We start from the raw sequence: 115,343 nt of genomic DNA on the forward strand, positions 1-115,343 counted from the left end.
TTGTCTTATTTTTTCTCTTTTCACATCCTGGAATTTTTTTATTATCAGGTCTAATAGATCTAGATTATTATCAATAAAAGTTAATCGTTCCTGACTAACTCTGTGCCATTCATAATTACCCATGTTAAGTGCGATAGAATAGCGTATTCCAGGTGAGTACAGCTGATGTAGCTTGCTAATAATATAACTACTTCCGACAACACCATCATATCCGTTTATTATGGTTTCAATGTCGTTTTTTACCCATTTTGGAGTTACCTCCAAAGCCTTTTTAGTTAACACTTCGTATTCTCTCAAGATATCACCTCATATATCATTTGACTCATTTCCAAATTAATTAAAAGATTATTCTGATTTTCTTATTCTCCGGTATGTCAAATGATAGTTTCATATTTAATTCGCCACTCTTTGTTTTTACAGTACATGTAATGACAAATTAGACTGTCATTTTACCTTGTGCATTCTTTCTACGCTCTGCCAATTCCTTACCAATCTGAACTTGCTTTTCCTCTGTTAGATCAAACCATAAGATGGAAATTCCTAGTGTACCCAAAATTGAAGGTAGAACAAATATTACGATTTTAAGCCCAAAGAGGGTGGAACTACTTTGCTCTACTCCAGGTACGTAACCAATAACAGACAGTGCGCCTGCAGCTATCGCACCTGATAAAGCGGTTGCAAATGTTTGTGTAAATCCGCTGATAGAACTCATAAATGCATTGATATTCATCCCTGTTTTCCACTCGGTATAATCGATTGCAGCCGGCATCAATGCCCCCGAAGCAGGACCACTCAATGAACCAATTAATGTGGTAATAACTGAAATAACGATAAAAATGATTAAACCAGTATTATTAGCAGGAATGAATAACAATATCGGTCCTGATATCAGTCCTACAACAACGCTCGTTAAAATGGTAACTTTTAATCCAAAACGCTTAATGACTATATGACTTAAGGCTACACCAATAAGGGCAGGTACCAAACCAATGATTCCCATTATTGCCATTAAGCCTTCATTGTGGAAAAAGTATTTAAAAAAGTGAATTTGAACAGCAGCCCTTACCCCAGCTGATAAGGTAGCTCCAAATAGACTCAAATAAATGATGACAGCCGTTTTATTTGTAAAAGTAGCTGCAAAAATTTGTTTAAATGAGGGTGACTTTCCATCTCTTTTTGTTTCTACCATATATCTTTCCTTTATTTTTGATCCCTGGTAAATTGCTACTAATACAGTGAAAACACCAGCAATTGCCATCAATAAAGAAAATCCTTTAGCATCATTCCCGCCTCCTAAAGTCTTGTATAAGGGTACTGCACCTACGGCAACAACTAAAGCTCCAGCCATAATAGATAGATATCCTAATTGCCCTAATGATACCCTTTCATCCACTCTTTTCGTCACAGTCGGGACTACTGCGCCTCCTGGTAAAGAGATGATTGCTGATATAACACTATAAAAAATATAAGTACTAATGGCGTACACTAAATTTCCGGTCGGACTTAAATTTGGATTAGTAAAAGTTAACCATCCTGTAATACCAAAAGGGACTCCTAAGATGATAAACCATGGTGTGTATTTCCCCCATGGGGTTTTCACTTTATCTATAAAAGCGCCGAAAAATGGCGCTATGATTGCATCCAAAATACGAATAACTAGAAATAGTACTGCTATATAAGCGGGTTTAATTTTCATAATGTCAGTGTAGAAGAAAAGTAAATACATTTGCGTCATTTGAGTATGAAACGTATTAGGCGCACCGCCGACCACGAGGGCTATCTTTTCACCTAGCTTTAGTTTTGGTGCTTCAAAATCTTCAATATCTACAGTTTTAATCGCTTTTGTGGCTTCCATCGTAATTCCCCATTCATAGTTTTATTAAAGCCATTGGTTTTGTGCACATTATAGCCGGCAAACAGTCTGTTTATGTTACAAAATTGAACGAATCATAAGCAGCCTACTTCAACTTTAGCCTAGTGTAAACGATTTAAAGTCAACTTCCCTGTGCCTTTGAACTGAAAAAACAAAGCAGATACAGCCTCTTTTACTTCCAGTGCACCTTCAAAATTTTGATAAGTATCACCCGCGTCGATTGGAATCCGGGTAACTATTTTTCCTCCGACACTGGATAGTACGATCATTTCCCCTCTTGCATTCCCTCGAACCTGCAACGAGATCTTTGTAGTTTCTTGCAAATCGAAGTATTTAAATCCCGCAACCGCTCCATCTTGCATGTTGGCAATATATTGATCACGGTGCTCTTCACGGTCTATGCCGCTTTGTGTAAAGTATGGATGAATCTCATAGTCTTCTAGGTACGTGCTAATGTGGCATGCCCCAAGCTTTGAATATAGATTGCAGGCGATAAAAGCTCCGTATTCGCCTATACCAACAAGCGGACCGTCGTTGAGTCCACAGCTTGTCATCTCTACTTGTTTAATGTATCCGCTTTTATCTATATCAATTTTTTCTGCACAAGCTTGTCGTGAAAACGCATGCTTATTGGTTTGTCTATGATAAAAAACATACCACTGGTCATTTATTTCAACCATGCTACCATGGTTGTTGCCTGTGTAATTTAGCCTTTCCACTTCCGTTCTGCCATTCAGAAAAATATCTCCTTTACTAATAATGGTCCCTCCATATACAAAACCGCCATCCGGCCTGTCACTTGTTGCATAGCACAATTCATGACTATTTATGGAGGAGTAGATAAAGTAATAGGTATTGCCTATTTTTCGCATCGAACTCGCTTCAAAAAACTCATGTCCTATAAAACTAGTCCCATTGGCATGTCCTACCTTTGGTAAAATCAACTTCGGGCCTGCCTTTACAGTCAGCATATCCGGCTCCAATTCAAAGCAATAAGCCCCTTCATACTTACGGCTTTTAAACAACTGATCGCATTGCTCACTATCCTCTGGCCCAAAGCCTGAATATAGGTAAATTCGGCCATCATCATCCATAAAAATTCCTGGATCAAATTGAAATATATCATCATTGCTTTCCCCTACTAATTTTCCATTTTGATACCTAACGGAACCATAGTATTGGAAAGTGCCAGCCGGGGTATCACAAACGGCGACAGACATGACTCCTAGCATATCAAGGGCGTAGTAGAGGTAATAGCGGCCATCTGGTCCTTGTTGAATATCTGGTGCAAACAAACATCTAGTACCATCCGTGTTCATTGGATCTTGATTTTTGCGGTAGATAATTCCTTCGTATCGCCAATCATAAAGACTATCTAATGGAGCAGACCAGCAAACATAATCGTTTTCGCAGAATCTTTCCCCATTGAACTTGTCGTGGGAGCCATAAACAAATAGTCTATCACCAAAAACATAGGGTTCCCCATCAGGTATATACTCATAACTCGGAAGGAATGGATTAAACACTTGCTTTTTCATATATCCTCCTTAAAGAGAAGCAGTGAATTTCGTATTTAAAAAAACAACTTCAAATGTGTCCACCCTTTGTTAAGAATTGAAAGAGTGAGACACATTTTAATGAAGTTTCGGAAAGAATATCTATTATATGGCTTATTTAACGATTACACGTACACGGCAGAGGTTTTGAACCTGTGTATAGATATCGCTTACATCACCATGTCTATTTGATTTAACTCTCAATACTGGGAAGTACGTTCCCGGTTTACTAAAAATGTATTTTGCTTCCACGGTGGCGATAGTGCCATCACCACTTACGTTGGTGAACTCTCCCTTAACAGGAAAATCGGTTTCACCCTCAAAGCTCCATTCGGCAAATGTCAATTGACCAGAATGGACAGGCATTTCAACCTCCGCTTTAAAGTCTACTTGCTCACCGGCGTTTACGATTGTACATTCGCTTCCGTTCGCCTTAAGGGCAACGACCGGTTGAATTCCTTTTCGCTCATTTGCTTTTGATGGTACGGACACTTGTCCATCAATCACCGAATATTGAGTGCTCTCATGAGGAGTGATACCATGCTCAACCCATTCACTAACATCGAGCAAAGCCTGATGGAGAGCTCCAAGATAACTGATAAGATGTAGATCATCCGCCGTCTTTGCCTGATCATCGTGCATGGCATTATCCATATACCATAGTCTGAAACTTTGAGATTCTTTATCCCCTAGTTCGCCCCTAACCTTTGTGCGATACCAATCAGGCTGCCAAGGATAAGCGCTTTCATCGAGTAAAGCAGCCACTACAATCATTTTTCCGTTAAAACGACCACTCTGGATGGATCCAGCCCCTCCGCGGGTAATGTTAGCTCCTATAATAACCGGGCGTTGTGGATAAATTGGCGTGCCATCCTCATAGCGGAACTGATCCCAGACATGAAAATCCGACGATGGAACTTGATGCCGGTGATAGGTCTGTATGGCAATAAAATTCGAATTGTCCAGCATAATTTCATCGCCTGGTTTTACTTTTTCAAGTATTTCAAGCATTCCCTCTATCCCAAAACCTTCCGCGATATAAGCTTTATCTCCTTCCAACCTGTCAAGAGGTATCTTCGAACCTGCAGCCTCACCACTTAGGAAAACGATATCCGTGCCAGTTAAGTACACATCCCCTGTAGGTACGCTCTCAAGTTTCAGCCAAGGCTTAAACAAACTGATATCAATACTTTTGTGTCTATGCCATGCATCATCGGCGCCTGTCTTAGTTTCATCTTTTGCGAGTAAATCTTCGCTTATCAAATGTGTTTCGTTAATCACTGTCTTGTATTGAAGCCTGTCTCTAGCCGCAGAACTGTTTGGCTCCGCACCCAAATAACCGGGAACCGTCCAAAAATCCTTTAAATACTCAGGATCTACTTGCTCTATAACAGGTACGAAAAGCGGAAGTGCTCCCAAACCAACATATTCATGTGAAAACCACACCCTTGTTGGGAATCCCATTTTCGTTACTTCTTCAAGTGCCGCTCTTTCCTCTTCATTGAGACCCGCATAGATATCTCCACTTCCACCAGGTTCCAAAGCGTCAGCAATCACTGGAAGTTTACTCCTGAGAATCCTTAATGCATGGGCACGAACGGTGAAAACATTTGGTATGGCCATTGGTGACCCGATGATATATGGCACGGCACCATCCCATGTATTCGTGTTTTCAAAGCAGCTTATGGTCTTAAATCCGCCGCCGCTTCCCCCATAGATATATCCAAAGGGGCGATGTGGTCCATATAGATTAGCTGCAACTACACGTGAGTACTCTGCCACAGCTGCGCTTGAACGGTAAATAGTCGTATCTACAGCTGCAGGTCCGCCCATATTAGACTCGACAAAATAGGCTCCATTCGTGATAGCAAAGCCAATTTTATCTTCTTCTCCCTTTCGGATTTGAGAAGCATCCTCATGTCCTTGAAAAGGAGCCATAAATTGGAAAAAACGTCCTTTATATTTTTCCTTTTCCGGAAAATAGAAAGAGAATCGGACTTCGGTGCCCTCAAATCCGCCATGAATATAATGGTACCGCACAGCGCCCTCTCGCCATTCATCAATATCTACATAGGGCTTTTGGAATTCCGTGTCTAATTTTGGGTCATAGAGTAACTGTTTTTCTTGTAACATGTTATACCTCCTAAAGTTTTCTATTTTAAGATATTTTTATTTTCACAAAAATCATTAAATATGTATTTCATTTTTTTTGTTTGTGTTATAAAATTTCTAGTATACTTATTGGAGGCAGGTATATTATGAATAATCACGTAACCCTACAAAAGTTATACGAAGCTACGAAAATACCCTTACAGCTTTTTGATAATCATGTACCAATCCAAAATTATGGGTCTGGTGAGTTTAATCCTAATCCAGCTGTCAGCATGATTAACAGCGCTATTAATACCAATTATTCCATATGCTATACCGTTTCACCTGATAATTTATTTTGCGGCCTTATTCGAATTGACAATTCATCGCAATATGTGATAGTCGGTCCTGCCATGGCATTGGATTGTACGCGAAAACAGGCCGAAAATATCCTCGAGAGTTTACAACAGCCAGTAAACAGAACAGATGAATTCTTGCATTGGTTTCGGACAATACCTAATTGCGATCTCCAACGATTTCGTAGTATATTGTGTTGTTTAGATCATTTTTTAAATGGGACAGAGAATGAGCCTGTACACATCGCATACGAAGTGAATCCTTCACCAATGCCTACCATCGATACGAATCCTTCTTTTATCGAACATGTTAGTGATCTATTAGAAAAGCAAATGCTATCTTATATTGAATATGGAAATACTAATGCACTTGAAGCCGTTTTATACGATATGCAAACTAGGGGTGGTGAAGGTGGAGTTCCTGAGACAGCTTCAGACGTCATAAGGTCCTATAAAAACATATTTATTGTATCAACGGCACTTGCCTCAAGAGCCGCCGTGAAAGGTGGCTTGGATTTTGATACTGCAAATGCCCTTACAACCAAGTATCTAACTCAAATTGAAAAGATTAAAAATTACAGTGAAATTTTCATTCTCTTAAAGCAAATGTTCTTGGATTTTACGGAGAGAACGGCTCGATCTCGTTTCTATTTATCAGACTCCCTTCTTGTCAATAAAATTAGTAAAGAAGTACAAGCCCATCTTTATGAAAAAATTACACCTGCAAGTATAGCTGATCGTTTAAAGATGAATAGTTCTTATCTTTCGACACATTTTAAGCAAGAAACTGGAAAAACATTGACGGATTTTATTAATGAGGTGAAAATAAAAGAAGGCATACGATTACTAGAAACCACCCAAATGCCTCTCATTCAAATTTCGGCCCAGCTTGGTTTTTCTTCACAAAATTATTTTCATACAGTTTTCAAAAAAATAACTGGCATGACACCTGTCGAGTATCGGAATAAAACCTAAATCTAGGAGAAATACCCATAAAATAGAAAACAGCACTGGTTAATATAAACCCAGTGCTGTTTTGCATTTAACTACTTCAAGAGGGCAGTAAATTTTAAAATACTGTCATTTTTCCTTGTTGATCATTTAAAAGCTGAATCATACCTGCAAGCATTTCTTCCGTAAATTTCCCCTGACTATAATTCACAATGGCTCGTAAAGGTACACTTTCCATCATTGCATTATTCATTTTTACTTCATCATCGTTTCCAGACGCATTTTGTTTCTCGCGAGTTTGGCTCAATTTCCCAACAAACTGTTTGGCAATTTCCGATAAAGCAGGGTTAGCGAATATTTCTCCAAGCGTAGTATTTCGATCAACTGGCTTTTGAACTAGAACGGATGATTGAACCCGAATCTTATCAGATAAAACAATATCCCGAGAGGACTTACCGATTAAGATTTCAAATTCTCCCGTCTCGACATGCCAATCCTTCAAATGAACGTTATAGTAAGCAAATGACCGTTTATCTAACACAAAGGTAACTGTTTTTTGTTCTCCAGGTTGTAATTCTACCTTTTTAAATCCTTTTAACTCTTTTTCAGGCCTGATCACTGTACTTGCTACGTCTTTTATATAAAGTTGAACAATCTCTTTTCCAGGTACTCTGCCACTATTTTTTACGTTTAGACTTACACTCACCGTCTCTGTATCTTTTATTTCCTTTTTATTTAGAATTAGATTGCTATATTTAAAGTTTGTATAACTTAGGCCATAACCAAATGGAAATAACGGCTCAATTTCTTTTTTGTCGTAGTAGCGGTATCCAACGAAAATTCCTTCTTTATATTCCACTTTGTCCCCATCACCAGGGAAGTTTAAGAATGAAGGGTTATCGCTTAACTTCTGCGGAAAAGTTTCGGCTAATTTTCCGCTTGGATTTGCATCGCCAAAAAGCAAATCGGCGATGGCCCCTCCAAGTGCCTGACCACCTAAATAGCCCTCAAGCAATCCTTTCACATGACCGATCCAAGGCATGATAATGGGAGCACCGTTGCTTAATACGACAACGATATTCTGGTTGACTTCTGCAATCACTTCTATTAATTGGATATGGCTTTCCGGCATGCGTAGATGCTCACGGTCATATCCCTCAGATTCATAGCTTTCAGGAAGGCCAACAAAAAGTACGGCAGTATCTGCCCCTGCTGCTGCTTCTTTTGCCTCATTCATTAATTTTTCGTTTACTGTGTCTTCGTTTAGGTTATAGCCTTGTGCATAGATTACATTCGCATTCCCAGAAATAGATTCAATTTCATCCAAAATATTCTCCAGTTTTGTAGGGACGATATGCGAGCTGCCTCCACCCTGGAATCGAGGTTTCTTGACAAATTCTCCGATCACCGCAATGGTGCCTTCTCTTTTTATCGGAAGAATCTGGTCTTCATTTTTTAGAAGGACCATACTTTCTCTAGCAACTTCCCTTGCTAGTTGATGATGGGCTTCACGACTGTATGTCGCATTTTCTTTTTTATGATCAACTGCTTTAAAGATGATCGTAAGCAATCTTTCCACTGCTTTGTCCAATTCTCCTTCTGAAACTTGACCTTTTTTTACAGCATTTACAATTTTTTGATCACCAACACTGTTAGCGGGCATTTCAAGCTCTAGTCCGTTATTTAGCGCTTTTTCACGTTCGTTTACCGCTCCCCAATCCGAAACGACAATGCCTTCAAATCCCCATTCATCTTTTAAAATATCTTTTAATAAATACTCATTCTCTGAAGCGTATTCTCCATTTACCTTGTTGTAAGCAGCCATCACGGTCCATGGTTTTGCCTGCTTAACAGGACCTTCAAAGCTGGCAAGATATATTTCACGCAGTGTCCTTTCATCAATAACAGCATCTATTGACATTCTACGATACTCCTGGTTATTAGCTGCAAAGTGTTTCAAAGAAGTTCCTACCCCTTGACTTTGGACTCCTTTAATATGATTAACTGCCATTTCTGATGAGAGATATGGGTCTTCAGAGAAATATTCAAAGTTTCTTCCACAAAGAGGAGAACGTTTAATGTTTGCACCAGGACCAAGAAGAATAGCCACATCCTCAGTCTGACATTCCTCACCAAGGGCAACTCCAACTTTATGAATCAATTCCCTATTCCAGGAACTAGCCATCCCCACAGCCGATGGAAAGCATGTTGCCGGCACGCTGTCATAGATTCCCAAATGGTCTGAACCACCCTCTTGTTTACGGAGACCATGAGGGCCATCCGTAACCATAATGGACGGAATCCCCAGTCGTTCAATTCCTTGCAACCTCCAAAATTCAAGTCCTGAACACAAACTTGCCTTTTCCTCTAGTGTCATTTTGCTGATAATTTCGCTAATATTCCGATTCATGAAACCTCGTTCCTTTCTATGATTTTTGTTCGTCCATTTCCTTCAATGTAAGGCTTCCTTTGTTGCAAGAACTGCAATTCCAACTTTTCCTGGAAGATTAATCTCTGTTTTTCCACTGGCATTGGTCTTAATTACTGTTCTTGTCATTTCCCATACATCGATTATTTCCACCGTGTAAACTGCATCCTCGGGGAGATTCATGGTTGTATAGATTGTGCATGCATCACCAAGATAAGTCAGATAAAACTCATCCTTGTAATGAACAATTGGAGGTGTCATAAACTCCATCATATGTGCAAATTCTGCATCATTGAGCTTGCACATACACTTGAACACCAGATTATCTGTAATTTCCGATTTTCCATTTGCCACCATATCACGTAACTGCTGCTGGGTCTCAAATGGTACTGCATCCGGTGAATGATACAAGGTAAGTGTTCCTGGAATTTCTTCAAAAAGCTCTCTCATATATGCAATACGACGGACACTTTCTCCTTTCAGTCTGCCCCCCTTGCTCCACCAAAGGATCTGGTTATCATCCATTTTCTCCACATAGGTTTCTCCATGGGTTGCATAAGCTCCCATGCAACAGGTCTTCCAAAACCTATTTACTATTTCAAACCCGGATAAATTACCCCAGTTATATGGAATGTTTCCTTCATATCCCAGCTCATCATAGATTACAGGTTTGCGATACTTCCGGAATAGAGCTGGAATTTTGGCTGCATCAGATTGCTGCAGACTGCAATGCGTTGTATATGGGTTGGAAAAATCCCAAGGATGTAGAAAGTTGTGGTTGCTGAGAAGGTGTTGATATGGATCGTTAATACCAAGATATTCTGCAAAAGCATCCCAATCCTTTTGTTCCAATCCATCCATCAGGTCATATTCATTGGCAAGAGACCACCAAACGTTCGGGTATGCTGCAACTCTGCGTATAAGATATTCCAAATAAATCTCATACTCTTTTCTGGTCAGATACATAAGTCCCCAACAATCATAAGGATGAAGCAGTATCAAATCTGCCTGAATTCCATATTCCTGCAACTGGATCAGTTTCTCGTCCAGTTTTTTCCAAAATGTAACGTCCGGTCTTTTCACGTCCCAATTTCCCTCTGTGTCCCTTTCAAATGGAAATATCTCTGGTTCATTGCGGTTAAACTCAAAATATTTTGGAAAAATACACATACGTACTTTATTAAATGGTGCAGTTTTCAAAGTTTCCATAGTCACATCCATCAGTAGCTTTTCCTGATGGAGAAGTGCATATATTGTTGTACCATATGGTAGATAAGGGGTTCCGTCTTCGTATTGGAATGATAGATTATTCACCCGAACTAATCCATGGTCCTTTTGATCAGCTACTTCTACCCATTCTCTTCCTTCCATAGTTCCACATAGCTCTATAGAAGACTCGACTTTATATTCACACCATCCACTCTCTAATGGCAGATAACGAACCCGGTAATTTTCTTCTCCATCGTAAAATCCTTTCACACATGTTTTTTTTCCATTTATTTGAAAGGTCCCTTTGATATCCACGTTTACAAAGTCACCTTCCGGTTCTTTCCCCTTAAATGTAAGTTCATATATTTGATATTGTTTCATTCTTTTTCTCCTCGATATTTACTTATCTAGCGTTCTCCAAAAAAACGCTATTCTGTAAATTCTTAATACTTATTTCACTCTTGTAAGATTCAATCAATGTTGAAGTTCCTGCCCAAACAGTAAAACTAACAGTGTCTAGGATTAATCTATTAAGCTAGTATTTTCTTTTATGAATAATCTCAATTGCCCAATAAACGATGAAAAGGTTATTGTTGTACAGTAACTAATTTTTCCTCAAGTGCATTTAACTCATTAATAAGCGCATTTAATCTATCTTCCGTTAACTTCGACATTGGATGATATAATAGCTTTTCAATTGGCTCTGCTTTTAACCGGGCTAATTGACCATGAGGATTGGAAATTCCAGGTACATACATTTCTAAAGTCTTCGTCATTTCCTCATTTAATAGCAAGTCAATTAATCTAGTATTTGCAGAATAAATCGTCCTAAAACCACGTTCATTCTTATAAACGAAACGATATTGACCAGACCCTACTACAAGTGAAACCCCCTTATCTGTTTGGCAAATATCAAAAATTCCTTCCACTTTTGTTATAATGATACCGTTTTCTTTAACATCCTCTTTATTAGCAAATGGCAAGATAATCTGTGCTGTGGTATTAACCGGAATTTCTACTTCTATGGTTACTTCCTCATGAGTGATATTCCAAGCCGAAACGATTCGTCCATACATAGAATCATACGTAGCCCTTGCATAGGTTAATTCTTTACCACCAATTCTTGGCTGAATACGAATCCGTTTATAAGCCGGCTCCGTTTCATCCATGTCAAGTCCTGCCACCACTCGATACATCCAGTCTCCAATGGCTCCATAGGCGTAATGATTGAACGAATTCATATCATCACTCCAGAATGAATCATCTTCTTTAATACCATCCCAATGCTCCCAGATGGTGGTTGCCCCTTTGGATACAGAGTATAACCATGATGGAAATGTCTCTTGAAGCAGCAGCTTTACAGCAGTTTCATGATAACCGTTATTCGAAAGAACAAGGTTTAAATAGGGCGTCCCTACAAATCCTGTTGTTAGATGGTAGTCATTTTCTAAAACCAACTGATTTAAGTCATAGGATATTCTCTCTCTTATTTTTCCTTCTACAAGGTCGAACATGAGGGTAAGTACATGCGCAGTTTGTGTTGTAACAGCCAGTCTTCCTAACGGGGTTATAAACTCATCGTTATAGTATTTTTTTATCCGAATTAAAAGTTCATCATACTGCTTCACATCGTCCACTTTGTTTAGAACTTTTGCTGTGTCACGTAAGAGCCTAGTTGAGTAGGCATAAAAAGCTGTAGCGATAAGTTCATCAGGGGTAGCACCAAAATAAGTATCTTCTTTGGAGTCTAACCCAAGCCAATCTCCGAAGTGGAAGCCAGTATTCCATGCATATTCCATTTCCCCTTGGGCCCGAATGTATTCTACCCAAGCTTGCATACTAGGATATTGTTCTTCTAGAAGTCTCGTATCACTATAGGAAAGGTATACAGTCCATGGACAAATCACCGCTGCATCTCCCCATGCTGCGGAAGAATCACCATCCACCACATTCGGGATGACGAAAGGAACGCCGCCATTTGGAAGTTGATCTGCTTTTAAATCACGGAGCCATTTGGTGAAAAATGGGCCACCCTGATAGTTGAAAAGTGCTGTACGTATGAATACTTGTGCATCACCGGTCCAACCCAATCGTTCATCACGCTGCGGACAATCGGTTGGAACATCCACAAAGTTCCCTCGCTGTCCCCATTTAATATTCTGTTGTAATTGATTCACCACTGGATTCGAGGTCTTAAAATTACCTGATTGCACCATATCGGTATGAATAACTTCGCCAACAAAATGTTCGAGATTCAGGCCGTTTTCCTGGCCAGGATACCCTTCAATCTTCACATATCGGAATCCTTGGAAGGTGAAAACGGGTGCATAACTCTCCATCCCTTCGCCCTTTGTGATATACTCGACGGTTTGCTTGGCCGACCTAAGGTTGCCAAAGTAAACATTGCCGTCCTTATCCAGTACTTCTGCATGTTTTAATGTGATTTTTGTACCTGCCGGAGCAGTGACGGTAAATCGAATGCGGCCCACCATATTTTGCCCCATATCTAAAACAGTATCTCCTGCTGGTGTAATTAACACTGCTTGTGGCTTTATTGTTTCAATTACTCGTGTAGGATTGTTTTCCTGAGCAACCAAATTCTCCAAAGGAAGATCAAGAGTATCCGTACCCATCCATTTGGAATCATTAAAATCAGATTTGCTCCAGTCCCTTTGTTCCAGTCGTGCATCATATACTTCTCCATGATAAAGTTCGGAGTACAAAATTGGACCTGTAAAAGCCTTCCAGGTGTGATCCGATACTAGAAGATCTTCTGTACCATCATCATAACGGACATTCAATTGAAGAATTATTCCTCGCTTTGTGCCGTAATTATTTCGTGTGCAATCCCAAGAGAGATCTCCTTTGTACCAGCCATCTGCTAACATGGCACCGATTGCATTCGAACTGCTTGTCAGAAGGGCGGTTACATCATAGGTTTGATATTGAATTCTTTTACTGTAGCTCGTCCACCCAGGAGCCAGTAAATCCTCTCCTACACATTGCCCGTTTAAATAAAGCTCGTACAGGCCTACACCTGTAGCATATATACGTGCTGACTCAATTCCATCTTTCAAATTAAATTCCTTACGTAACAAGAATGCAGGTTCTGAAGCCGGGTCAAGCTCCTGGGGGTTTGGTGTAATCCACTTCGCCTTCCATTCATTCGTTTCAAAGAAGGCAGTTTCCCACCATGCAATGTCGCTCCAATCGGATTGTCTGCCAAAATGATCCCAAACTTTTACACGATAATAATACCTTGTAGTGGATTTCAGCTCAGGTCCTGCGTAATCAATGTGAAGTGATTGCTCTGACTCTATATATCCTGTATCCCATATAGGTGTTTCAAAATTGAATTTCAAAGAAACTTGGAGCTGATAAGCCAATTGCGTCGTTCCACGGCGGTCTGATTGGATTTTCCAACTGAGTCGAGGTTTTTTTACATCCAAACCAATTGGATTTTTTCGATATTCACAGGTTACGTCATATATTTTCAATTCGTTCATTTGCATTGTTAGAATTCCCTGTCCTTTCCAATAGAAACATAATCTTTCAGCAGAGTTTCAGGAATCTGGTTGATCAATTCATTCACAGTCCAAGGCTTATCTGTCTTTTTGATTTCTTTGATAATTTTGGGTTCGGAATAGAGTGAAATACGACCTCCGCCAGTAACAGTGAATACCGCTCCATTTACGTAGGAAGCCTGTTCTGTGCAGAGATACACCAAGAAGGGAGCAACGTTTTCGGCGGGACCATGTTCCTTCTCGGATTCTTCCACACGATTATTGTTCGGATCCATCTTTATTCCATTTTCCTCCATCATCGTTCTGAGAGTTGCTCTGAAACTCATGTGACCAGGTGAATCTGCTTGGGGACAATAAGTGTTTACGGTAATGCCAAACCTATCAAGTTCCTTTGCCGTGGATTTAGTAAGTCCGACAATACCGGCATTTGCAGCACTATAGGCACTGAGGTTGGCAATTCCCGTCCATGCGTCTGAGGCACAATTGAGAATTCGCCCAAAGCCCTGTTTTATCATATAGGGCATCGCATGGGACATCAGATTGTAAGCACCCTTGAGCTTGGAAACTGTCTGATAATCCCAATCGGATTCTTTCATCTCTACAAAAGGACCGAATCCCATCCCCGCCGCATTATTAACAACGATGTCAATCCGGCCATATTTTTCAATGGCTAGTTGGACCATTTTGCCAGCGGTTTCAAATTCAGAGACATCCCCATAGAAAGGAGTTGCTTCTCCGCCCTCCATCATGATTTCCTGTGCAGTACTTTCTGCATCACCTCTAAGTTCGAGAATCTTTTTCATTTCCTCCACATTAAACTCGGGAGTGCCTTTTACACCTAGCGATAGAAATGACTCGTTTACAGAAACCGTATCGTTGCTTTTCGGTTTTCGATTATTCGTGATAACCTTGGCACCTTCTTTAGCCATAAAAAGAGCAATGCCTCGACCGACCCCCTGTCCAGAACCAGTTACAATTGCTACTTTTCCTTCTAATGATTTTGTCATGTTACCATCTCCTACTTTTCAATTGAATTATCAATTCTTACTACATTTAATCTAAGATATTAATATTTTCTCAAAAACCGATATATCTGTATTTCATTTTTTTTGTTAATATTATAAAATCTTTACTATATTTATTTTGGGTAAGTGGGCTTTCCCTCCTTTTTCCTATTTACAAAAAAAACGATTCTAAAATCCTTAGATTTTAGAATCGTTTTTTTCTTGCCATCCATATTTTTTAATAGTTAAAGCTTCTCACCATCAGTGGCAATAACATCTTTGTACCAATGAAAAGATTTTTTAGGAGTCCGCTTTAGTGTACCATTACCATAATCATCTTGATCTACATAGATAAACCCATAGCGTTTAGACATTTCTGAAGTACCAGCACTGATTAAATCTATACAACCCCAAGTGGTGTATCCGATTAGGTCTACTCCATCCTGAATAGCATCTCCCATTGCCTTGATATGTTCACGCAGATAATCAATTCTGTAATCATCTTGAATCGAACCATCTTCTTCTACCTTGTCATACGCACCTAAACCGTTTTCTACAATAAATAAAGGCACTTGATATCGATCATACAGTTTCTTCAAGGTAATTCTTAAACCAGTAGGGTCAATTTGCCAGCCCCAATCAGATGTTTCAAGATAAGGGTTCAAAATTCCGCTTGAGAAGTTACCTTTTTGTTTCAATTTTTCTGGATCACCACTCGCCACCATTGTCATGTAGTAACTAAATGATAGAAAATCTACTGGATGCTGAAGCAAGATTTCTTCATCACCAGGTACCATCTCGATGTGGATATTATTTTTTGCAAAATAGCTTAACATATGACTTGGGTAATAGCCGCGAACCTGAACATCTGTGAAGAATAAGTTCTTTTGATCTTCTTCCAGTGCAACTAGTACATCTTGTGGATTACAGGTTTCTGGATATACTTCCATACGAGCTAACATACAGCCGATTTGCGAACCAGGGATAATCTCATGGCAAGCCTTAACCGCTCTAGCACTAGCAACAAATTGGTGGTGAAGCGCCTGATAAACTGCTTGTTCCTTATGCTCTACACGGTCGATAAGAAGACCAGAACCGATATATGGTGAAAATTGCGAGATATTGATTTCATTAAAAGTTAACCAATACTTAACTTTATCCTTGTAACGATTAAAAACAGTTTCTGCATAATGAACAAAGAACTCCACCACGCGGCGGTCTGCCCAGCCGTTATATTTTTGAACGAGGTTAAGTGGAATTTCATAGTGTGATAAAGTAACCAACGGCTCGATCCCGTATTTTTGTAATTCATCAAACACTGTGTCATAAAAAGCAAGTCCTTCTTCATTAGGAGTCAGTTCATCTCCATTTGGAAAAATGCGCGGCCAAGAAATAGACATACGGAATACCTTAAAGCCCATTTCCGCAAACAAGGAAATATCTTCCTGATAACGGTTGTAAAAATCAATCCCGCGTCGCTTTGGAAAGTTTTCGCCGTCCCCTAAGGATAATAATTCTTCTAATTCTTTTTCGCTTTTTACATCCATCTCTGGATCATTTCCGCGTTCCTCTTTTGGCACAAATTTAACCATATCGAAAATGGATAAACCTTTGCCGCCTTCATTATATGCACCTTCTAATTGGTTAGCAGCGGTTGCGCCGCCCCATAAAAAGTCTTTAGGAAATTTAAAATTGGTCATGATTTCTTACCTCCAATAATATGTAGGATTTAGGGCTCCGGCTTTGAGGCCGGAACCATATCCTTTATAGATTGAACCTGGACTTAAACAAGAACTAAAAGCTCTTCATTTTTGTCAACTTTTCCTGCCTGTAATACTTTAACTTCTTGATAATCTGGAGTGTTTGTAACAACAATCGGTGTTATGACTTGGTAGCCAGCTGCTTTAATCGCTTCTACATCAAATTCAACTAATAAATCCCCGGCTTTTACCATATCGCCTTGATTCACATGAGCAGTGAAATGTTTTCCATCTAATTCAACCGTATCCATTCCAACATGAATGAGGATTTGGGCACCATCTTCAGATGTTAAACCGATCGCATGTAATGTTTTAAACATAAGGGTTACTTCTCCATTAACAGGAGAAAAGACTTTTCCTTCAGATGGGTTAATCGCTACACCCTTACCCATGGATTCACTTGAAAATACATGGTCTTTTACTTCAGATAAAGGAACGATTTCTCCTTTGATTGGGCTAACTATTGCTACTGGACCATCTTGTTTTTTCACTTCTACTTTTGTTTCTTCTTTGCTTGCTGTTGCTGTGTCTTTGAATCCAAACACATAAGTTAAGACAAATCCTAGTACGAAAGATACGACAATCGCAATCATTGCGCCCCAGAATGCCATATCAAGGCCTGCACCTGGTTTGATAAAGCTTGGAATAGCGAAAATACCCATTCCGCCAAACATCCATAATTTACTTGCAAAAGCACCGATAATTCCGCCGCCAATTCCACCAGCGATACAGCTCATAATAAATGGCTTTTTAAGCGGTAATGTAATACCATAAATCGCTGGTTCGGTTACACCGAAAATACCTGAAATGAAAGCTGGGATACTTAGAGATTTCAATTTTTTGTTTTTAGTCTTTAACAATACACCTAAAACTGCACCAGTTTGTGCAAAAGATACGAAAGTAATTGTCGCTAAAACTGGATCGTAATGCATAGTTGTAATGTTGTTCATTGCAATTGGAACAAGTCCCCAGTGAAGACCGAACATAACGAACACTTGCCAGAAACCGCCTAGGATTAAACCAGCGACGATTGGGCTTAAATTATAAATCCAGATAGTTGCTGCACCAAGTAAGCTGCCAGCCCATGTTGCAATTGGTCCGATGACTAAGAAAGTTAATGGAACCATAACCATGATGGTTAAGAATGGAACTAAGAATGTTTTTACTACATCAGGAATGATTTTCTTGAATCCTTTTTCTACCTTTACTGCAAAAAATGCTGCCAATACAATTGGAATAACGCTTGATGCATAACTCATTAAAATAACTGGAATACCTAAGAATGTTACATGAACATCAGATTGGAATAACGTTCCTTTAAATAATGTGTAAAGTGGTTTCCCTGCTGACAGCGCTGTCAAACCTGGGTGAACAAGTGCTGCGGCAATTGCCATACCGACAAACGGGGTTCCACCAAACTTTTTCATAGCTGTGTAGCCTAGGAAAATTGGTAAGAAGTTAAACAAGCCATCTCCAGCGATATTTAATAGGTTATAAGTACCAGAAGTCGCTTCTACCAGATGCAAAGCTAAGAATAAGGCAGCGAGACCTTTTAGCATACCTGTTGCAGCAAGTACACCCAAGATTGGCGTGAATACTCCAGAAATCATGTCGATGAATTTGGCACCTAGACCTACTTTTCCATCACTATTTGAAGCACTTTCACTCACTCCACTAAGACCACCAACTTCTAATACGGCGGCATATACATCTGGTACATGATTTCCGATAACGACCTGGTATTGTCCCCCACTTTTCATGACTGTAACGACACCATCTAAGTTTTTAATTCCCTCTGTTTTTGCCTTATTTTCGTCCTTCAATTTAAAACGAAGTCTTGTCACACAGTGGAACACACTATTTACATTTTCTTTTCCGCCAACTAATTCGAGTATATCTTTTGCTAACTTTTCATACTTCATGTTAGTAACCTCCATAAAATCTAAAATAGAAGAATAATAGAATTCGCGCGCGGAAAGAATAACAAAACACAAAAAGACAGGCAAAACCAAAACCACTGAACTCTCGAGCAATGCGCTCATAACGCTCATGTGATTTAGGTTTTGCCTGCCTGACCAGTAACAATCCTAGTAGTATTCTGTTATCGCTTTCATGTTTATACTATACTACCATAACGTGATTTTTGTCAACGGTTTCATTTGCATTTTTTTTAATACATTTAACATTAATCGATAACAACTATACATAGTAACAAACGTCCATTTAAGGTGGTTTATTCAAGACTTTCAACATTAATAATTTTATTTTTATCAATACCAATAAGAGACAAAAAAAGTATGATCCTTTTCCCCGTTTGAATCTTTTCAGCCATCATCCGTCGATGCCAGCCGATGGACAAGTTTCCTTCGAGCCATGACGGAGTCTGATCTAAACTAGTAAGAGTTATGCCTTACTCGGTTACCATCCAATCAGACTGAAAAGATTTCCTCTTATTTTTAAATGTATGACCAATACGTGCTTTGCCATTACTACATTTCATTAATTGGTGAACCCCTTCTTCAATATGATCCAATGGAACTCCGCCAAGATAATAAAAAGAAACAGCGCGGAGAAAACTGACATTTACCTCCAAGCTGTTTTATTAAAGCCTTATACTACAAAAATTAAAAAAGGTAAATTAAAAAACTAGTCATTTAAGAATTGAAAAATTCAGGCGCTATAGTTGTCTAATTAAAGTATTAATCTTAATTTTATAAAACCCCAATTGAAATCTGATAGTGATAATATCCTTTATTTATCCAATTTTCAGGATGTATATTTTTCATCCAGCCATTATCTCCGCCTAGTCCTACATGCACATGATCCACATTCAAATAAATTTGATGATCTTTCATTAGTTCATCCTCGTAATTGGCCCGATCACACGCAGCAATCGAGTAATCATGAATGTCAAAATGAAACGGTACAGCACCTGTTACAGAAACACCACGATTATTATTATCTTCTACAATTAGGTACCTTACATCTTCTTTTCCTCCACACTCGACTGGCTTGATATATGGCGTATATTGTTCAGCAACCGTACTATTATAGCAACCTATCAGTGCTGATTCCTTACGATCTCGATAATTTTCCCATGGACCTCTCCCGTACCAGGTAATCTGATTTTTTTCTTCCGGAAGAATAAAGGTGAGGCCAATTCTTGGAATGGTTTCACTTATACAATTATTAATAACCGTCTTGGTGATTTCAACCCCTTTGCTGCCAATTCTATACTGAGTTGATACATTCAATTTCCCACCATTATAAGATACATCCGTAAAAATAAAGATTTGTGTATCTGTAACAGCCGTTTTTATACTATGAATATTGAGCTCCGGTTCAACTAATCCTTCCGCTCTCCACGCATCGGCATAATTGTTGTTGGGGTTTTTCGTTCCTTCATCAATTCCTGTGACAGGCCGATAGAAATTATCGATTCCTCCAGTAAAAGTATCTTCACCATTTAAAATCACTTTCGCGAATGAGCAATCCCGTTTATTAAAAAGAATGTCAGTAAGATCCCCTATAATGCCAATCTCGTCACTTGTTTCTCTCATCGTTAATTTTTCTCCGGTGATACAAGTTTCTTGTTTGGTAAGTATTGATTCCTCAAGAGGAATTTGATAAATATAAATGATGTGACCAGATTTTGCATAAGAAGTGTCTTCTCTTAAAGCTGCTTTAATATTAAGGAAGGCTTCTCCCGAAATTTTTTCTGTATTCAGCTGATACTCCAAATCCTCTGATTGTCCCGGGGGAGTGAAATATTGTTTTAGCTCTCCTTCATCGACAATTTTACCGTCACACTGGAGTTCCCAAGTAAATCTAAGATGACTAAGATCTAAAAACTGATAGTTATTCTTAATCATATAACCACCTGTTCCGAAATAAGGATTAACCTCATACACTATCTTCACAGGTGCTTGACCATATTTCACTTCATAAGCAGCAGGTTTCCAGCTTAAATCAGGAAATACTACTCCATTCAGACACATATCTTCAACTGGATCAACTACTTCTTCGCCGAAGGCTCCACCATAAACATACTTTTTGGAACCATCCTTACCATCCTGTACCAATGCCTTATCTTGAAAATCCCAAATAAATCCGCCCTGAAAACGAGGATATTTATCTACCAAATCCCAGAATAACTTAAAGTTCCCATTACTATTACTTTTGGCATAAGCATATTCACACATTATGAATGGACGTAAATCTTTGGCATCGGCCATTTTCTCTTCTATCCAGTTCTTTGTAGGATACATAGGTGCAAGAATATCCGTGATATTCCTTCCTGGATTCATGGATTCATACTGTACATACCTACTCTTATCATATTCTTTAATCCAACCATACATGGCAGCATGATTAGCACCCACACCAGATTCATTACCTAGCGACCATAGAATAATGGATGGATGGTTTTTATCCCTAACTACCATTCTAGTAGCACGCTCGATGTATGCAGCCGTCCATTCTGGAGAAATGCTTAACTGACCTCCATAACCATGTGTTTCAATGTTTGCTTCATCAACCAGATAGATTCCAAGCACGTCACATAAATCATACCAGTCACTTGCATGTGGATAATGGCTGGTTCGAACGGCATTAAAGTTCAATTGTTTAATTGTGAGAATCTGTTGTCTCATATATTCCTTTGAGACAGTTCTCCCTGTTTCGGGACAAAATGCGTGTAAATTTACTCCACGGACAATCAATCTATTTCCATTAACACATAGCACCCCGTCAGCATTAATTTCGATTTTACGGAATCCTACCTTAGTACTTTCAATGTCAGTAATATTTCCTGTTTTATCTATGGTTTCCAGCACTAAAGTATATAGATATGGAGACTCTGCAGACCACAAATGTGGTTTCTCTACAGTTATTGACGCAAATGCTATAAACTTGGGCATAAGATAGAAACCACATTGTGCATATGTTGTACTGCTAAAAGAGTTTACAAGATTATTTTCCGCATCATAGAGACTTAATTTTACGTAAGTTTCTCCATAACCTTTCACAATGTTTGGCTGAAGCATTACCTTTAACTCAGCCTTTTCGTAATCATCTCTATTAAATAACGTTTCCACCTTATAGTCGAAAACTCGTTGTTTACTCTTTGCATATATTCTTACATCACGAAAGATCCCGGATAAATGCCAATAATCCTGGTCTTCTAGATACGTCCCATCACAAAACTGCAGGACTTTTACGGCAAGTTCATTTTTTCCGAATTGGATTGCTTCGGTGATATCAAAACTCGCATCTAGTTTACTATCCTGCGAATAACCTATTTTAATGCCATTTATCCAGAGGTAAAAACCAGATTCAACACCGCCGAATTCTAAAAATACATCTCTTCCTTCAAAATAATCAGGTACTTCAAATGTAGAACGATAGTATCCAGTAAGATTTTTTTCCGGTACGAATGGGGCATTTAACTCGATCTGACCCGCAGCTATCTCTAACTCAAAAGGAGATTCAGCTTTCCCTCTTTTAAGGGGGTAGATCATGTTCGTATAGACCGGTTTGCCATACCCATGGAGTTCCCAGTTTGATGGAACCGGTATAGCATCCCAATCGGAATCATGATAATTAACGGTCTCGAACCCTCCCGGAACGTCTAACGGACTTTCTGTCAACATGAATTTCCACATTCCATTTAGGCTCTTTACATATTTAGAAGAAGAACGATTGCAGCTAAGTGCCTGTTCCACCGTTTCATATGCCCCATATGGAGAATGCATCGGATATCGATTTCTTTGCGTTATATACTGATTTTCCCATTCTCTATTCATAATAAGCTCCTTTTGCCGTATTTAGTTCAAACTATGTTCTTGTTAACTCTCTGTTAGCGCTTTAATAGAATTATATAATTGTATTTATTTATATTAAATGGTTCACTTGGTGATTTTTTTGTCCATTTTGGTATAATAATGTTTCAGGACAAACCATATAAGTAGGGATTATCATGAAACTAGAAATGAAAAAAGACGTAATTTATCGGTGCATAGGAACGAATTTTACTAATGGTATATTAGCTTGTGGTTATATGACAAAACCTTCTAAGGAACAATCTCAATTTAGTTTTCTTATAGATTATTACAGCTGTTTCATACTGTTATCCGGAAATGGGTTTTATCATTTATCAAATGGTAAAAAGATTCCCATTCAAGCTGGTGACTTCGTTCAACGCATTCCCGGTGTTCTCCACTCCACAGAAGTAATTCCCGATGGCAATTGGTTAGAATTCTTTATCAGTTTTGGTCGTTCTACCTATGATTATTTATATAGCATGAACCTCCTCCCAACTGATACTCCGGTCAGGAAGGTCGAATATGATGATAACTCTATCTATAGATTTAATCGGATGTTAAAACTATTAAAAGACGCTGATGATTCTGAACTCCCATATTTATCACTGAAAGCTCAGGAATTAGTATTATCTACTATTAATCCAATAACACAAACTCCTATCATAAGTGCTCAAGAAAAATTAATGGAAGAGGCTTGTCTCCTGCTTTCAACTGATATTGATACAAATATATCATTAGAAAAAGTAGCAGCCACTCTTAATATGAGTTATGAGAATTTTCGAAAGCAATTCCGTAAATATATCGGCATTGCTCCTGCTCAATATCGAATTGAGCAAAAAATGAAACATGCAAAACTTATGTTATTATCCGGTATATCCATTAAAGAAACCTCTCAACTTACTGGTTACAGTGATACCTATTCTTTTACAAAGCAATTTAGTAATACTGTTGGAATATCTCCTGGTCGGTTTAAGCGGGATAGACGGTAAAGAACTGTACATGGACGCTTGGAATCAAACATGATTTACTAACAATAAAAAGAAAGTGCCTGTCACCTAGCTAATTCGCCAAGTAACAGACACCCAGATTAATTAAATTAAGATTATCGACTATAAAACCATTTATGATGCATTTTCAAACTGACTAATATTAAGCTCAGCATATAGAATCCATTTTTTAAAAGTAATTCTTCGTGATTTCCTGGACAACAATAACGTAGTAGCTCTTGTGTTTCTTTTTTTTAGGACTGACCGCAATATCTATCAGTCTTATAATCTAATGCTGAAAAAGAATCATCGAAAATAAAGATTTCTGGCTGTCTATACACCGCACGGGAGATGGAAAGGCTTTGCTTCTGCCGCCGGAAATATTTCGTACCGCCTTGAGAAATTGCCGCATCATACCTGTTTTCCATTTTTCCAACAAATTCTTACCTTGTCATATTTCAACGGCCTTCTTAATATCATGATGAACCTTTGCTAAATTATTTCCTCTTTATCCATAAGTTACCATTACCTTACTCGTAATCAAAAAAATCAGTTTCAAATCCACATCATGGCTGGATTTGAAACTGTCCATAACTTTCTATATAACCATTAGGAATCCATTTAACTAAACTAACAAATTAGTTAGTTAGTTAGTGCTTAACGTTTTTGCTGCTACCTTTTTCGAATGGGCTTTAGATTCTAAATCTGCAGCTTGTTTAACCTTTTTAATAAATAGGGATAGAAGTAGTCCGACGAGGCCAATCCCAATAATGACGAGGTATGCATCATTAATACCCTGAATGGTGGCTTCTTTAATCAGCTGCGCTTGATTCAAACCTTTAGCAGCTGCCGTAGGAATCAGATCCTGCAGGTGTGTTTTTGTCCGGTCAGACATAACCGTAATAAGAAGCGATGTCCCAACAGCACCAGCCACTTGCCGAATGGTATTGCTAATCGCTGTTCCGTGTGCATTTAACTGCTGTGGCAGTTGATTTAATCCAGCGGTCTGTAAAGGCATCATCATTAATGCCATCCCAATTCGGCGCCCTGTTGACATAAGAACCAAATCCAGATAACTTGTCGAGTCCGTCAAGTTGGTAAAGCCCATCGTTGTGGCAATCGTAATAATCATACCAATAACTGCTAGCCATTTTGCACCGAAGCGATCGAACAGCTTACCGGTAACTGGCATCAGGAATCCCATGATTAGCGCTCCTGGAAGCAGGAGCAAGCCGGACTCAATAGCTGAATAGCCTCGGACGTTCTGAAGGTAAAGCGGAAGCAGCATCATGTCTGCATACATGACCATGGTAACAGCGATATTGATAATCGTTGTTAAGGAGAACATACTGTACTTGAAAGAACGTAAATCAAGCAATGGATTTTGCGATTTTAACTGTTTCCAAGAAAAGAGTCCAAGGGCTAAGATACCAGCAGCAATCGTACTTATTACCTCCACGTCTGACCATCCAAGGCTTCCAGCTCGGCTGAAACCATATAGCAAGGCACCGAAACCAATGGTGGAGAGTACGACACTCAGGATATCAAGCTTTGTATTAATTGGCTCCGATACATTTCGGAGATAAATGAATCCTAGACCAATAACAATAACAGCAAATGGAATCATCCCGTAAAACATGGTTTCCCATTTGTAGTGCTCAATAATATAGCCGGCAATGGTAGGCCCGATGGCTGGAGCAAATATGATGGCTAGACCGACCATCCCCATGGCTGCTCCTCTTTTTTCAGGAGGAAAGATGGTAAGAATGACGTTCGTTAAGAGCGGCATAATGATTCCTGCACCTGCAGCCTGAATCATACGTCCGGTCAATAATAAAGGAAAGCCGGTTGCGACTGCTGAAACAATGGTTCCAGCTAAAAATATGATCATGGAAGCTTGAAAGAGCTGACGGGTGGAAAACCGCTGCATTAAGTAGGCGGTTATAGGAATCAACACACCGTTTACTAGCATGTAACCAGTAGTTAACCACTGGGCAGTGGCAGCTGTGATTTTAAATTCAACCATTAACTCAGGTGTTGCCACGCTCATGAGTGTTTGGTTTAAAGTGGCAATGAAAGCCCCTAATATCATAATGAACATGACAGGTCCCTTTTTTAACGAGTTTGTGACACTTTTTGGATGATTATTCAATATTTTCCTATCCTTTCTAAAATGAATATAGACTTTATTTACAACGTGTATAATAATTGACATTGTATAAATTACTCTATAACGAGATGATTAATGTGACAACAGACAATTTCTTACGATGTGTAAATTAGTTATCATTTATTTCATTTTTGTTGTGTAATTCGTAAATAATAGACAGAATTAAAAATAGTGTAAATTTCCGTCCAGTAGGAAAGGTGAGTACAAAATGACAGACCAGGAAAAACCACGATTAGATCCTCGTATCCTTCGCACACGTCAATTAATCAAGGAAGCATTAATCGATTTACTACAAGAGGTGGATATCAATAAAATAACGGTTAATCGGATTGCTGAACGCGCAACCATTAACCGTGTCACTTTTTATCTTCACTATAAGGATATTCCGGACATGCTGGAGATAATGGCACAGGAAATGGCTGAGGATATTGAGTCGATCATGGGAAGTAACACCGAGGACCAAAAAGATGACAAAAATATCGACTTTGTGAAGCTAGAAACCCTGCTTGAGTATATTGCAAAAAATGCCAAATTTTATAAAGTAGTTCTCAATTCCAGACGAACTCCCATCTTTACAGAGCGTTTATTAACGATCCTCACGAAATCCATTACAGAGAAAACGGGAAACAACCGACTGGAGACGAGTCATATTATTCCAAGGGATATTGCGATCTGGTACGGTTCATCCGCTTTGATTGGAACGATTGTCGCTTGGCTGCGTAACGATATGCCCTATACTCCGCAATTTCTGGCTAAGCAGTTGTCTATCCTTTTTCGATTGGGCAAGGAGTAATTAAAATGAAAGCCTGATTCAGTTTAAGCAGCATGCCTAAGTTAAACAGAATTATAACTTATTAGTGACTTAGTTTAAAAAAGGTGATGTTGTCATTGCTTTGTTAAGTGCATGTATCATGGATGAAGCTATGTTTGAAGATCCGTTTTCTTTATACATCCATCGTTCCAATAATAAAAGACATTTGACCTTTGGAAACGGTCCACATATTTGTTTAGGTGCGCCTCTTGCACGATTAGAAATGAAAATTGCTCTTGAGGCATTTTTGCAAAAGTTTTCTCGGATCGAACCGGTAGAAGGTTTTCAATTAGAAGAAAATTTAAAAGCTTCCGCAACGGGACAGTCGTAAACTTGTCTGCAGATGAGGGTTCTTAAGTAAAGACCTGAACTTTTTTGCCGAGTTTTTAATAGATTTAAAACTTATGTTTTATGAGATTAGCTTTTATAGAGCGAAACGTAAAAAAAACGCCTACCTATATGGTATTTAAAGGCGTTTTTTTCCATATGGTGATTTTATAACATACTAGGGCTGAGCTCCACCACGTTTCCGTTTCCGTTTGCCTTTGTCTTGCATTCACTTGAATCTCCTAATATGCAATGATAGGAACATACCTTAAAGATTCCACCGATTAATTTAAAAGAGATTGCCGTTTTCGTTAAAACTCATATATTCTGGTTCACTTACTAGTTCAATATTTGGATTGTTCTTTGCTTCATCCATCAAGCATTCAGAGATGAACAGATGTTCAAGCTCCAGCGTATTTTTAATTCGGATAATCTTCATATGGTTATAGTCAACATCAAAACAAGTTTTCATGGCAGCTCTTATCGCTAAGCTGTCATTTTCCATAACCATCGGAATTTTTACACTTTGTGCCAGTCTGTTAGTCAATGGGTTGGGGTAAGTAGATTCAAATGAGATCTTATCAAAGAGTCTTCTTGAGCAAATATCAGCATTAGCCATTCCGTTTGCATTGCCATGTGACTCTTTTGTAAGATCGAGAACGGCTAGTCTTTGTGCCAGCGGATTATATTTTAAGGAACCTGAGTAATTTCTTCTAATGATATTTGGATCCATGCCGCTGCCTGAGATGTTTTTACCCATTTCATCCACGATTAGAACATCACATTTTTCGAACATAATGCTTGGCATAAGTTTATGTGCTTCTTGCAGTAATCCTGGTTCCTCATCCATTATCCGTTCCTTTGATATGGCAACAATTTTATATGTTTCATCATAGGCGTTCTCAATCATTCCAACCGCAAATATAATGTTAGATTTTGCCAGAGTCACCCTTGCAATCTCATCCACTCTAAACGGAATGTTTTCTACACCGGATGAGTGAATGATTTCAGCCCCCACTTGTTTACCAAGCCCAACCGCAATCATTTTGGCCAAGCCGCTTTCATAGGGCGCCCTAAAGGATGTATGAGGCTTAATGCGGCCAGTAATAATAATCGCATCTGCATTCGTATGTGCATTCTTATCAATATTAACCGGGAGTCCATTTTTGGAGACCCCAATCTGAACAACTTCCATACTAGACACTATGGGTGCTCCAGTAGATTCTTCAGTAATCCCGAGTTCGGCAAGTATTTCTACTTGTCCCTCTCCAGTTGCTCCCCCATGGCTCCCCATGGTTGGCACAATAAACGGGTGTGCTCCTCTTTCTTTGACGGCAGTAACAATTTCTCTTACGATGCAAGGCATATTAGCAATTCCTCTACTGCCCACCGCTATAGCAACCCGGTCACCATCCTTGACTCTCTCAATAATTTCTTTTTTATTGAGTTCTTCTCTAACCACCGCAGTTACATCGGCAATCGTTTCTCGTGGGAAACGCTGTCTGATTTTAATCATTCTTGGAATGTTGATCCCTCTGAATAATTTCTCCATTTTAAATACCTCTTTTCAAAGGGAAACAACATAGATTATCCCCCTTTCTAAAAATATATTTATCCTTTAATCAGGTGATTGGTGCTGGATTAAATAGAGTAAAATCATTATAAATTTCGTATTGTTCTGCAAAAGTTTGTTTTCTTCCGCTGGCTACATCAATAATTTCGTTGAATAATTGAGTTCCAATTTCTTGAATGGTTGCTTCACCAGTGGCGATTGGCCCTGCATTGATATCAATTAAATCTTGCCACATACCTTTCATATCATTTCTTGAACATACTTTAATGACTGGTGCAGCTCCTAATCCGTAAGGAGTTCCTCGTCCTGTCATAAAAACTTGGAGCGTGATTCCACTAGATAACTGGCACGAGCCGCATACAAAGTCACTGGCTGGAGTGGCTGCAAAAATCATCCCTTGTTTCGTTGGTCTTTCTCCTGGTGAAAGAACTTCTACAATCGGAGAAGTACCAGATTTAGCAATCGAACCCATTGCTTTTTCAACAATATTCGATAGACCCCCTTTTTTATTTCCAGGAGTCGGATTCGCTGAACGATCGACTTGACCATTATTCAGGTATTGATCATACCATTTCATCTCATCAGCTAATTTCTTCCCCACTTCTTTGCTCACACAACGCTCGGCAATGATATGGACACCATCACGAACCTCGGTTACTTCAGAAAACATGACAGTTGCACCCGCGTTCACTAACATATCGGCAGCATATCCGGCCGAAGGATTTGCCGTTACCCCTGAGAAAGCATCGCTCCCACCGCACTGTAATCCAATCGATAATTGTGAAAGAGGTAGTTCAACACGCTCTCTTTCATTCAATTTTTTTAATTTGTTTTCAGCCATATTCATAATTTTTCCCATAATCGACTGGTGACCCATTTCATTTTGAAACGTTACTACATTTTCTGAAGTGTTATAATCCTCATCCAATAACTTTTCTAAAGTTAGTTTTTCACATCCTAGCGAGATAATCATCGTCTCCCCACCAAAATTGGGATGCTTGACCATGTTTTGCAGCATGCGAATCGGGATGTTTGCTTCAGGGGCATTGATAGCAACTCCGCATCCATAAGCATGGTTTATCGCTACCACATCATCAACATTTGGATATTTAGGAAGAAGTTCTTGTTTAATTCTCTTTACTGCGTTATTTAAAACACCTGTGACACATTGAACAGTTGTCACAATTCCCAATATATTTCTTGTTCCAGCATATCCTCCGTCTTTGTTTGGATAACCCATAAACGTTCGTGCTGGTGGTTGAGGTAACTCTTTTACTATATTCGTTCCAAACTGCATTTCATCCAAAGCTGGCGGAATTGGAAGTTCTAACATATGCTCATTGATCCAGTCGCCCTTTTTAATAGAATGCAAGGCATATCCTAAAGTGACACCATATCGGACGATTGGTTCGCCTTCTCCAATATTGCATAAGGCAATCTTATGTCCTTGGGGAATATCCTGATTTACTAGAATATCACCATTAGCAATGGTACCTGCTGGAATGGCATTTACTGTAATAGCAACGTTATCATTATCATTAATTTTAATAATTCGATTTTCCACGCGTTACCCTCCTAAACTCTTGTTTTATTCTCAAAACAATTGTACTCTTACATCATATATAAAGTAAAAGTGGTTATTTTTAGAATTCTATAAGAAAATCTAAGAGTACGTAGGAGAATTTCAAATGGATCTAAAACAGTTGGACTATATGATTAAAATCGCTGAGGAAAACAATATTACAAAAGCAGCTGAAAAACTATTTATCACTCAATCAGCGTTAAATCAGCAGCTCTTAAAATTAGAAAAAGAACTAGGAACGCAACTTTTTGTTCGTTCAAGGACAAATTGGCATCCCACTCAAGCAGGAGAAATTTATATTGAGAATGCAAAAAAAATGCTCCGTATTAAAAGAGATACCTACAACCAAATTAATGACCTATTGGATATAAAAAAAGGAAAGCTTAGTATTGGCTTAACTCCTGAACGTGGTCCAGAAATGTTTGCAACCATCTATCCCACTTTTTACAAAAAGTATCCTAATCTAAAAGTGGAACCAATTGAACTGCCGGTGAAACAACAACAACATGAAATATCACTGGGGAATATTGATATTGGATTATTAACATTGCAAAATTCACAAAAAACAAATGATGAATATATCTTTATCTGTTCAGAAGATATTATTTTAGCTGTTCCTAAAGCGCATCCCCTAGCCCATTTAGGAGGAAAACTCGGTGATAAATTACCTGAAATAAGCTTAGAACTTTTTAAAAACGATACGTTTGCCCTTATGCAAAAAGGATCCACTCTTCGAGAAATTTATGATTATCTTACTGCCGATGAAGATTTTAACCCATCTATCTTGTTAGAAACTAGGAGCTGCCATACTTTGTACCAAATGGTGGCCGAAGGAATTTGTTGTTCCATCATCCCAATGGCTTATGCCCAGCCTAACTCTAACGTCTCATACTTCGTCATCAAGCAAAAACCTGTTTGGGAAGTATGTGCATCTTATAAAAAAGGTACTTATCTAAGTAATCCTGCTAAAGATCTTATAGGTATTGCCAGTTCTTATTGGTCAAAAAAATTAAAACAATGAAGAAAAAAAGCAGGTTTTCCTATTAACCTGTGGGAGTTAACGTACAACTCTTTACAAACTGTATGCTATAATTTGGAGGGTAAAATAAAGATAGAGGTGACCATTTTTGGCAATACATGTTGTACTATATCAACCAGAAATTCCCGCTAACACTGAAAATATTGCACGCACTTGTGCCGCAACGGAAACAGCATTGCATTTAATCCGGCCACTTGGCTTTTCAACAGATGAAAAGATGATCAAACAAGCCGGTTTAGATTTCTGGGAGCTTGTAAACATAACGTACTATGACTCATTAGATGACTTTTTTTCAAAAAACCAAGGTGAGTTTTACTATATTGAAACGTTTGGTGAAAAACCACATTCATCTTTTGATTTCAGTGATGGTTCAAAAGAACATTATTTTATGTTCGGAAAAGAAACAACTGGTTTACCAAAGGATTTACTTAGAAATAATAAGGACCATTTTTTAAGAATACCAATGAATGATCATATTCGATCACTGAACCTCTCGAATACAGCAGCTATATTGGTGTATGAGGCTTTGCGTCAGCAAGGATTTCCCAATCTAAAGTAAAAAAATCTTCCGGCTAGGAAGATTTTTTGTTTGTTTTTACTTACATAAATATATTTATTTTTCTGGTGAAATTGAATTAACAAGTTGGGTCAGTGCTTCTTTGATTGGAGTAACTGGACGACCAAGTACTTTCTCAAAATCATTACTTTCAACATCAAGTGAACCATTCCGAATACTTTCTTGAATTCCTACTACAATCGGAATCACAAAATCAGGCAACCCTAAACCTTTCATTATCTCTGCATATTTTTCGTCACTAACTTGTTGTACAGGTATTTCTTTACCCAATACCGCAACAAGTTCAGATGCCAATTCTTCTTGAGTTAAAAGTGGACCAGATAGTTCATACACTGAATTCTCATGACCGTTTCCAAGAAGAACCGCTGCTGCTGCATCAGCGTAATCTTGTTGCAGTGCCCAGCCTACTTTACCTTCCCCAGCTGAAGTTACCCACGGAGCTCCGGCGAGCGCACCTTGAATGCTTCCAATTTCATTCTCCAAATACCAATTGTTGCGCAAGAAAGAATATGGGATACCCGTTTTAATGATGGCTGCTTCTGTCGCAACATGAGGCGGAGCCATTAAATTTTTACTATCGGTAGCATTTGCCAAGCTTGTGTAAGCAATAAATTTTACCCCTGCACGCTCCGCCGCTTGGACAGCGTCAGTATGTTGACGAATTCTTGTTTCATTGTCACCATCCGCAGAAATAATTAATAAACGGTCAATCCCTGTAAAAGCCTGATCTAATGTTTCTGGTCGGTCAAAATCACCATGCCGAACTTCTACTCCCCGATCACGAAGTCCTTCTGCTTTCTCTGGATTTCGAACACTCACTGCCAAATCACTTGCTGGTATAGCTTTCAATAATGAATCGACCACTTTTGTACCTAACTTCCCTGTTGCTCCAGTAACTAATAGTTTCATTTATATTCCCTCCAGGTTTTAGTTGTAACAATATTGATTACATGTTTTCATTTTAGTTACCTGTACTCATTTTGTCAACAAGTTAGTTTTTTTATATTTTATTGTTAATTTGGTATAATAAGCTTGTAATCAATTTAATTACATGAAAAAAAAATAAATTAAATAATAGAATCGTTAATAGGATGGTGACGAAACATGTCTATCAGCAGCCGATTTGCTGTCGGGATTCATATATTAGCTCTTATTGAAATTAATAAAGATGGGGTCAGCTCATCTGAATTTTTAGCAGGGAGTGTAAATACCAATCCAGCAGTGATCAGGAAAATTATGGGGATGCTAAAAAAAGCAGGGTTGATAATCGTGAGGCCAGGTATTGCAGGGGCTGAATTAGCAAAGGATTTATCTGATATTACATTACAGGACGTATATAAAGCAGTTAATGTCGTCCAAGAGAAAGAGTTGTTTAGCATACATGAAAATCCAAATCCTGATTGTCTTGTCGGGAGAAATATTCAATGTACCATTGAACCTTTGTTTACTTTAGCCCAAACGGCATTGGAAAAGGCTCTTGGGAATGTAACCATTGAAGATGTAGTGAAAGATATTATTGAAAAAGAGGAATTTAATACTATAAAGTAATTAGAAAAACGACATTCCTCCGGTGAATGTCGTTTACTACTATCTGCTCTATTCTAATAAGAAATACTCACTTCACTCTTAGCCTTTGAGAAGGGCTCTTTATTCAAAGCCAACAATACAATCATCCCAATTATACAAGCTGTACCAATCCATTGGAAAATTCCAAACGATTCTTTTAACCAAAAGACTGTCGTTAAAACAGCCGCTAGTGGCTCTATGCTTCCAAGCAGACTTGATTCTTTAGGTGCTAGACTTTGCAAACTTTCTATATAAAACCAGAAGGCAATCATCGTACCAAAAATGATAACGAAGAACAGATATAAATAAGCTTCTAGTGTTAAGCCTCTAGTGTCTAATTGCCACGGTGGATGAATAAAACTTAAAGCCAAACCACCGATCATCATAGCCCAACCAACAATAACAAGCGAATCGTATTGCTTCAGTAATGGAATGGCATATAACGTATAAAAGGCTAAAGCGAATCCAGATAGCACACCCCAAACGATGGCAGGTGTTGGTACAGATAATTGAGAAATGGAGCCGTTTGTTAATAAGAAAAAACATCCCACTAAAGCAAGTGAAACAGTCAACAAATCATTTCGTGTTACAATCGTTTGTTTGCGGATAATCAAGTAAACGATAATGATCACAGGTGCTAAATATTGTAATAGAGTGGCAACCGCTGCATTTCCATGTTGAATGGAAGCCATATACGTGTATTGAACCGCAAGCATGCCGATTAATCCGAAAATCAGTAATGGAATAGCGGTCTTTCTAGTTTTCCAAACTCCAAGTATCTGGGAACGGTCTTTTCTGAAAAATTGAACGGTTAAGAGTAAAAAACCAGCTAGAAGTAATCGAGTGGTAACTAGCCAATCTACATCGATTTGATACTGTTGAAATAGCTTTTTTGCAACAGTTCCACCAATCCCCCAAAATACCGCTCCAGTAATAACAAGAGCAATTCCCTTTTGTCTATTCATGATTGATTCTCCACCTTTAAATATAAAAATAGTGATATACTATTTTTAATAATAAGTGGAAAACTGCTAAAATAATACCCAAATCGAATGAAAAAATATAAGTATATTGAGCAGGTGCAAGAATATGCAAATAAAAGATTTTATGGTGGACCAAAGTTTAAAAGAATTAACGGAACATCGTACAGTGGTGTTACCGCTCGCTTGTTACGAAACCACGATTAATCAAAATATAAATGGATATATACCACTTCATTGGCATGATGAATTTCAGTTTGTTCTCGTTATAAAAGGAGAAGCCCTTTTTCAAATAAATGAAGAAACGATCATTATAAAAGCTGGTGAGGGGTTATTTATAAATAGTGGCTGCCTGCACATGGCAAAAGATAAAAATAATTCAGGCTGTGCCTATATTTGTTTAAATGTATCCCCCCATTTCATTTTATCCCAAGAACTTTATACCACCCATGTTAGCCCTTATATTCAGGCGACTAATATTCCTTATTTGCGCTTGGTTCCAGAGGAGCCTTGGGCAAATAACATTTTAAGTTCTATAGATAGAATCAATCAGCTGATCAAACAAAAATCACCATACTTTGAAATCGACATCAGCCTGCATCTAACCTTAATTTGGAAGAACTTAATTATGAATGGGATTGAATTGGAGTACGAACAGATGGAAGTAGTCAAAAGTCATCGAATGAAACAGATGTTAAATTGGATCCACCTACATTATGCGGAGAAAATCCTTTTAGACGATCTTGCACGAGCTGGTCAATTAAGTCGTTCTGAGTGCTGCCGATATTTCAAACGAATTTTAAAGAAAACACCTCTGAATTATGTAACAGATTATCGAATTCAAAGAAGTTTAACTTTACTACAACAACCGGAATCAAATGTGACAGATGTTGCTTATCAAGTAGGATTTAACAGCACAAGCTATTTCATAGATAAATTCCGAAAGTCAATGAACATGACCCCATTGGCTTACAAAAAACAGAATTCCAGTTCACTTGTTTAGCAGTGCACTTACACTACTTATTAAAGCTTATTTAGATCCACAGCTAGAGCATTGACACTAACTGCAGCTCCCCTCTTTGAGGGGTCTGCAGTTAGTGTCATGTTTTTTATTTAACTACTTAGCTTGTCTCTATAAAGGACTTTATTTTGACATACGCTTTTCGATCTTTTCATTACTATTTCAGGGCAATACATATATTTTTTGCTTCTGTGAAAAATTCCATACTGTGATGGCCACCTTCACGTCCGATGCCACTCTTTTTAAAGCCGCCGAATGGAGCACGGAGATCACGTACAAACCAGCAGTTCACCCAAATCGTACCCGCTCTAACTGAATGAGAAATTCGGTGCGCGCGTTGAAGGTTTTCTGTCCAAACAACACCGTTTAATCCATATTCCGTATCATTGGCAATACGAAGGGCTTCTTCTTCGGTATCAAATGGGATGATTGTCACAATTGGCCCAAATATTTCTTCTTGGCATATTCGAGACTTAGGATTTTCTTGAATATAAACCGTAGGCTCTAAGTAGAAGCCATTTTGTAAATGTTCCGGTAAATCCGGTCGTTTCCCACCACAAATTAACGTAGCATTTTCTTCTTTGGCAATCTCTAGATAGCTTGTTACTTTTTTATAATGCTCTTCACTCACAACCGGTCCCATTTTTGTTTCCACATCTTGTGGATCGCCGACTTTTAGTTCCATTGCCGCTTTCTTAAATCGGTCAAGAAATTCATCTAATATCGGGCGATGCACCAAGATTCTTGATCCTGCAAGACAAATTTGCCCGGAATTCATGAATGCTGCCTGAATCGAAACCGGTATCGCTTTATCAAGAGTAGCATCTTCGAACACGATATTGGCAGCTTTTCCACCTAATTCAAAAGAAACCTTTTTTAACGTATCAGCGCCGTTTTTCAAAATTCGCTTTCCGGTAGCCGTGGAACCCGTGAAGGAAACAAGATCTACTTCAGGATGGGTTGTCAAAGCCGTTCCAACGACTCCACCTTGACCATGAACAACATTCACAACGCCATCTGGAATTCCTGCTTCTTTGGCAATTTCTCCAAGGAGCGAAACAGAAAGCGGAGTCATTTCAGCTGGTTTAATAACAGCTGTATTGCCTGCAGCAAGACAAGGACCAAGCTTCCAAGTGGTCAACATAAAAGGAACATTCCAAGGGGTAATGAGTGCAGCTACTCCAACTGGTTCGTAACGCGTGTAGTTTAAATACGCTTCTTCCATTGGATACACTTCTCCGCCTTGCTGCTCCATAAAATCCGCAAAAAATTTGATGTTGTTTGCAGCTCGTGGAACTTCATGCTGAACGGCCGATTGAAACGGCTTTCCTACATCGGTCGCATCTAAACGCGCTATTTCCTCTTTTCGCTCAAGGATAATCTCAGCCATACGGCGAAGCTTTGCACAACGCTCGGCTACTGTCATCGTTCTCCACGGACCATTTTCAAATGCGTCACGTGCGACATGGCAGGCACGATCCACATCCTCTTGTGTGGCTTCACTGACTTTCGCGATCACCTCCTGTGTAGCAGGGTTTTTCACCTCAAAACTAGCTCCATCGCTTGCTTTTACATATTCTCCGTTTATATAAAGGCCCACTTCTCTGACTATCGTTTGGACATTTGTCATTTTGAGACCTCCTTTCGCTTTTTCACTGATTCGCCTGCAATCCCCCAATGTTCTGGTTCTAGTTCATTAATCATGATGCGAACATTTTGGACAGGTGCTTCTAGTACCGTCGAAACGACTTCTGTAACTTCACGAATCAATCGTTCTTTCTTTTCCGGTGATCTCCCTTTAAGAATATTAATCTGAATAAATGGCATAAACAGCTCCCCCCTCGTCTTGAAGTTTATTCTGTGAATACAGCCTCCACCGAGCCAAGACCATCAAAACCCGCTGAGAAATGGTCACCTGCTTCAATTTTTATCGCTGCGGATAAGGAGCCGCTTAACACGACTTCTCCGGGTTGAATACTTTGACCTACCTTATACAACCGATTGGCTAACCAAGCAATCGCTCTCGCTGGATGCCCCATTACAGCTGCACCCGCACCAGTCGCGACGACTTCTCCGTTTTGTTTAAAAACCATTCCCATCAATTTCAGATCGAAATCCTTCGCAGAAGAGAATTTTTCACCAATGATAAAACGAGAGGAGGATGAGTTATCAGCTACCGCATCAGGTAAGGTAAAGCTGAACCCATGGAAGCGGCTGTCAATGATTTCTACTGCAGGAGCAATATATTCTGTTGCATCGAGCACATCCGCAACCGTGACATGAGGTCCCTTCAACTCTCGATTAAAAATAAAGGCAATCTCTGGTTCCAACTTTGCATGGATGAAAGGGTCAAGCGAAATCCTTTCCCCTTCAAACAGCTGCATGCTTTCAAGCAAAACCCCGTAAGATGGTTCATGAACGCCCATCATCTCTTGTTTTGCTTTGCTCGTTAAACCTAGTTTTCGGCCAATTCTTTTCGTATTCTCTTCTTTGCATTTCAATTCGATTAAGCGTTCCTGAACTTGATAGGCTAATGCTTCGTCCAGTTCGGGAGAGGTGTCAACAAATTTACCAACCGCTTTTTTCTTCTTTTCCGCCTCAAAAAGTTCAACAGCAATTTGATCGATTACATCCGTTTTAATCATGTTATCACCTAGTTTCCTTTAATCTTCCATCAATCACGATTGAGGAATGCCCCAAGCTATTCAAGATTTTACATTATCTTTTAAACTTGGCTGTAACCGTACCAATATGGGCAAACTCTGCCGTAAATGTATCATTGTCTTTCACTTCAACAGCTCTCGTTAAGGCCCCTGACAGAATGATTTCTCCTGATTTCAGGGAGACATCGTACTTTCCTAATGAATTTGCCAGCCAAGCCACGGAACGCAGTGGATTGCCAAGGACAGCTGCCCCTGCTCCAGAATCAATCATTTCTCCATTTTGATAAGCGACCATACCAATATGAGTAAGATCCAAGCCGGCTAACTTTGTTGGTTTCCCGCCAATAATCGCACAAGCAGAGGATCCATTGTCTGCAACTGTGTCTTCAAACTTAATCTTCCAATCTTCAATCCGGCTATCAATCACTTCAATGGCCGGAACAATGTAATCTGTCGCAGCAATGACATCTAGGATGGAAACATTCGGGCCTTTTAAATCCTTTTTTAAAATAAAGGCAATCTCAAATTCTACTTTCGGTTGGATATAGTCTGCTAGTGAAATTTCTTCGCCTTCAACATACATCATATCAGCCAATAAATGACCGTAATCCGGCTGGGTGACACCAAACATGTTTTGAATCGCTTTGCTTGTCGCGCCAATTTTCTTCCCAACGATGATTCCGCCATTTGCGACTTTTCGACGAATAATTTCTAACTGCGTGTAATAAGCCTCATCGACGGTTATTTCTGGATAGACAACCGTTAACGGCTTGATTACAGTCTTGGTTTCCTCTGCTTCCAAAAGATAAGTGGCCGCTTCTTGAATAATTGACACAACTGTTCCCTCCTTACACAAGTACTATACTTTTAACCGTTTCTTCTCCGCTAGTTCAACGGCAACATCTAAAATCCAGTCCTCCTGGCCAGCAACTGTTTGTCTTTTGCCAAGCTCTTCCATAATTTCAGATACCCCGACACCAAACTTTTCTGCTGCGTGTTTAACATGTAATAAAAAGCTGTTATAAACTCCGGCATAACCGCTTGATAAGTTACCGCGATCAATCACAATCGGAGATTGCATAAGCGGCGCCACTTTTTCTTCAGCAGCATCCATTAAGATGGCTAGATTGATTCCGGTTTTAATGTTCATTTTATTAAGAACCGCAACCAGAACTTCCGTTTGCGCATTTCCAGCTCCCGCGCCTAGCCCTCTTAGCGTTCCGTCAATTTGATCCGCACCAGCTTCAAGCGCCGTGATCGTATTGCCAATTGCCAAGCCAAGGTTATTATGAGCGTGGAAGCCGACTTGAATAGACAATGCTTCTTTTAAGGCCATCACTCTTTCGCAGACACCACTTTGAACAAGAGCCCCTGCAGAATCTACAACATATACGCAATCGGCACCATATGATTCCATCAGCTTTGCCTGCTTCGCAAGAACGCTGGCAGGCTGAGTATGAGACATCATCAAGAAACCAACAGCCTCAAGGCCTAATTCTTTTGCTAAGCGGAAGTATTGCTCAGTAACATCCGCTTCCGTACAATGAACGGCAATCCGGATTACAGAAATGCCCAGTTCTGCTGCTTCTCTTAGCTCTTTGCCCGTCCCTATCCCCGGTACGAATAAAGACGCAATTTTAGCGTTTTTTGCGGTTTCCACTGCTATTTTAATCAAGTCAAATTCAGAGTAACTTGAGAACCCTTGCTGAATCGTCGATCCATTTAAACCAGAACCATGGCTCACTTCAATAACAGGAACACCGGCTTCATCTAAATCTCTAACAATAGCTCGGACCTGTTCAGGCGTATAACTGTGGCTAACAGCATGATCACCATCTCGTAGTGTTGTATCTGTCAGTCTAGGAATCTTCATCGTGTTACCTCCTTTGCACTAAGAAAATGGGCGGCATATACATCTCCAACTCGGTAGGCAGACGCAGTCATGATATCTAAATTCCCGGCATAGGTAGGGAAGAAGTCTCCTGCTCCGATTACTTCATTCATAATAATTACTGTTGGCAGTCGGCCCCATGGAGTTTCACGATAATCCACAAAAGGCGTACCTTTTAATCGATAGCCTGGCACATAACTAGAAATTTCAGCTGCAATTGCTTGAATCGACTCAATAACCGCGGCTTCATTAAATTCTTCCTTTATCACGGCATAAACGGAATTTGTCATATTAATTGGCGGCACTGCTGGATTGAAAATAGGAATCGCTCTTGCTATTTTCGCTCCGCCAATTTGCTGGACTGCATTTGCGGTTGTGCGAACAAACTCATCGACATTTTGCCTTGTTCCAGGTCCAATCGATAGACTGGCCGCTGTCGCAATGACTTCTGCATAATGAACAGGAACTATTCGATTGACGGCGTGAACAAGTGGGGTTGTCGCTTGTCCGCCGCAAGAAATCAAGTTGACATTCATCGCTTCCAGTTGGTCATGCATATTTACAGTTGGGACGACAAACGGTCCAATCGCAGCTGGAGTCATATCCACGGCTAATTTCCCTTGTTCTCTTAGTGCTGGGGCGTTCAGCTTATGGGCTTTTGCACTTGTTGCATCAAATACAATCTTAATCTCTGGATCCTCCAAAATTGCATCAATTCCATGATGGCTTGTGGCAATTCCTTTCTCCCTTGCTCTCGCTAGGCCTTCGGAATTTGGATCAATTCCCGACACTATGGCTAAGTCCATATTTCCATCATTTTTTACTATTTTATACATCAGATCTGTTCCAATATTTCCCGATCCTAGTATCGCTGCTTTTATTTTCGTCAAGACTTTTCACCCCGCTATTCTAGTAATCAACAAATTAAGGTTTTACAACTTCGACTTCAGCAGCCTCAATAACTGTAAGTGGTGTTCCTTGCGTCCACCAAGATACAGGGAATTCTGTTCCTATCCAAGTATCACCATTACCTGGAACGTCCTTCATTTCCCATACCACTGGTTTCCAAGCTGGATCTGTAATGATATAACCTGCATCGCCGAACAATTCGATCCGGTTGCCGCCTGGTTCTATTACATACATACAGAAAGCTTGAGAAACTCCATGTTTATTAGGCGGAACTTCTATTTTGATATCATGATCTTTAAGTAAATCGGCCACATCATATAGGTTTTGCGGAATGCCATACCAGTAGCAAAGATGATGCAGCTTGCCCTTGACGCCATTTGGCTCTTGCATATAGGCAATCTCATGAACAAGATTGGACACGCTCATCCAGCTTCCAAGGACATGACCATTATCTTGAATTTGCTCCCTTAATCGGAAACCCAGTTTATCTATCAAAAAGTCCGAATCTGCTCCTGGATTGGAGGTCATTAAATTGATATGATCCAATCGGCGAACCGGCACACCGTGGTCTGGGCGTTTGGAGGGACGGTTTAATAATTTGGAGCGCTGCTTTTCTTGAACTTTGTAATAGTCGACGTCCCACAGGATTTCCATTAAATGACCATCCGGTGTCGTAAATTGAAAAGCTTTCCCATGGCCGATATCTCCTTCAATCCAGCCTTTACCTAATCCCGTTTTTTCAATTTCTGCTACGCGGCGCTCGAGTGCCTGCGGTGACGTTGCCCGCCACGCAACATGACCCACTCCTGCATGTTTTGCCTCAGTGATTTTTAATGTATTATGGTATAAGTCCTCATAAGCACGAAGATACACGGAGCCTCCGGAACGAGCGGTCACTTCCATTCCTAGGAATCTTGTAAAAAATTCAACTGATTGTTCTAGTTTTGGAGAAAAAAGCTCCACGTGTGCTAATTGTGCTACATCAAAAATGGGTTCGTTAATAAATGTCATGTCCGTTCCTCCTTAAATTTTCCTTTTTTCAACTCAAACAAATTATTATTGACGAAATATAGGGAATGATGATAACGTTTTCATTATTATCGATATCACATTCTCCTAAATCGGCTAATACGTGATGTATGCCTCTATCTTAAGGGGCTGGTAAGATGTTCACAACGGCATCGTCCCTTTATGCGGGACATGATTTCCAATTTTTTAATATTTTTATTATTTGGAGGAAAATATGATACAAGAACAAGATAAGCTGCTCTCATCTGTTAAAAGTGCCATTAAAATCTTGCGGGCTTTCAAAATGGATCAACCGCAAAAAGGGGTACGAGAACTAGCAAATGAGCTGGGACTCGGTAAAAGCAGTGTCCAAAGAATTCTTACTACACTTGCCTCCGAGGGATTAGTTCAAAAAAATAAAGAGACCAATAAATATGAATTGGGTCTCTCCGTTGTGGAATTAAGTTCGATTGTCCTTGGCAACATCGATTTGCATAGGGAATCACGTCCGATACTAACCGACCTTGCTAATAAATATGGGGAAACTGCCCACCTGGCAATATTAGATGGAAATCATGTGGTCTATTTAGACAAAGTCGAAAGCAAAACCTCGAATAAACTACCTTCTCACTTAGGATTTCATAATTATGCTCACTGTACAAGCTCTGGAAAACTTCTCCTTGCGCATAGCGGCAACTACTTAGTCGATTTGGTGATTCAAAATGGCCTCGATGCGATCACACCGAAAACGATTGTTGACCCAAATAAGTTCCGACAAGAGTTGAGTACCATCTTAAGGCAAGGTTATTCCGTAAGTATTGATGAATATACCATTGGACGGACATCCGTATCGGCCCCCGTTAGAGACCATACTGGAAAAGTCACTGCTGCTATTAACCTAGTAGGTCCTAGTCCGCGATTCTCCAGACAACGAATTCAGTATTTTGCGAGTGAATTAATTCGTGCCGGAGAATTAATTTCCGAGCGGCTAGGTTATTGGAAAAGGTAAGATTTCCTTCAAAGACGGACCAAAGAGGGTAAGAAGATTATTCTATTAATCTCTTCTATTAAGAGTTAACAATGTCAGCTGTTTTAACAGGTGTTAACGGTGTTCCTTGCGTCCACCATGATTGTGGGAATTCAGTCCCAATCCAAGTATCACCATTACCGGGAACGTCCTTCATATCCCAAATCACCGGCTTCCATGCTGGGTCTGTAATAATATAACCTGCATCACCGAACAATTCGATTCGGTTTCCGCCTGGTTCAATAACATACATACAAAACGCCTGACTGACTCCATGCTTATTCGGAGGAACTTCAATTTTTATATCATGATCTTTAAGTAAATCCGCGACATCATAAAGATTTTGTGGAATTCCATACCAGTAGCAAAGATGATGCAGCTTTCCTTTTACTCCGTTAGGCTCTTGCATATAGGCAATTTCATGGACGAGATTGGAAACACTTATCCAGCTCCCTAGCACATGGCCATTGTCTTGGATTTGCTCTCTTAAACGAAATCCGAGCTGGTCCAGCATAAAGTCCGTATCAGCTCCTGGATTCGAAGTCATGAGATTAATATGATCCAAGCGGCGAACCGGCACACCACGATCAGGCCGTTTGGATGGTCTATTTAATAGTTTAGATCTTCGCTCCGCATCCACTTGATAATACTCAACGTCCCATAGAATTTCCATTAAATGACCGTCTGGACTGGTAAATTGGTAGGCCTTGCCATGTCCGATATCCCCATCAATCCAGCCTTTTCCTAATCCCGTTTTTTCAATTTCCTCCACACGTCGCACTAGCGCTTGCGGGGAAGTGGCACGCCAAGCGATATGGCCAACTCCTGCTTGCTCGGATTCCGTAATGATTAACGTATTGTGGTAGAAATCCTCATAAGCACGAAGATATACGGATCTTTCAGTACGAGCGGTTACTTCCATTCCTAGAAATCTGGTAAAAAATTCAACGGATTTTTCAAGCTGCGGTGAAAGTATCTCTACGTGGGCAAGCTGTGCTACATCAAAAATGGGTTCTTGGTATGAACTCATGTGAATCCTCCTAATTTTTCGAATTTTCCATAAGAACTTTATGATTTAATAACCGCTTCTTTTTCCGCAGCTTCTGCCCATGTTTTGTTTGTCCAACCCTTAAGGTCATAATCGTTTAATGCAGATTCGACGAATGCTTTTTGCTGATCCGCAGCACCTGTTGCCTCAAAGTGGAATAACGCTTCCATATTGATATTTTCATGATTTCCTGCATAGTTTACTTCATATAATTCATGACGGCCTCCAAACTCTGTGCCAATCGTATCCCAAACCATTTTCAATAATTTCACACGTTCTTCAGCACCAATTCCTGTTCCGCGATAATATGTGTCCAAGTAAGGTCTTAAATCTTCATTGAGAAAATCTTTTGAACTTGAAGGTAATTGAATTAACCCACCAGCCACGACTTGCTCGAAAATATTTTTCACCTTCACCCAAGCCAATGGAGCTAACGCACGATAAGCGGCACTAGAGTAAGAGTTTGGAATCACTAACCCATTTGGCCCTTTTTCAGGATCCGTTGCCATTGCGGTTGATAGACCCCAGAACATATTTCGTAATGCAACGACCTCTCCAATCTTCGCCTGAACTCCACGGAAATCTTTTGTCCCAGCTCCTTCCGTTGCTTTCAATAACAACCCGGTCATAAAATCCAACTTAACGGCGAGACGCGTACAACCATGAAAAGTAAACCTTGGTATAAAACCGCTTACTTTTGCAAAATTATTTGAAACTTCAATATTTCGGTAAGCTAGCACATCTTCCCAAGGTATGAACACATTATCAAGGACAATCACTGCATCATTTTCATCAAAGCGGCTCGATAATGGATAATCAAATGGCGTTCCAGTTTTAAATGCGTTTAATTCGTAGGATTGGCGGCTTATCATACGAACTCCTTCAGCATTCATTGGCACGAAGAAGATCAATGCGTGACTATCATCGCCCCCACCTAAATCTTTCGGCCCATAGTTAGCAACAAAGTTATAATGTGTTAACGCAGAAGCTGTCCCAACCATTTTGGCACCGCTTACAATTATGCCGTCATCGCGTTCTGCAACCGCACGAACAAAGGCGTCTTTATTCTCGTGTAACGGTTTTGAACGATCCACTTGCGGATTAATAATCGTATGATTAATAAATGGTACTTCTTTTGTTGCTTTTTTGTACCATGCCTTCGCGTTGTCTTCAAACCCCTCATAAAAATGACCAAACGCATTTAGGTGCCCAGTGAAGGATGCTTTATAGTCAGGGGTTCTTCCCATAAAACCGTAGCTTAGCTTTGCCCACTGAGCAATTGCATCTCTTGCCTCTAACAAATCCTGAGAACTAGTAGGAGTTTTGAAAAATTTATGTGTTCTGTCGCCAAATTCACTTGTTGTCGTTAAGATATCACGTGTAGATGGATCATGAAGAGCATCATACATTCTCGCATACGAACGAGCAGCATTCCGATAAGCTGGATGGGTTGTAACATCTTTAATTTTTTCTCCGTTTAAATACACTGCCCTGCCGTCATTGAGACTTTCCAAGTATTCTTTACCTGTGTACATTCCTTCAACTCCATTCATAAATATCTTCTAATTGAAGTGTGAATCTATTAGTCCATCACTAGTTTTATCTTAAATTATCTGAAAATTATAAACAATGACACAAGATGATAGAAAACTCTATAAATACAACTACTTTGTGTCAGTTGTTCGAAAAAAAGCAAGACAGCCCACTAACAGAGTGTCTGTGGGCTGTCTTGCAACTTGATCGATGAATAGGTTCATAATTCATGATATCCTGGATTTCTTGTAGTAGATTAAATTCATCACTATGCTTGAATTTTTTTAATTCTTTCATGCTCAATAATTTTCAATGCTTTTAACGCCATCATCAACTGAAATTGTCTTTGGGGATCACGCAAGTCACAATCAAGGAGGTCGGTAATTTTATTGAGACGATAACGAAGTCCGCTTTTAGATAGTACGAGGGATTCTGCTGTTTGATCCAAGTTCCCCCCTTGCTCTAGAAAATGGTAGAGCGTTTCAATCAATTCTAATTTATGCTTATCTAGACTCTCGTAGAGAATCCCAAGTTGGTCTCGGATCATTTTCTTGATCGCTTGTTCGTTTTGGTCATTGATCAAGATTCCAAGCATGCCTAAATCACTAAAAAGCGTAATTGGTTCATCCCTTGAAGAAAGTCGCACTGCTGAACGTGCTTCTTCCATTGCAACTCCTGCTTCTAGAATGTTGCTGTAGTGGGAGCTTATACCCGCTAAGAACAAAGCATTTTTTATTTTCTTTTTTAAATAGGAAACTAAAGTTCGAATCGTTTTCTCCATGTTTTGCTGACGCACTTGTTTCTCTGTCATCAGGAGAATTAAGCTGTCAGGTTGCTGACCGATTAACACATTGAGGTTTTTTTCTTCTCGAAAGTAAGCAGAGACCCTTTCAAACGTTTTTTTATGAAGCGTCAATTCCTTTTCATCACATGAATTCAAATACTTGTAGGTCAACACTACAATATGATAGTGATCGGATAGATCTAACTGAATAAAATCCGCTTTCCTCATAATTTCTTGTTGTGTATATTTTCCGCTAATAATTTCTTCAAGAAAATGACCCTTCACTTGTTCCAACGATTCCACTTCCGTTTTTTCCTTTAAAAACAGCAGCGAGCAAATCGACGCTAAGCGATCAAGAATCATCGAGTCGATCTCATAATTAGGGGTTCTTTCTCGTTCATACAGAAAAGAACAATAACCGACAACCTTCCCTAATAGAAAAATTGGAGACATCAGTCGAGTCCCATTTTCCATCGAGAAAACACGTACTTTGGAATGGCATTGCTTTTTGTCTGCCAGCTCAGAAAAATTTTCTCTCATGGAATCATAGTCTTCAAGGGTGATGCCTTTACAGGCAATGACATTTTGACGACCATCCTCCACGATAATGGGAACATAATGTTGTTTATGTAAAATATCGAGGATGGAATCGATGCTATTTCCCTTAATTAGCTCATTGGTCATCTCATTATACGTTTTTGACACTAGTGAGAGATTATTTCTTTCCAGCATGAGTTTTACGTTTGTTTGTTCCAGTTCCTTTAATATTGGCAGTTCTTTACTATAAGAAAAGAATTCCTCCGCCTCTTCCTTCCATTCTGAAACAAGGCGTCCTTCCCAGATGCAACACGGTGCCCCTTGTCCCTGGCATTGCAATTCTTTGAAAAAAACGTCCACTCCCAACACACCAGTAATATATCCCGTGGCATACCCAGTTAACGTATAACAAACAGGGCTCTGGCTAATCCCAAAATTTTGAAGATGTTGTTCCGCTTCATATGAATTTTCCCACACTCCTTTAAAGCGAAACGATTTAATTTCGTTTCCTTCCACTTCAAAATCTTTCTCGGTGATGAGAGATTTCGCATGTCCTTTTAAAGCATGAATAATCGGACCATATTCGATCTTTTCAAGCAAGCTCAAAGAGTCTTTTTCTGCCACCTCTTTCGCATCTTCTACTCCCAATTGATAGCCATACTTGAAGAAAAAGGTTTTCATCCGATTAATCCCGATATTCTCAATTAAATCACGCTGCATCGTCCCAAAAGCCTGGCTCGAAACAAAAATAGATCTTTCATTGTTGGCAAACCATAATTCATTCTCTTGACGAATATGTAATAATTCATTCAGTTTTAAAGTTTTCATTCCATTGCTCCCTAAATTTCTAATTTACTTAAGAACTAGGTAAATCTTACGTATCAGTGAATGAAAGAATGATTATTGACTTATGATTTTAGATGATTAGTAGTTTCCATTATACTGAAGGATTTAAAAAATGAAAAGGCTTTCATTATTGAAAATAGACTAACATTAGATAGCCTTTATCCAGCAAAAAAATTTAATATTTTAGCACACAAAAAACGACAATGTTCGATTCTGATATTCTGTAGACTAATAGTATATATTTACCACTTTTTATAAAAGATCGTTTACATAGAGACACGTAATCATTTGTTAATGCCATAAGATATTTTTTAGCAGGATGAGCAGGTATTGGGGGAGATCATAATGGGAAGCACAGCAAATATTCAAGAACTAGAGAAACAAAGCGTAAATTTAACTAAGTGGTTTGGAGGATGGAAACTTATTGCATTTAGTATTATCTTTATCATCGCCCTCATCATCGCAGCAGGCAGCTACTACCAGGCAAACCACTTCAATTCAGAAATCAAGATAAATAGTATCGATGTTGGTGGCATGACGACTGAGCAGGCACTAAATAAATTAAAAACAACCACATTAACAAATGTAGTATATATTGGAGACCAACATATTTTAGATGGAAAAGACTCAAAGATGAGATTTACAGCTAAAGATCTGCCCAGCTTCAATAAATTGTTAAAAAGCCAGTGGACGTTCTTTCCTTCATCAAAGGCAAAGAATTATTCATTGATACCGGTCAGTAAAGATCAGTTTCGAAATCTGACATTGAAAAAACAGGTGGAAGAAAAGCTGTTAGCCATGAATCAGAATTTAAAAGTGCCACAAGATGCGGTAGTTCGTTTGGAACAAGGAAAAATAGTTGTATCTAAAAGTATTAGCGGAGAGCAGTATGATGTGGGCAGTCTTTTGAAGGACTATGATAAGCACAAATATATTAGTGAAATTCATCTAAGTCCAATATTTATACAACCCATTAAAGAAGACAGCGAGTTTGTAAAAAATGAACAGAAAAAGCTGGAGGAATTCCTCGCTCAGACCGTTGATTATAAGGTGCAGGATAAAATTTTCTCATTAACCGCACGCGACTTAATTAAAAATGCCTCAATTACAAGAGATTTAAAGATTACGCTAAATGATGATGGTGATATTAAAAATAAGCTCACTGAGATTAACCATTCCCAATCTACATTAAATAAAGATTTTACCTTCAAGACCCATTCGGGTTCGATGATATCGGTTAAAGGGAAAGGCTATGGCTGGGCCATAAATGTTGATAAAGAAGTACCGCGTATTAAGCAAGCACTTGAAAATGGAGAAAAGTCGGTTTCCGCCTCTAATATTTATGGAAATGGCTGGAAGGGCGAGGGCTACGGATATGATGCCATTACGAACAATGGGATTGGCAATACGTATGCTGAAGTGTCCATTGCTGAGCAGCGAATTTGGATTTATAAAAATGGGAAATTAGTGGTCACAACGAATGTCGTTACCGGCACACATAGTACCCATCATGATACATCACCAGGGGTGTGGTATATCCTCTATAAGCAGACACCTGCCGTGCTAACCGGCAGAGAGAACGGTAAAATCACTTATCAGGTAGATGTTAATTATTGGGCTCCTTTTACAAATGATGGCCAAGGGTTCCACGATGCCAGCTGGCGAGGCAATTGGGGCAGTAAAGCCTATCTTTCGGCAGGATCGCACGGCTGTGTCAACACTCCGCCAAGCATTATGAAAACTGTATATAGTAATCTCAGCACCTATGAGCCGGTTGTTATTTATTAAGTAGTAGCTATTCGAATTAATTTATTTAAGATATGTATGCGTTGATCTTCAATAAATCACATGAACTAATGAACACATGAAATGGCATGCAAATTGACGCATGCCATTTTTATATTAATATCAAGGTTTTTTGATAATTTTTAACATATTTAAATATTATTTTATGGTTGAAATATGAACAAAATCCCCAAACTATCAAAAAACATATATTTGTTCATGGAAAGATAAACCCACCCTCCAGTTTAGAACAGCTACGTTGATAATTAAAATTGAAATGAGAAATCATCAAAATAATGGGGTAAAAAAATGCATGCACCTTTTCAAGTTCATTCTAGCCTTCCTTCTTTTCGTCTTTTTTCAGTGGAACACGTTTTACCTTTTGGTATCATTTTAGTTCTATGCACTCTGCTGTTTATTTTCAGAAACAAGCTAAAAGGAATTAGGAAAAGAAGATATTTACGTTTCTTCTTAGCCTTTCTCCTACTTTTATCTACCGCTTTGGAGCAAATTTGGCTTTTTTATGAACATGCATGGTCATTGAAAGAATCTTTACCGCTTCAGCTTAGTGATCTTTCTGTCATTCTCGCAGTTGTGATGTTATTTACCAGGAGTAAAAAACTTTTTCAATTCCTCTACTTTGCAGGGTTAGGGAGTTCGATTCAAGCTATTTTGACTCCTGACCTTGGAAGATATTCGTTTCCGCACTTTGAATATTTTGAGTTCTTTGTGTCACATGGAGGGGTGGTACTTGCATGTCTAATCATGGTTTTGATTTTCAATTACTTCCCGACTCTTCAAGGAATGTGGATAACCATTTTGATTGTAAACCTTTATTCAGTCGTTGTCTTTTTCCTCAATAAATGGCTGGGAGCGAATTATCTATATATTATGAAGAAACCTAAATCGAGTTCTCTATTAGATTACCTTGGACAGTGGCCCTGGTATCTTCTCTCCATGGACATGGCGATGATTTTAAGTTTTTATATTTTGTATAGTCCGTTTTGGATAAAAAGAAACTACTTTCACTAACGTTGACTTAGCAGAAAGTAGTTTCGATTGAATCAATCTTAAATAGAAAATAAAATAATGTGGCCTCTGAAGGAAACAGAGAACTTAAATATTATTGAATATAATCATAAATATTCTTCGCTAACAATAAACAGGTTACTGCAATAAACAGAGCACGAACATAACCACTTCCTTTTTTTATCGCAAATTTTGATCCACAAATCGCACCAGCAAATTGTGCAATCCCCATTATTATTCCATAAGTGTAGTTTACTTGCCCTAAAAACATAAACATAAACAACCCAGCAATATTACTGCCGAAGTTTAAGAATTTTGCATTCCCTGCAGCTTTTAAAAAATCAAATCCAATCAACAAAAAAGAGAAGATTAAAAATGAACCTGTTCCAGGGCCAATGAATCCATCATAGAAACCTATCGCAAATAATGTAACCAAAAAAATAATGAAGTGATAGATGGACAATTTTTTGGGGGTTGAAATACTTCCCCATTCTTTCTTGAAGATCGTAAAAATAGCTACTGCTGCAAGCATGATCAACATCAATGGCTTAAGCACTTCAGGGTTTAGCAAATGAACAGTGTATGCACCCAATAATGAGCCAATAAACGTGAGTGGAAAAAATTTAGCCACTGATTTTATATCAAGTTTACCAGACCGATAAAACATAAAAGTACTTGTTAAAGAGCCTATTGTCGATGCTAATTTATTGGTAGCTACTGCCCCTGCTGGATTCAGTCCTGTAAATAATAATGTTGGAAGTGCAATCAATCCACCACCCCCTACAACAGAATCAATAAAGGAAGCTAAAAATCCAAAAACAATCAAAATAATTAATAACGACGGGTCTAAATGCATACCAACCAACCTTTCCTATAGTCACTACTGGAATAGTAACTAATTTATTGCTATATGTAAATAGTTATTGTAGATTTGTTACATAGGAAGATAATTGGAGGACAAAAAAAGTGAACGACATAGTGCAGCAGCTAAAAAAATTAGGTTTTAACGAATATGAAGCTAAAGCTTATGTATCTCTCGTTAAACAAGGTCCTGTTACAGCCTACCAAGTTAGCAAGGACTCAGGTATACCAAGAGCACGAATTTATGATGTGTTAGGTAATCTTGTTGAAAAAGGACTTGTCTTGAAGGAGGAAATAGATGACACCACTCGATATTCACCTCTTCCCGTTGAAATCTTTTTGCAGAAAGCTCAATCAGAGTGGCAATCGACTTATTCGGTATTAATTGATTCGTTAAGAAGTCTAGAGACATCTGATGAAAAAATGGACAACCGTGTGCTTACTTTAAAGGACTATAAAACGATTATTAACTATTGTGAGACGCTAATAAAAAAAGCAGAAAAACGTATAGTCATTTCAATGTGGGATGATATGTATGAGGTGTTGAAGAAAGATCTGATTCAGGCCACCGAAACAGCAATCGTACAAGGTATTACACTACATGTTGAAAATCCAATTGGGGATCTTGAAATCCACCGCAATACACCTTTTACTGAAACCCCCTCTACAGATCATTGGTTTATTTTGTCCATAGATTCTAAAGAGATGATTTATGGACCATCAATTGAGGAGCGTAGTGTTGCTTTTTATACAGATGACCCTGTTCATATATACTTATTAGAGGATTATGTGTGGCACGATGTGCTAGTGAATAGACTTGTTCGACGCAGCCAAGACGATTTAGAGAAATGGATTACTACAGAGCGGAGAGCCTTCTTTATGGAAAAATAAGAAGCTTATTCAAAGAACTAACAAAATAAAGCATAAGTAATTAAATGAAAACTTGTGCTTTATTTTATTGTTAAAATTACCTCAGCTAAGTTACCTTTCTGCATATTTTTTAATCAAATTATTTAACATTAAAATTAAATATATTTATTTCTATTTTTATATTTATTAATTTTTTAAATTTAAATATTTATTTTTTTAATCAGTTGATGTATGATCGAATTACAAATAATGAAGGAGGGAATTATGGCATATCCTCTTATTTCAGATTGTCCTGTTTGTGGTAAGCAATTAAAAATTACAAAGCTACAGTGTACTCATTGTCATACCACAATTGAAAATGAATTTGAACTCTCTAATTTTGCGACTCTTAGCAAGGAACAGCTTAGTTTTATAGAAACTTTTTTAAAGTGCCGCGGAAATATTAAAGAAGTTGAAAAAGAACTTGGGGTATCCTATCCCACCGTGCGAGGGAAATTAGATGACATTATCTCTTCTCTTGGATATTCCACCACTAAAAAGGTTGAAAAAATGGATCAAAAAAAGGTGATTTTAATGCTGGAGAAGGGCGAAATTACAGCCGAAGAAGCTATTGGGATATTAAATGGGGAGGAATCCTAAATGAGTGAAGAAATTTCAAGAGTATTAACAATGGTTGAAGAAGGAAAGTTGACCAAAGAGAAGGCTGCTGAATTAATCGATGTTCTGCAAGGAAATGGTAAACAGGTCGATCTAAATAAACGGACCTCAACCTCCTACCTAAATAAAATGCTAAAAATCCGTGTTACTACTATAGATGGTGACAATGTAAATGTTAATCTTCCTATAAAACTCATAAAAGCTGTTTTAAAGGTAGGTAAAAATATTGCTAAAATGATTCCCGAATCCGAAAAATATGTAAAGGATATCGACGTTGAACTTTTAATTGAAGCTATTGAAAATGAATTGGACGGACAAATTGTAGATGTTACCTCAGCAAAGGGTGACAAAGTACTGGTTATTATTGAGTAATGATGAAAATAAAAATCAGAGTAAAAGCCAGACGATTTATTATTCCAGTCCCGTATGCTTTTTTAGATCTATTCATTGGGATCCTCACTTCAAAACGAATCCTAGTACTTGTAAATCGTGCAATTGAAAAAAAGGCAAAGAAAAAATTTCAAATTCCTTATATAAACAGGCAAGATTTAAAACCTCTGCTAAGGGAAGTTTCAAAGCAAAAAGGTCTACTGCTGGTTGAAACAAGCCTTAAAGACGGAACAGAGATTTCGATTAAGCTATAGAGCAATAAGCAAAATTCCTCCGTTCTAGAATTTTGCTTTTTCCCTATTCTATAATTTCAAAAACTCCCACAATGCTTTTGCTTTCTTTAATATTCACCTTTAATTACAAAATACGAGCCCCGGATTGTTCCAGCTAGTTTAGACTTCTGCCTAGCAAACTTAAACTTCCCTTCTAACTCCTTAGGTACCTCCATCCCCTCAGAAAGCTTAAAACCAACGGCTCGCTTCTTAGGGTCATCAACCGTATACAAAACATTTACCTCAAGCCCATCCTCATAAAAGACGTAGGCCCATTTGATATTTTCCACTTGAAACCATGACGTTTCTAATGCTTTTGCCTCAAACTCAATATCACGTTCTTCTTTCAAAATTCGGTTCACATAATCAAGGGTCTCCTTGCTTTCGCCAGCTGGTACAACCTTAAATTCATGCTTGTATTTGTTCATAAAGTAACGGGCTTCATGAGCACGTAATCCAGCAAGCGCTTCTGCTACCGGTGAAGACTCTAAGCCCAGCACAGACACATCTTTAAAATCCACGTTATAAGACATTTCCATTCTCCTTTTATCTTTATTTTCTAACAATAGGAATCCAGAACTCACCAAAAACTAAGCCGTTTCGCTGCCCCATCTCAACCATTGTATTGGGCCCGCCAACATAGGCAAAATCTTTTGCATCTGGCAAGACTTGACCAAAGGCCATACCAGTGAGCTTAATATTCAATTCTTCAGCTGACTTCTCTTCCCCTTTGACAACTAGGTATTCACCTTTAGGAAATTGGATTACCCTGGCATCTTCTTGTGCCGACGCCTCTGTCATGACGCCGGCATAATGCATCAACTTGTTATTAACTGCTTCGTTCACAACAAAAACGTAGTCATTTGTGGCTGTTGCTTTTAAAGTGTCAAGCGTTCCATTTTGTCTCACTGTCTGCCAAAAGTCTGACTTTTCCTTGTTTAAGCCGGCAAAGTCTGTGTAATGGCTCTTAAGCTCTGTTCCAATTCCGATAACGGTAAAGCTGTCTTTTTCTTCTAGGGTATAATCTGCCATATTCAATACCTTCCTCTGTTTAAAATTAATCAAATGATTTGTCTTCTTCACCTGATATGTATATGATAACCTTAAATCATGTCAAAAAATGATACTGTTTAGGAGTCCCGATGAAAAAAGTTGAACGGATTAATATCATCATGCGGTATATCAACAACCGCACTCACTTCACCATATCTGAAATCATGCGGGAATTCAACATCTCTCGTTCAACAGCTATTCGAGATATCAGAGAAATTGAAGCCATGGGGATGCCACTTGTCGCTGAAGTTGGAAGGGATGGTGGTTATTTTGTCATGCACAATTCTGTCCTGCCCGTTGTTCGCTTTACCGATAATGAGGTCAAAGCTCTTTTTATTGCCTTTATGGCAACAAGAAATCAACAACTTCCTTATCTAAGGAGCCGTCAGTCTTTAGCTGAAAAATTACTAGGCCTCATCTCCGAAAGCCAGCAAGAAGAACTTGTTCTTTTAAATCAAATCTTGCTTTTTGAAGGGACCAACCCTCATAATCCCGACCTGCTTGATCTTACAGACCTCCCTGATCCAATGTTAGAGAAACTTATCCAAAACCTTCTTTTGGATCGCTATTTATGGATAACCCTCAATGGTGTGAAGGGAAGAACGTCTTATCCTATCTACCTCTTGCACCTTTATCACGAAAAAGGTCTTTGGGTGATTGAAGGCTTTGACCTTAAAGAAGAAATGAAGCGGATTTTTCCTGTCGACCTTCTCACCAATGTCGAACCCTGCCCGACGGAAAAAAGAGTAGGTATGAAAAAGATTTTAGAAAAACTAAGTAAGCAGGAAGAAGAAATTAATCTAGTCCTTGAACTTGGTCCAAAAGCGATAGCCCAATTCAAAAAATTCCATCCTTTGAAAGTATCGATTTCCTTTACGAATCCTTACCAAACCACCGCCGTATTAAAGACTTTTATCAATGTAAATAACTCCGATGAATTGACCGAATTAACCAATTGGCTGCTTTTCCTGGGTGGGGATATCAAGATTAGGGAAGTACCAGAAGAAGTCTTAGAAGTAGTACAAGAGCGATTATCCCTATACTGCCCATAAGCTGTGGCCAGTTTAAGTCCAAACCTATCAATGTATATTCTAAGTCTCTTCATTTGATTAAAAATACTGCATTCCTTCTATTGTATATGGACTACTTTCACCCATTAATATCAATCAAAAAAACGCCACTGATATAAATTCAATCATCAGGGCGTTTCGCATACTTATAGTTCATCAATAAAGATTTCTAACATACGCTTTTATATATTAATACTTACTACACTGCTTGCTTGATTGTAGACAATCTCTTTTTTTCTCGCCAACGGTAAAACATTTTCATCAAAGGCATAATTATAATAAAGATGAACAATAGCCTGAACGTTTGGAACATCGAAACAAGTGAGACTTCTGCTTTAACTGCATCAGCTAATAATACCATTTGATCTAAGCCACCTGGGGCTGTGCTAAGAAAACTTGTAGCGAATGTTGTGTCCATTGCAAACGACATTAGGATGCTTGAGCCGAATGTTAGGGCGATCAGTGCGAATGCGCTGATAATGCCGCCTAAAAGTACACGTATTGGAAGCTTAATCATATGTGGTTTGAGCATTAAGCCAATATGGGCGCCGATTAGAAGTTGAGCGATAGCCATGAAAAAGCCAGGTACTTGTGGAATTGTAATTGGTGTTGTGAGATGCAACGTAATTAACAAAATAATGGGTGTGATGAAAAATGCGACAGGCAAATGGATGCGCTGCATTAAATGTGAACATCCCCATGCAAGTGCAATTAATAATACTAAATTAATCGTTAACTTCGCGTCCGTTGGCTGCTTACTTATTACTTGTCCAGCGACGATAAACGGTACGAATACAACCACTAGTAACAGCCGAATGACTTGAAAATAAGAAATAACGCCAATTTCTTCAACTTTTTCTTCTTCAGCAAATACGACAATTTGACCTAAACCGCCTGGGATAGCACCTAGTACCGCCGCTTTCATTGGAATTTTTGCCCATTTACTAGTTAAGTAAGCGATAACGATTGAGCCACCAATTAATATCACGTTTAGTGTTATCATATAAAATAAAATTGAGCCCATCATGCCGAATAAATCGATGTTAAATTGTACACCTATCACGGTACCGACCATGACGACACCTAAATCACGCATTTGGCCAGACCATTTGAGCGGTCCTTTATAAACAAATTGGGCTAACATGATGACAACAATTGGGCCGAGCATCCAAGGAATAGGGATGTGCAGCAGGCTAAAAATATAACCGCCAATTAAAGATAAAACGAACACCTTTAACATTGCCTTCAACAGGAACACCCCTTCCTATCATAATTTTAACAACCTTTATTACTTAAGAAACCACCAGCATTCATTGTCATGAATACTGGTGGTCTAGTTATTATGACTTCGCTAATTCTTTTACTTGTGCTTCACGGTCTACATCATCGCGTCGACGATCACCCCAATAAGCGGAACCATTTTTTAAATATTCTTCATACGTCCATTTCACTGGTTCCCAGTCTGGCTCGAAAATTAAATAACCGTTTGTAAAGATTTCAAGACGTAATCCGCTTCCTGGATCTTTTACGTAAATGTACATTGCTTGAGAAATACCATGTTTACCAGGACCAACGAATTGTACATCTGCTTCGCATAAAATATCAGCAGCACGTAGTAAGTCTTGTGAGTTGTCTAACCAGTAAGCGATATGGTGCATTTCGTTTGGCTCTTTTGAACGAGATGTAGACATGATTGCTACGTCATGTACTAAATTTGTTACAGATAACCAGCTTGCTACTGGTACATCGTCTGGATTTACGAAATATTCGCGTAGCTTGAAGCCTAATGCTTCTTTTAAAAACTTTACAATCTCAGCGTTGTCGTGAGAAGTTTGTAAGTTTACATGATCGATCCGGCGTGGAGATACACCTTTCGCCCAAGATTTATAAGTTTGGTTTTTAAGGACTGATTTACGAGATTCTTCAGCTGGTGTTTTTTCCATATCGTAGTAAAGCTCGAAGCGGTGACCACTTGGTAATTCGAAGCGAATCGCTTCCCCTTGCGCTAATTCTTCCCCTGCTTCTATCCAACGAACTTCTGTACCAGCATCTTCCAATAATTTTGCGAAAGTTACGATATCTTCGGGCCGTTTTGTGCGCCAGCCGATGTGATCGATGTAAGAAGTTTCACCAGCTGTAATGGATAAGGTATGGTGTTCGAAGTCACCCCAAGCTCGTAAGTAGTGTACACCATCTACAACTTCTGTTTCTTCTAAGCCGATTGTATCGCGGAAGAACCATAAAGATTTTTCAAGATCTGCTGATACTAAAGCTACGTGTCCTAATTTTGCAATTTCCGGTGCGTAAAGAAATTTTTCCATTTATATTCACTCCATATTTAGTTACTTTTTTATATTAGAGGACATGTGAAATCCACTCTTTATTGGAAACAGTTACAAATACTACTATTATCCTTGAATGTTTGTATTAACGCCGAATAAATGTCTACCGTAACCTAAAATGCCATCTTCATATAAAGAAGTAATGTGTGTTGCGATTGCCATTAAGTCACGAGTGAATAACTCTACGGGGTGACCTTTTAATAATGCGTGTCCACCCAAAGTAAGAAGTGATTTTACGCCGATTTGTGTACACTTATCGATAATCATTGCACGGATTGCTTTATATTTTGCCCCTTCGTATGGACCGCCTTTATCTGCCTCCATCATTGCGATATATTCATTTAATAAGCTTTTAGCAGAAAGCATTTCAAGCTTTAACTCCGAAAGTACGCGCTGGCTCGTGGGAGAATCTTTTTCGTTTATTCCTGAGAAGCGTACGCGGCCTGCTGTATGCTTTTCAAATTCATCAAGTACACGCTCTGCACCACCAACCGCCATCGCTGCGAATCCTACATAGAAGCCAGGGTAGAATGGTGTGTTGTAGTATAAGTAGTCTTGGTCGAACTCTTCATATGGTGGTTGGCTCTTTTCAATAATTTTATTAAAGCGTAATATGGCATCAGGTTTAACGAAAACTTTATCGACGATTAAGGTATTACTGCCTGATCCACGAAGACCAAGCGAATTCCAGGTTTTCACAACTTCTAAGTCAGATACTTTTAATAAAATACCTACACGCTCAGGTCTGTCGTTGTCTTCGAATTTCATCATTGCGCCAACGCCAACCCAATCGCAGTAATTGATACCGCTTACAAAGTTGTACTTACCTGATACGATATAGCCGTCTTCAACTGCTTCTACTTTGCCGATTGGTGCAAAAACGTCAGCTACGAAGCCGCCTTGGTTAATGACTTCATCGCGAATGTGCCTTGGATAGTAGCATACCCAAGAGTTGTGCACGGAGAAGAAGTATGTTAACCATGAAGCCGATAAATTGTGGTAACCAACTGTACTTACCATATCAACGAACGTGCGCCAATCAAGTTGTGGATAGCCAAACTCTTTCGGTAAAATTAAACGATGAATTCCCTCCTCGCGGATAATATCCGCGATGCGTGGGGATATGGTCGAGTTTAGATCCGCTTGGATTGCTTCTGATTCTGCAGCTTCACCGATACGCTTTGCTTTTTGGATAATTTCTTCATAAGTCGCTTTATTTTCAAGTACTGTTACCATTTGATCATTCCTTTCAAAAATAGTTATTGTGCTGTAACGGCTTGATCTTTTTCCGCTGCTAAAAAATCGGTGACAAGTTTGTTCACTATTTCTGGTTGGTCAGTTTGTGCTTGGTGACCGCAGTTTTCGATATATTTAAAATGAATATTCGGTAATAACTTCTCAAGCTTATACCCTGTCTCAACTGGTGCAACAGTATCTTGGTTACCCCAAATAAATAAGCCTGGTATTTTTAATTTTGGGAAAGCATTTTTAATGCAGTAACGATCCCAAAGCTTTGGTTCTTCATTCATTCTAGCTAAGTAAGCATCGAACGCTTGATTGGATTCTTTTATACCTGGGCGAGTTGCTGCTTGATGACGTAGTTGAATGAGTTCTTCAGGAATGACTGTGTCTTCACTTGAATTGCGATACATAAATTTACGTAACGATTCTTCTGTATAGTCGTAACCAATCACTTCTAAGAAAGAACGCATCTTTCTTTCTGGTACTTCTTGCATTGCTTGATAAATGGTATTACTGCCGATATAAACCACCTTATTCACTTTTTCAGGATGGTCAATTGCATATTTAGCTGCAATGTATGCACCTTGTGAGTTGCCGACAAGTGATACTTCATCTAGGCATAATGCTTCAATAAAATCATGTACATGATCAACTAAGCTTTGATGACCATTTACCGGCCATGCGTGAGGGCGTGCATCTGTGAAGCCCATTGATAATTGGTCTACTGCGTAAGCTCGGAAACCAGCTTTTGCTAGTGCAGGTAACATAAGACGCCAACCCGCTGCGCCGCAAGCTCCAGGTCCTGCACCATGTAGTAAAATCACAGCTGGTCCCTCTGTTCCGGCCCAGGAATAATGTGTACGCACACCGTTTGCTAATACGTAACTATTATAAAATCCTTCAAATATTGTCATTGATTTGCTCCTTTGTATTGGTTGTTAATTTCTGTCTTGAGTATAACTGTTAAAAAAGTTAAACATCATAGCATTTTTTATTGAAAGAATAGTAAAAATCTTTAAAATTTATTGAAAAATAATTTTTGTTTTTGTAATATGGGAAATAGAAAATCAAAGGGGATGAAATTTTAATGAGTGAAATAGCATTTGATTCTAATGAAACCAAAAATATTTTAATGTCGGCAAATGCCTTCCACACATTAAAAAATAATTTATTTAATAACATTGGCTCCCATAAAACGAAAGGCTTTTTATTCCGATTTGGCAAAGAGTTTGGGATGGAATCAGCAAAAAATTTGCTCCAAAATAAAAACTCGATAAATCCTGTCGGTAAAAGACATTCGCGTTTAGGTCACGTAAAAGATGTTATTTTTATGGGGGAAATTGTACGCCATCCGGACGGTACAATTGAATGTATCGATACGTGGGGACAATGGGTGGAATCATTTGAAGCAGCACTACACCTTAAAAATTACGGTTTAGCAAATGAATGTGTTTGTCATATGTTATGCGGCTTTGCGAGTGGTGCATTGACATATGAGTTTGGCGAGTCAATTATTGCCGTTGAGTATAAGTGCGTTGCGAAAGGTGATCCATGCTGCGAGTTTAAAGTGCGTTTGGAGCGCGATTGGCTCAAAGAGAAGGAGGATCTTATTAACCTCTATCAAAATGATAACATTCTATCCGAGCTTGAAATGACATATGATTCCCTTTTGCGCCATAAGCAAATGCTCGAAAAAATTTCGATATTTCAAGGTCAACTTACGAAAAAAGTAACAGATAAGCATTCGCTGGATGAAATTGTGCAGGCTGCGTATGAGCTGTTGAACATCCCTATTCTGATTGAGGATATTCACGGCAATTCGTTAAGTCAAATTGGTTTATCAGAAGAACAGCAGCTAATCATAACAAAAGATAAGGCAAAATTATCTCATTTTGTCGATAAACACAACGTTTCGCATTATAAAGGCGCTAATTATTGGAAGTTGACGGCACCTGCTCTTATTAATAAAAAAAGTTATGCCACTTGTTCGTTTTTTTACTTTGATGAAAAGCATATGGATGAAAACGACCACTTATTTTTAGAGCGTATTTCGACAGTCGTGGCTTTATGTATTTTATACGAGGAGGCACAGTTTGAGGAGCAACAACGTATGCGCAGCTCGCTATTAGAACGCTTAATTCATAGTCGAAATATTAAAGATATCGAATCTTACTATAAATTTTTACCCTTTAAGTTTCAGCCGCCGTTTTCTACAGGTATTATTAGTGTGAAAAAGAAAAAGAAAAATCACGAAATTATTGACATTCATGACCAGCTAACAGAACTGTCTAAGTTAGCCAAGGAGTGGGATTTACCTTGTATTTTTGCCGTACTCGGGGAAGAAATTGCTCTCCTAAACTCACTAAATAGCGATAAACAAGGTTGGCAAAAGAAAATCACAAAAATTTTCCAAAAGATGGAGAAGCAAAATAGGAATTATAATTATTCAGTGGGACTCAGCGGGACATTCAGCAACTTTAAAGATTTCGAACGATCTCTACAAGAGGCGCGTGTCGCACAGCGCTTCCCTAACCAAAAGCTGCTAACAGATTACGAAGATTTAGGAATGCTTGGGGATATCGTAAAGAACATGAGTAATGAACAGCTGCATGAAATGGCGAAAAAGACGTTAAAAGACTTATACAATTTCAATGATCCGCGTAAAAAGGAATTGTTGCACACTCTTTACGTCTATTTATTAAATAGCCAACGCTTAAAAGAAACGATGGATGAGTTGACGTTATCAATCGGCGGTATCCAATATCGGATAAAGCAAATTGAGGAGCAGCTGCAAATTTCACTAAAAAACGCATCAACAGCAGCGTACACTTTATTAGTTATACAGGCGCTAATATTGTCTGATAGCTTAAACTTTGAAGAATTTGCGCGATAAAGGACAAAATTATTTTAATGTAATACTTAAATGTTTGGTGCTTCCATCCAAATGGAAACGATTTCTCGGGATATATATTTTGAAACAAAAAAGACTGTGGACAAACTCTCTATTCCAGAGTTTGTCTACAGTCGAATCCATGTTGTTATGGAATAAACCCACGTTATATTTTATTGCTCAATAGCAACCTCTAAGTTCATTTGCTCTTCTTCAGCAGTACGAATCGCATCTTCTTTTTCAGTTCTAGTAATTTTTAATTTACGTGTAGCTAATATCACGATTGCGGTGACAACATATAAACTAACGATAATTAACACCCCTGAGTTGAAGCCAGAGCGAACATTATCACCTGCAAGTGTAATTAAGTAACCAGTAATCCATGGACCAATTATACCAGCCATACTTGAAACAGATAATGAAATACCTGTTACACTGCCTACAAAGTTTTTCGGAATGACGATCGTTGTCATCGCGGCATTTAGCGGTAATAAGCTTGTGTTCATGACCAAGCCTAACCCTAAGAAAATACATGCTAAAACTGGTGAAGATACAATTGTGGTCATTGCGTAAGAGGCCGTACCAACAAGTAATACTGTAACTAATACACGGTCATAAGATTTAATAAGGCTTTTATTTTTCTTGAATAAGACGTCTGTAAATTTACCTGCACAAATTGCAAATACAGTACCGGTAATTCCCATTCCAGCGAATATTAAGCTCATACTTTGTGGCTGAAGACCCACGATTTTTGTTAAGTAAGTTGGTGCCCATGTAAGAACCCAAGTGGTAATCCACATTGATACGAAACCTACCACAAAAATGGATAATACATACGGGTTGATTAATATTTTTACAATATTCTTAAACGGTACTTCCTTGTTAGAGTCTAAAGATTTTACATCTTCGACCAGTGGCTGCTTTGGCTCGTCTCTCATAAAGAAGAAGAAGAGTGCCCATGCAAAGCTTGCTACCCCTAACATAGCGAAAGTATGCTGCCAACCTAAGTTTGTAATCCCCAAAACGATAAGTGGTGCCGCTAAATACGTACCCACTGTTGTACCAGAAGTCATAATAGCTGTAGCTGTACCACGTTGGGCACTAGTGAACCATCGTGCAAGATGTACTAGACAAAAACCGAGCGTCCCACCCTCAAAGAAACCTAAAACAACACGTAGTAAAATTAAGTGTGTTAACGTTTCTACAAAATAAGCGCTTGCTAATGAGAGTGTCCAGCCAATCGCAATCATCATTAATAAATATTTTGAGTTGAAGCGATACGTCAATGTACCTAAAATAATACTTCCGACAGCGTATGCGGCGAAGAAGCTGCTTCCCACTAAACCAAACTGATCGTAAGATAAATTTAGTTCAGACATGATTGGTTCTGCGGCCAATCCTAAAACCGATTTATCCGTATAATTTAAAACAGATATCAAGAATAGAAATCCTAATACAACCCAACGCATGCAAATCCCCCTTGTATTCCCGTATTTCCCCATCCGATCATTTGCAATTTTACTGTTAACTTCCCCAAAATATTTCGCGGTAAATTCACGTCTCGTTTTTCTCCAAGGTGTTGTTAGCGTTTTCAATAAATTGTTAGGGTAATTTCTCACCTCCATTTTCTTTGTAAGAAACGCATGAATCTCACTATTACTTTTACTTTCATAAGAAAAATAATAGCTTTTGATGGGAAAATTCGGAGTACGAATCTTCCATGAAAAGAATTCTATTTGAAAAAAAAGAGATTGACAAGAAAAAAAAGATTGAAAGAAATTTGTGAATGCAAAAGGACAAAAGAAATTTCAAATTCCAAAAAGTGAGCGTTTTACATTTTGATATATTGATAAATCTGAATTTTCGTTAAAATCCTGGACCATAAATCCAATTTTAATTTCAAGTATAATTTATTGATTTTACCTGAATTTTCAATAAAAAGTAACATGATAATTTTACATAGACTCAATTATGATTAAATCATTCGATTAAGAATTGGAGGAATTGGGATGGATGATCGTTTATTTAGACACGCAATGGGAAAGTTTGCTACAGGTGTAACAGTTCTTTTAACGGAAAACGAGGGAGAAACACATGGAATGACAGCGAACGGTTTCATGTCAGTATCATTGGATCCGAAGCTTGTCTTAATTTCTATTGGACATAAAGCAAAATTTCTAGAGAAAGTTTCACAATCAAAAAAATATACAGTAAATATTCTAGCGGAAGATCAAGAGCATTATTCACGTCATTTCGCTGGGAGGCCTGGCGAATTAGTAGAATTTGAAACGTTAGCTGGGCTGCCGGTATTAAAAGGCGCTATTACTCAAATCGCATGTGAAGTTGTATCAGAACATGTAGAAGGCGACCATACCTTATTCATTGGTAAAGTAGTAGATTTACGTATTGCCGATAGGGATCCGTTATTGTTCTTCAGTGGTAAATATCGTCAATTGACGGCGGTAGAAGCAGTTAAGTTATAAAAGGAGAAATTGCCTATCGTATTTCTATCAAGCCAGGCATGATTGTTTTATCAGAAGCACTCTCAAAGGCTGTTACCTTTAAAACTGGGGATTCCTCCGAATTAGAACTTCGGTATTCCTGAAAAGGTAAACCGCTGACGTTTTGAAGGAAGTAGCAAGATAAAGGAAAAAGGAGAGAATCGCAATGAGGATAATCTATGTGAATGCTAATAACTTACAAGAGATTAGAAAATCATCTCCTAACGCAGCAATGGCGCTCGGTTATTTTGATGGTGTGCATCTAGGACATCAAAAGGTTATTCAAACAGCTAAAGAAAAAGCAAAGGTACAAAACTTATCACTAGCGGTTCTCTCTTTTTTTCCGCATCCAAAAAGTGTGTTATTTCCAGAAATAGAAATCTCATATCTAGAGCCAATAGAACAAAAAATTGAAAAGTTAGAAAGGCTCGATGTAGATATTTTTTATATCGTAGAATTTACAAAGGAATTAGCTAAAGTAGAAGCGAACGATTTTTTAGATGATTATATTATTGGTTTGAATGCTAAGGAAATTATTTGCGGTTTCGACTACACATATGGAGCAAAAGCAAGAGGTACTGTTCAAACACTGGCAGCTTATGCGGATACACATCAAGTTGGCTTATCGGTTGTCGATGAGCTAAAGTGGAACAATCAAAAAATTAGTTCGACTTTGATTCGGAAACACTTATCAGAACGAAAGCTTAGTGAATTACCCCATTTATTGGGGGGCTTTTATAAAATTAAGTATTGTCAAAAAAATGGTATTCTGCCGAATTATTCATTACCCAATATAGGTAGTTATAAAGTGTTGATTGAAGATCAACATTCTTTTATTGAGTGTGTTGCAACTGTAAAGTGTAAAAAATATATTCAGATTCATCATGAAATGTCCACCCTGCCCAATTTATTAACGATACAATGGGTGGATCAATTCGAAACAATCCCAGCGGTCAGCGTTAAGTAATCAATCAAAACACTCGGTTTCTCTCGGTTTAACCCCACCCTTCTTTGCATTAAATCTTTATGATGAGTACTTCCTAGCTTTCAGGTTGAACCTCGGTATTCATCAGTAATCCTGCCTAGAGGGCATTTTAAGCGCTGGACGTAAAAAAACGCTTTCAAAATGAATATTTTAAAGGCGTTTTTTTAGCTTTTTTTAAGGTATTTACCGCTTTACAGAGAAAATCCTCGTGGCATCGCGTTAATTACTAAAGAAGTCCTTGGACATTTATACTCTGTCGCACGCAATTGGCGGTGATTCCATCCAACCTTTTTCAATTAAGAGATTCGTACCGTCGTCAACAAATAAGCCAATGTTCATCAGAGTTCTTGCATATAACATATCTATATCCCTTCTTGCCGTTACCGCTAGAGAGTTTCCAAATGCCCTAATCTTCATTGCGAACATGTCTACTTTATGGAATAGCATGATGCGATCCGAAAACGGAGGGTAGGTGTTCGTTGTAACCAAATGGTCTAGGTACGACGGTGCTTGCATGTGTTCATGGTGAAGTTTCTCCATATACTGTTTTACAGCTTTATCAGTCATATCTAGTCCTCTCTTAAACAAGGTCTTAATCTTCTCATCTTGAACAATTTGATAAAATCCCAATAATAATGCCTTACTAGTTGCGTTATTTTCAATGTTATCATAAAGATGTATGATTTCTAATGCCTGTAAATGCCGGACATCTCCCATAAAACCATTTAAGAAACTTTGTTTTTGTATCTTGATAATTCCTTCTGGTGTAGGAATAATAGGAGGTTTTGCAATTAATCTTTTATCCATTAAAACATTATTAATTTGCCCTAACAGAACGGTTGTACATTGATTACAATAAACAAAAAACTCCCTTATGTCTTCTCTCATCATTAATGGGACTGCGACTGCGTAAAGGCTAATACCTGCTTTTGCAGCATATTTTAAATAGTGAGCGTAAAATTCATCTGCGTATAAGCGGGGAGCCCCCAGGTTTACATCATCTTTCGTAAATCCATTCGGTATAGGAAAATGATCTTTATTAAAAAATACTTCTATTCTCTCTACGAAATCTTTTGATAAGGCTAAACCATTTTCCAACAGCGCCTTAATCGCTTCATCGTCGCAGTGTTGAAGAAAATAACTTAAGATTTGAATGGACATACTGTTTCCCATATAGGTAGCCCAAAGTTTACCCATTTCAAAAGTAGTTAAAGGTTGGGACTCATCTAAATCTTTGGGGCTTATATTTAGTGGCTTTATAACGTTCATTGGATTTAGATCTTTTTCGGTGTTCATCATTTATCTCCCTTTGTATCTTCAGGAAGAAACAATTTAGATTCCTCCTTAAAATTAATTAATCTAATTCATCTTTTAAACCCATTTTATTTATGTAAAATTAATGCAATCTTACAAGTTAATCTCTCCAACTTCACCAAATATATGACAATAAAAAATTTTTAACCAAACAAACTTGAAAAGGAAAATAATTAAAAGGCATGAGTCCATTAGATACCTGGCTCATGCCTCAAAACTGCAAAATGATAGAATCGTTAACAATATGGGGTGACATTTTTGATACCAAGCACTTGTGACTTTACTTGGATTTTACACACTATACTTAACATTAGAATGTCATACTTACATTGTACTGATGTCGATCACAAATCGGTACTTCACATCCGAAGCTAATACACGTTCATAGGCTTCGTCAATTTGGTCAGCTGTAATGACTTCTATCTTAGGAACTATGTTATGTTCCGCACAGAAATTTAACATCTCCTGAGTCTCACGGATGCCTCCAATCATTGAACCTGCAAATGAGCGGCGATGACCGATGAGAGAGAACACATTTAGTGACAGTGGTTCTGCTGGCGCACCGACGTTGACCAATGCCCCATCCAGTGCTAGCAACGAAAGGTAGGCACTAATATCAATCTTAGCGCTTACTGTATTAATGATAAGATCGAACGTACCCGCCAGTTTCTTAAACGTCTCTGGATCGCTTGTTGCATAGTAATGGTCGGCTCCTAATTGCAAGCCATCGTCTTTTTTCTTCAATGATTGTGACAGAACGGTTACCTCTGCACCCATGGCATGTGCAATTTGGACAGCCATATGACCAAGACCACCTAAACCAACAACCGCTACTTTCTTACCTGGACCAGCTCCCCAATGGTTTAATGGAGAATAGGTTGTAATCCCTGCGCAAAGTAATGGTGCTGCAGCATCAAGCTCAATACTATCAGGAATCCGGACCGCGAAGTCTTCCGTTACCACAATGTGAGTTGAATAGCCACCTTGGGTTGGTTCGCCGTATTTGTCAACACCAGCGTAGGTAGGAATATTTCCATTTAGACAGTATTGTTCTTCTCCCCTACGGCAATTCTCACATTCACCACAGGAGTCAACCATACATCCGACCCCTGCCCGGTCACCGACCTTGTACTTTGTGACCTCAGTGCCTACTGCTGTAACAATACCGGCAATCTCATGTCCAGGCACAAGTGGATAGTTCACGGGACCCCATTCGCCATGAGCAGTATGGATGTCAGAATGGCATATACCTGCATATTTAATTTCAATCAGAACATCATGCAAATCAAGGTCTCGTCTTTTAATTTCAGCAGCTCGAAACGGTTTGTCTGGACCGTCTACAGCCCGTGCTTTAGCAGTTATCATAATAAAAAACCTCCGATAATTTGTAGTTTCAAGAGAATGGCTTGTAGGTGTATGAATGAAGAAATCAGGTTAATATTCCAATTCATTGCCTACTAATCTTACTTTTTTCTCTGCAAAACCATGTTAATCCTTATAGTTAACTCTAGGTCAAGCGATTTGTATAGATTCCTTTTAAGATCTCTGAACTTCACACAAAGACCAAGGTATACTCTCCATGTAAGGTGACTTTGACATTAGGGGAATACCATGATAAAATCTCCTGAATCATAGAGTTAACTCTAAGTCTATCATTAAGAATAGGAGAAAATAATGAAGACATATTCTATTAGCGAAGTTGCAAAAGAATTAAATCTAACCGTCTATACCTTGCGTTACTACGACAAAGAAGGTCTAATTCCTTTTGTAGAACGGACAACCAGCGGAACACGAGTGTTTAAAGAATCCGATATCGAGGCTTTAAAAGTAATTGAATGTCTGAAAGCTACCGGGATGCCTATAAAGGAAATTAAAACGTTCATCGATTGGTGTTCTGATGGGGATTCCACACTGCAACAACGATATGAAATGTTTTTAGACCGGAAAGCCCATGTTGAAGCACAAATGGAAGAACTAAAAAAAGCGATGGAAGTCATCAATCATAAATGCTACTATTACAAGACTGCATTAGATGCCGGAACGGAAGATATTCATAAAAACACTAAAATAGGAATTTCGAATTCTAATTAACTTAAGATAGGAGAAAAAAATGAATGCCTTATTAATAGGAGCAACGGGAGCCACAGGTAAAGACTTGCTGGATTTACTATTAAAAGACGATTCTTTTGATCAGGTAGATATTTTTGTTAGGCGTGACCTGGCAGTACAACATGAAAAATTAAAGATACATGTGATTGACTTTACTAAACCAGATCAATGGAAGCATTTAGTCAAAGGCGATGTTTTGTTTTCGTGTTTGGGTACTACCCTTAAAGAGGCAGGAAGTAAAGAAGCTCAATGGAAAGTTGACTACGATTATCAATACCAGTTTGCTAAATTTGCCAAAGAAAACCATGTAAATCATTTTGTCTTGGTATCTTCCGGTTTTTCTTCTTCTAATTCTCTCTTCTTTTATACAAGGATGAAAGGTCAGTTAGAAGAAGCTGTAAAGGATTTAGACTTTCCAAAGTTGTCTATCTTTAACCCGCCTGTGTTGATCCGAAAAAATAGCGATAGAACAATGGAAGTTGCCGGATTGAAAGCCATACAGTTATTTAATAAAATAGGAATTCTTCAGTATCAAAAACCTTTGCCGACAGAAATATTAGCTCAAGCTATGATCAATTCCTCCCAATTAAAGGAAAACGGCATTTTCAGGATAAAGGGCAAAGCTATTTGGAAATGTGCGCAGCAAATAATAAATGAATATTCAATTGAACAAATCTTATGTCAAACAGCCCCCAAATAAAGGCTGGCTTTTGCAAGAGAAGCAGGGATAAAGCTTTAGTTTATTTTTGTTTAAGCTTTGTAACTGAGCAATATACAGTTTGCCATTTATACCATAAAAAATCATAAAAAAAAAAGCTTGCAGTTAACAAATCGTCTGCAAGCTTTATCTACTTTTATCGATTCTTCTATTCTGGTTTAGAACCAGCGATAATGGATCGGAATTCATAACTTCCGGATTCAAGTTCATAGACCGCTTTACCATCTTTAAACTCGATAAACTTAACTCCCTTTGCCTTAGCAATTAGCTGTCCGCTTTCCTTAACAGTACTCACATTATTTGTAGGAATATAAAGGGTCGCAGTCGTATTAGCCGGTACGGTCGCATAATAGGTCAACGTTCCATTTTTAACTTCCCATTCACTTTTAATCTTCCCATAAACGGAATCGAACGAGCCTTTCGTCCAGGTGATTCGCTTATCATTATCAATGGTAGGCTGAAGAATCGTGTGCTTGAAACCAGGATGGTCCGGATCATTGGAGATACCTGCCATTTCATCATACATCCATTCACCAATAGCACCGTATGAATAGTGATTGAACGAGTTCATGCTTACATCGCCAAATCCATCTTTAACCGAGTAAGAATTCCAGCGTTCCCAAATGGTTGTTGCACCATTCTTTACGGAATAAAGCCAAGATGGCATTTGATCCTGCAATAGCAGCGTATAGGCCAAATCAGATTGTCCGATGTTCGTCAGCAGAGGGGCAAGTACATTCACTCCGAGAAATCCTACAGATAATGTATTCTCCGCATACTTTACTCGGGAACTATCAGGATGTGCAGCCTTATATTGATCATTATTACGAATATTATCGACTAGCAGCTTAATCATCTGTTGTTTTTGATTTTCATTGTCATAGAATCCGAGCTTCAAAGCCCATAATAATGAAGTTTGACTATTATCTTCTCTTGGATAAAAGGCAATTCCAAAACCTTCTTCACGCGATGATTGAATTGTTAAGTTCCCATTTTCATCTACTTTAATATGGTTTCTAATAAAGGCTTTCTTAATATTGTTAAACAGTGTCTCATATTTCTTTACATCATTGCCCTTGCCAAGGGCGGTAGCCATTTGTGCCATTAACTTGGCATCATAGGCGTAGTAGGCGTCGCTCATTAACATGTTATTTGTTCCCTGGAACGCTAACCAGTCACCGAAAATACTGCCAGGTCCCCGGTAGGTTTCTCCGGTTTGGTTATACATCATATCCATGTATTTCTCCATGCTGTTGTATGCCTTATTAATTAACGTCGTATCTCCTGTCATTTGCCAATGGGTCCACGGAATAATAATCCCAGCATCTGACCACCCCGAGGTAGCGGGAGCCCTTAAACCGAACGAACTAGCCGGTACTGTTACTGGATACGAACCGTTGGCAGATTGGGCGTTAACCATATTATCCGTAAAATTCTCAAAGAAGTTGTAGGAATCCATATTATACATGCCAGTCTTAGCAAATAATTGGGCATCCCCCATCCAGCCAAGACGTTCATCCCTTTGTGGGCAATCCGTTGGAACCCATAAATAGTTACCGCGTTGCCCCCACTTGATGTTGCTAATTAATTGGTTGACATCTTGATTGGAAGTCTCGAGTGTACCTGTCACATCCACTGCCGATGTCGCAACCTTACCAGTCACATTATCTAATTCGACCGTGGCTCCCGGTGTTAAAACAGAAATTTCCACATATCTAAATCCAAAGAAAGTTAAGGAAGGCTGATAAGTTTCTCCTTCTTCACTGCCCTTTAGTGTGTAGAAAAGGGAAGCTTTTGCAGACCGAAGATTTGCTGTATAGATGGACCCTTTTGGACCATCTGCTCCTGCACTGTTGTCGTTAAGGATTTCGCCGAACCGCAACTTAATTTGAGTTCCGGCTTTCCCCTTTACTGTGATGCGTGGGATGCCCACCATGTTTTGTCCAAGGTCATAGATTACTGTATCGCCAGTTGCTGAATTCACCTTATAATCCTTCGCTTCGGAACGAGTATTTACGGATCTAGAAGTATCTATTTTGATTTCACCTTTACCGTTTTTACTTGATTCTTGATTTATGACACCGGTAGCGGTAGTTACTGATATCGGTGTTTGGTCAAAGCTGTCTACGATTTGTGCAGGTGTGCCATTATAAGATGTGATTGTTGCAGCCGGGAATGCTTGTTTGTATTGGTGTTCCTTTACGCCTTTCCACTCTGCGTCATCAAATCCATTGTTATTCCATCCGGTCATTTCCTTGGTTGCATCATAAGTCTGACCGTCATATATATCGTCTGCCAAATATGGACCATTATTGGTAGCTTTCCAGCCGTTCGTATCGGTAACAATCGTTTGGGTGGATCCATTTTTGTAGGTTACTTGCATTTTCGCCAGCAATCCAAGATCATTTCCCTTTGAATTGTAATAGTTAGCCCCATCAGAGATCCTACTGTTGTACCAGCCATTCCAAGCACTGCTGCTAAAGTGACACTGTTTTTGCCTTGGAGATAATCTGTTACATCATAGGTCATATAATTAATGTTTTTATCATAACTAGTCCAGCCGGGTGCGAGCAGCCCATAAGCTGTACTTCCATCCCCATTCACGATGCCTAATTTTTTCCCGTTAATAAATGCATCAAAAACGCCCAGTGACGAGATGTACAGACGAGCGCTCTTTATTTCACCCTTAAGAGGAGTTTCTTTCCGTAACATCGGTGCTCCATTCTTCACCGAGTCGTCTAAGGATATCCATTTGGCTCCGTCCCATCCTGCTACTCCATCTGTACTTAATAGACCAGTTTCAAAATAGGCTGGAGCTGTTTCAAATTTTTTTCTTCCTTATCCCATACATTAACCGTCCAATAATAACGGGTGGAAGCTTTAAAAGCTTTACCTCCATATTCAACCGCATTAGATTCACCGGAATTTACTTTGCCGCTATTCCAAATATCTACAGAATCCGGTGTCAGCTTATTCGGGCTGGTGGCAACAAGTAATTGATAGGCTGTTTGTTTTTGACCCCGAAGGTTTGAGAGCATTTCCCAACTAAATCGTGGTTTTTGTAAATCAATTCCGATTGGATTATTTCGATACTCCACTCTTAAATCCGCTACTTTGGTCTCATTTATGGCCTGTGCGGCTACACTTGAGCCAGCTGCTTCAGCCTTTTGAATAGGTAGACTAGTACTTATGATAGTTGGAATGAACAGAGTCATCGCCATGGAAACATGAATAGCCAACCGCTTTGTTGATCTTATTTGACTTTTGCCCATATGTACCTCCTCTTAAAAATCTTTCCTCTGTTTGATACATTGGAAAAGCTTATAGGTGATACGAAATCTGACCCTATAAGCTTTTCCTTTCGTGACGCACTGTTTCTATTGATTAGTAAACACTCTTCCATTGAGCGATATTATCCTTATCAAACTTAAATGGATCACCTAGCATCACCTGTGTTCCATCACCATCTTCTACAATGGTCTGGTCACCCTGGTTTCCTGCTGTAAACTTATCTCCCACTTTTCCAGTAATTTTTCCCTCTACTAAAGCATTTGCCGTAAACCCTGCCACATATCCTACATCAATTGGATTCCATAAATACATCCACGGACATACACCGTTTTCAATATAAGTAGCCATTTCACTAGGAAGCCCTAAACCAGTTAATTTTACTTTTCCTACAAGACCCTTGTCAGTCAGAACTTTTCCAGCAGCAGCTATACCTACGGTTGTTGGAGCAATAATCGCTTTCAGATTTGGATAAGACTGTAATAATCCCTCTGTTTCAGATACACTTTTATCCCTTAAGTCGTCACCGTATGCTACTTTTACTAGTTTAATATCTTTATATTCTGGTTTTTGAAGTTCTTTTTTCATCACTTCAATCCATGTATTTTGGTTTGTCGCTTGAGATGTTGCACTAAGGATGGCAATTTCCCCTTTGCCGCCAATCATTTGCGAAACCCCCTCAATTAGCGCTCCGCCAATTCTGTCAGGGTTGGCCTGGTTCACATGGACCTTTCGGCTTTTTGCATTTACGGCTGAATCCACTGATGAAACTTTAATTCCTGCATTCATTGCTTTCTCAAGCACAGGCTGAAGGGCGTCGTTATCATTACCTGCAATCGTAATGGAATCTACCTTTTGATTAATTAATTGCTCAATGATTTGAATTTGTCCCTCTGCCGTCGGTTGATCTGGTGATCGCAGAATGACTTCACCGCCTGTTTCTTTGATCGCATTTTGAAACCCTTCCTGCATCTTTTCCCCATAAGGGTTACCAGTATTTTTAAACACAAAGGCATATTTCTTCGGTCCGCTTTTCTCAGAAGTAGTACCTTTTGAATCTGATTTTGATTCTGGTTTTGAAGTGGTCGCGCTGCACGCAGCCAGAATCGAGAAAATCATGACAATAGAAACACATAATCCCCAAAACTTTTTCATTCCTTTTCTCCCCTTGATTTTTATTTGTTTTATATACATACAGTTTTAATACTGTAATGTAACCTATTGACCGGATTGCTTTTTAACATTTAAAAATTGTTTTATCTTTATTTTTGGAACAGCAACAGCAAAAATGAGTAACAGACCCACTATAATTAGTAAAGTTTGCGACGATAGATTGACCAATCCTAAACCATATTGAAGATACCCAATAATAAAAATGGCGATCATCGTACCGATCATTTTACCTTTTCCTCCAGCCGTACTAATCCCGCCTAATGCAGCCATGGCAATCACATCTAATTCATAGCCTGTTGCAATATTTGGTCTTGTACTTCCCATCCTGGAAGCCAAAAACAAAGCCGTAACGGCGGCTGTAAACCCCATTAACGTAAACACAATCAACTTAATTTTATCGTTTTGAACCCCGGAAAATCTGCTGGCCGTTGAGTTGTTTCCGATAGCATAGATTTGTCTGCCAAAAGTGGTTTTATGAAGTAATACAACAAAGAAAACAGCGAAAATAATAAAAGCGATAAGAATAATTGGTATGCCATTTACATATCCCCATCCAAGCAGTTTATACCAATCCGGGAAATTCCCCGCGGCCTGATCCTGGAGGATAATATAAGCAATTCCCCGGTAGAGAATCATTGTACCCAAAGTAACAATAACAGCGGATAGTTCTTTAAACTTGACGATTAAAAGCCCATTGATAAATCCGCAAAGCGATCCAACAGCCAGACAGACCACAATAGAAAGGCCCATCGGCAGACCCAAATGATTATAAGAAACAGCCATTAGGACGGAAGATAGGGCCACCGTGGACCCCACCGATATATCAATGTCACCCAGAATCATAACCAAGGCCATTGGGAAAACCATGAAGGCCTTATCTAAAAAGGTCATGGTTCCGTCCCTTAAATTAGAATAATCTAAAAAATAAGGAGATAGGCTGGTATTGATAAACATAACGATTAATAAAATGAGGACAAGCATCCATTCCCACTGAAAGAAAAAGGTTTTTAATGAGAATATTCTTTTTGAAACGATTTGCCGGTTGGGATGTTCCTCTTGAATGACCGTTTTCTGCTCCATCGTTTTAGATTTTCCTCCTTAAGAGATTATTTCGATCCACGCCTCTCTTCACTAAGGTGTTAACGACAACAGCTACGAGGATGATTGCTCCCTGGATGCTGGATTGCCAAAACGGGGATACATTCAAAAGAGGCAAGGCATTATTTAATACTCCAAGCAGGACCGACCCAAGGATGACGCCGGAAATTTTGCCTGCTCCCCCGGCAATGCTTACTCCCCCAAGAATACAGGCAGCAATCACGGTTAGTTCATATCCGGACGCGGTGTCCCCTTGTGCTGAAGCATATTTAGAAACCCACAAAACACCGGATAAACCTGAAAGCCCTCCCATAATGGTGTATACCATCATTAAAATCTTCGTTTGGTTAATTCCGCTGACCTTAGCCGAATCGGGATTGCTTCCAACGGCATAAATTTGTCTTCCTGTTCTGGTGTGATTAATAAAGTAATAGAAAACAAGGTAGATAATAATGGCAATAAAGATAAGCGTGTTAATCCCTAAAATTTTCCCAGTAGCGATCCCAACAAAGCTTTTAGACATTTGATAGGAACTGACCCATTTCCCACCGCTAATTGTATACGTTAACCCCCTGAAGATATTCATCATGGCTAGGGACGCGATGATGGGCATTAGGCCAATCTTTGAGACCAAAAAGCCAGTAATAATTCCGCAAATGATTCCAATAACCGTTCCAAGTAAGATCGCCAATAAAGGGCTTAAATTTGGGTGCGAACTAATCGTTTGAGCGGTAATCATTCCTGAAATAGCGATAACAGCTCCGATGGATAAATCAATTCCTCTTGTAATTAGTACCACCATCATACCGAGTGCAAGGATGCTTAGAATGGCCGTATTGGTAACCAAATCATTAATATTTTCTATTGTTAAAAATCTGGGGCTTCGTAATTGAATAAGGACCGAAAGCAAGAGTATAAATAGGAGTAGTCCGAGCTCCCTAAACTTAGAGATCTTAGCTGAAAAGGAAACTTTCTCTACTTCCTGCCGCGGGTTTCTTGCTTTTTCCAGAACTCCTTCTGGCATGATGCTCACCTCTTTCTTCTAATCTTCCTTTATACGATTATCTGCTTTGACACATCCATCATCGCTGCTTCAAGAATCGACTCCTGTGTCGCCTGGATTTTATTTAGGACTCTTGTCACCCTTCCTTCGCGCATCACAACAATATTGTCACTTAGCCCTAAAATTTCAGGCATTTCCGAAGAAATCATAATGATCCCATATCCTTGTGCGGCTAGGTCGTTAATAATCTCATAAATCGCTGATTTTGCTCCTACATCTACCCCTTTCGTCGGCTCATCGAGAATTATGACATCCAAATCAGCCGTTAATAATTTGGCAACTGCCACTTTTTGCTGATTTCCGCCGGATAGAGAACTGGCCAGATCAAAAATACTATTTGCTTTTACATTTACTTTTTCCGCCAGGTTCTTAGCTATCTCTGCCTCTCTTTTTACGTTTAGCCACCCTTTTTTAGATAATCTTTTAAGTGACGGTAATGAGATATTTCTGCCTATATCCCAATCAAGTATTAATCCCTGTAGTTGACGATCTTCAGGCAAATAGCCGATACCCATTTCCATCGCTACTAGAGGATTTTGAAGTTTCACTTCTTTCCCCTTAAAATAGACTTTACCTTTATCGATAGGACTAATGCCGAAAATGGCCTGGGAAACCTCACTTCTTCCTGCTCCAACCAGCCCTGTTAAGCCAAGGATCTCTCCTTTATGCAAAGTGAATGAAACATCGGCGAAATATCCAGTCTTACCCAATCCCTCTACTCGAAGTACTTCACTTCCAATGGTCGATTTCTTTTCTGGAAACACCTGGGTAATCTTTCTCCCCACCATTGCCACAATTAGGTCTTCTTTTGTAATCGCATTTACTCCCCATGAACCGATATATCTAGAATCTCGAAAGACCGTGACCTGGCTTGCTAGTCGATACATATCTTCAAACCGATGAGATATAAAGATAATTGAAGCCCCTTGGTCTCTTAATCCTTCCGTAATCTTATATAACTCCTCACTTTCCCTCGCAGTAAGGGCCGCTGTTGGTTCATCCATAATAATAATTTTTGCATCGGTTGAGATGGCTTTGGCAATTTCCACAATTTGCTGCTGAGCAACACTTAAAGCCCCCATTTCCATCTTTGGATCGATGGTTGAACCCAAACTTCTTAATAATCCTTTCGCTTCCTCATGCATTTGTTTCCAAAGCAATCGCTTTGTCCCTTTTGCAATTTTTTCATGTCCCATGAATATATTTTCCGTCACACTTAAATCCGGATAATTAGTCACATGCTGATAAATAGCGGCAATCCCCTTGTCCTGAGCCTCTTTTGGGTTATTAAATTCGACTTTTTCACCATTTAAAAAAATTTCTCCCTCCTCCGGTTTGTGAACTCCCGTTATCACTTTAATGAAGGTGGATTTACCAGCACCATTTTCCCCCATTAATGCATGAATTTGCCCCGGTTTTAACTTAAAATGAACATGTTCCAAGGCTTTCACACCCGGAAATATTTTGGTAATCCCCCTTAATTCGAGTACATATTCGGACATTTTTTCAACTCCTTGTGTTTCTATTTGGACCTTATGGTTCAATGAACCTCTAATTAATACGCTGAAGAAAAACGTCTATTGAGTCCGCTTACATATAGGGTACTTTATCTTTCATCCTTAGAAAAGGAGACATCTTTCGGTTTAGGGGGATGATTTTCGGCAATATTCCAAAAATTAAAAAAACCTCCTGAACGGAGGTTATTTCAAATTCATATTTGCTTTTTCCTTATATTTTGACGGAACTTCCCCAAAATGCTTTCTAAACAATTTACTGAAGTACTTCGTATCCGTGTAACCAACTAGTTGTGAGATATCATATATCTTTAAATCGGTGGATAAAAGCAGATCCTTTGATTTTTCAATTCTAGCTTTCGTCACAAAGTCTAATACCGTCTCACCGGTTTGATTTTTAAAATATTCACAAAAATAAGTGGGGTTCATATGAATAATTTTGGCAATCTTATCAATGGTGATATTATTTCCTAAGTTCTCCGTAATCCATGTTTTTGCCGTATCAATAGGATTAATGGATTCATGTATATTCTTTTCTTCAAAAATTTTAAGTACTTTATGCATCCAGGTCGTAAGATTTACCTTTAATTCGATAAAGTTCAGAGATTTCCTAGTCAGTTTAAGTGCTTCCTGAATTAAATGAAGCTCGTCTTTTGCTACTGACTTTGTAAGTAGCCGGTTGATCGTTTGGATGGCCAACACTTGGATACTCTTTTCGATATCTCGCGGGGAAGGAAGCTTTTTCAGTTCGGTAAGGTAATGATTTAAATGATGAAAAAGTTCTTCCCTCTTTAAAGGATCAAGTGATTCTACCATTCTCGTAATGGTAATCTCTAACTCCTTAGACTCTTTTATCTTCCCCCTTTCCTTAAGAATATTTTCTACCAATGAAAGGGTATAAATTTGATTTCCGCCATAAATCAGGCGGAATTGCAGCAGCGCTGAAAGGCGATCTCTTAAGGCGGGAATAACAGCCACATCATAAAAACTTCTGCTAAGTGCGATGGTCGATGTCAGGTTCGTTCCTGCTTTTATGGCGGATTGCAGCCTTTCAGCTGCCAGTATTTCTTGTAATTGGTCAGCTTCTTTGTTGTGGATTAAGATCCAAAACGAAGCCTCATCGCCTTTCCAAATCCAAGATAAGTTTTTAGTTGCTTCATTAAAACCTTTTAATACATCCTGAAGCCTCTTTTCAAGCTCACCACTTTGGAGTGCGTATAAATCTCTCATTTGATTAAAGTCAATGGAAATATGTAATAGGTAGTATATCCCTTTAGGAAAGTCTTTCGTCCACTCCAATTCAGCAAGATCAATTTCATTTCCTCTGATTAGTTCGCTTAGCATTTGGGTCTGCTTAACATGACGGAGTTGAGTGTCGATTATTTCAACCTTTTTTTCATTTGCCCAGTTTTCTAAAATCCTATCTTTTATTTTCCCAAGCTGTTCTCGGAATTCATCTCGAATTAACGGTTTCACCATATAATCGAGCGCTCGTTCGCGAATGGCTGTTTGCAAATAATGAAAGTCGTTAAAGCCGCTAATTACTACCGCTTCAAAAGATGCTCTGTTTCTCATTTCTTTTATAAGTTCCAGCCCATTCATCCCCGGCATTTTAATATCTGTAATCAATAAATCGAAACAAATGTTTTCTTTTTCATATTCATTTATCAATTTAGTTCCACTGTTATAGCTCCCAACAATCTCAAATTCTTCCCCGCAAGATAGGATTAACCTTTCAATTCCCCGTCTGATTCGATTTTCATCGTCTACCACAATGGCTTTGATTTTTCTAGTGTTCACTCTCCCCGCCTCCTTCAACCTTTCCCAGATTGTCCTGCATCATTAATGGAATAGAAATAATTACTTCAGTGCCTTTTTTCATTTGACTATTTATTTGCAACCCATAGCCCTTTCCAAACATCATTATTAGCCGGCCATGAACGTTAATTAATCCAAATTGGGAGTCGCGCCTTGCCATTGGGTCCGATTCAAGGTAGCTTTTGAGATCAGAAACAACTTTTTCAGGAATTCCAGGACCGTTATCGATCACGCGAAAAATCACTTCCTCATTTTTCGTTGAAACGTTACCAACTCTTGAGATAAAAATGTTGATTTTAAAATCCTGTTCTTCATCCAGTCCATGTTTAATGGCATTCTCAACAATCGGCTGCAATATAAACTTTGGCGTGTAATATTTTTTAGGATCCATTTCTTCATGAATCGAAAATTCAATGCGATCTTCAAATCTAAATTTTTGAATCGTTAAATAATCCTTGATATGTTGGACTTCCTGGTCAATTGGAACCGTTTTTTCTTTATTACTTATGGAAAATCGAAGCATGCGGCCAAGACGGGAAACCATTTCTACCACCACATCATCTTCCCCTTCTTCTACCGCCATACCAACTGTTTCAAGGGTATTGTACATAAAGTGTGGATTTATTTGCGATTGCAGAGCATATAATTCGGCTTCCTTCTGTTGTAATTTAATTTGAAAATTCTGTTTTATCAAACTATTAATCTCATGAACCATTGAATTAAAGCTTTTCGCAAGAACTCCTACTTCATCGTTGCCATTGATTGGGAGATCGACATTAAAGTTTCCCTTTTCCACTTGTTTCATTAATTTTGTTAATCGGTTAATGGGTCTCGATACACTCCAGGCAAGAATAATAGAGATGACTGTACTTATTAGAATGACCCCCAAAAATGCAATGATGGTAGCTTTTCGGACGAGATCCGTCCTTTCAGTCAAATTCTTCAATAAAACACTATGAGTCAAAATCCATTGATTCGGACCTATCCTGCTGATACTTATCAATTTATTTTCCTTTTCCCTTGTGGTTTTAAAACTTCCATTAATTTTTGGATAATGGTTTAAATCCACATTAGTCTTTCCAATATCGTTGGGATTTGTATCGTAAACAATTTGTCCATTCGTATCCATAAGCGTAATATCTGCTTTGTTAACGGCTTCCAAATTATTTACTATATTTTTAACAAAGGTTAAATCGACTGCAATAAAAATAGTTCCTAATTTCATTCGATTCTCTGTGTCCGTTATTTGCTGCAGAAGCAGAATATAGGGGGGATTATTTTTAAATTTCAATGTGATCTGATTGGGAAAGATGATTTGTTGTTTGCCTTTTAAATCCAGATCTTGTCCAAATGGCAAAGCAATACTTTCAAAACCTGTGTATTGGAGTCTCGAAGCGGCAAACAGCCTGTTTTTTGATAAAATGAAAACCCCAAGGATATCCGAATTTCCACCGTTAATATAAGTGTTTGTCAAGTAGCTGTTAACCAGAAACTTATCTCGTAATAAGGAAGAATTGTTTTGATATGCATCTTTTCTAAGGATTTCAATCACTTGGTCTGAATTATAGAGAAGGTCTGGCAGCTCCCTAAATTCACTGATATGGTCATTGATTCGCTCATTCGCCTGATCCAATACTCTTGGAATATACTCTCCGACCTGCTCTTCGATTGACTTTGTATATTGGTTATATCCAATATAGCCAATCAATGAAACTGGGATTACCGTAATCAATAGATACGTAATAATCAGTTTATTCATTAAACGGTAGTTTCTTAATCTTATCCTGTTAAAAATCATACTGATCTACATTTTCCTTTGTAAAATCTATGGGTTCCCCCATGATAACCATATCATCTATCATGTTAATTTTCCCGACTTGTGGAATTTTTTCACCGTCATAAGGCCGCTGCCCCTTGATCAGGTTGGCAGCCAGGGCCACTGTCAAATAACCCAATTTTTTTGGACTCCATAATGTCACAATTTGTGCATCATTTTCTTTTAAATATTGGTTCATTGGATTTGGCGGGGATAACCCTGCCACAACGACTTTTCCGGCTTGCCCTGCTTCTTTGACAGCTTGAGCTGCGGCCGGCGGACCAACAGAAGAATTTCCGATAATGCCTTTTAAATGTGGATACTGTGTTAGTAATTGCTTTGCGAGTATATATGCTTTATGAGAGTCATCATCTGAAGCGACGATTTTGATAAGATGCATATTGGGATAATTCTCCCTTTGCTGTACTTGTATCCAATTTAACCATTTGTTTAAATTTGCTGCCGATTTTGCTCCTGTGATGATGGCAAAATCACCTTCTTCATTTAGTTTCCAAGCCAGTGTATCCATCAAATGTCTTCCCAATGTCTCGGGATTTACCATGTTGATAAAGAACTCTCTTGAGTTAGGGAGTGTATCTGAATCCCATGTAATGACTTTAATATGCTGGCCTTTTGCCTTCTCTAAGACTGGAACTAACTTATCTGGGTCATTGGCGGAAACGGCAATGACATCCACCTTTTGATCAATTAGTTCGTTGATTACTCTTATTTGCTGGTCAGCGTCAGCAACGGTAGGACCTTTATAGATAACCTTTATTCCAAGATCTTTTCCCGCTTCAGAAGCTCCTTCTTCCACCGCATTGAAATAAGGTATATTAACCAGTTTTGGAACTACTGCAATGGTAACTGGCTTACTTTCATTACTTTCCTGTGGAGGATTCTTTACTTTTCCATTGGAGTATACAATCTTAAACTCTTCTCCCCTACTGCAACCGCTTGCAAAAATAAGAAATACCAATATGAAAAAACAATAGTCTCTTTTCATGATATTCCGTTTCCCCCAAATTTTTTTGAGTATTATTATTACACAATCCAACCCTGAAAATATGTAAAAAGAAAATTCTGAATATTATTGTTTGCAATTTTTATCATAACACAATTTTTTCACCAAATTAATATAAAAATAGATTAGGTATTGATTATAATATTTCTTTTCGCTGCCCAAATCATTAAAAAAGGACCTCGCACTAAGAGGTAAAAATTTACTACAGGATATAAAGTTAGTTGTCCGACCAAACAAAGTTTGGTAGAATTTAGATAAGATACGTGAAAACGTTTTCTGTGTTGAACCAATTCGAAACGGTTATGAAACGGAGGCAATATAATGGGACAAACAAATGAATTTGCACACCGTATGGCAAGGAAGACGATCCAACTTGTGGATACTTCAGGAAATCCTGTTGCAGGAAAGAAAGTAGCACTTAAACAGACAAACCATAAGTTCTTATTTGGCTGCGGCATTTTTGATGCAGTTCCAGTAGCCAATCAAAATGTACCAGCAGACAGACTTACTTTTTTGGAAGAAAAACTGGATAAGTTCTTAGACGTATTTAACTCTGCTACATTACCTTTCTATTGGGGAACATTCGAGCCAGAAAAAGGAAAACCACTTACGAAAGAATTAAAGGCCGCGGCTCAGTGGTTAAAAGAAAGAAACATAACCGTGAAAGGACATCCTCTTTGCTGGCACACCGTAACGGCTCCATGGCTTCTCGATATGAGCAATGAAGAAATATTGAAAGCACAGTTTACTAGAATTGAATGGGAAGTATCAGATTTTAAAGGATTAATCGATATGTGGGATGTAATCAACGAAGTGGTGATTATGCCTATTTTTGATAAGTATGACAATGGTATAACAAGAATTAGCAAAGAACTTGGCCGAATTGGGATTATTAAAGAAATGTTTGCCAAAACACGTGAATTCAATCCTGGTGCGACTCTATTATTAAATGACTTTAATACATCTATTAACTATGAAATCTTAATTGATGGATGTTTAAATGCAGGTATTCCCATTGATGCGATTGGTATTCAGTCACACCAGCATCAGGGTTATTGGGGACGTGAGAAATTAGAAGAAATCTTAGAGCGTTTCTCACACTTTGGTCTTCCCCTTCACTTTACAGAGAACACATTGACATCTGGTCATCTGATGCCGTCACAAATTGAAGATCTGAATGATTATCAGATTCCCGAATGGCCATCCACACCAGAATTTGAAGAACGCCAGGCAAAAGAAGTAGAAGAAATGTATTCAATTCTGTTTAAACATCCTCTGGTTGAAGCTATTACAGCCTGGTCCTTCAGTGATGATGGGGCATGGCTAGGTGCTCCTGCTGGATTTATCAGAACAGATAATAGCCCAAAACCCTCATATGAAGTAATGAAAAAACTGATTAAAAATGACTGGCATACAAATGTGTCATGCCAGACCGATGAAAACGGTACGGTTTCATTTGAAGGATTTCTTGGTGATTATGATCTTGTTTGTGGAGATAAGGAAGTTGCCTTTAAATTAGATACAGATTCTGATACCGTACAGCTGGTAATCTAGTCCGGGCTGTATAGTTGTAAAGCTTCCGGCTAAATTTTGGCCGGAAGTTTGCACATGGGTAAAACCTTATTTCCTTTAAAATCTAGCCCTCTTTAGCTTAATAACTTTTTCCTTAAAACTTTTTTAAACAATAGATAGGATTAAACATTAGTAGAGAAGAAGGTGCTTTCCAATAGGAAAACACCTTCTTTCTCGATAACGGTTTAAAGCTTTTCACAATTGTACTAAGCAGTTAACTTTCTACAAGCTTCTGCACACCTTAAGCATGCCTCTGCGCAATTTTGACAATGTGGATGTTGGTGGTTTTGACACTCTTTTCCACATTCTTCACAAATTGTTGCACACACTTGTGCTAATTCGGAAATGAATGGTGTTCCTCTGGCAATCGCCTGTTCTAAATAGGAGCAAATATCCGCACACTCCCGGTCTAAGCGGATACACTTCGACATCATTCGAACATTCTCCTCTTCCAAACAAGCATCGAAACAGTGGTTACAAGCTACCATACATTCATGGAGAGATTCAATAACAGATTGATATTGTTCGTGTGACATCTCTATACCTCCTTCAAGCATTCTATATTCTTATAACCTTTTCTTCATTGTGTTAAACAAAAGGTTTATTTTTTAAGGCTAATTTCAGGTTTCATTGTCCGCGAGGGTTTTTTTTGCCTAAGACGGTAAATGAAACCGTCTCTCATTGCCCGCGAGCAAGTTTTATTACCTAAGACGGTAAATCAAACCATGTTTCATTGCCCGCAAACCAGTTTTTTATCCTAAGACGGTAAATCAAACCGTCTCTCATTGCCCAAGTGAAGCATTTTTTGTAAGAAATGGTAAATGAAACTTACCCTCAATAACTATAAGAGAGCAGGTGATCATCCAAACGGCCAAATGAATCCAAATTGGCCTAGATTCGCTCCCTAGTTCCCTTTTCCCAAAAAGTAATTTGGGTAAATATTAATCGTTTTCTAGTCATTCCGGCTTCCTATCATTCTCATCATTTTTTAATGTTTAAAGCTGTTTATTTAGTCTAAATAGAGGTAGAAGTCAGTATTTAAGGGGGCACACCAAATGCGAAATGAGCATACTGTCAAACAGATGGTAAATGATAGCAAGAAGCATGAACGAGAAAAAGGGAATACAAAGGGGATTGGATGGTGGCAGTTGTCCCTAATAGGCATTGGTTCTATTATCGGCGCCGGCTTTTTACTGGGGACGGGACTATCCATTAAAACCGCTGGGACCTCAATGATATTTGCCTACCTGCTTGGTGGAATCATTGCGTTTTTAGCCTTCAGTGCACTGGCAGAGATGTCAGTACATGACCCTCAGCCAGGGTCATTCCGAACTTATGCACGCTTAGCCTTCGGGGAACGGATTGGGTTTATAAGTGGATGGATGTATTGGATATCAGGCGTTCTTATCATGTCAAGCGAAGTGACTGCATTGTCCATTTTCACCCAATACTGGTTTCATCATGTACCATTATGGATATTTGCAATTATTTATTCGGTACTTGGACTTGGGATTAATCTTTTAGGGATGAGAAATTTCGGCAAAATCGAGACATTATTTGCCGTAGTGAAAATATCCACATTGGTGATATTTATCCTTTTTGGGTTATTGCTGCTGTTTGGGGTCATATCAGCTGGAACCACCAGTATTCATCCGGGAACCGTGTTCCATATGACCAGCTTGTTCCCGCACGGTTTTACTGGCTGGTGGTCTTCCCTAATTTTTGCCCTATTTTCATTCGGGGGGATTGCGGTAATCGGAGTCACTTCAAACGAGCTAAAACATAAAAAGGATGTTAGTAAATCGGGTATCGTCCTAATCATCACCCTTTTGTGCCTATATGTACTATCTTTGTTTATGGTGGTTTCAATGGTTAGCTGGACAAAAATCGATGAAGGAGAAAGCCCGTTTGTTACAGCCTTGTCAAACTTTCCCATCCCATATCTTGGCACCATTTTTAACATCATAATCATTAGTGCGGCATTTTCTACGATGGTGGGGTCCTTGTTTTCGATCACGAAGGTCATGGTATCCTTATCAAATGATGGAGAAGCACCCAAGACCTTTTCCAAAACCACGAAAAAAGGTGTTCCTTTACATGCCTTGCTGCTAGGATTTTCAGGACTAGCAGCAGCGATTATTGTCTCCTTATTTCTTCCGAGTACCGTATACGAATATTTAACAACGGCAGCAGGTGTAACACTAATATTAAACTGGTGTATCATTCTTGCCTCCCAAATTACGTATCGGAAAACCTATTTGGATCAGTCAAAGGTGTCTTTTAAAATGTCGGGGTCACCATTTACTTCCTATTCGGGAATTGTTCTGATCGTCTTTGTTTTATGCGGTGGGCTTTTTAGACCGAATGAGCGTTACGGCTTATTTATCAGCCTAGGGATAATCCTCATTATATTTCTGGCATACAGCTTCTTCGGAGGGAAAAGGAAAGGAAATTAATCTAAGATATTCACCTCTCCACCAGGGCTGATTTCTGGTGGGTGGTGACTTATACGGGCTCCATCTTACTAAAGCCTTTGGTAATAAGGTCAGCTTTATTATGTTTTATTACTTGTCAACCATTAAGGTTCCATGTCATCCTTTTTGCCCCACCTGCTTGTCAGTTGATCAAGTTTTTCCATACAAACCTTCATTCGATTAACCTCCATATCGTGTAAAGAAAGATGGTGTTGTAGACTAGCTTCCCTTTCCACAATGGCCCGCTTCATTTCCTCCGGTGCTGGTCCGCCAGGCAGAGATCGAATTTTTACAAAGTGTTCTGGGTCCATTGCTGTTCGAATGACCTCCTCCGGTAAATCCAACGAAACTCCGACAACTGCTTTTGCCGCTTCATCAACGAGTAGAGATGTGACATGAGTTGCATTCAAGCCTCTGGCCAAAGCAATTTTCACCACCTCGCTGGCAATGGCATGAGCGGTGCGGAACGGGATGTTAGCTTCCCTAAACAGAGTATCGGCTAATTCGGTAATCGTCGCAAAACTCTCTTGGGCCCTTCTTTTTAACAGTGCTTCATTCACTTCAATTGTTCCAACCACCACTTTTGTTAGCCGAAAAACTTGATCAAAAAGCTGCAGGCCCTTCCATAAATACGGTTGAAGGTCATCTTCCGTATCGTTTATATCTCCGTATGGTGTGTTATGTAACATTTGAAGTACAGTTTGGGCATTTCCAATTCCGCTTGAGCTTAATGCCCGAATATGCTCAAGTGAAACGGGATTTCTTTTTTGCGGCATAATCGAACTCGTTTGCACATAGGGGTCTGCAACACGGATCGCTGAAAATTCCTGACTAGACCATAAGAGAAGATCTTGCGAAAATCGGCCGAGATTGATAAAGGTTAATTGGATCGCTGTCGCAATTTCCCCTAAATAATCAGCACCCCCAATAGAATCATAGGCACTCTTGATGATTTTCGGGAATCCTAATAACTCTGCGATCCTTTTTCGGTCAATCGGAAATCCAGTCGTAGTGAAGGCCGCTGCACCGAGAGGACTGGCATTGCATGTATCATAGGCTGCCTTTAATCTTTTTAAGTCACGGTCAACGACATCGTAGATTCCCAGTAAATAATGAGAAAACGTCATCGGCTGGGCCTGCTGTGTATGAGTATGCCCCAGAACAATGGTTTCCTTATAGGTATCAATCACCCTCAAAAGGGTTTCTTGAAAGGAAAGCAGCGCCTCAATGGCGAGAAGAATCTTGTCCCTAAGAACCATCCTGTACATGGCAACACCCATATCGTTGCGACTCCTGGCAAGGTGCAAACTTCCACCCATTTCGCCGGCAACGTTTATGATTTGGCTTTCTACAAGGAAAAAGAGATCCTCATACTGTCCATCATAGGTGGATTGAAGAAGTGCCTTCTTATCCAGTGCGTCAATACCTGCCAGGATTTGGGATGCTCCGCTCACCTCCAACAATCCTTGCTCCACCAGCATAATTAGATGGGCTTTATGGATTGCCAGCATCGGCTCTAGTAAAGTTTGTTTGGCGTGCTCATAAGCAGGTGCCAATACTACCTCTGAATAAGTCGCTCCAGGAAACTTCCGCCCTTCCTTTTTCAAAATGCTTTCCTTACTATCCAATACAATCCCCCCTAAAAATCCTAACATTATGACAAGTAAACTTTAGAAAATGAAACAAGAGAAAAAGGTTCACCTTTTGTTGGTCTGCAGCCTCTTATTCTTATAAAAAAAGCATGAACATTATATGTTCATGACGTCGGTTTTCCAGAAGACTTCTACTTTTCAATTATTCTTATTGGAAATTAATTATAACAATTATTTACCTTTCTTTCGATATTTTCTTAAAATTATAATTTTTCAATTAATCCTAACTACTGAAGTCTTGTACTTCAATCGTCAACTAGGATAATTTTTACCCATTTCCGATTAATAAAAGCTTGCAGATAACAATCATCCGCAAGCTTTTTCTACTATCCTAATACTACAAACGATTAATCACATTAAATAGTGTATTAATTAAAATACCAACGGCAAATAGCAGCAACATGATATGTATGTAGTTTACGGTATGATTTCGTTTACTCTTGATAAAAAAACAGATCCACAGAATAGCTAATACGAAATGAATAACGCCTAGTACATGTTCATTTTCTGCCAAAAAAACCATCTCCTATCATCTGCCGCTAAACTTATGTAAAAACAATCGTTTTATTGCCATGGACAAGTACTTTATCTTCAACATGCCAGGAAACTGCTTCAGCAAGGACCTTTTTCTCGACATGTCGTCCGGCAGTCTTTAAATCTTCAACTGTATAACGATGATTAATCCGTTGCACATCTTGTTCGATGATCGGTCCTTCATCAAGATCATTGGTAACGTAATGAGCCGTTGCTCCGATTAACTTTACGCCGCGGTTAAACGCTCTTACATAAGGATTCGCACCAACAAATGCCGGTAAGAACGAGTGATGGATGTTAATAATTTGATTCGGAAAATGAGAAATAAATTTGGGGGAAAGAATCTGCATATACCTGGCCAGGACAATAAAGTCTACTTTCCCTTCCAACAGCTCTAATGCTTTCTGTTCGGCTTCTTCTTTTGTTTCATGTGACATGGGGATATGATAAAAAGGGATGCCATACCCCTCAACTACCGCTTTTAAGTCGGGATGATTACTGATGACCATCGGGATATCTACTTGTATTTCCTTAGACTTCCAGCGCCAAAGAAGCTCATTCAGACAATGATCTGCTTTGGAAACAAAGATGGCCATTTGCTTTCTTTTGTTCGTACTGCTAAGCTGCCATTCTAGCTTATAGTCCCGTCCCATTACATGTAAATCCTGTTCTAGCTTCTCAATTGAGGCATCCATGACTTCCATTTCAAACTCAATCCGCATAAAAAATACACCTGAGTGTGGATCTGTCGTATGTTGGTCAAAATGGACAATATTTGCTTTATGTTCTAATAAAAAATTGGTAACTTTTGAAATAATACCAGGCTTTTCTGGACAAGAAATTAATAATTTCGCACGGTTAAGGTTTTCTTTTGTACTCATTCTCCCACCATCCCTTCGCCAATGGTTCATGTATAATCAATTGATTAGAAGGGCAATCCTTCCAACCTATCAGGAATCCTCTCAAACTGCTAAACTATTTTTGTGAGACGATTATTCTTCATATGTTTGGATTAACCATGAATGGCCTTTCCATCTATAGACAACACTGCTTCACCAATCGCTTCGGATAAGGTTGGATGTGGATGGATCGTATGAGCAATGTCCATGGCAGTTGCATTCAATACACGGGCTAAACCAACCTCTGTAATCATATCCGTTACATGGGGACCGACCATATGGGCTCCTAACAGTTTATCCGTACCTTCCTCGACAACCAGTTTGATAAATCCGTCTGATTCTCCTAAAACGAGGGCTTTTCCAATTGCTCGGAATGAGAATTTACCAGTTTTAACTTGAAATCCCTTCTCCTTCGCTTCCTCTTCTGTGAGGCCAACACTCGCTACTTCTGGGCTGCAGTAGACACATTTTGGAACTAGCGTGGGATCAAGCATGTTCGGGTTTTCCCCTGCCATATGTTCAACTGCAATAATGCCTTCATGTGAAGCGACATGGGCAAGCTGTAATCCCCCGATACAATCGCCAATGGCATAGATAGTGGCTTCTTTCGTTTGATAGAATTCATTTGTTTTGATAAACATGCCATTCATTTCAACCTCGGTTTTATCAAGCCCAATTCCTTCTACATTTGGCAGCCTGCCTACTGATACTAAAAGTTTGTCTGCAGAATAGGACACTTCTTTCCCTTTATGCTCCGCCTTAATCGAAACACCCTCCCCTTTTTCAAGCGTTTCTGAAAGAACCCTTGCTCCTGTGACAATTTTAACTCCTTTTTTCTTTAGTAACCGTTGGATTTCTTTTGAAACGTCTTTATCTTCTGTCGGTAAAATACGATCGGCATATTCAAGTACTGTCACCTGCACATCGAAATCTACGAGCATCGATGCCCACTCGATTCCAATTACTCCGCCGCCAACAATGATGATTGATTTTGGCAGCGTTTCCATTTCTAACGCTTCATCAGACGTCATGACATACTTCTCATCCGCCTCCAAGCCTTGAAATGTTCTTGGCCGCGAACCAGTGGCAATTAAAATCTTCCGCGGGCTTACAATGACTTCCCCTTCCCCATTATTTAATTGTATTAAAACATCCTTTGATTCTAGGATACTTCCTTTTCCCTCATACAAATCGATTTTCCCTTTTTTCATTAAATGCTGTATCCCTTTAAACAGGCGGTCCTTAATGTCTTCTTTCCTGTCTTGTACCAATGAAAAATCAAGTCCAACTTCTGGAGCGATGATACCAAATGCGCGGGCATTTTTTGTTTGCGCGTATAGTTCTGCACTTCGCAATAAGGCCTTTGATGGGATACATCCGGCATGAAGGCATGTTCCGCCTACTTTCCCTTTTTCAACTACCGCCACTTTAAAGCCTAATTGGGAGGCACGAATCGCTGCGACATACCCGCCGGGTCCCCCGCCGATGATCACAATGTCGTATTCTTTTGTCATGTTCATTTCCCCTTTTTCTATTGTCGATGAAACCTAAAGGTAAGCTAAAGGTAAAAAAAGGTAAATCTCCCAACCTCCAATTAATCGAGCTCGATGGCACAAGAACTCGAGGTAAAACTGTCTCCGACTAGGAAACCCTGTTCGTCTTGAAAATCAATTTCGGTTTCTTCATCTAAATATCGTTTTGTGAAGGGATCCATTCGAAGTTGGATCCCTTCAAAATCCATATATAAATCGTTTCGACGCGGTTCATCGAACAGAATCGAAAACTTAACGGATATGCCGCATCCGCCTGCTACTTCGGCATCAATCCGAGGGATTCCCTCATTAATCTCAGCCAATTCTTTTAATTTGTGTATGGCTGCTTCCGTCATTTTTATTATCATAGGACCTCACTTCTCCTAACGCTTTGTGACCTTCCTCACGCATTCGCCTTTGCTGCCTGGACCTGTTCGTCTGCGTGATAGGAGGAGCGAACAAGCGGACCGGCTTCGCAGTGACTAAATCCTTTTGACATTGCAATTGATTTTAGTTCAGCAAACTCTTGTGGACTCCAATATTTTTGCACTTTTAAATGATGTTTAGTAGGCTGTAAATATTGGCCGATTGTCATAATATCGACCTGGTTCTGGCGAAGATCATCCATTGTTTCGATGATCTCTTCTTTTGTTTCACCAAGACCGATCATAATGCTTGATTTGGTTGGAATCTCGGGATTGAGTTCCTTTCCCCGGCGCAAAAACTCAAGGGACCGTTCGTATGTAGCCCGTGCTCTAATTTTTGGTGATAACCGTTTTACTGTTTCAATATTGTGATTTAAAATGTCGGGCTTCGCATCCATTAATGCTTTTAAGTTGTCGTATACCCCATTCATATCGGATGGTAGAACTTCAATACTGCAAAATGGATTACGGCGTCTGACGGCTCTGACGGTTTCTGCAAACACTCCCGCTCCTCCGTCTTTTAAATCATCGCGGGCCACAGCTGTAATCACCACATGCTTTAACCCCATTTGCTCCACAGATTCAGCGACGCGCTCTGGCTCTTCCCAATCAAGCTCAGTCGGCAGCCCCGTTTGAACTGCACAGAATCGGCAAGCCCGTGTACATATACTTCCTAAAATCATAAAGGTTGCTGTTTTTCGTGATGCCCAGCATTCATGAATGTTCGGACATTTGGCTTCTTCACAGACTGTGTGGAGCTTTTTTTCACGCATCATCGTTTTTAAGCCTGTATATTGTTCATTCGTATTTAATTTAATCTTGAGCCAATCTGGTTTACGTACATACTCGGTGGCCATCTAATTCACTCCTATGAACGGAACTTATTCTCAATATGGATTTAATAGAAAATCATCTGTGCAGCGAATCGCTTGCACAGATGGAGTTTCAGTTTATGCGTTTACCGTTTCTTTTTCTTTCACGGCAGATGCCTCTTTTGTATAACGCAAAATTGGTTGTCTGGCTGCTTGCACTTCATCCAATCGGCCAATCACCGTTGTATGTGGTGCTTCTAATACAATGCCTGGGTTTTCCTCTACTTCTTTGGCAATTTGAATCATTACATCAGCAAAGGCATCCATCGTTTCCTTTGACTCTGTTTCCGTCGGTTCGATCATCAAACACTCCTCCACATTCAGTGGGAAGTAAATGGTTGGCGGATGGTAGCCAAAATCAAGCAGACGTTTGGCCATATCCAGTGTTCTTACCCCTAACTTTTTCTGTCTTGATCCGGATAACACAAATTCATGCTTGCAGATTTGTGAATAAGGTGCTTCAAAATACGGCTCAAGCTTTTTGCGAAGATAGTTCGCATGAAGAACAGCGCCTTCCGATACTTGACGTAATCCTTCAGGTCCCATGGTGCGAATATAGGTATACGCACGTAAGAGAATCCCAAAGTTCCCATAATAGCCTTTCACACGACCAATCGATTGAGGCTGGTTATAATCTAACGCATATTGATCCTCTACTTTGACTACTCGTGGAACAGGTAAAAACGGAATCAGTTTTTCTTTCACTCCGACAGGACCAGCACCCGGGCCGCCGCCGCCATGTGGTGTCGTAAATGTTTTATGAAGATTTAAATGGACGATGTCAAAGCCCATTGTACCAGGCGTTGTTTTTCCTAAAATCGCATTCGCATTCGCACCGTCATAATATAATAAACCGCCTGCTTCATGAACAACATGAGCAATTTCCACGATTTCTTTCTCAAACAGACCGAGTGTATTCGGATTTGTCAGCATCAGGGCAGCAGTATTATCATCCAGATGTTTCTTTAATTCTTCCAGGTCGACTAACCCTTGCTCATTGGATGGAATCGTTATCGTTTCATAACCAGCAACCGATGCACTTGCAGGGTTTGTTCCATGTGCCGAGTCCGGAACGAGAACTTTTGTTCTCACTTCCCCTTTTTGTTTATGGTAGGCTTTGACCATCATTAGCCCTGTCCATTCCCCTTGTGCACCTGCAGAAGGCTGTAATGTCACTGCATCCATTCCTGTGATAACAGCTAGTTCTTCCTGTAATTCATATAAAACTTCTAATGCGCCCTGTACAGTTTCAGTTGGCTGGTAGGGATGAATACGGCTAAACCCTTCCAAACGAGCTACATCTTCATTAATTTTTGGATTGTACTTCATTGTACAGGAACCAAGCGGATAGAAACCGTTATCGATCCCGTGGTTTTTGTTCGAAAGGGCTGTATAATGGCGGACAAGCTGCAGCTCCGATACCTCTGGAAGCTCTGCCGGCGTTTCTCGAATCAAATGCTTCGGAAGTTTTTGCTGAAGATCGAGCTTTTCTACGTCACATTCCGGAAGGCTTGAACCAACGCGTCCTTGACGACTAATTTCAAAAATCAGATCATTATATTCAACCATTTACAACAGCCTCCAGTACCTCGATCAATTGGTCAATCTCTTCTTTTGTCCTCTGCTCGGTTACAGCGATCAGCATATGATTTTCAAAGCTATAATCACTCGCTAAATCGAAGCCGCCGATAAACCCAGCCTCAAGCAATTTTGCGTTAACCTCTTTCACCGACAGAGGAAGTTCTACCACAAATTCATTAAAGAATGGCGCATGATTAGTAATCACAAAGCCTTTCTTTTGCAAGCATTTAGCCATATAATCGGCTTTTTCAAAGTTTAGCTGGGCCATTTCACGAATTCCCTGCTTTCCAAGTGCACTCATACAAACAGCAGAGGCAAGTGCATTTAAGGCCTGATTGGAACAAATATTGGATGAAGCCTTATCACGGCGGATATGCTGTTCGCGTGCTTGAAGGGTTAGGACAAAGCCGCGCTGCCCTTTCTCATCTGTCGTTTGTCCAACAATTCTTCCAGGGATTTTTCGCATCAATTTCTTACTTACAGCAAAATAACCACAATGCGGACCGCCAAAGGACATTGGGATTCCTAATGGCTGCATATCCCCGATCACGATATCTGCTCCAAGCTTACCAGGAGCTTCAAGGAGTGCGAGTGCCAGTGGATTGGCACTTACGATGAACAATGCACCATTTGCTGCGGCGATTTTCTTCAATTCAGCCAAATCTTCAATCGAACCAAAAAAGTTTGGATATTGAACAATAACAGCAGCTGTCCCCTTATCGATTTGTTCAGACAAATTTTTTAAGTCAGTCACATCATTAGCAAGATTCAATTCTTCTACTGTATACCCTTGTCCGCTTGCCACCGTATTTAAGATCGCCCGTGATTCAGGATGAACGGCCTTTGAAACAAGTACTTTCGAGCGTCTTGTAGATGAAACAGCGAGTGATGCCGCTTCCGCAAGTGAGGTAAACCCATCGTACATCGAAGAATTGGCGACATCCATTCCTGTCAACTCACAAACCATGGTTTGAAATTCAAAAATCGCTTGTAATTCTCCTTGGCTAATTTCCGGCTGGTAGGGTGTATAGGCAGTATAAAATTCGGATCGTGAAATCATGTGGTTCACAACACTAGGAATGTAGTGATCATAAGTTCCCGCACCCAAAAAGGTTGGATATTGATTTGCATTCTTGTTTTTGGAAGCGAGCCGATTCATTTTTTTCAAAAGAAGTGGTTCAGGGTCAGCTTTTGGTATATGTAACTCCCCTTGGAGTTGAATTTCAGCCGGAATGTCCTCAAACAATTCAGCGATAGATGACATATTTAAAAATGCGAGCATTTCCTCTTGATCTTGTTTCGTATCAGGGAGATATCTGTAAGTGGATGTCATTCTATTCCTCTCCTCCATTGATAAATGCTAGATACTCAGTTTCATTTAAAAGAGATTCCAATTCTTCTGGACTGGACATTTCCACTTCTACTAACCAGCCTTTGCTGAATGGATAGGCATTAATGGTTTCTGGGGCGTCTTCTAACTCATCATTAATCCGAACCACTGTTCCTGAAACTGGTGCGTAAATTTCAGAAACCGCTTTAACCGATTCAATTGTTCCCATGGATTCATCGGCCGTTACGTCATCCTCAACTTGTGGACTTTCCATAAATACGATATCTCCTAACTGTTTTTGGGCATAATCAGAAATTCCAATTCGCACTCGATTTCCGTCTAATTGTAAAACCCATTCATGTTCCTTGCTATATAGTAAGCTTGCAGTCGCGTTTGTCATTGATTATACTTCCTCTCATTATTTAAATTCATTTGTTAATTTCCGCCCAAATCAATCAAGTATAAAAACACATTCTGATACTCTATTAACCTCTTTTATAAAATGGAGTTTTTACCACAATCGCATCAATCAGCTTATTTCGAATTTCCACTTTTAACGTTGATCCTACTAGACTATGTTCTGCAGAAATAAGTGCCAGACCAACGCTTTTCTTTAAAGTCGGTGATTGAGTTCCAGATGTCACAACACCTATCTCTTCCCCACCCTCTGAAAATACCTTATAACCATGACGCGGTATGCCTCGTCCAGTTACTTCAAGCCCAACCAATTTGCGTGCTAATCCTGCTTCTTTCTGGTCTAAAAGGGCGGCTTTTCCGATAAAATCACTTTCTTTTTTCAGTTTCACGGCGAAGCCGATTCCTGCTTCAAGCGGACTAATATCACCTAATAGTTCTTGACCATAGAGTGCTAGACGAGCTTCTAATCGAAGTGTGTCACGTGCACCAAGTCCACATGGCTTTAAGCCGTCCTTACTGCCTGCTTCTAAAAGTTTTTCCCAAAGTGTTTCCGCTTGATCAGCAGCTAAATATAGCTCAAAACCATCTTCCCCTGTGTAACCCGTACGCGATACGAGTACATCTGATACACCATTAAGAACAACATGTTGGGCAAAATAAAATGATCCTATTTTAGATAAATCGGTTCCCGTTAACTTTTGCAAGATCCCTTCCGCTTTTGGACCTTGAATGGCAAGCTGGGCGGTTTGATCCGAAATATTTTGGAGCGTCATTTCTCCTTTTGCCTGTTTCTGCATCCAGTTGAAATCTTTCTCAATGTTGGCGGCATTAATAACGAGTAAATATTTTTCTTTATCTAGTTTGTAGACTAATAGATCATCGACTGTTCCGCCGTCTGGATAGCACATGGCGGTATATTGTGCTTGATTGATGGCAAGCTTTGTCACATCGTTGGTGACAAGGTAGTTGATGTAACTCTCTGCATCTTTCCCCTCAACAAGCACTTCACCCATATGAGAGACATCAAAGAGTCCTGCTTTGGTTCGGACCGCCTCATGCTCATCTAAAATGCTTGAAAACTGGACTGGAAGTGCCCAGCCGCCAAAATCGATCACCTTCGCACCATATTTTCCATACGTTTCGAAAAGTGGTGTTTGCCTTAATCCTGTTTCCATACTCATCCTGTTTCCCCCTATTATTTCCTGCAGAATAGTCGTTCTTTTACTTGTTTACCAGTTTCAGTCGTTGCCAGTCCGCCTAGTGCGGTTTCACGCAGTGTCCGAGGCATTTCTTTTCCGACCCTATACATGGCTTCAATGACTTCATCACAAGGAATACGACTTTCAATCCCGGCAAGTGACATGTCAGCTGCTGAAAAAGCGATGGAGGTACCGATTACATTCCGCTTAATGCAAGGAACTTCCACAAGTCCTGCTACTGGGTCACAAACCAAACCCAAAAGTGACTTCATCGCTATGGCCGTTGCATTTACAGCTTGCTGTGGTGTGCCCCCTTTTAGCTCAACAATGGTTCCGGCGGCCATGGCCGTTGCCGAACCGACCTCCGCCTGGCACCCCCCGGCTGCTCCGGATATGAAGGAACGGTTTGCGATCACATAGCCGAGCATGCTTGCCGTAAACAGCCCCATGACTACCTCTTTAAACGGCGTCCCATCATTTTTTTGAAGTGAAAACAATACCCCTGGCAAAATGCCGGCTGCCCCGGCAGTTGGCGTTGCTACAATGACACCCATTCGCGCGTTGTTTTCTGAAGTAGCCAACGAAAAGGCCATTGCATTGCTAATATAATTTCCTGACAAGGATTTACCTTGATTCATATAATCATTCATCTTTACGGCATCACCGCCGGAAAGTCCGCTAGGGGCGGCTGAAGAGTCCTTTATACCGCAATCAACCGCTTCTTTCATTTTGAGCAGCCGCTCTTCCATCATGCCAATAATGGTTTCTCGGTCTTTGCCTGATCTTTTTACTTCCATCATCAACATCATGTCACCAATGGATTTATGTTCCCTTTCACAAGCGTCGATCAGCTCTCTCATTGATTGAATTTCCATTATTTTGCCCCCATCAGTTGTTTCCTTTTCGGTTGATAATGACGAGCAAGAGCGGCAAAATCATCGCCGGCACTCAAACGGATATCGACCATTTCGTCGTTAATCATAAAGATTTTCGATAAACCGCCACCTAGTGATACGCCGCCCACTTTTACAACATATTCCTCCCATTTTGCTGTTACAATTGCTATATTTGGATGGTCATAATACTCACAGTCCTCTGCAAATTCGAACCTGTATACCATCCCATCCTTTTTAGCCCAATCCAATGAATTTTTTATTCGTGAATCATCCGTATCCATCCCAAGTAATCCGCCAAGAAGTGCTTTATCTGTTCCATGACCTTGATAGGTTTCAGCAAAAGAATCATAAAAGACAATCTTTGCTTCTTGCGGACCATTTCCCAACAATTCGTAAATAAATTTCCCGATCGATACGACACCAGCTGTATGAGAACTGGACGGCCCCACCATAATCGGACCTATTATGTCAAAACAACTTTGAAATTCCATTCAAATGCCCCTTTCTTATACGGTGATGGCTTGTTCAAATAACGGGAAAGCGTCACAAATGGTTTTCGTTGTTTCCTTTGCTTTCTCAAGCACGACTTGGTCCCCTTTACTCTTTAGAACAGCTGCAATGACTTTTCCGATTCTCACCATTTCGTCCTGCTTCATACCGCGTGTCGTTAAAGCCGCTGTTCCCATCCGGATACCGCTTGTCACAAACGGCTTTTCTGGGTCATAAGGAATTGTATTTTTATTAACGGTGATGCCAGCTTCTTCTAATAATTTTTCGGCTGCTTTTCCTGTTAAGTTCCATGGACGTAAATCTACAAGAACAATATGATTATCTGTTCCACCAGAGACAAGGGCTGCCCCTTCATTTTTTAATGTCTCGCCAAGTGTGGCTGCATTATCAATAACTTGTTTTGCATATTCCTTAAAGCTTGGCTGCAATGCTTCTTTAAAAGCAACCGCCTTTGCTGCAATAATGTGCATGTGCGGACCGCCTTGGATCCCAGGGAACACTGATTTGTTAATCGCTTTAATGATTTCTTCGTCATTTGTTAAAATAATTCCGCTCCGCGGGCCTCTTAATGTTTTATGAGTAGTGCTCGTTACAACATCAGCATATGGAACCGGCGACGGATGCAGTCCGGCTGCAACCAGCCCGGCAATATGCGCCATATCGACCATGAGCTTTGCGCCAACTTGATCAGCAATTTCTCTAAAACGCGCGAAATCGATCTTTCTTGGGTAAGCACTTGCCCCGGCAATAATCAATTTTGGTTTTTCTTTATTTGCAATTGCTTCTAGTTCATCATAGTCAATCAATTGAGTATCCTCTCTAACACCATAGGAGACAATGTCAAACCATTTTCCTGAAACACTTACAGGGCTACCGTGAGTTAGGTGCCCCCCTTGCGAGAGATTCATTCCCATCACTTTATCACCAGGTTGAAGCAGTGCGAAGAATACCGCAAAATTGGCCTGTGCACCTGAGTGCGGTTGGACATTTGCATATTTGGCGCCAAAAAGCTGTGTTACGCGGTCTATTGCTGTTTGTTCTGCGACATCGACCACTTCGCAGCCGCCATAGTAGCGCTTCCCTGGGTAGCCTTCCGCATATTTATTGGTCATCACACTTCCCATTGCTTCTAACACATCAGGGCTCACGAAGTTTTCAGATGCAATCAACTCCAATGTTTGAAGCTGGCGCTGCTGCTCATTCCTTATTGCTTCAAAAATAGTTGAATCATTTTGTTGTAATCCCATCCCTACTCCTCCTTGAATATCGCTCAAACTACCCTTTCATGTGTCAAAATGGAAAATGGAACTCTTATTTTCATTATCCATACACGACTTTTTTGCACGCAAAAAAGGACAGAAGAAGGGTAGCTTAAAAGCTCTTTGTCCCTTCTCTGTCCTTTTACCTGAGAGTTTAGTTCTGTGAAGAACATCCCCTTTGGTGGCATCTCTTTTTATGCGCTCTCCAGAGTTGCGTCCAGCTGTGGTTCCATCTACCTGAGAGATTTATTCCAAGGGTTTTTTTGGAACTTGCTCCTTCGGTGGCGTGTAAATCTTGCACTCTCCCACAACTGTCATCCGCTCTATTTTTTTGTTATTTTCAGAATAGTTGTTAACGTAATCCAAGTCAAGTGTTTTTTTGAAAACGGTAACAAAAATTTACGTTACGGTTTAATATCTACTATCGTTTCCTGATTTACTTGATCATCCTGGTTTGCTTTCATACTCCTTATCTTATAAATGCCAATTAGCATAATAAACCAGACTGGAGTAACAAATAAAGCAATACGAGTATCTTCTGCAAGAGCAAGCACAACAAGAACAAAAGCTAGGAAAGCAAGGATTAAGTAATTAGAAAATGGATATAGCGGCAATTTAAACTGGTTGACTTTTGCCAAATCCGGTCTAGTTTTACGGTATTTTAAATGGCTGATGACCGTAATTCCCCAAATAAAGATGAAACATACTGTAGAGATACTGGTGATTAGGGTAAAGACTCCTTCCGGCATAACATAGTTCAATATCACAGCAATGAGAATCACTACAGTTGAAAAGAACAATGCATTTGAAGGTACTTTACGTGAAGTAAGCTTTGCAAATGAGCCAGGAGCATTTTTATCTTTTGCAAGTGAGTATACCATCCGGCTAGTACTGAAGACCGCGCTGTTACAGGCTGAAGCTGCGGATGTTAGGACGACAAAATTGACAATACCTGCAGCAGCAGCAATGCCAACTGCTACGAAAACTTGGACAAATGGACTCTTCGCTGGATTTATCGCGTTCCAAGGATAAATGCTCATGATGACCACTAGCGCACCAAGGTAGAAAAGAAATACTCGAATGGGGATATTATTGATTGCCTTTGGAATCACTTTTTCCGGATTCTCGGTTTCACCTGCTGTAAGTCCTACAAGTTCAATGCCTACAAAGGCAAATACGACCATCTGGAAGGAGAGTACAAATCCATTGATTCCATTCGGGAACATGCCCCCATGTTTCCACAAATTCGTGAAAGCAGAAGGTCCTGAATTCGTAGAGAAGCCTTTAAGAATCATGAAAATACCAACTACTATCAGGGCGATAATCGCAATGACTTTAATTAAAGCAAACCAGAATTCCATTTCACCAAAAAGTTTAACGGTTGTAAGGTTCATAATTAATAGAATCACAAGAGCAATTAATCCTGGCATCCACTGTGGAACATTTGGAAACCAATATTGGGTGTAGAGACCTACTGCTGTTAAGTCAGCCATGGCAATAGAAATCCAGCAGAACCAATAGGTCCAGCCAGTGATAAAGGCTGCCATATTGCCTAAATAGTCTCTTACAAAGTCAACAAATGAATGATAGTCCAAATTGGATAAGAGAAGTTCGCCAAGGGCACGCATGATTAAAAAACAAATGGCCCCCGTAATCATATAAGCAAATAAAATCGATGGTCCTGCTAAATGAATAGATTTTCCTGCACCGAGAAATAATCCCGTTCCGATGGCTCCACCAATAGCGATTAGTTGTACATGCCTGTTTTTTAGGCCTCTTTCCAATTTTTGTTCCTTCATTCGATTTCCCCCTTTACTTATCAGGGATATTTACAATTTATTGTTGAGTTAAATCTTTTAAATTTAAATCCTATTCATTGTAAATTCCTATCCCAATCAAAGTTTAATAGAATCGTACCCGTTAATCACGTTAAAAAAGCGCTTACATTTTAGATGAAATAAATACTTACTAGGTCATGTAGTTCCATTGCAGTCAACTAGAGACTTATTCCTTCCTAGATTTTATAGCACAATCCTCCTTTTTTTAATTTGTACTATCTTTCCCAAACAAAAAAAGACAGGGGGAAAGATAGATATTCTTCTATCGTTCCTCTGTCCTTTTACCTGAGAGTTTAACTCCTTTGGTGGCACATGGCTCTCTCCAGAGACGCGTCCTATTATGGTCCTTTTACCTGAGAGATTGTTACCCCCTATTTGGGGACTTGCTCCTTCGGTGCCAAACAATATGTTTGGTCTCTCCCATAATATTCATCCGCTAGTATAGATTTCATTTACATACTACTCTACGAAAGAGATGATGTCAATTAAATATTCTGAATTTAATAATTATTTTGAAAAAGTATATCACTATAGAAATATATGTCATTTTCCTACTTTAATCTTTTTATTGCTTTATTTTTAAATCTATGTTTGTGCGATTGTTTTTCAAGGATGCCCCTTTACCATATGTGTGGACTCACGACCTTGTTTGTTTTCATTATTTTAGGGCTTTACTTACTTTTAACTTCTTTCCTTTTATAGTTGTATTCTCCATCGCTTGTAAAACGACGAGCCTTTCCCATTTAGTATATCAACATAGGACATTTGATCTTGGATCGTAATAATCCCAATATCCTCTGCAGTTACTCCAGGGATTTTCGCTATTGTTCCGACAAAATCTACCGCTCGAAGCTTCTTCTTTTTTCCACCGTTAAAATATAGTTTCATGATATCTTTTTTCTTTCGTGCGGCAAAAAATAAGGTGCTATCTGGATTTTCAACGACAGTAACGTCTTTCAGGAGGGAAATTTTTTCATCTTCCTTCACTTCGATTAGACGATATTCTATTATATCTGTTATGATCCCGCTAGCCTCAATCTCTAGGGATTTTAGCTTTATAGGTACGCCTTCACAATTGAACCTAAACTTGAAATATCAATAGGTCATCAAGAAATTGTTATATTCTTAAAGTAAATAAAACCCGATAAACTTTTTGTATATAGGGAGGATGTTACGGTTAAAGGCACTGTTTCAGTATGGTTGGCATAACTCCTGCTCGTTAGTTGTAGGGGAAAAATAGAATCTAAATTTATTTTGTTCTGTTGGCAATTAAATGGGTAGTAACATTAACCTTTATAACTAATTTAAGTTCCTCTGAGGCTCAATCTGCGACATCGTAATCTAATATAATTTTGGAAAAAATATATTAGAACAAACACTTTATGTTAACCCATAAGTGAAGATAATTAGGTCTTATCTTTACTTTACATAATATAATTATTATTTAAAACTAATCCTTAGGAGGTCAATTATGAATTACTTGACTCTTCTTCAAAATATGAATAGTGAACAGTACTTAACCCATTTACAGGAGAATCTAAAAGCTCGCCAACTACTTGATGAAAATCGGAACCTCACTCTTGAAAATAGTTCTGAACAGGATTTTCTTGAATTGTTTTTTCTAGAGAAACTCTTTCCAAAAGGTAAGCGGCTTTCTGCTCATACGGTTAAAGCATATCGTTCAGATGCCAAAACGCTGCTCACATTGATATTAATAATATATATATATTATTAATATCATGAAAAAATTTTATGAACTCTACCTTCTGTTGAGAGAGGTTTAGTCCTGCTCTGAATTCCCAACTGATTACCCATATCAGCCAGCACATTATTCTGGCAGGCCTTTAAACGCGAACTAACTCAATCAGAAATTATAGATAGGAAGGAGGCAAGGATTAAGTTACTAGAAGGCCAGGTGGAATTGTTAAAAAAGCTAGAAACGACAGAAAGGAGGCTGCTAAGCAAAAATCGAAATCTCGAAACAAGTAATATATCTCAATTGATTCATGAGATTTTACAACAAAATGAGTTTAAGCGAATGACGAGGTATTTTTGTGAGCTTTTAGGGGTGTCTCGTTCTGGATATTATAGTTACCTAAAAGCTGCCGACAGCCGTCTTGAAAGAGAACAAAAGGACTTGGAAGCAAAAGATATGATAATGAAAGCGTTTAATCGACGTGGCTATAAGAAAGGTTCACGTTCCATCAAAATGATCTTAAACAATGAATATGACCTTAAAATTAGCAGAAAAAAGATACAAAGAATTATGAACAAGTATCAGATTATTTGCCCTCATAGAAGTTCAAACCCGTATAAAAAAATTGCTAAGGCGACAAAAGAACATCAAGTCGTTTCAAACAAATTAAACAGAGAATTTAAGCAAGGAACTCCAGGAAAAGTATTATTAACGACTATTACCTATTTGCCCTATAACGGTAAGGATATGGCCTATTTGTCAGCCATAAAAGATGCCTCCACTAATGAGCTTTTGGCTTATCATGTTTCAGATCGTATCACTTTAGAAATAGCAACAAAAACCATTGATAAACTAATGAAAAATAAGAAAATTAGTTTAGATTCGAAGGCATTTATCCATTGTGATCAAGGGAGCCATTACACAAGCACTAAATATCAGAAATTGTTAAAAAAACACGGATAAGGACAATCAATGTCTAGAAGAGGAAATTGTTGGGACAATGCCCCAATGGAATCATTCTTTGGCCACTTAAAAGATGAAGTCGACTATCAATCATGTTCATCGTCAGAGGAACTAAAAGCGAAAATAAATCATTACATGGTTTACTATAATAATTATCGTTATCAATGGAATTTAAAAAAGATGACTCCTATTCAATATAGGAATCATCTCTTAGCATCTTAACTCTTTTTTTCATGTGTACTTGACATGGGTGCCAGTTTACATCACTCTGCTACTTCAGATTTTAAAAATCTATATCTATAACTTCTTTAATAGTGCCTGTAACTTGATCACTTTTAAGTAATTGCCCTTCTTTCAAATCGTCCACTTCGTTAGAGTGTGCCATTGCAGGTTTTGTGTTATTTGAATTAGCAGGATCAACAGGACGAGAAGCAAGTTCATTTTTAAGTAGGTTAATCTCACTTAATAGCTCGCTGCGAAAAGATTTTAACAACGTTTGGAATTGATCCTTATCCAATTTTTGCTCACCGATTTTGGTTATAAAATCCCGTATCTCGCTTGCTTGGAAGTACTCCCTCCGAATAGGATCAGCTGCCATACCCGAGGCAAATTCTTGTTTAAGTAAATTGATCTTACCTAAAAACTCTTCACGAAGTGTATCTATTAAGGTTATTGTTTCTTCTTTTTCCGATTTATCCAAATCCTGCTCAACAAGCATCGTAATATAATCCTCCAGCTCATTTGCCTGTGCTTTTTGCTCAAGAAATTCATACACCTTTGGAGAGATTTTCGATGTATTTAAAGTCAACCTTACACGTTCGTTTTTACGTCCTGATTCCAAATTCATTAATCTGAACACATCCGTTTGTAGATTAGAAGCAGTTAAAAAAAAGTTTGATAGAGCGTAAAATGGCGCAAACATTTGTGGACCCAGATTTGAATACATATTGTTTAAACCGAAAGCGGACTTATCACCAAGAAGATGATCTTTGTTGCTCATACGTTCTTCTCCCCTTCTTATGCCAAAACTGCGTTTGTTTCATGCCTGCTTAAAATTTCTAGACCATATAAATTTAACTTTCTTGCATCAAGTAGGAATAGATGATTTTGCTCTCTAATTTCGACTCCATACCTTGTATCAATCGATTCTTCGATGAATTGTTTTAGGATTCCGGCGATTCCACCTATATAAACATATTTATAGACCTTATCTTTTGGTGATGGGAATGTGTTTTCAATTTTCGTTAATAAAATTTGCGTGTACTCCCTTAACGACTCATGAATTTGCTCTGTAAGATCAACTTTTTTACCGCTATTTCCATCCCGTTGTTCCATTTTTGTTTTCTCTATGTTAATGATAATGAATTCTTCAAGTGAGCGAACATCATCAAAGTACTCTAGTAACTTTTCATTTCTCAGTTTTTCGATGTGTTTTAAGTACGAAATGTCAGTGAAGCAGTTCAATGAATCCCTGCTCTTAGGAGCTTGAAGTCCTGCTTGGAGCAAGGCAAGATCAACGGTCCCTCCCCCTAAATCAACAATCAGAGTTTCATAGTTTTTAAATGAATTTGCTTCCTCACGGTCCTGCAAATCAAAATCCTTTTTTATTGCCCAGCGAGCAACTTCGCTTTCAATCCGGCATTTGCTTGTTTCGACGTGAATGGTTACAACTCTTTCTAATCCTGGAGTTAAAATCGCTACTTGGTGCTCCCCTTCGAATCTGCTGGCCATTTTATTTTGCATATCACTGAACTTGTTCGTTTTCTTAAGTAACCAAATAGGAAGCATGGTTGAAAAATAATTAATATTCACTCGGTTATCTTCTTTACTTTCTCCTTTTAATACATGGTAATAGGCAACTGATGCCAGGAACATCACATAGGGAATCTCAGATTGTGTTTTATCATGAAGCTTGTTGATATGAATGTTTCCTAATACCTGTTTTTCTGCTGAATCTCCCACTAGATAATATTTCTCTACACTGTCTATTGTAGTTTGAATGAGCATATTTTGAAGAAGAGATTGGGGGTCATTAAAAGTAGACGGAAAGTGGCCGTCTGCCTTTTCCTTCGTTATTTCTACTACATTTGTAGGAATCTCAAAATAATAACCATCCACCAGGGTTTGAAAGATAGAATTACCAAAATCGACATTCTGACGTTTTATATCCATTTTTTCTCCTCTTTTCATGTTTTTTCCTTATAATAAGTATATATTTTTCTCTTGTACTTGTCTAAATATGCTGATATTTTTTTAGATTAAGATAATTTAATACCTTTCACTTTGTTACAACTCTTCCATGTTCCCTCACACTTTTACGCACCTCCAAATATATAATATAATTTGAAGGTTCTAAACACATACAATTTCATATCTCGGTTTTACAAAGTTAAATATAAAAAATGAGCAAAAAGGCTGTTGAGGTGGGTAGTTATGTAATTGATTGAAAATTTTATTTGGCGGGACTGCGTGGGAATCGAACCCACCAGACCGGGCACGGAGGTCTCAAGCAGTTTTGAAGACTGTGGAGGAAGCATTAGATTATGGAAAACCAGGTTATGATCCATACTTTGGTAAAGGTGAAGCAAATGCTTACTCAGCTTTAACAGGTAAATAGGATAAAGTCAGGCCCATCTCATCGATGGGCCTTTGTCTTGTACTACTCTACGTTATATGTGGATTTAGCCCCTTAAAATAGTGCAATCTACTCTCCATTTCACCATTGATATTCATAAAAATTTCACGTACTTTTCCCCTGAGAAATGGGTCAGTCTCCCTTTGAAGAAGCCTTAGGAACATTCTCCCCTTTTTGTGGAGTGAGACTATTACACATTAAAGCTACATCTATTTAAATCAGGGATTTCTCGGATTCCTTAGTATAATGCAGTACTTGATCAAGATTGCCCTTTTTGAGTTTTACTGCCCATTCTGGATCAGCTAGTATGGCACGGCCAACGGCTACAAAGTCAAATTCGCCTACTTTGATTTTTTCATCTACAATTTTGAGATTGTCTTCTATTGTTACATGATCATTATCCTGATTGCTCAGAAAGGCACGGTTGATTCCGACAGAACCGACCGCAATCGTTGGTTTATTGGTAATTCGTTTCGTCCAGCCGGCTAAGGTTAATGATGGATCTTCATCTTTAAATTCAGGTTCCCATATTCGTCTTGTAGAGCAGTGGAAAATATCTACACCAGCTTCAACCAATGGGGTGAGTAATTGTTCAAGCTCATTAGAGTTCTTAGCTAGTTTAGCTTGATAATCAGTTCCTTTCCATTGTGAATAACGAAAGACAATTGGAAAATCAGGCCCGACTTCTTTCCGGCAAGCCCGAACAATATCTGCTGCGAATTTTGTTCGCTCTCCTAATTCCCCGCCATACTCATCTGTACGTTTGTTCGTTAGTTCCCAGAAAAATTGATCAATTAAGTATCCGTGTGCACCATGCAACTCAATTCCGTCAAAGCCGATGCGCTTCGCATTTGCTGCCGCTTCGGCGCAGGCATCAATCATTTCAGCCACTTCATCTTTCGTTAAAGCCTTTATTTTCTCATTTCTCTGGCCTCTTAAAGTAAATCCTGACGGACTAACAGGAGGTGCATCAATATTTGGTTCACTACCTACTTTTCGGGCAGCACCTACATGCCATAATTGTGGAATGATTTTGCCGCCCGCTTGGTGGACCTCATTCACTACATTCGCCCAGCCATTTAAGGCTTCCTCACCATAAAAACGGGGAATATCGGGGCTCATGACTGCAGCCGGGTGATTAATCGCTGTCCCTTCAGTTATGATGAGCCCAATTCCATTCTCCGCACGTTTTCGGTAATATTGTGCAACATTTTCTCCCGGTATACCTTCTGGCGAAAACATTCTTGTCATTGGGGCCATCACTAACCGGCTAGCTAACATTTCATTTCCAAATGGTACAGATTGTAACAAAGTATGACCTGCGAACTTTAGATCCAAGGCGAGCACTTCCCTTTTATTTATTCGTATTATCCTGCTCCCTTTATTCTATAATTCCACTATGTAAATATAAACTGATTCGACCTATGTTTATACTAATATTAAAAACATAGGTAATTTAGCAGGTTATTTGTAAAACGTCAAAGTAAATTTGTTGCGGTTTTCATTATTCTATTATTTCGATTAAGGTGCAGTTCGGGGTAATCTTTAACACCTTTAACAGATACCGGTGGTCGGGGTCGAACCGACACTCCAGAGGAACACGATTTTGAGTCGTGCGAGTGTGCCAATTTCGCCACACCGGCATGGCAAGTCCATTCGTTTTTTTCCAATATTTTTAATTTCCTTTTCAAGTGAGAAAACATCTTCAATTTCCAATATATAGTTTTAGGAATTGAACCATTGCCGAATAGGTATTTTTCCTATTTTTAAGTTTTTCTAAATGGTGCCCCTCGTCCTCAAAGCGAATAAAATCAACGGGTGATTTCGCGCCTTTAATTTATTAACGATTTGTTCTGCTTCTTCTATAGGTACTCGTGCGTCGTTCGCTCCATGGAGAACCAATAGTGGAGAAGTGATTCTATCAGTATGATTCAATGGGTCAATTCTATCGAAGAATTCTCCGTCTCTTTCTATTGTGCCATATTCTGATTCCCGATGTTTCTTACGCCAGGGGCTTGTAGTTTTAAGGAAGCTTTTGATACTCGACATTCCAACAATATCAATGGCGGCAGACCAATACTTTGGAAAATGAGTAGTCGCGGCAAGAACCATAAACCCTCCATAGCTACCGCCCATTATTGAAATCTTTTCTAAATCGATGTTCCGATTTACAATTAGCCATTCAGCTAAATAAACTAAATCTTGTACTGCGTCCATTCTTTTCCGAACATCATCAAGATGAGTGTACGTTTTACCGTACCCTGTACTGCCCCGAACGTTTGGTGTACAAACTGCATATCCAATGTTTAAAAAGTATTGCAGGATCGGGCTATGAACAGCACGGCTTTGGCTCTCAGGTCCACCGTGAATATAAATGACAACAGGAAGTTTCTTTGCAGGGTTTTTGGGCTGAAAGTAAAAGGCTGGAATCTGGAGATTGTCGAAAGAATGATAGGTGATTAGTTCAGGCTCGATAAATCTCTCCTTCAAATCTGGCGAACGGGATACATATGTAATCCTCTCTGCGTGAATGATCTTAAGATCAAGCTCCCATATATCAGGCGGATATGCCGGACCATTAAATACATATGCTAACTTTTGATTATCAGGTGAAAATTTAAGATTGGAAATAACACCCATTGGAGTTTTCCATGAGTAAAGGGAACTTGTGTTTAAATCAAGGATTACCCCCTTGGAAATTCCCCCTTCATTGATTGTAAAAGCCAGCTTATTTTTATCCTTATTCATTTCCAAACTTTCAAAATCCCACTCTCCTAGTTCCAGCCAATCAAAATGTTTAGTCTGCAGGTTAATAAGTGCAATCCCAAAAAATTCCCTGTCTTTATTTGATAATAAATAGATATGATCTCCATCCTTATTAAATTGGGCATTTTTAAAACTTGCTTCACCTGTATGCTCTGTAATCCAATTTAAGACCCCTGTAGATAGTTCAAGCATACCTAAATCATTGTCCATAGCTGAATTTGTTCTCTCAATTAATAGGGATTTTCCATCATGAAACCATTCAACCACCGCAAACATTCCGTTTTCTCTGTAAACAAGATTAATTTCCATTGATTCGAGATTTTGTATATAAATATCCAAATTTGCCGGATGCCGTCGGTTGCTAGACCAGGCAATCCATTTTCCGTCCTGAGAGTTCCCGTCGTAAATATGCCTATGCTCTGGAGAGTTTGTTAAATCAATCAGCGTACTGTCCTCCTAGAGTAAGAACAATTGCTGATTTTCATTTCCCCCCTTATCCATCCCGATAATGAGATTGGAAGAACCGTTTACTTTTTTAACAAGGGTAATTCTATCCTGAGTAAAAGATAATTGAGCAGGCGAAGCTTCACCTCGATCCAACTCCCATACCTGTGGTACCCCAGTATAATCCGCTATAAAAATTAGCTTTTGTCCATCAAGAGTATATTCTGGATTTTTTGCAGTGCGGGCATTTAAATAATGGTCCAAACTCAATACAGTCATAAAATTCCCCCATTCAAGTTAGAAATAGTAATGCTTCTTTAACAACGAGAACCAATTGAAAGGTCAATAAAACAAACTGAATGAAACTCTCCAATCCATTTTATTTAACAAAGGGGGATTTATTCCCATTGAGATTTTGACGGAATTAATAAACTACTCCATATTTAAATGACCATTTAGCCTCTCCAAGATTATAGGCCACTAAAACGGAAAGCAGTCTTTACATAAAGTGCGGTATATTATGTTTTATCATATATGTTTACATGTAGTTTAATGTTATTTTTAACATATAATTTAAATAGAAGTTAATCTAAATCCATGATTCAATTCATTTTGAGTAATACCTATGAGAGCAGAAATTCAAACACAAAATAGAAGTCTCGGATAATTGTTTTTTGAGACTTTCAGTTACCTAAATTTACAGCTTATTTTTCTTGAGTGAATACTAAGCTTCTTTGCATCTAATACCATCCACAATCATCTCTACAATAATCTAGTAGTTCCCTTACTCTAGTAGTCGTAGACGACGACCAGGTTCAATGATTTTACCTTCTGAAACAAAGGGATAAAGATATCAGCTAGCAAAGAGTTATGAGGATTCTCCTAACTCTGGTGAACCAAATGACATGATTTCGACCATATTCATAATCTTCTTTATACATTGTAAAAAAGAACAGCGAAAATCCGCTGTTCTACTTAAACAAATTAAATGCTATTTTTGTGTTGGATTCAAATAAATCCGTAAATCCTTTTTGTGCAGTTTTAAATTGATTTAAAGCCTCAAAACGAAACTTTTTTTGCTGTTCGATATGATATTTATATGATTGTTGATACTGTTCTTGTGACTGAATTAATAAATTTAAACTTTCTTTGTATGGAGTAGAGGTTAACTGTTGAACACGGTTATGTATTTCATCTAGTTGTGCATTCCACTTTTCGAAAGTTTCGCTTGCTTGTTCCCCGAAAAATTTTTCAACATTGTTCTGTACATAATCGCGAACTTCTTCAATTAACTTTTTCTGTTGTTCCTGTATTAAGTCCATGCCGCCAGCAATTTTCTCCAATGATTCTATTTGTGTTGTAAATGCTTGAAACAAAAGTTTTTCTATCTCTTCTTGAGATGCGGTCACCTTGTCCAAACTGTTGGTCCAAATGTTTAATAAGGATTCACCAAAATTAGTAACGAATTCATTGTTTAATTCCATTATAAAAACCTCCTAATTAATATATAACTATATATGTAAATTACACCTATGTGGGAGGCTTGTCAAATAGATATTATTAAAAGTTCAAAAAATAGAAATAATTTGGTGAATCTAAAAATCCCTTTTTCGAGGCAATAGAAGTAATTCAAAAATTGTTGATAAGATATTAACTATCACCATGGAAAAAAGCACCAAAATAAAGATGATGTGGAAGATATGCTAGGATAACAGATTAGAAGTTTGGAGGGATTCATTATGCAGAGAGAATGGTTTAGTCTTTTTGCCATTGCATTTCTTCTGATGTTTAGTTTTGGTATGGTTGTGCCCCAAGAGTCCGCGTCCGCAGTATCCGAAGGATTCGAATCATCTGTTTCTGAAAGTACAAGTGGGGCCATTCTTAAAAGAGGTAACTGGGGGCCTTCTGTAACAGAGCTACAGAGAAAACTTACATCACCTGGTTATTACACAAGAGGAATTGATGGGATCTTTGGATTCAGTCAATACAGCGAATGCTGTAAGGCAATTCCATTAAGCTCGTCATCTACAAGTAGATGGAATTGTGGGCCCGGTTATGACAAAGCAATCCAAGTATTTTCAGATAAACTTAATTACGATTAAACGGGTGGCCACTCTTATTTAGAAGAGGCGGAACCTGGTACCTGCGAAGCTTATATAAGCATATGCCAAAGTTCTTCCATAGATAAGATGCTACTAAAATGCTATTAAACGAAAATATATAATAACTTTTATTAGATTTGATTAAAAATGCAAGTCGGCTCCAATCAGGAACCGGCTTGCTTCATATATGCGAGACTATTACTCATTTCTTAGTGTTGTAACTCTTTAAGGTGTTGGCTCGCCGCCATTTGCATTTAATGTCTCACCGACGACGTAGCTGGATTCAGGGCTAGCGAGGAAGACATATGCAGGTGCCATCTCTACCGGCTGACCGGGACGGCCGAGTGGCGTCTGCGAGCCAAACTCCTTCAGCTTTGACTGAGGTTGACCGCCGCTGATTTGCAGCGGTTTCCACGCCGGACCCGGTGCGACGGCATTTACTCTGATCCCCCTAGGTGCAACCTGCTGCGCGAGCGCCTTGGTGAAAGTATTAATTGCGCTTTTTGTCGTAGCATAATCAAGAAGTATCGGTGACGGGCTTTAAGCTTGGATGGAGCTCGTATTGATAATGGAGCTACCAGGAGGCATATGTTTAATCGCGGCTTTACAGAGCCAGAACAGTGAGTAAACATTCGTCTAGAAGGTCGAGTCGCGAACTGCTCCGTCGTCAAATTGGAGATGTCCTCCACAAACTGTTGCATACCTGCGACGTTGGCGAGAATGTCGAGTCTCCCGAGCTGATCCACTGTGGCGTGGTCAATGAATATCTAATTGGCAAACTGGCGCAGCTTTTTTCACTACCCCTTGATTCCTTTTAATCTTGTAATTATTCCAGAAAATTTTATCAAGCGAACTCCGCAGTTAAAACCAACTTCATACAATTACAGCAGGAATCCATTATGGATGTGAGTTTATAGATAGCATCACGGTATTTGGGGATCTTATAGAAAATCCTCCTAATAAGAAGGAGGATAAGAACAGCGATATGCTTGCTGGCAGAATAGTATTCAACCATTGGGTGAACAACTCTATTCGTGGTAAATGGACTTTCTTTTCCTTGTCCGTACTTTGAACCCTGCAACATGGATAGTTTGGTACATTCCTGAATAACTTAAAGGACGATATGTGGCATATCGTCCTTGCTTGAGTTCATTATTTAAGGGCTTTACTAACTTTTAACTTCTTTCCTTTTATAGTTGTATTCTCCATCGCTTGTAAAACGAGCGAGCCTTTCCCATTTAGTATATCAACATAGGACATTTGATCTTGGATCGTAATAATCCCAATATCCTCTGCAGTTACTCCAGGGATTTTCGCTATTGTTCCAACAAAATCTACCGCTCGAAGCTTCTTCTTTTTTCCACCGTTAAAATATAGTTTCATGATATCTTGGTTCATTCTTGCGGTTTTATTATTTCTTACAACTCGCCGTCCGCTGATTTTTTCGTCGAAAGCAGCCTGGTTACCAGCAACTTCATGTGGCTTTGGTGCATCCATTATAGGAAGTTCAAAGCCAATATAGCGTTCAATAGCTTTAACGAATTTTCCTTCATACGGTGTCGCAAACGTAATGGCTTTTCCTTCATTACCTGCGCGACCAGTTCGGCCTGTCCGGTGGACATAACTCTCTTTTTCCATTGGAACATCATAGTTGATCACAAGTGTCACATTATCAATATCAATTCCTCGTGCAGCTACATCGGTAGCAACTAAATAACGGAAATTCCCCATTTTGAAACCATCCATAACAGCAAACCGATCTTGTTGTTCTAATCCGCCATGGAGTCTTTCACAGGAATAATTAGATTCTTCCAATTCGGCAAAGACCGTTTCGACGTGTTCTTTCGTGCGGCAAAAAATAAGGCAGCTATCTGGATTTTCAACGACAGTAACGTCTTTCAGAAGTGAAATTTTTTCATCTTCCTTCACTTCGATTAGGCGATGTTCTATCGTATCCGTCGTGATCCCACTAGCCTCAATTTCGACATTGATAGGATTTTTCATGTACTTATGGCAGAGATTTTCAACATCTTTCGGTAATGTTGCCGAAAATACCATTGTTTTTCTGTTTAAAGGGAGTTGATTAATAATGGCTTCTACTTCATCAATAAACCCCATATTAAGCATTTCATCCGCTTCATCTATTATTAGATACTTTATTTTATCTAAAACCAGAGTTTCTCTTTCAATATGATCGATAACACGTCCTGGGGTACCAACAACTATATGAGTTTTTTGTTTCAATTCTTCTTTTTGTTTCGTAAACGGTTCTTTTCCGTAAACGGCCATTGCTTTGATCCGTTTAAACCTTCCAATATTCGTCATATCTTCGCGGACTTGAACAGCCAGCTCCCTGGTTGGTGTCAGGATTAAGGCCTGTGGCAATTTTTCCTCCCATTCCATCATTTCGCAAATAGGAATTCCGAAACTCGCAGTCTTGCCGCTGCCTGTTTGCGATTTTACGACTAGATCTTGATTTGCCAATGCTAATGGAATGACTTTACGCTGAACCTCTGTCGGAGCTTCATATTTTAACACCTGTAAAGATCTTCTTATTTCGTCGCTTAAATTATAATCCTCAAATTTTGTTTCAATCATGTATTAACCTCGTTATATTGTATTATCCGGCTTATCAATAGGATTCTCTCAAAGAAATATCATATGCATAATCTGAATATGGTTCATTATACTTGAAACTTTCGCGAATATAAACGATTCAAACTGGTCTTATAACGATTTGCCCTCTTTTGTGAACTTCCTCTTCTTCAACGAATATCCTGGTTGATACTGTTTTCTACCCTTCTTTTTACATGGCTTCCATGATAAAAAGCCTCTTTTGCATTATTGGGTTTCCCAACATAGCAAAAGAGGCTCCACAGTCTGTTTGATTTTAGTCCCCTACACAGTCTATCTGTAAAACGGCTATTTAAACCAAATTATTCAATGCACCCAAAAGTGATATATCAATACCTTGGCGGTACTGCGCGGGAATCGAACCCACCAGACCTGGCACGCAGGTCTCAAGCATTTTTGAAGACTGTGTATTTATATTACGATTTTGTTAGTGCTGAAAGTACAGTTAACCCTAGGGACTGAATAAGTTTCCGCATCTTAGAAACTATGTATATGATCTAATCTTAAAAACATTATTTTTATTAAAGAATGATCATACACAATTTATTGAAACCCCCGGTATTATAAAAAATATTTTGAATTTTAGCCCTAAAAAGAAGATTTTTTTTATTAGAATTTAACATTATTAAAATCTATAATTAGATTAAATTATTGGTTAGTTGTAATTCTTTACATAAAAATGAAAGCGCATTAATACAAGCGTCCGGAATGTTTTTATTGATATCATAATATAAAAGGTACTCATTTTTTTAAATAAGGAAGTGATGTTATGGATGATG

96 protein-coding genes, 1 tRNA gene, 3 pseudogenes and 3 riboswitches (2 of these 103 only partly in view) are annotated in these 115,343 nt (G+C 39.0%); of the genes and pseudogenes, 28 read left to right on the plus strand and 72 right to left on the minus strand.

The annotated features are described in order from the left end of the window. The 4 genes from L1999_RS17305 to L1999_RS17320 form a co-directional block, all read right to left on the minus strand. Positions 1 to 297: the 5' portion of a hypothetical protein gene (locus L1999_RS17305; RefSeq protein ID WP_235739689.1), read on the minus strand. Its footprint begins 15 nt before the window's first position; 297 of the gene's 312 nt are visible here — the first part of the coding sequence; the start codon lies at positions 295 to 297; the stop codon falls past the left edge of the window. Positions 298 to 436: 139 nt separating this feature from the next. Then, positions 437 to 1,855 (minus strand): MFS transporter, encoded by a 1,419-nt coding sequence (locus tag L1999_RS17310; protein WP_235739690.1) that lies wholly within the window; start codon positions 1,853 to 1,855, stop codon positions 437 to 439. A 119-nt stretch (positions 1,856 to 1,974) separates the two neighbouring features. Continuing rightward, on the minus strand, positions 1,975 to 3,411 hold the full coding sequence (locus L1999_RS17315; protein ID WP_235739691.1) for a family 43 glycosylhydrolase: 1,437 nt from the start codon (positions 3,409 to 3,411) through the stop codon (positions 1,975 to 1,977). Between the two features lie 132 nt (positions 3,412 to 3,543). Further along, positions 3,544 to 5,562, minus strand: a complete 2,019-nt coding sequence (locus tag L1999_RS17320) for a hypothetical protein (protein WP_235739692.1) — start codon at positions 5,560 to 5,562, stop codon at positions 3,544 to 3,546. 125 nt (positions 5,563 to 5,687) lie between these two features. On the opposite strand from L1999_RS17320, the gene L1999_RS17325 reads away from it, so the two are divergent. After that, positions 5,688 to 6,851, plus strand: a complete 1,164-nt coding sequence (locus L1999_RS17325; protein WP_235739693.1) for an AraC family transcriptional regulator — start codon at positions 5,688 to 5,690, stop codon at positions 6,849 to 6,851. 94 nt (positions 6,852 to 6,945) lie between these two features. Here the strand turns inward: L1999_RS17325 and L1999_RS17330 are convergent, their stop codons facing one another. From L1999_RS17330 to L1999_RS17360, 7 genes are all read right to left on the minus strand, one after another. Continuing rightward, positions 6,946 to 9,237, minus strand: coding sequence for a glycoside hydrolase family 3 C-terminal domain-containing protein (locus tag L1999_RS17330; RefSeq protein WP_235739694.1), 2,292 nt, complete (start codon positions 9,235 to 9,237; stop codon positions 6,946 to 6,948). A gap of 42 nt (positions 9,238 to 9,279) precedes the next feature. Continuing rightward, positions 9,280 to 10,845: an apiosidase-like domain-containing protein gene (locus L1999_RS17335; RefSeq protein ID WP_235739695.1), complete on the minus strand. Its 1,566-nt coding sequence runs from the start codon at positions 10,843 to 10,845 to the stop codon at positions 9,280 to 9,282. Between the two features lie 206 nt (positions 10,846 to 11,051). Further along, positions 11,052 to 13,970, minus strand: a complete 2,919-nt coding sequence (locus tag L1999_RS17340) for an alpha-L-rhamnosidase (protein WP_235744378.1) — start codon at positions 13,968 to 13,970, stop codon at positions 11,052 to 11,054. 8 nt (positions 13,971 to 13,978) lie between these two features. Continuing rightward, entirely contained in the window at positions 13,979 to 14,995 is a 1,017-nt protein-coding gene (locus L1999_RS17345; protein ID WP_235739696.1) for an SDR family NAD(P)-dependent oxidoreductase, read from the minus strand. Positions 14,996 to 15,237: 242 nt separating this feature from the next. Beyond that, on the minus strand, positions 15,238 to 16,692 hold the full coding sequence (locus L1999_RS17350) for a glycoside hydrolase family 1 protein (RefSeq protein ID WP_235739697.1): 1,455 nt from the start codon (positions 16,690 to 16,692) through the stop codon (positions 15,238 to 15,240). An 83-nt stretch (positions 16,693 to 16,775) separates the two neighbouring features. Continuing rightward, complete coding sequence (locus L1999_RS17355) at positions 16,776 to 18,674, minus strand: beta-glucoside-specific PTS transporter subunit IIABC (RefSeq protein WP_235739698.1); 1,899 nt, start codon at positions 18,672 to 18,674, stop codon at positions 16,776 to 16,778. A 789-nt stretch (positions 18,675 to 19,463) separates the two neighbouring features. After that, entirely contained in the window at positions 19,464 to 22,556 is a 3,093-nt protein-coding gene (locus L1999_RS17360) for a glycoside hydrolase family 2 TIM barrel-domain containing protein (protein ID WP_235739699.1), read from the minus strand. 173 nt (positions 22,557 to 22,729) lie between these two features. Here L1999_RS17360 and L1999_RS17365 point away from each other — a divergent pair, with 173 nt between their 5' ends. Then, positions 22,730 to 23,563 carry a helix-turn-helix domain-containing protein gene (locus L1999_RS17365; protein ID WP_235739700.1) on the plus strand — a complete coding sequence of 278 codons (834 nt, stop codon included), beginning with the start codon at positions 22,730 to 22,732 and terminating at the stop codon, positions 23,561 to 23,563. A gap of 207 nt (positions 23,564 to 23,770) precedes the next feature. Here L1999_RS17365 and L1999_RS29800 read toward each other — a convergent pair. Together L1999_RS29800 and L1999_RS17370 are read right to left on the minus strand one after the other, a co-directional pair. After that, a pseudogene (locus L1999_RS29800) lies at positions 23,771 to 24,003 on the minus strand (ABC transporter ATP-binding protein); the annotation flags it as partial. 203 nt (positions 24,004 to 24,206) lie between these two features. Further along, on the minus strand, positions 24,207 to 25,661 hold the full coding sequence (locus L1999_RS17370) for a DHA2 family efflux MFS transporter permease subunit (protein ID WP_235744379.1): 1,455 nt from the start codon (positions 25,659 to 25,661) through the stop codon (positions 24,207 to 24,209). A gap of 277 nt (positions 25,662 to 25,938) precedes the next feature. On the opposite strand from L1999_RS17370, the gene L1999_RS17375 reads away from it, so the two are divergent. Together L1999_RS17375 and L1999_RS17380 are read left to right on the plus strand one after the other, a co-directional pair. Then, positions 25,939 to 26,523, plus strand: coding sequence for a TetR/AcrR family transcriptional regulator (locus L1999_RS17375; RefSeq protein WP_235739701.1), 585 nt, complete (start codon positions 25,939 to 25,941; stop codon positions 26,521 to 26,523). A gap of 76 nt (positions 26,524 to 26,599) precedes the next feature. Further along, positions 26,600 to 26,872, plus strand: a pseudogene (locus tag L1999_RS17380) (cytochrome P450); the annotation flags it as partial. 285 nt (positions 26,873 to 27,157) lie between these two features. Here L1999_RS17380 and L1999_RS17385 read toward each other — a convergent pair. Beyond that, positions 27,158 to 28,420 carry a nickel pincer cofactor-dependent isomerase, group 22 gene (locus L1999_RS17385; protein WP_235739702.1) on the minus strand — a complete coding sequence of 421 codons (1,263 nt, stop codon included), beginning with the start codon at positions 28,418 to 28,420 and terminating at the stop codon, positions 27,158 to 27,160. A 70-nt stretch (positions 28,421 to 28,490) separates the two neighbouring features. Then, positions 28,491 to 30,005 (minus strand): galactarate dehydratase, encoded by a 1,515-nt coding sequence (garD, locus tag L1999_RS17390; protein WP_235739703.1) that lies wholly within the window; start codon positions 30,003 to 30,005, stop codon positions 28,491 to 28,493. 124 nt (positions 30,006 to 30,129) lie between these two features. Here garD and L1999_RS17395 point away from each other — a divergent pair, with 124 nt between their 5' ends. Both L1999_RS17395 and trmL read left to right on the plus strand, forming a co-directional pair. Beyond that, positions 30,130 to 31,044 (plus strand): LysR family transcriptional regulator, encoded by a 915-nt coding sequence (locus L1999_RS17395; protein ID WP_275677017.1) that lies wholly within the window; start codon positions 30,130 to 30,132, stop codon positions 31,042 to 31,044. Positions 31,045 to 31,150: 106 nt separating this feature from the next. Beyond that, entirely contained in the window at positions 31,151 to 31,621 is a 471-nt protein-coding gene (trmL, locus tag L1999_RS17400) for a tRNA (uridine(34)/cytosine(34)/5-carboxymethylaminomethyluridine(34)-2'-O)-methyltransferase TrmL (protein WP_235739705.1), read from the plus strand. Positions 31,622 to 31,675: 54 nt separating this feature from the next. On the opposite strand, the gene L1999_RS17405 is transcribed toward trmL, so the two are convergent. After that, complete coding sequence (locus L1999_RS17405; RefSeq protein ID WP_235739706.1) at positions 31,676 to 32,548, minus strand: SDR family oxidoreductase; 873 nt, start codon at positions 32,546 to 32,548, stop codon at positions 31,676 to 31,678. Between the two features lie 195 nt (positions 32,549 to 32,743). Between L1999_RS17405 and L1999_RS17410 the strand changes: the two genes are divergently transcribed. Then, positions 32,744 to 33,187: an Rrf2 family transcriptional regulator gene (locus L1999_RS17410; protein ID WP_235739707.1), complete on the plus strand. Its 444-nt coding sequence runs from the start codon at positions 32,744 to 32,746 to the stop codon at positions 33,185 to 33,187. Positions 33,188 to 33,240: 53 nt separating this feature from the next. Here the strand turns inward: L1999_RS17410 and L1999_RS17415 are convergent, their stop codons facing one another. Beyond that, positions 33,241 to 34,170: an EamA family transporter gene (locus L1999_RS17415; RefSeq protein ID WP_235739708.1), complete on the minus strand. Its 930-nt coding sequence runs from the start codon at positions 34,168 to 34,170 to the stop codon at positions 33,241 to 33,243. A gap of 130 nt (positions 34,171 to 34,300) precedes the next feature. Here L1999_RS17415 and L1999_RS17420 point away from each other — a divergent pair, with 130 nt between their 5' ends. Next, a complete protein-coding gene (locus tag L1999_RS17420) occupies positions 34,301 to 35,188 on the plus strand; it encodes an AraC family transcriptional regulator (RefSeq protein ID WP_235744380.1) in 888 nt (295 codons plus the stop codon). Between the two features lie 175 nt (positions 35,189 to 35,363). On the opposite strand, the gene L1999_RS17425 is transcribed toward L1999_RS17420, so the two are convergent. The 7 genes from L1999_RS17425 to L1999_RS17455 form a co-directional block, all read right to left on the minus strand. Continuing rightward, complete coding sequence (locus tag L1999_RS17425; RefSeq protein WP_235739709.1) at positions 35,364 to 36,836, minus strand: aldehyde dehydrogenase; 1,473 nt, start codon at positions 36,834 to 36,836, stop codon at positions 35,364 to 35,366. Beyond that, positions 36,833 to 37,033 carry a 2-hydroxymuconate tautomerase gene (locus L1999_RS17430; protein ID WP_235739710.1) on the minus strand — a complete coding sequence of 67 codons (201 nt, stop codon included), beginning with the start codon at positions 37,031 to 37,033 and terminating at the stop codon, positions 36,833 to 36,835. Before L1999_RS17430 ends, L1999_RS17425 begins: the two co-directional genes overlap by 4 nt. Positions 37,034 to 37,059: 26 nt before the next feature. Next, positions 37,060 to 37,851 (minus strand): 2-keto-4-pentenoate hydratase, encoded by a 792-nt coding sequence (locus L1999_RS17435; RefSeq protein WP_235739711.1) that lies wholly within the window; start codon positions 37,849 to 37,851, stop codon positions 37,060 to 37,062. 73 nt (positions 37,852 to 37,924) lie between these two features. Continuing rightward, positions 37,925 to 38,704 (minus strand): 2-keto-4-pentenoate hydratase, encoded by a 780-nt coding sequence (locus L1999_RS17440; protein WP_235739712.1) that lies wholly within the window; start codon positions 38,702 to 38,704, stop codon positions 37,925 to 37,927. 24 nt (positions 38,705 to 38,728) lie between these two features. After that, positions 38,729 to 39,742, minus strand: a complete 1,014-nt coding sequence (gene dmpG, locus L1999_RS17445) for a 4-hydroxy-2-oxovalerate aldolase (RefSeq protein ID WP_235739713.1) — start codon at positions 39,740 to 39,742, stop codon at positions 38,729 to 38,731. After that, complete coding sequence (locus L1999_RS17450; RefSeq protein ID WP_235739714.1) at positions 39,739 to 40,650, minus strand: acetaldehyde dehydrogenase (acetylating); 912 nt, start codon at positions 40,648 to 40,650, stop codon at positions 39,739 to 39,741. The genes dmpG and L1999_RS17450 overlap by 4 nt, the downstream gene beginning before the upstream one ends. A 34-nt stretch (positions 40,651 to 40,684) precedes the next feature. Further along, on the minus strand, positions 40,685 to 41,680 hold the full coding sequence (locus tag L1999_RS17455; protein ID WP_235739715.1) for a catechol 2,3-dioxygenase: 996 nt from the start codon (positions 41,678 to 41,680) through the stop codon (positions 40,685 to 40,687). Positions 41,681 to 41,912: 232 nt separating this feature from the next. Between L1999_RS17455 and L1999_RS17460 the strand changes: the two genes are divergently transcribed. Beyond that, complete coding sequence (locus L1999_RS17460; RefSeq protein ID WP_235739716.1) at positions 41,913 to 42,686, plus strand: IclR family transcriptional regulator; 774 nt, start codon at positions 41,913 to 41,915, stop codon at positions 42,684 to 42,686. Positions 42,687 to 42,744: 58 nt separating this feature from the next. Here L1999_RS17460 and L1999_RS17465 read toward each other — a convergent pair whose 3' ends face one another. The 3 genes from L1999_RS17465 to L1999_RS17475 all read right to left on the minus strand — a co-directional run bounded on the left by L1999_RS17465 (position 42,745) and on the right by L1999_RS17475 (position 47,434). Then, on the minus strand, positions 42,745 to 43,734 hold the full coding sequence (locus tag L1999_RS17465) for a catechol 2,3-dioxygenase (protein ID WP_235739717.1): 990 nt from the start codon (positions 43,732 to 43,734) through the stop codon (positions 42,745 to 42,747). Positions 43,735 to 43,772: 38 nt separating this feature from the next. Continuing rightward, entirely contained in the window at positions 43,773 to 45,287 is a 1,515-nt protein-coding gene (locus L1999_RS17470) for a 4-hydroxyphenylacetate 3-hydroxylase family protein (protein ID WP_235744381.1), read from the minus strand. 266 nt (positions 45,288 to 45,553) lie between these two features. Then, on the minus strand, positions 45,554 to 47,434 hold the full coding sequence (locus L1999_RS17475) for a helix-turn-helix domain-containing protein (protein WP_235739718.1): 1,881 nt from the start codon (positions 47,432 to 47,434) through the stop codon (positions 45,554 to 45,556). A 363-nt stretch (positions 47,435 to 47,797) separates the two neighbouring features. Between L1999_RS17475 and L1999_RS17480 the strand changes: the two genes are divergently transcribed. Together L1999_RS17480 and L1999_RS17485 are read left to right on the plus strand one after the other, a co-directional pair. Further along, positions 47,798 to 49,240, plus strand: a complete 1,443-nt coding sequence (locus L1999_RS17480) for a L,D-transpeptidase family protein (protein WP_235739719.1) — start codon at positions 47,798 to 47,800, stop codon at positions 49,238 to 49,240. Positions 49,241 to 49,546: 306 nt separating this feature from the next. Beyond that, entirely contained in the window at positions 49,547 to 50,269 is a 723-nt protein-coding gene (locus L1999_RS17485; RefSeq protein WP_235739720.1) for a YwaF family protein, read from the plus strand. A 91-nt stretch (positions 50,270 to 50,360) separates the two neighbouring features. On the opposite strand, the gene L1999_RS17490 is transcribed toward L1999_RS17485, so the two are convergent. Further along, a complete protein-coding gene (locus tag L1999_RS17490; protein WP_235739721.1) occupies positions 50,361 to 51,122 on the minus strand; it encodes a TSUP family transporter in 762 nt (253 codons plus the stop codon). A gap of 110 nt (positions 51,123 to 51,232) precedes the next feature. Between L1999_RS17490 and L1999_RS17495 the strand changes: the two genes are divergently transcribed. The 4 genes from L1999_RS17495 (at position 51,233) to L1999_RS17510 (ending at position 53,298) form a co-directional block, all read left to right on the plus strand. Next, positions 51,233 to 52,018 (plus strand): TrmB family transcriptional regulator, encoded by a 786-nt coding sequence (locus L1999_RS17495; protein ID WP_235739722.1) that lies wholly within the window; start codon positions 51,233 to 51,235, stop codon positions 52,016 to 52,018. Between the two features lie 243 nt (positions 52,019 to 52,261). After that, entirely contained in the window at positions 52,262 to 52,636 is a 375-nt protein-coding gene (locus L1999_RS17500) for a DUF2089 domain-containing protein (protein ID WP_235744382.1), read from the plus strand. Further along, positions 52,637 to 53,026 (plus strand): SHOCT-like domain-containing protein, encoded by a 390-nt coding sequence (locus tag L1999_RS17505; RefSeq protein ID WP_235739723.1) that lies wholly within the window; start codon positions 52,637 to 52,639, stop codon positions 53,024 to 53,026. After that, positions 53,026 to 53,298 carry a hypothetical protein gene (locus L1999_RS17510; protein ID WP_235739724.1) on the plus strand — a complete coding sequence of 91 codons (273 nt, stop codon included), beginning with the start codon at positions 53,026 to 53,028 and terminating at the stop codon, positions 53,296 to 53,298. Before L1999_RS17505 ends, L1999_RS17510 begins: the two co-directional genes overlap by 1 nt. 86 nt (positions 53,299 to 53,384) lie before the next feature. Here L1999_RS17510 and L1999_RS17515 read toward each other — a convergent pair whose 3' ends face one another. Together L1999_RS17515 and L1999_RS17520 are read right to left on the minus strand one after the other, a co-directional pair. Further along, positions 53,385 to 53,849: a phage tail protein gene (locus L1999_RS17515; RefSeq protein ID WP_235739725.1), complete on the minus strand. Its 465-nt coding sequence runs from the start codon at positions 53,847 to 53,849 to the stop codon at positions 53,385 to 53,387. Positions 53,850 to 53,868: 19 nt separating this feature from the next. Further along, entirely contained in the window at positions 53,869 to 54,348 is a 480-nt protein-coding gene (locus L1999_RS17520; protein WP_235739726.1) for a GyrI-like domain-containing protein, read from the minus strand. Between the two features lie 110 nt (positions 54,349 to 54,458). Here L1999_RS17520 and L1999_RS17525 point away from each other — a divergent pair, with 110 nt between their 5' ends. Beyond that, positions 54,459 to 55,421, plus strand: coding sequence for a helix-turn-helix transcriptional regulator (locus L1999_RS17525; RefSeq protein WP_235739727.1), 963 nt, complete (start codon positions 54,459 to 54,461; stop codon positions 55,419 to 55,421). Positions 55,422 to 55,638: 217 nt separating this feature from the next. On the opposite strand, the gene L1999_RS17530 is transcribed toward L1999_RS17525, so the two are convergent. The 4 genes from L1999_RS17530 to L1999_RS17545 all read right to left on the minus strand — a co-directional run bounded on the left by L1999_RS17530 (position 55,639) and on the right by L1999_RS17545 (position 59,889). Further along, positions 55,639 to 56,679, minus strand: coding sequence for an AbrB family transcriptional regulator (locus L1999_RS17530; RefSeq protein WP_235744383.1), 1,041 nt, complete (start codon positions 56,677 to 56,679; stop codon positions 55,639 to 55,641). A 100-nt stretch (positions 56,680 to 56,779) separates the two neighbouring features. Beyond that, positions 56,780 to 57,760, minus strand: coding sequence for a VOC family protein (locus tag L1999_RS17535; RefSeq protein WP_235739728.1), 981 nt, complete (start codon positions 57,758 to 57,760; stop codon positions 56,780 to 56,782). Between the two features lie 87 nt (positions 57,761 to 57,847). After that, positions 57,848 to 59,017, minus strand: a complete 1,170-nt coding sequence (locus tag L1999_RS17540; protein WP_235739729.1) for an acyl-CoA dehydrogenase family protein — start codon at positions 59,015 to 59,017, stop codon at positions 57,848 to 57,850. Positions 59,018 to 59,040: 23 nt separating this feature from the next. Further along, positions 59,041 to 59,889, minus strand: coding sequence for an alpha/beta fold hydrolase (locus L1999_RS17545; protein ID WP_235739730.1), 849 nt, complete (start codon positions 59,887 to 59,889; stop codon positions 59,041 to 59,043). Between the two features lie 221 nt (positions 59,890 to 60,110). On the opposite strand from L1999_RS17545, the gene L1999_RS17550 reads away from it, so the two are divergent. Next, the gene (locus tag L1999_RS17550; protein ID WP_275677027.1) at positions 60,111 to 61,916 is read left to right on the plus strand and encodes a V4R domain-containing protein; all 1,806 of its coding nucleotides are present in this window, start codon (positions 60,111 to 60,113) and stop codon (positions 61,914 to 61,916) included. 170 nt (positions 61,917 to 62,086) lie between these two features. Here the strand turns inward: L1999_RS17550 and L1999_RS17555 are convergent, their stop codons facing one another. Continuing rightward, on the minus strand, positions 62,087 to 63,382 hold the full coding sequence (locus tag L1999_RS17555; protein WP_235739732.1) for an MFS transporter: 1,296 nt from the start codon (positions 63,380 to 63,382) through the stop codon (positions 62,087 to 62,089). A gap of 540 nt (positions 63,383 to 63,922) precedes the next feature. Between L1999_RS17555 and L1999_RS17560 the strand changes: the two genes are divergently transcribed. Both L1999_RS17560 and L1999_RS17565 read left to right on the plus strand, forming a co-directional pair. Beyond that, positions 63,923 to 64,396 (plus strand): flavin reductase family protein, encoded by a 474-nt coding sequence (locus tag L1999_RS17560; RefSeq protein WP_235739733.1) that lies wholly within the window; start codon positions 63,923 to 63,925, stop codon positions 64,394 to 64,396. A gap of 184 nt (positions 64,397 to 64,580) precedes the next feature. Continuing rightward, entirely contained in the window at positions 64,581 to 65,381 is an 801-nt protein-coding gene (locus tag L1999_RS17565) for an FAD synthetase family protein (RefSeq protein ID WP_235739734.1), read from the plus strand. Between the two features lie 264 nt (positions 65,382 to 65,645). On the opposite strand, the gene L1999_RS17570 is transcribed toward L1999_RS17565, so the two are convergent. Both L1999_RS17570 and L1999_RS17575 read right to left on the minus strand, forming a co-directional pair. Continuing rightward, entirely contained in the window at positions 65,646 to 66,695 is a 1,050-nt protein-coding gene (locus tag L1999_RS17570) for a DUF3231 family protein (RefSeq protein ID WP_235744384.1), read from the minus strand. A gap of 342 nt (positions 66,696 to 67,037) precedes the next feature. Then, complete coding sequence (locus L1999_RS17575; protein WP_235739735.1) at positions 67,038 to 68,078, minus strand: NAD(P)-dependent alcohol dehydrogenase; 1,041 nt, start codon at positions 68,076 to 68,078, stop codon at positions 67,038 to 67,040. Positions 68,079 to 68,387: 309 nt separating this feature from the next. Between L1999_RS17575 and L1999_RS17580 the strand changes: the two genes are divergently transcribed. Together L1999_RS17580 and L1999_RS17585 are read left to right on the plus strand one after the other, a co-directional pair. Beyond that, positions 68,388 to 68,804 (plus strand): MerR family transcriptional regulator, encoded by a 417-nt coding sequence (locus L1999_RS17580; protein ID WP_235739736.1) that lies wholly within the window; start codon positions 68,388 to 68,390, stop codon positions 68,802 to 68,804. A 19-nt stretch (positions 68,805 to 68,823) separates the two neighbouring features. After that, positions 68,824 to 69,522, plus strand: coding sequence for an NAD(P)H-binding protein (locus L1999_RS17585; RefSeq protein ID WP_235739737.1), 699 nt, complete (start codon positions 68,824 to 68,826; stop codon positions 69,520 to 69,522). A gap of 166 nt (positions 69,523 to 69,688) precedes the next feature. Here L1999_RS17585 and L1999_RS17590 read toward each other — a convergent pair whose 3' ends face one another. The 10 genes from L1999_RS17590 to L1999_RS17635 all read right to left on the minus strand — a co-directional run bounded on the left by L1999_RS17590 (position 69,689) and on the right by L1999_RS17635 (position 82,316). Continuing rightward, complete coding sequence (locus L1999_RS17590) at positions 69,689 to 71,923, minus strand: family 78 glycoside hydrolase catalytic domain (RefSeq protein ID WP_430539975.1); 2,235 nt, start codon at positions 71,921 to 71,923, stop codon at positions 69,689 to 69,691. After that, positions 71,914 to 72,252 carry an alpha-L-rhamnosidase N-terminal domain-containing protein gene (locus L1999_RS17595; protein ID WP_235739738.1) on the minus strand — a complete coding sequence of 113 codons (339 nt, stop codon included), beginning with the start codon at positions 72,250 to 72,252 and terminating at the stop codon, positions 71,914 to 71,916. Before L1999_RS17595 ends, L1999_RS17590 begins: the two co-directional genes overlap by 10 nt. A 74-nt stretch (positions 72,253 to 72,326) precedes the next feature. After that, on the minus strand, positions 72,327 to 72,812 hold the full coding sequence (locus tag L1999_RS17600) for a glycoside hydrolase family 78 protein (protein ID WP_235739739.1): 486 nt from the start codon (positions 72,810 to 72,812) through the stop codon (positions 72,327 to 72,329). Between the two features lie 112 nt (positions 72,813 to 72,924). Continuing rightward, positions 72,925 to 73,983, minus strand: coding sequence for a rhamnose ABC transporter substrate-binding protein (gene rhaS, locus L1999_RS17605; protein ID WP_235739740.1), 1,059 nt, complete (start codon positions 73,981 to 73,983; stop codon positions 72,925 to 72,927). 63 nt (positions 73,984 to 74,046) lie between these two features. After that, a complete protein-coding gene (locus L1999_RS17610; RefSeq protein ID WP_235739741.1) occupies positions 74,047 to 75,081 on the minus strand; it encodes an ABC transporter permease in 1,035 nt (344 codons plus the stop codon). A 4-nt stretch (positions 75,082 to 75,085) separates the two neighbouring features. Beyond that, positions 75,086 to 76,123: an ABC transporter permease gene (locus tag L1999_RS17615; RefSeq protein WP_235739742.1), complete on the minus strand. Its 1,038-nt coding sequence runs from the start codon at positions 76,121 to 76,123 to the stop codon at positions 75,086 to 75,088. A gap of 29 nt (positions 76,124 to 76,152) precedes the next feature. After that, positions 76,153 to 77,664, minus strand: coding sequence for a sugar ABC transporter ATP-binding protein (locus L1999_RS17620; protein ID WP_235739743.1), 1,512 nt, complete (start codon positions 77,662 to 77,664; stop codon positions 76,153 to 76,155). Between the two features lie 198 nt (positions 77,665 to 77,862). Further along, positions 77,863 to 79,476 (minus strand): response regulator transcription factor, encoded by a 1,614-nt coding sequence (locus tag L1999_RS17625; RefSeq protein WP_235739744.1) that lies wholly within the window; start codon positions 79,474 to 79,476, stop codon positions 77,863 to 77,865. After that, positions 79,466 to 81,253, minus strand: coding sequence for a sensor histidine kinase (locus L1999_RS17630; protein ID WP_235739745.1), 1,788 nt, complete (start codon positions 81,251 to 81,253; stop codon positions 79,466 to 79,468). Before L1999_RS17630 ends, L1999_RS17625 begins: the two co-directional genes overlap by 11 nt. A 28-nt stretch (positions 81,254 to 81,281) precedes the next feature. Then, complete coding sequence (locus L1999_RS17635) at positions 81,282 to 82,316, minus strand: autoinducer 2 ABC transporter substrate-binding protein (RefSeq protein ID WP_235739746.1); 1,035 nt, start codon at positions 82,314 to 82,316, stop codon at positions 81,282 to 81,284. A gap of 339 nt (positions 82,317 to 82,655) precedes the next feature. Between L1999_RS17635 and L1999_RS17640 the strand changes: the two genes are divergently transcribed. Further along, complete coding sequence (locus L1999_RS17640) at positions 82,656 to 83,888, plus strand: endo-1,4-beta-xylanase (RefSeq protein WP_235739747.1); 1,233 nt, start codon at positions 82,656 to 82,658, stop codon at positions 83,886 to 83,888. 224 nt (positions 83,889 to 84,112) lie between these two features. Here the strand turns inward: L1999_RS17640 and L1999_RS17645 are convergent, their stop codons facing one another. Further along, positions 84,113 to 84,442, minus strand: coding sequence for a four-helix bundle copper-binding protein (locus L1999_RS17645; protein ID WP_235739748.1), 330 nt, complete (start codon positions 84,440 to 84,442; stop codon positions 84,113 to 84,115). A gap of 519 nt (positions 84,443 to 84,961) precedes the next feature. Here L1999_RS17645 and L1999_RS17650 point away from each other — a divergent pair. After that, positions 84,962 to 86,362 (plus strand): amino acid permease, encoded by a 1,401-nt coding sequence (locus L1999_RS17650; RefSeq protein WP_235739749.1) that lies wholly within the window; start codon positions 84,962 to 84,964, stop codon positions 86,360 to 86,362. 122 nt (positions 86,363 to 86,484) lie between these two features. On the opposite strand, the gene argH is transcribed toward L1999_RS17650, so the two are convergent. The 15 genes and pseudogenes from argH to L1999_RS17725 all read right to left on the minus strand — a co-directional run. Next, positions 86,485 to 88,008 (minus strand): argininosuccinate lyase, encoded by a 1,524-nt coding sequence (argH, locus tag L1999_RS17655; protein ID WP_235739750.1) that lies wholly within the window; start codon positions 88,006 to 88,008, stop codon positions 86,485 to 86,487. Positions 88,009 to 88,369: 361 nt separating this feature from the next. Further along, positions 88,370 to 88,546, minus strand: coding sequence for a hypothetical protein (locus tag L1999_RS17660; RefSeq protein ID WP_235739751.1), 177 nt, complete (start codon positions 88,544 to 88,546; stop codon positions 88,370 to 88,372). A 31-nt stretch (positions 88,547 to 88,577) separates the two neighbouring features. After that, positions 88,578 to 89,447, minus strand: coding sequence for a formyltetrahydrofolate deformylase (purU, locus tag L1999_RS17665; protein ID WP_235739752.1), 870 nt, complete (start codon positions 89,445 to 89,447; stop codon positions 88,578 to 88,580). Positions 89,448 to 89,578: 131 nt separating this feature from the next. After that, positions 89,579 to 90,979: a dihydrolipoyl dehydrogenase gene (gene lpdA, locus L1999_RS17670; RefSeq protein WP_235739753.1), complete on the minus strand. Its 1,401-nt coding sequence runs from the start codon at positions 90,977 to 90,979 to the stop codon at positions 89,579 to 89,581. Between the two features lie 80 nt (positions 90,980 to 91,059). After that, entirely contained in the window at positions 91,060 to 91,365 is a 306-nt protein-coding gene (locus L1999_RS17675) for an iron-sulfur cluster biosynthesis family protein (RefSeq protein ID WP_235739754.1), read from the minus strand. Positions 91,366 to 91,400: 35 nt separating this feature from the next. Beyond that, positions 91,401 to 92,279 (minus strand): lipoyl synthase, encoded by an 879-nt coding sequence (lipA, locus tag L1999_RS17680; RefSeq protein ID WP_235739755.1) that lies wholly within the window; start codon positions 92,277 to 92,279, stop codon positions 91,401 to 91,403. A gap of 93 nt (positions 92,280 to 92,372) precedes the next feature. After that, positions 92,373 to 93,863, minus strand: a complete 1,491-nt coding sequence (gene gcvPB, locus L1999_RS17685) for an aminomethyl-transferring glycine dehydrogenase subunit GcvPB (protein WP_235739756.1) — start codon at positions 93,861 to 93,863, stop codon at positions 92,373 to 92,375. Then, positions 93,856 to 95,208 carry an aminomethyl-transferring glycine dehydrogenase subunit GcvPA gene (gene gcvPA, locus L1999_RS17690; protein WP_235739757.1) on the minus strand — a complete coding sequence of 451 codons (1,353 nt, stop codon included), beginning with the start codon at positions 95,206 to 95,208 and terminating at the stop codon, positions 93,856 to 93,858. Before gcvPA ends, gcvPB begins: the two co-directional genes overlap by 8 nt. A 1-nt stretch (position 95,209) precedes the next feature. Continuing rightward, positions 95,210 to 95,605 (minus strand): glycine cleavage system protein GcvH, encoded by a 396-nt coding sequence (gene gcvH / locus L1999_RS17695; RefSeq protein WP_235739758.1) that lies wholly within the window; start codon positions 95,603 to 95,605, stop codon positions 95,210 to 95,212. 85 nt (positions 95,606 to 95,690) lie between these two features. After that, positions 95,691 to 96,803: a glycine cleavage system aminomethyltransferase GcvT gene (gene gcvT / locus L1999_RS17700; protein WP_235739759.1), complete on the minus strand. Its 1,113-nt coding sequence runs from the start codon at positions 96,801 to 96,803 to the stop codon at positions 95,691 to 95,693. Positions 96,804 to 96,817: 14 nt separating this feature from the next. Then, positions 96,818 to 97,696 carry an L-serine ammonia-lyase, iron-sulfur-dependent, subunit alpha gene (gene sdaAA, locus L1999_RS17705; RefSeq protein WP_235739760.1) on the minus strand — a complete coding sequence of 293 codons (879 nt, stop codon included), beginning with the start codon at positions 97,694 to 97,696 and terminating at the stop codon, positions 96,818 to 96,820. Further along, positions 97,696 to 98,208 carry a serine dehydratase beta chain gene (locus L1999_RS17710; protein WP_235739761.1) on the minus strand — a complete coding sequence of 171 codons (513 nt, stop codon included), beginning with the start codon at positions 98,206 to 98,208 and terminating at the stop codon, positions 97,696 to 97,698. The genes sdaAA and L1999_RS17710 overlap by 1 nt, the downstream gene beginning before the upstream one ends. Positions 98,209 to 98,223: 15 nt before the next feature. Then, positions 98,224 to 99,474: a serine hydroxymethyltransferase gene (gene glyA, locus L1999_RS17715; protein WP_235739762.1), complete on the minus strand. Its 1,251-nt coding sequence runs from the start codon at positions 99,472 to 99,474 to the stop codon at positions 98,224 to 98,226. Positions 99,475 to 99,700: 226 nt separating this feature from the next. Further along, positions 99,701 to 99,804, minus strand: a riboswitch (glycine riboswitch). Positions 99,805 to 99,890: 86 nt separating this feature from the next. Further along, positions 99,891 to 101,285, minus strand: a complete 1,395-nt coding sequence (locus L1999_RS17720) for an amino acid permease (protein ID WP_235739763.1) — start codon at positions 101,283 to 101,285, stop codon at positions 99,891 to 99,893. Between the two features lie 310 nt (positions 101,286 to 101,595). Then, positions 101,596 to 101,652: riboswitch (glycine riboswitch) on the minus strand. A gap of 3 nt (positions 101,653 to 101,655) precedes the next feature. After that, positions 101,656 to 101,757: riboswitch (glycine riboswitch) on the minus strand. A gap of 225 nt (positions 101,758 to 101,982) precedes the next feature. Beyond that, a pseudogene (locus tag L1999_RS17725) lies at positions 101,983 to 102,224 on the minus strand (DbpA RNA binding domain-containing protein); the annotation flags it as partial. Between the two features lie 571 nt (positions 102,225 to 102,795). Between L1999_RS17725 and L1999_RS17730 the strand changes: the two are divergent. The 3 genes from L1999_RS17730 (at position 102,796) to L1999_RS17740 (ending at position 104,205) form a co-directional block, all read left to right on the plus strand. After that, complete coding sequence (locus tag L1999_RS17730; protein WP_235739764.1) at positions 102,796 to 103,059, plus strand: hypothetical protein; 264 nt, start codon at positions 102,796 to 102,798, stop codon at positions 103,057 to 103,059. 138 nt (positions 103,060 to 103,197) lie between these two features. Continuing rightward, the gene (locus tag L1999_RS17735) at positions 103,198 to 103,983 is read left to right on the plus strand and encodes an IS3 family transposase (protein ID WP_275677711.1); all 786 of its coding nucleotides are present in this window, start codon (positions 103,198 to 103,200) and stop codon (positions 103,981 to 103,983) included. Between the two features lie 9 nt (positions 103,984 to 103,992). Beyond that, entirely contained in the window at positions 103,993 to 104,205 is a 213-nt protein-coding gene (locus tag L1999_RS17740) for an IS3 family transposase (RefSeq protein WP_235739766.1), read from the plus strand. 61 nt (positions 104,206 to 104,266) lie between these two features. Here L1999_RS17740 and L1999_RS17745 read toward each other — a convergent pair whose 3' ends face one another. The 7 genes from L1999_RS17745 to L1999_RS17775 all read right to left on the minus strand — a co-directional run bounded on the left by L1999_RS17745 (position 104,267) and on the right by L1999_RS17775 (position 111,312). After that, positions 104,267 to 104,983: a hypothetical protein gene (locus L1999_RS17745; RefSeq protein ID WP_235739767.1), complete on the minus strand. Its 717-nt coding sequence runs from the start codon at positions 104,981 to 104,983 to the stop codon at positions 104,267 to 104,269. A 17-nt stretch (positions 104,984 to 105,000) separates the two neighbouring features. After that, the gene (locus L1999_RS17750; RefSeq protein WP_235739768.1) at positions 105,001 to 106,155 is read right to left on the minus strand and encodes a ParM/StbA family protein; all 1,155 of its coding nucleotides are present in this window, start codon (positions 106,153 to 106,155) and stop codon (positions 105,001 to 105,003) included. Between the two features lie 676 nt (positions 106,156 to 106,831). Next, positions 106,832 to 107,956, minus strand: coding sequence for an NADH:flavin oxidoreductase (locus L1999_RS17755; RefSeq protein ID WP_275677031.1), 1,125 nt, complete (start codon positions 107,954 to 107,956; stop codon positions 106,832 to 106,834). Positions 107,957 to 108,180: 224 nt separating this feature from the next. Next, a tRNA-Leu gene (locus L1999_RS17760) sits at positions 108,181 to 108,261 on the minus strand. A 133-nt stretch (positions 108,262 to 108,394) separates the two neighbouring features. Continuing rightward, positions 108,395 to 109,723: a S9 family peptidase gene (locus tag L1999_RS17765; RefSeq protein WP_235739769.1), complete on the minus strand. Its 1,329-nt coding sequence runs from the start codon at positions 109,721 to 109,723 to the stop codon at positions 108,395 to 108,397. Positions 109,724 to 109,840: 117 nt separating this feature from the next. Continuing rightward, a complete protein-coding gene (locus L1999_RS17770; protein WP_235739770.1) occupies positions 109,841 to 110,107 on the minus strand; it encodes a TolB-like translocation protein in 267 nt (88 codons plus the stop codon). A gap of 692 nt (positions 110,108 to 110,799) precedes the next feature. After that, positions 110,800 to 111,312 carry a hypothetical protein gene (locus L1999_RS17775; protein ID WP_235739771.1) on the minus strand — a complete coding sequence of 171 codons (513 nt, stop codon included), beginning with the start codon at positions 111,310 to 111,312 and terminating at the stop codon, positions 110,800 to 110,802. Between the two features lie 255 nt (positions 111,313 to 111,567). Between L1999_RS17775 and L1999_RS17780 the strand changes: the two genes are divergently transcribed. After that, a complete protein-coding gene (locus L1999_RS17780) occupies positions 111,568 to 111,930 on the plus strand; it encodes a peptidoglycan-binding domain-containing protein (protein ID WP_235739772.1) in 363 nt (120 codons plus the stop codon). Between the two features lie 225 nt (positions 111,931 to 112,155). Here L1999_RS17780 and L1999_RS29890 read toward each other — a convergent pair whose 3' ends face one another. Both L1999_RS29890 and L1999_RS17790 read right to left on the minus strand, forming a co-directional pair. Further along, entirely contained in the window at positions 112,156 to 112,458 is a 303-nt protein-coding gene (locus tag L1999_RS29890) for an SDR family oxidoreductase (protein WP_430540045.1), read from the minus strand. Between the two features lie 624 nt (positions 112,459 to 113,082). Beyond that, positions 113,083 to 114,528 carry a DEAD/DEAH box helicase gene (locus tag L1999_RS17790; RefSeq protein ID WP_235739773.1) on the minus strand — a complete coding sequence of 482 codons (1,446 nt, stop codon included), beginning with the start codon at positions 114,526 to 114,528 and terminating at the stop codon, positions 113,083 to 113,085. A gap of 805 nt (positions 114,529 to 115,333) precedes the next feature. Here L1999_RS17790 and L1999_RS17795 point away from each other — a divergent pair. After that, a protein-coding gene (locus tag L1999_RS17795; RefSeq protein WP_235739774.1) for a LysR family transcriptional regulator crosses the window boundary here: on the plus strand, positions 115,334 to 115,343 show its 5' portion. The gene runs 884 nt beyond the window's last position; only the first 10 of its 894 coding nucleotides appear in the window; its start codon is at positions 115,334 to 115,336; the stop codon falls past the right edge of the window.

Source organism: Neobacillus drentensis (genome assembly GCF_021560175.1).
Lineage (GTDB): Bacteria > Bacillota > Bacilli > Bacillales > Cytobacillaceae > Neobacillus > Neobacillus drentensis_A.

What these genes read in the sequence shown, in the direction of transcription:
- L1999_RS17310 (WP_235739690.1), bottom strand. Translation starts at nt 1,855, where the DNA reads ATGGAAGCCACAAAAGCGATTAAAACTGTAGATATTGAAGATTTTGAA.
- L1999_RS17315 (WP_235739691.1), bottom strand. Translation starts at nt 3,411, where the DNA reads ATGAAAAAGCAAGTGTTTAATCCATTCCTTCCGAGTTATGAGTATATA.
- L1999_RS17320 (WP_235739692.1), bottom strand. Translation starts at nt 5,562, where the DNA reads ATGTTACAAGAAAAACAGTTACTCTATGACCCAAAATTAGACACGGAA.
- L1999_RS17325 (WP_235739693.1), top strand. Translation starts at nt 5,688, where the DNA reads ATGAATAATCACGTAACCCTACAAAAGTTATACGAAGCTACGAAAATA.
- L1999_RS17330 (WP_235739694.1), bottom strand. Translation starts at nt 9,237, where the DNA reads ATGAATCGGAATATTAGCGAAATTATCAGCAAAATGACACTAGAGGAA.
- L1999_RS17335 (WP_235739695.1), bottom strand. Translation starts at nt 10,845, where the DNA reads ATGAAACAATATCAAATATATGAACTTACATTTAAGGGGAAAGAACCG.
- L1999_RS17340 (WP_235744378.1), bottom strand. Translation starts at nt 13,970, where the DNA reads ATGAACGAATTGAAAATATATGACGTAACCTGTGAATATCGAAAAAAT.
- L1999_RS17345 (WP_235739696.1), bottom strand. Translation starts at nt 14,995, where the DNA reads ATGACAAAATCATTAGAAGGAAAAGTAGCAATTGTAACTGGTTCTGGA.
- L1999_RS17350 (WP_235739697.1), bottom strand. Translation starts at nt 16,692, where the DNA reads ATGACCAATTTTAAATTTCCTAAAGACTTTTTATGGGGCGGCGCAACC.
- L1999_RS17355 (WP_235739698.1), bottom strand. Translation starts at nt 18,674, where the DNA reads ATGAAGTATGAAAAGTTAGCAAAAGATATACTCGAATTAGTTGGCGGA.
- L1999_RS17360 (WP_235739699.1), bottom strand. Translation starts at nt 22,556, where the DNA reads ATGAATAGAGAATGGGAAAATCAGTATATAACGCAAAGAAATCGATAT.
- L1999_RS17365 (WP_235739700.1), top strand. Translation starts at nt 22,730, where the DNA reads ATGAAACTAGAAATGAAAAAAGACGTAATTTATCGGTGCATAGGAACG.
- L1999_RS17370 (WP_235744379.1), bottom strand. Translation starts at nt 25,661, where the DNA reads ATGTTCATTATGATATTAGGGGCTTTCATTGCCACTTTAAACCAAACA.
- L1999_RS17375 (WP_235739701.1), top strand. Translation starts at nt 25,939, where the DNA reads ATGACAGACCAGGAAAAACCACGATTAGATCCTCGTATCCTTCGCACA.
- L1999_RS17385 (WP_235739702.1), bottom strand. Translation starts at nt 28,420, where the DNA reads ATGGAGAAATTATTCAGAGGGATCAACATTCCAAGAATGATTAAAATC.
- L1999_RS17395 (WP_275677017.1), top strand. Translation starts at nt 30,130, where the DNA reads ATGGATCTAAAACAGTTGGACTATATGATTAAAATCGCTGAGGAAAAC.
- L1999_RS17405 (WP_235739706.1), bottom strand. Translation starts at nt 32,548, where the DNA reads ATGAAACTATTAGTTACTGGAGCAACAGGGAAGTTAGGTACAAAAGTG.
- L1999_RS17410 (WP_235739707.1), top strand. Translation starts at nt 32,744, where the DNA reads ATGTCTATCAGCAGCCGATTTGCTGTCGGGATTCATATATTAGCTCTT.
- L1999_RS17415 (WP_235739708.1), bottom strand. Translation starts at nt 34,170, where the DNA reads ATGAATAGACAAAAGGGAATTGCTCTTGTTATTACTGGAGCGGTATTT.
- L1999_RS17425 (WP_235739709.1), bottom strand. Translation starts at nt 36,836, where the DNA reads ATGACAAATGTCCAAACGATAGTCAGAGAAGTGGGCCTTTATATAAAC.
- L1999_RS17430 (WP_235739710.1), bottom strand. Translation starts at nt 37,033, where the DNA reads ATGCCATTTATTCAGATTAATATTCTTAAAGGGAGATCACCGGAAAAG.
- L1999_RS17435 (WP_235739711.1), bottom strand. Translation starts at nt 37,851, where the DNA reads ATGATTAAAACGGATGTAATCGATCAAATTGCTGTTGAACTTTTTGAG.
- dmpG (WP_235739713.1), bottom strand. Translation starts at nt 39,742, where the DNA reads ATGAAGATTCCTAGACTGACAGATACAACACTACGAGATGGTGATCAT.
- L1999_RS17455 (WP_235739715.1), bottom strand. Translation starts at nt 41,680, where the DNA reads ATGACATTTATTAACGAACCCATTTTTGATGTAGCACAATTAGCACAC.
- L1999_RS17460 (WP_235739716.1), top strand. Translation starts at nt 41,913, where the DNA reads ATGATACAAGAACAAGATAAGCTGCTCTCATCTGTTAAAAGTGCCATT.
- L1999_RS17465 (WP_235739717.1), bottom strand. Translation starts at nt 43,734, where the DNA reads ATGAGTTCATACCAAGAACCCATTTTTGATGTAGCACAGCTTGCCCAC.
- L1999_RS17470 (WP_235744381.1), bottom strand. Translation starts at nt 45,287, where the DNA reads ATGTACACAGGTAAAGAATACTTGGAAAGTCTCAATGACGGCAGGGCA.
- L1999_RS17475 (WP_235739718.1), bottom strand. Translation starts at nt 47,434, where the DNA reads ATGAAAACTTTAAAACTGAATGAATTATTACATATTCGTCAAGAGAAT.
- L1999_RS17480 (WP_235739719.1), top strand. Translation starts at nt 47,798, where the DNA reads ATGGGAAGCACAGCAAATATTCAAGAACTAGAGAAACAAAGCGTAAAT.
- L1999_RS17485 (WP_235739720.1), top strand. Translation starts at nt 49,547, where the DNA reads ATGCATGCACCTTTTCAAGTTCATTCTAGCCTTCCTTCTTTTCGTCTT.
- L1999_RS17490 (WP_235739721.1), bottom strand. Translation starts at nt 51,122, where the DNA reads ATGCATTTAGACCCGTCGTTATTAATTATTTTGATTGTTTTTGGATTT.
- L1999_RS17500 (WP_235744382.1), top strand. Translation starts at nt 52,262, where the DNA reads ATGGCATATCCTCTTATTTCAGATTGTCCTGTTTGTGGTAAGCAATTA.
- L1999_RS17505 (WP_235739723.1), top strand. Translation starts at nt 52,637, where the DNA reads ATGAGTGAAGAAATTTCAAGAGTATTAACAATGGTTGAAGAAGGAAAG.
- L1999_RS17510 (WP_235739724.1), top strand. Translation starts at nt 53,026, where the DNA reads ATGATGAAAATAAAAATCAGAGTAAAAGCCAGACGATTTATTATTCCA.
- L1999_RS17515 (WP_235739725.1), bottom strand. Translation starts at nt 53,849, where the DNA reads ATGTCTTATAACGTGGATTTTAAAGATGTGTCTGTGCTGGGCTTAGAG.
- L1999_RS17520 (WP_235739726.1), bottom strand. Translation starts at nt 54,348, where the DNA reads ATGGCAGATTATACCCTAGAAGAAAAAGACAGCTTTACCGTTATCGGA.
- L1999_RS17525 (WP_235739727.1), top strand. Translation starts at nt 54,459, where the DNA reads ATGAAAAAAGTTGAACGGATTAATATCATCATGCGGTATATCAACAAC.
- L1999_RS17530 (WP_235744383.1), bottom strand. Translation starts at nt 56,679, where the DNA reads ATGTTAAAGGTGTTCGTTTTATCTTTAATTGGCGGTTATATTTTTAGC.
- L1999_RS17535 (WP_235739728.1), bottom strand. Translation starts at nt 57,760, where the DNA reads ATGGAAAAATTTCTTTACGCACCGGAAATTGCAAAATTAGGACACGTA.
- L1999_RS17540 (WP_235739729.1), bottom strand. Translation starts at nt 59,017, where the DNA reads ATGGTAACAGTACTTGAAAATAAAGCGACTTATGAAGAAATTATCCAA.
- L1999_RS17550 (WP_275677027.1), top strand. Translation starts at nt 60,111, where the DNA reads ATGAGTGAAATAGCATTTGATTCTAATGAAACCAAAAATATTTTAATG.
- L1999_RS17555 (WP_235739732.1), bottom strand. Translation starts at nt 63,382, where the DNA reads ATGCGTTGGGTTGTATTAGGATTTCTATTCTTGATATCTGTTTTAAAT.
- L1999_RS17560 (WP_235739733.1), top strand. Translation starts at nt 63,923, where the DNA reads ATGGATGATCGTTTATTTAGACACGCAATGGGAAAGTTTGCTACAGGT.
- L1999_RS17565 (WP_235739734.1), top strand. Translation starts at nt 64,581, where the DNA reads ATGAGGATAATCTATGTGAATGCTAATAACTTACAAGAGATTAGAAAA.
- L1999_RS17570 (WP_235744384.1), bottom strand. Translation starts at nt 66,695, where the DNA reads ATGAACACCGAAAAAGATCTAAATCCAATGAACGTTATAAAGCCACTA.
- L1999_RS17575 (WP_235739735.1), bottom strand. Translation starts at nt 68,078, where the DNA reads ATGATAACTGCTAAAGCACGGGCTGTAGACGGTCCAGACAAACCGTTT.
- L1999_RS17580 (WP_235739736.1), top strand. Translation starts at nt 68,388, where the DNA reads ATGAAGACATATTCTATTAGCGAAGTTGCAAAAGAATTAAATCTAACC.
- L1999_RS17585 (WP_235739737.1), top strand. Translation starts at nt 68,824, where the DNA reads ATGAATGCCTTATTAATAGGAGCAACGGGAGCCACAGGTAAAGACTTG.
- L1999_RS17590 (WP_430539975.1), bottom strand. Translation starts at nt 71,923, where the DNA reads ATGCAAGTAACCTACAAAAATGGATCCACCCAAACGATTGTTACCGAT.
- L1999_RS17595 (WP_235739738.1), bottom strand. Translation starts at nt 72,252, where the DNA reads ATGTTACGGAAAGAAACTCCTCTTAAGGGTGAAATAAAGAGCGCTCGT.
- L1999_RS17600 (WP_235739739.1), bottom strand. Translation starts at nt 72,812, where the DNA reads ATGGGCAAAAGTCAAATAAGATCAACAAAGCGGTTGGCTATTCATGTT.
- rhaS (WP_235739740.1), bottom strand. Translation starts at nt 73,983, where the DNA reads ATGAAAAAGTTTTGGGGATTATGTGTTTCTATTGTCATGATTTTCTCG.
- L1999_RS17610 (WP_235739741.1), bottom strand. Translation starts at nt 75,081, where the DNA reads ATGGAGCAGAAAACGGTCATTCAAGAGGAACATCCCAACCGGCAAATC.
- L1999_RS17615 (WP_235739742.1), bottom strand. Translation starts at nt 76,123, where the DNA reads ATGCCAGAAGGAGTTCTGGAAAAAGCAAGAAACCCGCGGCAGGAAGTA.
- L1999_RS17620 (WP_235739743.1), bottom strand. Translation starts at nt 77,664, where the DNA reads ATGTCCGAATATGTACTCGAATTAAGGGGGATTACCAAAATATTTCCG.
- L1999_RS17630 (WP_235739745.1), bottom strand. Translation starts at nt 81,253, where the DNA reads ATGAATAAACTGATTATTACGTATCTATTGATTACGGTAATCCCAGTT.
- L1999_RS17635 (WP_235739746.1), bottom strand. Translation starts at nt 82,316, where the DNA reads ATGAAAAGAGACTATTGTTTTTTCATATTGGTATTTCTTATTTTTGCA.
- L1999_RS17640 (WP_235739747.1), top strand. Translation starts at nt 82,656, where the DNA reads ATGGGACAAACAAATGAATTTGCACACCGTATGGCAAGGAAGACGATC.
- L1999_RS17645 (WP_235739748.1), bottom strand. Translation starts at nt 84,442, where the DNA reads ATGTCACACGAACAATATCAATCTGTTATTGAATCTCTCCATGAATGT.
- L1999_RS17650 (WP_235739749.1), top strand. Translation starts at nt 84,962, where the DNA reads ATGCGAAATGAGCATACTGTCAAACAGATGGTAAATGATAGCAAGAAG.
- purU (WP_235739752.1), bottom strand. Translation starts at nt 89,447, where the DNA reads ATGAGTACAAAAGAAAACCTTAACCGTGCGAAATTATTAATTTCTTGT.
- lpdA (WP_235739753.1), bottom strand. Translation starts at nt 90,979, where the DNA reads ATGACAAAAGAATACGACATTGTGATCATCGGCGGGGGACCCGGCGGG.
- L1999_RS17675 (WP_235739754.1), bottom strand. Translation starts at nt 91,365, where the DNA reads ATGATAATAAAAATGACGGAAGCAGCCATACACAAATTAAAAGAATTG.
- lipA (WP_235739755.1), bottom strand. Translation starts at nt 92,279, where the DNA reads ATGGCCACCGAGTATGTACGTAAACCAGATTGGCTCAAGATTAAATTA.
- gcvPB (WP_235739756.1), bottom strand. Translation starts at nt 93,863, where the DNA reads ATGGTTGAATATAATGATCTGATTTTTGAAATTAGTCGTCAAGGACGC.
- gcvPA (WP_235739757.1), bottom strand. Translation starts at nt 95,208, where the DNA reads ATGACATCCACTTACAGATATCTCCCTGATACGAAACAAGATCAAGAG.
- gcvH (WP_235739758.1), bottom strand. Translation starts at nt 95,605, where the DNA reads ATGACAAACGCGACTGCAAGCTTACTATATAGCAAGGAACATGAATGG.
- gcvT (WP_235739759.1), bottom strand. Translation starts at nt 96,803, where the DNA reads ATGAGTATGGAAACAGGATTAAGGCAAACACCACTTTTCGAAACGTAT.
- sdaAA (WP_235739760.1), bottom strand. Translation starts at nt 97,696, where the DNA reads ATGGAAATTCAATCAATGAGAGAGCTGATCGACGCTTGTGAAAGGGAA.
- L1999_RS17710 (WP_235739761.1), bottom strand. Translation starts at nt 98,208, where the DNA reads ATGGAATTTCAAAGTTGTTTTGACATAATAGGTCCGATTATGGTGGGG.
- glyA (WP_235739762.1), bottom strand. Translation starts at nt 99,474, where the DNA reads ATGGGATTACAACAAAATGATTCAACTATTTTTGAAGCAATAAGGAAT.
- L1999_RS17720 (WP_235739763.1), bottom strand. Translation starts at nt 101,285, where the DNA reads ATGAAGGAACAAAAATTGGAAAGAGGCCTAAAAAACAGGCATGTACAA.
- L1999_RS17730 (WP_235739764.1), top strand. Translation starts at nt 102,796, where the DNA reads ATGAATTACTTGACTCTTCTTCAAAATATGAATAGTGAACAGTACTTA.
- L1999_RS17740 (WP_235739766.1), top strand. Translation starts at nt 103,993, where the DNA reads ATGTCTAGAAGAGGAAATTGTTGGGACAATGCCCCAATGGAATCATTC.
- L1999_RS17745 (WP_235739767.1), bottom strand. Translation starts at nt 104,983, where the DNA reads ATGAGCAACAAAGATCATCTTCTTGGTGATAAGTCCGCTTTCGGTTTA.
- L1999_RS17750 (WP_235739768.1), bottom strand. Translation starts at nt 106,155, where the DNA reads ATGGATATAAAACGTCAGAATGTCGATTTTGGTAATTCTATCTTTCAA.
- L1999_RS17770 (WP_235739770.1), bottom strand. Translation starts at nt 110,107, where the DNA reads ATGACTGTATTGAGTTTGGACCATTATTTAAATGCCCGCACTGCAAAA.
- L1999_RS17775 (WP_235739771.1), bottom strand. Translation starts at nt 111,312, where the DNA reads ATGGAATTAAACAATGAATTCGTTACTAATTTTGGTGAATCCTTATTA.
- L1999_RS17780 (WP_235739772.1), top strand. Translation starts at nt 111,568, where the DNA reads ATGCAGAGAGAATGGTTTAGTCTTTTTGCCATTGCATTTCTTCTGATG.
- L1999_RS17790 (WP_235739773.1), bottom strand. Translation starts at nt 114,528, where the DNA reads ATGATTGAAACAAAATTTGAGGATTATAATTTAAGCGACGAAATAAGA.